Source organism: Arthrobacter pascens, from assembly GCF_017052465.1.
In the GTDB taxonomy this organism is placed as follows: domain Bacteria; phylum Actinomycetota; class Actinomycetes; order Actinomycetales; family Micrococcaceae; genus Arthrobacter; species Arthrobacter pascens.
The window spans coordinates 1-85,231 of record NZ_JAFHKT010000120.1 but is presented as its reverse complement, the minus strand read 5'-3'; the positions used below and the strand labels follow the sequence as shown (position 1 = coordinate 85,231).

Below are 85,231 nucleotides of genomic sequence, written 5' to 3'. Positions count from 1 at the left end.
GTCGCCGTGCACGCGGCCCTGACCCGGCACGCGGACAGCCTGCGCTCCGGCGGGGATGAACGCGCCCGCGGGCAGATCATGGCCGATGACCTGGTCGAATGGACCACCGGCACCCCCGGCGGGATCACCGGCATCGAGATCCAGCTCATCATGACCGACCGCACCCTCTTCCAGGGCGACTCTGAGCCGGCCCGGCTCCCCGGCTACGGCGTGGTCCCGGCAGGCTGGGCCCGCACGATGGCCCGTGCTGTCGAGCCGGCGAGCAGTGAGGAACTCAGCGTCTGGGTTCGCCGGCTCTACACCGCCCCCGGAACCGGAGAGCTCGTTGCGATGGACTCACGGGCACGCCTCTTCCCGGCCCCGCTGAAGCGCTTCACCCAGGCCCGCGATGACACCTGCCGCACCCCCTACTGCGACGCCCCCATCCGCCACCACGACCACATCGTTCCCTGGCACAACGGCGGAACCACCAGCCTCGAAAACGCAGCAGGGCTCTGCGAAGCCTGCAACCACACCAAAGAAACCCCAGGCTGGCAAGCCATACCCCGGCCCGGCCCCGCGCGCGCAGATCGACTGAGGCACACCATCGAACTCCGAACGCCGACCGGCCACGGCTACCACTCCACGGCACCGCCGCTGCCCGGAACCAGCCAAACGGAACGACTGGAGCGAGCCTCCTAAACCGCGGTAACCGTTAACCGGTATCGCCATCACATACCGGTTACAGGAATCCTTCAGGCTGCCGCGAGCAGGTGCCTGAACCTCTGGGCCGACCTCCCTAGTTCTTACGTGGCTACGCCTACAAGGGTCCCTAGTCCAAGCCTGCGGCGGCTCCCGGCTCCCGCATGTGCTTAGGGCGGCGCCGGTTCTGAGGGGCAGGTTCAGAGAGGCAGCAGCGCGGAGAGGTCCGCGCGGAGTCCGGAGGCCGCGACGCGCCCGGCGTCCACGGCATCCGCCCAATTCAATGTGCCGGTAGCCATCGCCAGCCAGGTGCCGGCGTCGCACTCGATGACGTTCGGGGGAGTGCCGCGCGTGTGGCGGGGACCCTCCACACACTGCGTGACACCGAACGGCGGAACGCGGACCTCCACCGAGTTGCCCGGTGCCCGGGCGGTGACCTCCTCGAGGGTGTACCGCACCGCCGTCGCGATCACGGAGCGGGGCACGGGAGCGTCCGACGGCGCGTGGCCGGCATCCCGCCACGTAGCAAGTGCCGCTTTGCCTTCGTCGATGTCAATTCTGCGCCGCGCAACAGCCACGCTGCCTCCTTGGGTGCTGTGGAATTTGGTTGCTGAGGTGGAGTAAAAACTAGTCCAGCAGTGCCGAGACCGCGTGGCCCAGGCGGATCTTGCCTACCGGACGCCCGCCGCCGAGGACCGGCTCAACCACCTTCTCCAGGACACTGGACACCCCCGGGATGTCCACCGCGCCCACCGCAGCCAGGAGGGTCAGTCCCACAAGGGACGTGGCCCGCAGGTTGCCGTCCAGCACCTTCACTGCCGCTGAGACGCCCTGCGGCGTGGCCAGCACGAGCACGCCCTCGGCGCCGATCTTGGCAATGACGTCCAGCTCCTCCATGACGATGGTGTTCGCTTCGCCCCTGCCCTGGACGGCCCACGGATAGTCCAGCATGGACGTGGCGATCGTGGCGGCGCGGGCGTTGGAGTTCTTGTCGCCTGGCGCCTTTCCGAGCCGGGAGTAGGCCCGGGCCAGTCCCGTCAGGGAAATCGCGGCCACCGGGGCGCCGCAGCCGTCGATGCCGAGGTGGGCGATCTTCTCCTCCGAGTATTCCTCGATGACGGAGCGGATGCGCTGCTGCAGGGGATGGTTGGGTTCGAGGTAGCTGTGCGTGTCCCAGCCGTTCTCCGTGCACGCCCACAGGAAGGCGGCGTGCTTGCCGGAGCAGTTGAAGGCCAGGCGGGACTTGCCCTTCTCGGTGCGGGTGAGCCAGGTGCGGGCCGTTTCATCCTGCGGCCAGGCCTCCGGGCACTGCAGCTGGTTCTCCTTCACACCGGCGGCTTTGAGCATGCCCTCTACAACATCCATGTGGTCCAGGGACCCGGTGTGGCTGGCGCAGGCAAGCGCCACCTGGGCGCCGCGGAGCGGTACGCCGGCCTGCATGGAGGCCAGGGCCTGCAGCGGCTTGAGCGTGGACCTGGCAAGGATCGGCGTGGTGATGTCTCCGAGTTCCGTGACCACGGTGCCGTCCCCTGCCAGGACCACGGCGGCTCCGATGTGCCGCGATTCGATGAAGCCGCTCCGTTCAATGACCGCGAGTTCGACGGCGGACTCCACAGTGAACGTGGCATGCGGATTTAGGGGCATGGCCCCAGTCTATGGTGCCGGATTGGCATTACCCTCGAACCCCTTCCGGCAGGCCGCCCTGGCCAGGGTGTTTCCGGCACGCTACTCGACCGTCACCATGACGGATTGCCATCCGGAGGCGCCGTCGGGCACGGGATCGGCGCGCTTTTCGGTCTGGACCTCGCCCGTTCCGTCCGTTGCGCGCACCTTGATGTAGTGGGCTCCCGGCTTGGCATCCCAATCGAAGGACCACTGCCGCCACGTCACCACCGAGGCTTCTTCTGAGAGCACCGCGGGTGCCCACTCGCCGCCGTCAATCTGGATCTCCACCTTGCTGATGCCGCGGGTCTGGGCCCAGGCCGTTCCCCCGACCGCCACCCGCCCGGCCTTGACCACAGCGAAGGACTTCGGCACCTCCACCCGGGCCATGGTCTTGATGGGGCCGCGTTCGGACCAGCCACGCTGCGTCCAGTACGCCTGGCTGTCGGCGAAGCGCGTGACTTCGAGGTCCACCACCCACTTGGTGGCGGACACGAAGCCGTACAGCCCGGGGACCACCATGCGCACGGGGTACCCGTGTTCCAGCGGCAGCGGTTCGCCGTTCATGCCGATGGCCAGCATGGCGTCCCGGTCGTCCTGCAGGACCTCCAGCGGCGTTGAGGCACTGAACCCGTCGATCGAGGTGGAGAGGACCATGTCCGCCCCGTCCTTGGGCCGGGCCCGGCTGAGGACGTCACGGATGGGCAGCCCCAGCCATTTGGCGTTGCCGGCGAGGTTGCCGCCCACCGGGTTGGAAACACAGGTGAGGGTCACATGGGACTCGATCAGGTCGGCGTCGAGCAGGTCCTGGAAGGTCAGCCGGATTTCCTGCTCCACCAGTCCGTGCACCCGCAGCTCCCATTCGGCGGCATTGATTTCCGGAACGCTCAGGGCAGTATCGATCCGGTAGAAATCGCCGTTCGGTGTCAGCCAGGGCGTGACTCCGGGCGTGGCGGACTGCAGGCCGGCCGGAAGGGCTGCGGCGGCCTTCGCCGGAACCGGCAGCCGCAGCGACGCCCGGGCCTGGGCCACATTGCTGCGCGCGGCGCTGAGCAGCCGGCCCCCTGTGGCGGCGATGCCTGCCGCGGCCGCGGCAACGGCGGTGGAGGCGAAGAACGCCCGCCGGGAGGTGGCCGGGCGTTCGGGCTCTTTCGCCGCGACGTCGGCCGGGGCGTCGGGAAAAGGCTGCAGCCGCCACAGCCGGGAGACCAGAAGCCGCAGGACGGCAAGCCCGGCAAGCGTTCCGAGGAGTGTGGGAACCGCATCCGATGGCTTCACGCCGGCCCGCGTCACCACGCTTGCCACCATCACCGCGCCCATCAGCAACACCCCGGCCACGCCCAGCGCCCACTTCCGGTGCGCCACCACGCCCAGCACGCACGCGAGCACGAAGATGGTCAGGCCCATGCCCACGAACAGTGCCGCCTTGTCGCCCGTGCCGAAGGTGGCGATCGCAAAATCCTTCAGCCACGGCGGCGTGAAGTCAATGAAAGTGGAGCCCAGGGCAAGGACGGGAGTCGCCCGGGCGGTAAAGAACGCTCCGATCAGCTCCGCAACGGAAAGAACGACGGCGGCCGCCGCCACGCCGGCCAGCGCCGCCATCGCGGTGGGACCCTTAATCCACTTCATCAGCTTCCTCATGCCGTTGGTTCGTAGCGGCGGGTCCCCGGGATGGTTCCGATGCCGTCCCGATGCCCGCGCCGACATAGCTTAGGAGCCCGGGGCGTCCACAAAGTACGCTTGGAGACTGTGAAGGTACTCGTCATTGGCCCCGGTGGCCGCGAACACGCCATTGTCCGTTCCCTGCTTGCAGACCCCAACGTTTCCGAAGTCCATGCGGCTCCAGGCAACGCCGGCATCAGCAGGCTCGTGCCCACGCACGCCATCGACGGGAATGATCCGGATGCCGTGGCGGCGCTCGCCACCCGGCTCGACGTCGACCTGGTGGTCGTGGGGCCCGAGGCTCCGCTTGCCGCCGGTGTTTCCGACGCCGTCCGCGCCGCGGGCATCCCGGTGTTCGGGCCCAGCAAGGCGGCCGCCCAGCTCGAAGCCTCCAAGGCCTTCGCCAAACAGATCATGGCTGAGGCCGGCGTCCCCACGGCCATGGCCCTCGTGGCAGGCAACGCCGAGGAAGCCGCGGCGGCCCTTGACACCTTCGGTGCGCCGTACGTGGTGAAGGACGACGGCCTGGCCGCCGGCAAGGGCGTGGTGGTCACCAACAGCCGCGACGACGCCCTGGCGCACGCCCAGACCTGCTTCGATGCGGGGGGAACCGTCGTCATCGAGGAATTCCTGGACGGTCCCGAGGTCTCGGTGTTTGTCCTGTGCGACGGCCGCAATACGGTGGCACTGTCCCCGGCGCAGGACTTCAAGCGCATCTACGACAACGACGAGGGCCCCAACACCGGCGGCATGGGCGCCTACACGCCGCTGGAATGGGCCCCCAAGGGCCTGGTCCAGGAGGTCATCGACCGCGTGGCCCAGCCCACCATCACCGAGATGGCCCGGCGCGGCACCCCGTTCGTCGGTGTCCTGTTCGTCGGACTGGCCCTGACATCCCGCGGCACGCGGGTCATCGAGTTCAACGTCCGGTTCGGCGATCCCGAAACCCAGGCGGTGCTGGCCCGTCTCAAGACGCCCCTCGGTTCCCTGCTCCTGGCAGCCGCCAAGGGCGAACTGGACAAGGCTGAAGAGCTGCGCTGGTCCAGGGAGACTGCCGTCGCCGTCGTCGTGGCGTCTGAAAACTACCCCGACACCCCGCGTACCGGCGACCGCATCCGCGGCCTGAAGAAAGTGGACGAGCTCGACGGCGTGCACGTGATCCATGCCGGAACAAAGCTCGATGACGAAGGCAAAGTGGTCTCGGCCGGTGGCCGGGTCCTCGCCGTGGTGGCGCTTGGCTCCGACCTCGTGGAAGCGAGGGAAAAGGCGTACGACGGCGTGGAGCTGGTCCAGCTCGAAGGCGCCCAGTTCCGCCGGGACATCGGCGGCAAGGCAGCCCGCGGTGAAATCAAGCTGGCAGCGGGCAACTCCTCAGCCCAGACCGGCTCCGCCCCGACAGCAAAGGCATGACCGTGACTGAACCTATCAACACCGCAGACACCCCCAAGCGTGGCCTTGAGACGTCAACTCTGGATCTCCCGGGCTGGAAGCACGTCTACTCGGGCAAGGTCCGCGACCTGTATGAACCGGCGGACGCGTCCATCAACACCCAGTTCGGGCAGGAGTGCGTGCTCGTGGTGGCCAGCGACCGCATCAGCGCCTTTGACCACGTGCTCAGCAGCGAGATCCCGGACAAGGGCCGCATCCTGACCCAGCTGAGCCTCTGGTGGTTTGACCAGCTCGACGTTGAGCACCACGTGCTGGCGTCCACCGTGGAGGACGGCGTGCCCGCCGCTGTGGAAGGCCGCGGCATGATCTGCAAGAAACTGGAGATGTTCCCGGTGGAATGCATCGCACGCGGCTACCTGACCGGCTCCGGACTGGCGGAGTACCGGCAGTCCGGCACCGTGTGCAGCATTCCGCTCCCCGAGGGTCTGGTGGACGGCTCCCGCCTCGAGAAGGCCATCTTCACGCCGTCGGGCAAGGCCGCGGTGGGGGAGCACGACGAAAACATTACCTATGACGCGGTCGTGTCCATGGTGGGCGACGACATCGCGGGCCGCCTCAGCGAGCTGACCCTGAAGATCTACTCCAAGGCGGAGGAGATTGCCCGCGAACGCGGCATCATCCTCGCCGACACCAAGGTGGAGTTCGGCTACGACGTGGTGACCGGCACCATCACGCTCGGCGACGAGGTCCTCACCCCCGACTCCTCGCGGTTCTGGGACGCCTCGACCTACAAGCCGGGCCAGGCCCAGCCGTCGTACGACAAGCAGTACGTCCGCGACTGGCTGACCTCGGCCGAGTCCGGCTGGGACAAGGCCTCGGACACCCCTCCGCCGGCACTGCCCGCGGACGTCGTGGAGCGCACCCGGGCACGTTACGTTGAGGCCTACGAAAAGCTCACCGGCCGGACCTTCTAGCTGGCTTCGGCTGCCTCAGCCCGGCGCTGCGCCAGCCTGATCTCGAGCATGGCGTCCAGGGCCTGCTGCACGCGGTCCTGGGCGCCGGCCGCGCTGAACTCCTTTTGGGCTTCCTGCAGGAGCACCAGCGCTTCCTCGGCTTCGCCGGCCGCCTTCAGTGACTTGCCCAGCAGGAGGGAGACCTCGCCCGCTGTGTGCTTGGCGAGCGCGGCGCGCTCCGTATGAATCTCGCGCAGTTTTTGCACGGCGGCCACGATGTCGCCGGTGAGGTAGAGCCAGCGCGCACGGATGAAAGCCACCTCGAGCTGGTCGGTCTTGTTGCCGCCCACGATGGACAGCGCAAGTTCGGCGCGTTCTATGGCGGACAGCGTTTCGGGCTCGACGATCCCGGACGAGAGCCGGACGGCGGCCGACGCCTTGTTGAAGCGGGCCCAGAGGTCGATGTCGTTCGCGGGGGAGAGCAGCTTGGCCGCGCGCTCGTGGTGCCTGATTCCCTCGGGGTAGTCGTGACGCATGAACGCGACGTTCCCGATGACCCAGGCCACCTCGCCGGCCAGCTGGGACATGGACTGCTCATCCATCTGCTCGTTCATGTCCTGGCAGTACGTCCAGGCTTCATCCAGCCGCCCGCTTTCAGCGAGTGCACCGATGAGGGCGCGGAGCGCGCCGATGATCAGGGTGGAACCCTTGGGCAGCTGCGCGCACTGTTCCACGGCCAGCTGCGCATGCTCCACGGCGGCGCCGAGCTGGCCCTGTCCGTGGCACAGCGCGGCGAGCATCTGGCGGGCACGCACCCCGAGCCCCGCAGATTCGGTGGCCATGGGGTGCTCCAGCAGGTGCTCCATGATCTTCTGGCATTCCTTGAGCTGGCCCTGCTTCATGAGGCACTCGGCCTGCATGTAGGTCATGTTCCACCAGGCGCTGGTGTTCTTGCCTTCAAGGGCGATCCGGGCAGCTGCGGCGGCATGCTCAGCGGCGAGGGCGTAATCACGGAGGTCCCAGGCCTGCCGGGCGTACAGGCCGGCGAGAACGTATTCGGCGTCGCTGACCGAGATGGGCTGGCTCCATGCCTCGAGCGCTTTGGGCGCGAGCTCAAGCCGGCGGGCGAGCTCCTCGATGACGTCCGCTGTGGGTTCCCGGCGGCCGGTCTCCAGCAAGGAGATATAGCTGGGAGAGTACAGATCCCTGCCCAATTCCGCCTGGGTCAGGCCACGCTCCAGCCGCTCTGCTCGGAGCTTCTCTCCGAAACCGTTCCCCACGGGATCCTCCTATTCCGGACAGTGTCGTACGCCAGTGTTATACGCCATGGTTGACAGCCCCTGTGGAAAACATTTTACAATGTATGTCAACAAGGACTGTGCTGACTAAGTAACGAATCCGACTCGTATTGAGGAACTCACATGTTGAAGAAGATTGCAGCCGCTGCCGCGCTGGCAGGGGCACTCGCATTCTCCGCCACGGCTCCGGCCGTTCTGTCTGCCGGTCCGACCACTGACAACGCGGGCACAGCCGTTGCCATTGGGAACTGGCCTGATCCGATGAGCGTGGACGGCACGAACTACATGTCGATCGGCAACTGGCCTGATCCGATGTAATAAGGCTTCCTCAGGAAACCGGGCTCCGGGACATGCGCGAACCATGTCCCGGAGCCGTTTCTTTTCACCCGTTGTACTGCGGAACCATCAAGTTGATCCATCTAGCGAGGAGTGCACCATGAAACGACGGACGACCACCGGGCTGCAGCGGGCGTACTTCCTGTGGACCATCGCCGGCACCTCGCTCATCGTGGCGGCGGTTGCCGGGACATCCGTGTTCAGCGTGCTGAGCGGAACGGCCGACACCGGGTCCCTCGTCTGGGGGATCATCGGCATTGCGGCGCTGCTGGAGGCGCTGGTGCTTTTCTCCGTCGGCCTGCGGCTGCGCCACCGCTATGTGAACACTGTCCAGGGTTATGAGAGCCGCGGCGACTATCTGGAGGATGACGGCTCGAACCGCCCGAGGATTCCGCTGCTGGGTGACGGAGGGGCGCGGCAGAACATCACGAACCAGGAGCTCTGAACCGGGGGCTCTGGCTGTGAACTGACGAAAAAAGAGGGCCTCCCTGGGGGAGACCCTCTTTCGTTTGGTCGGGATGACAGGATTTGAACCTGCGACCTCTTCGTCCCGAACGAAGCGCGCTACCAAGCTGCGCTACATCCCGATCCGCTGCGAAAGCAACTAAACAAGAATAACGGATGAGAGGGGCACATGCGAAATCGGTGCCGTGCACGGGATGCAGAAGCACCTGATCTCACACGAGCGAGTCCTTCCACGCACCGTGCAGCCGGGCAAAGCGGCCCCCGCCGCCGATCAGCTCCTCCGGCGTTCCGTCCTCCACCACGCGGCCGTCGTGGACCACCAGCACCCTGTCAGCGGTCTCCACGGTGGACAGCCGGTGCGCGATAATGAGCGCCGTGCGTGCTGCGGTGCGGCCGCCGGCGGCGGTCCCGGTCTCAGCGCCTCCGGTGGCGCCGCCGTCGTGCGCTGTGCCGCGCAACAGCCTGGCCAGGCCGCTCTGCACCAGGCGCTCGGAGGGGATGTCCAGGGAGGACGTGGCCTCGTCGAGGATCAGCACGGCTGGCCGGGCCAGGAAGGCACGGGCGAAGCTGGTCAGCTGGCGCTGGCCCGACGATACGCGGCCGCCACGTTTGTTGACGTCGGTGTCATAGCCCTCCGGGAGCTCCGAGATGAACTCGTGGGCGCCCACGGCTTTCGCCGCTGCCTCGATTTCCTCCCGCGATGCGTCCGGCCGGCCGAGTGCGATGTTGTCCGCCACGGAGCCGCTGAACAGAAACGCCTCCTGGGTGACCATCACAATGTTCCGCCGCAGGTCGCCGGTGCCGAGCTGCCGCAGGTCCACGCCGTCCAGCGTGACTGAACCGGAGGTGACGTCGTAGAAGCGGGCGATGAGTTTAGCGAGGGTGGATTTGCCCGCGCCGGTCTGCCCGACCAGTGCCACCGTCTGGCCCGCGGGGATGCTGAGGTTCAGCCTGGGGATGACCAGCGGGCCGCTGCCGTACCGGAACTCGACGTCCTTGAACTCGACCGTGCCGTCGGCATCCCGCAGGTCCACGGCGTTCCGGGGCGGGCGGACCGTGGGCACCTCCTCGAGCAGGCCGGACACCTTCTCCAGCGCCGCCTGCGCGCTTTGGAAGGAGTTGTAGAACATGGCCATCTGGTCCACGGGCTGGAAGAAGCGCTTGGTGGACAGCATCAGCGCCAGCAGCACGCCCACGGCGAGGTCGCCGCTGAGCACGCGGAAACCGCCGAAGAGCAGCACCGCGGCCACGCAGACGTTGCCGGTCAGCACCAGCCCCGGCTGGAACACGCCGTTGAGGTTGATGGACCGGACCGTCGCCTTTCGGTACTCCTCTGCCAGTTCCCCGTACTCCGCGGCGTTGTCGCGTTCCTTCCGGAAGGCCTTCACGGCGCGGATTCCGGTCATGGTTTCCACGAAGTGCACGATCAGCCGGGCAGACACCACGCGGGACTCGCGGAACGCGATCTGGGAGTGCTTCTGGTACCAGCGGGCCAGGAAGAACATCGGAACGCCGGCAGCGAGAACGATCAGCCCGCTCCGCCAATCGAGGGCAAAGACGGTGACGGCGGTGAAGAACATGAACAGCAGGCCGGATGCCAGGGAGCTGACCCCGGAATCGAGGAGTTCGCGGAGGGCTTCCAGGTCCGACGTCTGCCTCGCGATGATCCTGCCCGAGGTGTATTTCTCGTGGAACTCGAGGCTCAGCCGCTGCGTGTGCCGGAAAACCCGCAGGCGCAGGTCCAGCAGCATGGCCTGGCTCAGCCTCGCCGTCGATGTCACATACAGCGCAGTCAGGCCTGCGGTCGCCAACGCCGCCGCGAGGTAAGCGACGCCGGTCATCACGAGCGGGAGATTGTAGCCGGCGCGCAGGGCCGGCAGGGCGTGGTCGATGCCGAAGGCGATCAGGGCAGGCCCGGCGACGCGCGCCGCCTGGGAGAGGACAACCGTGGCGATGGTGAACCAGAACCGCAGCCGGACGGGGCGGATCAGCGACGCCAGCAGGGCGAGCGACCGGCGTCGCACGGCTTTGCTGTCGCTCTTGCTTAGGTGGGCGTTGTCCTCGTTGGCGGTGCCGAATGCTGTGGTGCTCACCGGATGGCCTCCTCGGCGTCGTCCTCCAGGGCGGACAATTCGGAGTCGAGGTCGCGGGGCTCGCTCTTCAGGCTGGCGATGACATACCGGTAATGATCATTGGCCGCCAGCAGTTCGGCATGCGTTCCGACGGCGGCGATCCGGCCGTCCTCGAGCAGCGCCACCCGGTCAGCCAACGTGACGGTGGAGGGACGGTGGGCCACGATGAGGGTCGTGGTGCCGGCCAGCACCTCCCGCAGGCGGTGCTCCACCAGTTCCTCGGTGTTGACGTCAAGGGCGGACAGCGGATCGTCCAGCACCAGGATTCTGGGCCGGGCCGCGATGGCGCGCGCCAGGGCGATCCGCTGCCGCTGCCCGCCGGAGAGGCTTAACCCCTCGTCGCCGATCAGGGTATCCAGGCCGTCCGGCAGCGAATAGGCGAAGTGTGCCTGGGCGGTGTCGAGGGCCTCCTCCAGGACGGCTTCCAGTTCGTCCTCGCCGGCGCCCCCGGAACCCAGGCCGGCGTTTGTCCTGGCACCCAGCAGCACGTTGTCGCGGACGGAATTCGAGAAGAGCGTGGTGTCCTCGAAGGCAACGCCGACCACGCGGCGCAGTTCCTCCACGCTGAAGTCACGCAGGTCAACGCCGTCGATGGTGATGGACCCCCGGGTGACGTCGTAGAGGCGCGGAACAAGCTGCAGCAGGGCGCTTTTGCCGCTGCCGGTGACGCCCACCAGCGCCATGGTTTCCCCGGGGCGGATCTCCAGGCTGATGCCTTTGAGGATGGGTTTGTCCGGGGCGTCCTCGAAGGCGAAGGTGACGTCGTGGAAGCCCAGGGCGCCGTTCAGTTCCACGGGCCGGGCGGGCTTCGCCGGGCTGGTGATGGTGTTCTGCACGTCCATGACTTCAAAGTGGCGGTCCAGTGCGCTCTTCGCCGTCAGGGCCATGGCCAGCAGCATGCCGGAGAACTCCACGGGCGCTGCGATGACCGCCGCCGTGGCGAAGAAGGCCACGAGCGCGCCGATGCTGAGCTGGCCGTCGGCTGCCAGGAGGATTCCCACCACCAGTCCGGCGCCGAGGGCCAGTTCGGGCAGGAGCGTGACCACCATGCTGAAGGTGGCCTGGTGCCTGGCCTTGGCGATCTCGGTCTGGCGGAGTTCCTCGGCCTGCCCGTTGAACGTTTCCAGCGCCTCGCGGCTCCTGCCGAAGGCCTTCAGCACGCGGATGCCGTGGACTGATTCCTCCACCGTGGTGGCGAGGTCGCCGGCCTGGTCCTGGCTGCGGCGGGCAACCTTGCTGAAGCGGGTCCGGAAACGGAAGCCGTAAATCATGATGGGCACCGCCGCCGCCAGGAAGATCAGTGCCAGCTGCCAGCTCATGGTGAACATGACGGCGACGCCGATCACCACGGTCAGTGTGGTGACCACCAGCATGATCGCTCCGAAGGCCATCCAGCGCCGCAGGAAGTTCAGGTCCGTCATGGCGCGGGAGAGCAGTTGTCCCGAGCCCCACCGGTCGTGGAAGGAGACGGTGAGGTCCTGCAAATGGCCGTACAGCGAAACCCGCATCCGGGTTTCCACCGTGGTGGCCGGGTTGATGACGAAGGTCCGGCGGAGCGCCACGAGCGCAGCCTCGGCGATGCCCAGGACAAGGATGACGCCGGCGGAGGCCCATACCGCATCCGCGGTGGCGCCCGGCCGGAGTGAATCATTGATCAGTACCCGCAGAACCTGGGGAATGGTGAGGGCAACGACGCTGGCCAGGAGGGCGCACAGCAGCCCCAGGATAAGCCGGGGGAGGATCGGCTTCACATGGGGATAGAGACGGCTGACGGATCTGAAAAACGAAGTCTGCTTGGCCATGCCCGCTTCTCGAACTCAAGTGCAAATGTGGTGTCCCGTAGCAACTACCCTATGCCATGAGTGCCGCGGTTCACACGGCGTCGAAGCGGTGTCTCAGGAGGTGATTCAGGGGCGGGCAGTCAGCGTCAGCAGGACGGCCTCGGGTTTGCAGGCGATCCTGACGGGAGCAAAGCGCGAGGTACCGATGCCGCCCGAGACGTTGACCGGCGTCGTATGGCCGTTGCTTTGCCAGTCGTGCAGCCCCTTGGCCCGCCACGTCGGGATGTCGCAGTTGGCGATGACCGCACCGTAACCCGGTATGCACAGCTGGCCGCCATGGGTGTGGCCGGCCAAAAGCAGGTCGGCGCCGTCCTCCGTGAAGTGATCCAGCACCCGCTGGTATGGGGCATGGATGACCGCCACGCGCAGGTGGGCGTTGGAGTCCTGGCCCCTGGTGCCCCTGGGCCAGCCCGCGTACCGTTCACGCTTCAGGTGGGGGTCGTCCACGCCGGAGAAATCGAAACGGATGCCCCTGAGCACAATCGACTGGTGGCGGTTGGTCAGATCTACCCAACCGCCCATGCCAAAGCCGGAGCGGAGCCGCGGCCAGTCCAGCTCTTCGGTGTCCCGCTTGAGCTTGGACGGCCCCAGCAGATACGACGCCGGGTTCTTCAGCTTGGGGGCATAGTAGTCATTCGAGCCGGGGACGAAGACGCCCGGAAACTCCATGAGCGGCGCCAGGGCAGTGAGCAGCGGATCCACAGCCTTGGGGTGGCTCAGATTGTCGCCGGTGTTGACAACGAGGTCCGGCTTCAGCTCGGCCAGGGAACGAAGCCATTCCCATTTCGCCTTCTGCCCCGGAACGAAGTGGATATCGCTCAGGTGGAGGATCCGGAACGGGGCCTCGCCCTCAGGCAGGATGGGCAGCGTTTCTTTCCGCAACACAAACTGGTTCTTCTCCCAGAGGCCGTAGCCTGTGGCGGCCAGGCCGACTGCGGTTCCGGTTGCAGCAGTGACGGCAAAGCCGCGCGCGATGCTCCGCGCGCGGCTGGCCAGCTGTGATGTATCCATCAACGTCAGTCATTCCCCTTGTTGCCGTTGCCGGTGCCGCCTGTGTTGCCGGTACCGGTCGAGGGCTGCGGTTTGCTCGGCGGTTCCTGGGTGCTCGGGGGCTGCGGATTATTCGGGGCCGGCTGCGGATTGTTCTGGACGGGCGGCTGGTACTGGGGGGCGCCGTAAAGCAGGTTGGACGGTGGCTCCGGGAAGGGTTCGGTGCCATAGCCGGGCGCAATCTGGGACATGAACTGCGAGAACATCGGGCCGGCGATCATATAGCCGTCAATGCCGGTGTAGAACTTGCCGTTCACCGTGACGTTCTGGCCGGCCCTGTCCTGGGCCCCCAGCGCGTCACCAAACCAGGCTGCGGTGGCAAGGCCCATGGTGTGGCCGACAACCCAGGTGGAGCCGTTGTTGTTGGACGTACCGGTCTTCGCCGCAATGGGGAAGGAGGTGTCCGTGGAGATCCTGGGCTGAATGAGCGAGCCGGATCCCTCATTCAGGACCTTTTGGAGCGCGTAGTTCACACCGCGGGCCACGTCGGGTTTGATGGCGTCCCGGCACTGCGTCGACTGCGCCGGCAATTGTGCACCGGTCTGGTCGGTCACCGAAGTGACGGCAATCGGGGCGCAGTACTTGCCGTCATTGGCGAACGTGGCAAAGGCGCTGGCCATGGTCAGAGGGGCCGTCTGAGTCGAACCAAGCAGGTTGCCAAGGGTGGTCATGGTGATCTTGGGATTCGCGTCGACCACCGCGTTGGTGTCCTTGTCCCGGGCCGGCAGGCCGCCGTGGAGGCCTACGGCGTCCACGACCTTTTGGATGCCGCACAGGTCAACCTGTGCTGCGGAGGCGAACGTGGCCGTGTTGATGGAGTTCTTCAGGCCGTCCAGAACGGTCATGGGGCGGTAATAGCCCTCTTCGGCGTTCTGGAGGTCATCCGTGCCGTTGGTGCTGTCGTACCATCCGACGGTGGGGGTGGGGCAGGTGTTCCGCCACGGGAAGTCCTGCCCGTAGCGGCGCTGGGAGGCGTTGACGATGGTGTTCATCGACTTGCCCTCCTCCAGCCACTGGGCAAACGTGAACGGCTTCATAGTCGACCCGGGCTGGGCGCCACCGAGGCCGTTCAGGTCGCTGCCCTTGTCGTCGTACTGGTCAACGCTGAAGTTGATCTGGCTGTCGAACTTTCCCTTGCCCGGAAACCAAGAGGTGTTCTGGGCCATATTGGTGATCTTGCCGGTCTTCGGCTCCACGGAGACGAGGGCCGCGCCCCACTTGTCCGGGTTGGAGCCCGCGGCGGCGTTCACCTGGTCCTGCGCGGCCTTCTGTGCCTTCGGGTCCAGGGTGGTCTTGATGGTCAGGCCGCCGCGGAAAATCTTCTTTTCGCGTTCCTCGGGGTCCGCACCGTAGGCCGGGTTGTTGAGGAGCAGGTGCAGGACATAGTCGCAGAAGTACGGAGCGGTGGGCGAGTAGGCGCAACCCTGCCGGGCCGGAGTGATCTTGGGCTGCACCGGGGTGGCCACTGCGGCGGTGTGCTGGGCCTTAGTGATCTTCTTCTGGCTGAGCATGACGTTCAGCACGAGGTCGCGGCGTACCTTGGCGTTCTCCGGGTTGGAGATGGGGTCGAACGCGGAGGGGCTGTTGACGAGGCCGGCAAGCAGCGCCGCCTGGGGGAGCGTCAGGTCCTTCGCGGTGGTGCTGAAGAAGAACTTGGAAGCGGCTTCGATGCCGTAGGCGTCACGGTTGAAGAACACGATGTTGAGGTAGCCCTCAAGGATCTGTTCCTTGGTGAACTTCTTTTCCAGGGCGATGGCCAGCTTCATCTCGCGCAGCTTGTCGCCCACGCCCTTGTTCACGCCGTTGAGCTTGATGTCTTCCCCGCGGCCCTCCGCCTCGAGCGAGGCATTGAGGACGTTGTTGACGTACTGCTGGGTGATGGTGGACGCACCCTGCTTGTTGCCGCGCGCCGTGGCGACAAGGGCGCGGAGGATACCTGTGGTGTCGACGCCGCCGTGCTCATAGAACCGGCTGTCCTCGATGGCGATCACCGCGTCCTTCATATACGGCGAGATCTGCTCCAGCGGCACCCGGGTGCGGTTCTCCGCGAAGAGGTTGGCGATAACGCTCCCGTCCGCCGCCAGGATCTTGGTGGACTGGCTGGGCGGGTCCACCTGCAGCTCCGCCGGGAGAGTGTCAAAAAAGTCGATCGAACTGCTCGCCGAGCTGCCTGAAACGGCGGCCGCCGGAACCAGGAGGCCCGCCACCAGGACGCCGCAAATAGCGCTCACGCCAAGGAAAGCGAAGATCTTTCCGAGGGTAGTGGCCGTGTCGAATATGGGGTTCCTACGAGTCACCATGTTCTCCACTTTACCGGCAACGACTAGGCTTGAGTTCATGACCAAATGGGAGTACGCAACGATTCCGCTCATCATTCACGCCACGAAGCAGATTCTGGACCAGTGGGGAGAGGACGGCTGGGAGCTTGTCCAGGTTGTCCCCGGCCCCGAAGGCAACGGCCTGGTGGCCTACTTGAAGAGGGAGAAGCAGTAGCATGACGACTCCCCGCGAAACCGCTTCCGGCGCCGCAGCAGCGCCGATTTCCGCCGTCGAGCAGCGGCTCGCCGAGCTGGGCATCACCCTTCCCCAGGTGGCCGCTCCGGTGGCTGCCTATGTGCCCGCCGTCATTTCCGGCAACCACGTTTACACTTCGGGGCAGCTGCCGTTCATTGACGGCAAACTCGAAGCTACGGGCAAAGTCGCCGCGGGCAACGAAGGCACATCGGACGAGCCCACCGTGTCCCCCGAGGACGCGAAGGCGTACGCGGCCGTCTGCGCCGTCAATGCGCTGGCCGCCGTCAAGAGCGTGATCGGCGACCTGGACCGGATCACACGCATCGTCAAGGTGGTGGGCTTCGTCTCCTCGGATCCCTCCTTCACCGGGCAGCCGGGCGTCATCAACGGCGCTTCCGAACTCCTTGGCCGGGTCCTCGGCGACGCGGGGCAGCACGCCCGTTCCGCCGTCGGCGTTTCAGTCCTGCCGCTCGACTCCCCCGTCGAAGTCGAGCTGATCGCGGAATTCAGCTAAGGCCCGGTCGCTTCCTTTGCCCCAGCTAGCACGCCGCCTCTTTGCCCTTCCCCCCGACCTCGAAGGGGCGGCGCAAAGCTGGCTTGAACACGGAGAACGGACGCCCCGCGCACCGCGTCTCGCCTCCTCAGTGGTCCTGCTCCGCGATTCGCCCAACGGCCTGGAGACCTGGCTCGGCTACCGTCCCGGGTCTTCACCGCTGGGCGTCCTCGCCTTTCCCGGCGGGTCCCTGGATGCGTCCGACGACGACGCACTCGGCTGGCTGGGCCCCTCGCCGCAGCATTGGGCCGAGCAGATGGGCACGGAGGACGTTGGGCTGGCGCGCCGCCACGTTGTGGGCGCCATCCGCGAACTGTTTGAAGAAACCGGCGTACTCCTGGCCGGGCCGGACGTGTCCACCACCGTTGAAGGCACTGCCACCTCCGAATGGATGAAAGTGCGCGAAGCCGTGGCCTCGCAGGAAAAGACCTTTACCGAGGTGCTGGCCCAGCGGGGGCTGTCCCTGCGCACGGACCTGCTCAAGCCGCTGGTGAACTGGCTCAGCCCGGACTTCGCACACCACCGCTTCAACACGCGGTACTTCGCCGCCACAGTCCCGATGAACCAGCAGCCGACGCTTCTCGGGAGCAAGGGCGTGTGGGGGCGGTGGGTCTGCGCCACCAAGGTGATAGAAGAACGTGACACCACAGCGCTGGGTGACGAAGTGGGCCAGGAAAACACCGTCGGGCTGACCCTCGGCCAGCTCTTGGTGCCGGGCTCTGAAATCATGCTTGAGAAGATGGCGGCCGCCACCGGCTGCATCGCCTATCTCAGCTACAAGCGCACACCGCACGTCTATCAGCCCCGGCTCGTCCAGGAAGACGGCAAGCTCATGCTCGAAGTCGAAGCCGCGAAAACGGTGGCTCACGAGCCCCAGCGCGAACGCTGACTGCCCCGACGCGGTAATTGCCTGAGGACACGCAAAAGGCCTGGTGAGACCCACATGTGGGTGTCACCAGGCCTTTTGCGCGTCCCGGGTACCTTTGCGCGTCGTCAGCGTCTGCTAGCGGGAGCGCTGGCGGAGGCGCTGCATGTCCAGGATGACCACTGCGCGGGCCTCGAGGCGGAGCCAGCCGCGCTGGACGAATTCGGCCAGGGCCTTGTTCACGGTTTCGCGGGAGGCGCCGACCAGCTGGGCCAGTTCCTCCTGCGTGAGTTCGTGCGCTACCAGGACGCCGTCCGTGGCGGGGCGGCCGAAGCGGTCGGCCAGGTCCAGGAGTGCCTTGGCCACGCGGCCGGGAACGTCCGAGAAGACAAGGTCGGACAGGGAGTCGTTGGTGCGGCGGAGACGGCGGGCCAGAGCCTGCAGCAGCTGCGCCGAGACTTCGGGGCGGGTCCGCAGCAGGGAGTTCAGGCTCTCGTTCCGCAGCCCTGCGAGACGCGTCTCGGAGACTGCCGTGGCCGTTGCCGTGCGCGGGCTGGGATCGAAGAGTGCCATCTCGCCGAAGAGCTCACCCGGGCCGAGGATGGCGAGCAGGGATTCGCGGCCGTCGGGGGAGGTGCGGCCGAGCTTTACCTTGCCGGAGACAATGAAGTAGAGCTGGTCACCCTGGTCGCCTTCACGGAAAACGGATGCCCCGCGTGACAGGTCAACCTCGGTGAGCTCGTCCGTCAGCAGGCGGAAAGCCTCGTCGTCCAGCGTGGCGAAAAGGGGTGCGCGGCGCAATACCTCGATGTCCATGAATTCTCCTGATTAAAATGTGTCGGCTGGGGCGCTTGTGCCATTGTTTCAGAATTTTCAAGGATCTGTGGCGTACTTGGCAGCAGAACCGGGGCAAATGGCGTCCTGGGCCCGGAAGTCACGGACTGCCCACGGCAAATTGTCAGACTCCGCCAGTACAATCGGGGCGTAGCTGGCTGTAAGGAGACCCGTTGTTTGGCCTGACTGTTCTGGACCTTGCGTTGATCCTGACGCTCCTGTCCTACCTGATTTACGGCCTCCGCAACGGCTTCCTGGTGACGGTGGGCGGGATCGCCGGCTTTGCGGCCGGGGCAGTGGCAGCGTTCCTCTCCGTGCCTGTGGTCAGCGAGTTCGTTGAGGACAGTAGCTGGCGGCTCACCGCGATCATCGGCACCGCCATAGTCCTTGTGGTGCTGGGCAACGCCCTGGGCACCACGATCGGCCGCAGCATTCGCAGCGCCGTCCGCCTGAAACCGCTGCGTGCGGTGGACAGGATGGTGGGCGGAGCGGTCAACGTCGTTGTGGCGGCACTCGTCATGTCCATGCTTGCCTTCAGCATCAGTGCCCTCGGCGTGCCGTTCGTTTCCCAGCAGCTCGCCGACTCCAAGGTCATCCGGTTCATTGACGGCATGACCCCCAACCCCGTCAAGGCCACCATGGCCCAGCTGCGCTCGGCGGTGATCGGCGACCGCATTCCCCGGCTGATTGAGGGCATCGGCCAGCAGCAGCAGGTTCCGGTTCCGGATGCCAGCACCGACACCCCTACCCTGAACCGGGCGGCCGGGTCGGTCCTGAAGATCGCCGGCACCGCGTTCCAGTGCGGCCAGAACCAGACGGGGACCGGTTTCGTCGTCTCGCCGGGGAGGGTGGTCACAAATGCGCATGTTGTGGCGGGCGTGTCGCAGCCCGTCGTCGAGGTGCCCGGCGGCGGCGCGCTGCCGGGGCGCGTGGTCTACTTCGACGGCAAACGCGACCTGGCGGTACTCGCCGTCGACGGCCTGCCCACTGACGCCCTGCCGCTGAGCCCGGATCTTCCCGCCGGCACTGCCGCCGCCTTCGCGGGCTACCCCCACGGCGGCCCCTTCCAGTCGAAGCCCGCCACCGTCCAGGGCATTTCCACGGTCCTGGTGCCCGACATTTACGGCGACAATCCCGTTCCGGACGAGGTCTACAGGCTCGCGGGTGACATCCAGCCGGGCAATTCCGGCGGACCGCTGCTGACCACCGGCGGCGAAGTGGCCGGCGTGATCTTCGCCAAGACCACGTCTGACGCTGCCTTGGGGTTCGCCATTCCCATGATCGACCTGCGTCCTGTGGTCACGCAGGCTCCGGAACTCACCAGCGCCGTGTCATCGGGGCAGTGCATCCAGCAGTAGGGGCGCAGTGAGCAACAGCGCCGGGCTTTGTCAGGCCTTGCCGGCATTCAGGTCGGCAAGGTACTCCACGGCAAAGCGGTATCCCATGATGCCGGCACCGGCGATGACGGCTTTGCTGATGTCCGAGAGGTAGGAGTGGTGCCGGAACTCCTCGCGGGCATGCACATTGGTGATGTGCACCTCCACGGCCGGCAGCTGCACCGCCGAGATCGCATCGCGGATGGCCACGGACGTGTGGGTATAGGCGCCCGCGTTCAGCACGATGCCGACGGCCTTGCCGCGGGCGGCGTGGATGGCGTCCACCAGGGCACCTTCATGATTGGACTGGAAGCACTCGACGTCCAGCCCGTGCGCGGCGCCGGCCTCTTTGGCGAGCTGTTCGACGTCGGCAAGGGTTGCCGTGCCGTACTTCTCCGGCTCCCGGGTTCCGAGGAGGTTCAGGTTGGGGCCGTTGAGGACAAGGATGGTGCCGCGGCCGGCTTCGGTGGCGGTGGAGGCTTCAGTCATGAATGCAAATCTATCGCGTTGGGCGTGTGGCGGCTTAACGTCACTTGATGGAGCCCCGCATGACACCGGAGATCACCCAGCGCTGTGCGAAGAGGTAGACCAGGAGCAGTGGTGCCAGGGCCATCAGGTAGGACGCGAAGGCCACTGTGTAGTTGGTAGTGAACTGGCTCTGGAACACGTACTGCGCCAGTGGCAGTGTGCGCGTCGCGGGGTCCGAGAGGATGACGAGGGGCAGCAGGAAGTCGTTCCAGGCCCAGAGGCACGTCAGGATCCCCACGGTGGCGTTCATTGGAGTGAGCAGCGGGAAGATGATGCGGCGGAAGATGCCCCAGGTGGAGGCACCGTCCATCGTTGCGGCTTCCTCCAGTTCGCGCGGGATGGAGCGGATGAAGGCCGTGTAGACGAAGACATTGAAGCTGAGCCCGTAGACGGTGTACAGCAGGAACAATCCCACAGGGTTATCCAGGCCCAGGACCGCGGTTTCCTTGGTAGCCGGCAGCATGATGATGGGAAACGGGACGAAGAGCGCGGCGACGAAGAAGTAGTACAGGAACTTGAAGAAGCGCTTGTGAAGGTTGCGTGCAATCGCGTAGGCCACCAGGGAGTTGGACAGGATGGTGAGGACCACCGCGCCCACGGTGACGATTGCGGAGTTCAGCAGGGCGCGCGGGAAGTTGGTCAGGTTCCAGGCATCGGAGAAGTTCTCCAGCCGGACGCGGCTGGGCCACTCGAAGCCGGAACCGCCAAGCTGGTCCGGGGTCTTGAGCGCGGTGACGACGGTGAGGTACAGCGGGATGAGCACGGTCAAGGCCAGGACGGCAGCCAGTGCCGTCAGCGGCCAGTTCACGCTGTCGAGCTTCCTGCCGCGCCGCCGCAGGCCACGGGAATCCGCTGCGGTCCGGGCTGAGGCTGCCGTTTCAGTTGTGGCCATTAGAAGTCCACCTCTTTGCGCTGGAGGGTCCGGAGCTGGATCACGGACACGGCCACGATCACCAGCAGGTAAACGACGGAGTTGGCCATCTGGTAGCCGTATTCCCCGCCCTGGAACCCGCCGCGGAAGATGACCATGGCAACGGATTCGGTGGAAGTGCCGGGACCGCCGCCGGTGAGGGCGACGATCTGGTCGAAAGCCTGCAGGAACCCTTTCAGCGCCAGCACCATGTTGATGGTGAAGAACGCGCCGATCATGGGGAAGGTGATCGAGCGGAACTGGCGCCAGTAGCCGGCCCCGTCCAGGTCCGCCGCTTCGTAGAGGTCGGCCGGGATGGTCTGCAGTCCAGCGAGGTAGAGGATCACGCTGAAGGCGATGGACTGCCAGGCCGAGACCGCCACGATGCCCAGCCAGGCCAGGTCTTTGTTGGCCAGGATCGAGGTCGAAAGCCAGTCGATGCCGGCCCACTGTCCCAGCAGGGGGAGGGAGTTGGAAAAGATGAAGTTGAAGACGTAGCCGATGATGAGGATGGCCAGCACGTTGGGGATGAAGAAGATGCCGCGGAACGCCGTCTGGAATTTGATCTTGGCATTCAGCAGCAGCGCGATGCCAAGGGCCAGGACGTTGACGATGATCGTCGTCGTGATGGCGAACAGAAAGGTGAAGCTGTAGGAGGAAAGGATCCGGTCGTCCTTGAAGAGGCTGAAGTAATTTTCGAGCCCGATGAAGGTCCACGTCCCGTAGCCGGCGTAGTCGGTCAGGCTGAAGAACACGCCCGTTAGCGCCGGGACGGTATGCAGTGTCACAAAGAGGAGCAGCGCAGGAATGGCCATCCAGTAGAAGGCCTTGCTGGTATGCGTCATTTACCGGTCACCTCGTTTGGGCATGCGGGCGGCAATCTTGAACCATTCGTTGTCCAGCGTGTTCAGGAAACGCGCTTTGTCGCCATCCAGGACGAACTGCTGGGTGATGTTGACCAGCGGAATGCTCGGCGGCAGCTGATGGTCCATGTAGCCATCAAGCTTGCCGGAGGTGAAGTAGGAGGCCATGCCCTGCAGGGCCGGGTCCTGCTGCGGCGCAGCTGACCGGGTGGGGGCGAAGGCGCTTTGGTTCTTGGCGTACCTGTCGATCACTTCCTTGGACAGAAGGAAGTCGATGAATTTCTGCGCTTCAGCCCGGTGGGGAGTTTCCCGGCCCATGGCCAGCGTCACGTCGACGCCGGATACCACCGTGGTATTCGCGGGATTGTCGGTGACGGGGTAGGGGAAGGAGGCGATTTTTGCGTCCGGGTTGGCGGCCCTGATGGCCGGCACGGCGAAGCTGCCGTTCAGGTACATCGCGGACTTGCCGTCGGCAAAGGCCTTGTTGCCGGACGCATAATCGACGCCGGCAGCGCCCGGCTGGGCGTAGGTGAAGAGCTGGAGGAGCTTGTCGGCGACTTCCTGGTAATCCTTGCTGAAGGACACGGGGCTGTTGTTCCGGTCGGTACCGGCCGCGCGGAGCCGGTCAAAGAAGCCTTCGGGCTGCAGCTGGGCGGCGAGGTTCACCAGCGCCGGGGAGGTGGTCCACGCGTCCTTGAGGGTCATGTAAAACGGTGCGACGCCATTGGCCTTGAACGTTTCGGCCGCAGCAATCAGCTCCTCCCACGTCTGAGGCACGGAAACCCCGTACTTCGCGAAAATCTCGGGGTTGTACAGGATGCCGCTGGCATTGTTCGCCATGGGAAGGCCGTTGATTTCGGAGTCCCTGCACCTCCCGTTGGCGTCGAGGATGTCCTGCACTGCGGGCAGAACCTCCTGCGCCGCGGGTTCCTGGCTGAGGTCGGCGAAGACGCAGGCCCTGGCGAGGAGGCCGAAGCTGGCGTTCCCGTTGAGTGTCAGCACATCCGGTGTCTTGTTCTTGACCAGGAGGGTTCGGATGGCGGTGTCCGGGTCCGGGACGTTGTTCTGGAGCACCCTGATGCCGGGATTCACGGCCTCGAACTCGGCGATAAGGCCGGAGAATTCCTGGACAGCTTCGGGCTTGAACTGGAAGAAACTTAGCGTGACTTCGTTCCCTGCCGGCGGTGCGGCGCAGCTGGTCAGCAGTGCTGCGGCAAGTGCGGCGCTGAGGGCTCTTGCCCGCCATTGCTTGAGTTGAATCATCTGTTAGTCCTTCGTGCCGACGGGGACTGAGGCCCAGGGGGGCGTGGTTGCCGGATCCCGGTGGTCCTAGCCGGCGTACCCGTTGGGGTTATTCTCCTGCCAGCGCCAGTGGTCCTCGCACATCTGGTCCACGGTCTTGGTGGTTGACCAGCTGAGGTCGGCCAGGGCGGACGTGGCATCAGCCCAGAAGGCGGGAAGGTCGCCGGCGCGGCGTCCCGTGATCCCGTAGGGGATGGGGCGGCCCACGGCCTTTTCGAAGGACCGCAGGACTTCCAGTACCGAGGAGCCCTTGCCTGAGCCGAGGTTCCAGCGGAATACACCGGCGCGGTCAGCCACGTGGTTCAGGGCGGCAACATGGCCTTCGGCAAGGTCCACCACATGGATGTAGTCGCGCAGGCAGGTGCCGTCCGGGGTGTCGTAGTCGCCGCCGAAGACCATCAGTTTTTCGCGTCGGCCGACGGCGACCTGGGCGATGAACGGCACCAGGTTATTGGGGATGCCCTGTGGGTCCTCGCCGATCCGGCCGGACGGGTGGGCGCCGACCGGGTTGAAGTAGCGCAGCAGGGCGATGTGCCAGCGGTCGTCGGCGGCGCCGATGTCGGAGAGAATGTCTTCGATCTGTTCCTTGGTGCGGCCGTACGGGTTGTTCGCGCCGATTTCCATTTTTTCGACGTAGGGCACGGGGTTATGTTCGCCGTAGACGGTGGCGGAGGAGCTGAAGACGATGGAGCGGACGTCGTGGCGCTCCATGGCGCGGATCAGGTTGAGGGTGCCTACGAGGTTGTTGTAGTAGTAGCTGAGGGGTTCGCGGACGGATTCGCCCACGGCCTTCAGACCGGCGAAGTGGATGACGGCGTCGATGCCGCCGGCAGCAAAAACCCTTTCCACTGCGGCTTCGTTCACGAGATCGACGTTGTGGAATTCGGGTGTCGTCCCGCTCAGCTCGGCTACCCGGCGCATCGACTCTTCACTGGAGTTCACCAGGTTGTCGAGTACCACCACCTCGTGCCCGGCTTCCTGCAGGGATAGAACAGTGTGGGAACCGATGTACCCGGTGCCACCTGTGACCAGAATTTTCATGTGTGTTCCTCTGGGTGGGCGCAGCCTGCCCCGCCGTCCCCCATGCTCCGGAGAGCGGGGAACGGCGGGGCAGGCTGCGATGCGGTCATGTGGATGCCTAGAGGGCCGTGACCTTCAGCAGCAGCGCGTGCTCCGGGTTGAGACTGGGCATCGGGAGTCCCACCTCGGCCAGGAAACGGCCGCTGGCTTCGGCCCCGGAAGCCAGCCACGCAGGCGGCTGGACCTGCGTAAAGGTGTGCGCGTAATCGGCGTCCCCGGGCGCCGGGAAGATGGCCTCCACACGGTAACGGCCTGCCGCCTCCAGCCCGGGAAGGGCAACCCGTCCCAGCTGCTCGGAGAACGAGGTGCGTGTGCTCACCAAGGCGAACAGGGCCGCCGTCGTGCCGCTTTCAATGGAACCGGCGGCACCCGCAACGGAGCCTGCCAGCACGCCGTGCAGCATCAGCGAATCGTCCGGGACGTCAGCCCGGACCATCCGGCCGCTGTGGATCAGCCCGCGGTGCTCCTTGTACAGCCCGATGAAGCGCTTGAGTTCCTCGCGCTCCTCGCCCTGGACCTCCCGGACGTCCCACTCCATGCCGAAGTGGCCGAAAAAGGCCGTGATGGCGCGGAAGGACAGGTCGTGCGTGCGGGCGGTGGTGTGCGACGTGGTGGGGCCGATGTGTCCGCCCACCAGTTCGGGCGGCACCACGATGCCGGTCCACCGCTGGATGGTCTGGCGCTCCAGCGCGTCGTTGCAGTCCGAACCCCAGATGCGGTCCGTGCGCTCAAGGATGCCCAGATCCACCCGTGCCCCGCCGGAAGAGCAGCTTTCAATTTCGACGCCGGGGTGGGCCTTGCGCAGTTCGTCGAACAGCCGGTAGGCGGCGAGGGTCTGCTCGTGGACGGAGGAGCGTCCGGCGTGCCCGTGTTCGGTGAGGTCGCGGTTCTGGTCCCACTTCAGGTAGCTGATGTTGTTCTCGCGCAGGAGGGCGTCGATCCGCTCAAAGATGTACTGCCACGCCTCCGGGTTCACCAAGTCGATGATGTGCTGGTTCCGCCAGGCCAGCGGCAGGCGTCCGCCGTTCTTGTGGGAGGCTGCGGCCGGACCCACAATCCAGTCCGGATGTGCGCGTGCCACGTCGGAATCGAGGTTGATCATCTCAGGTTCCACCCACAGGCCGAACTCCATACCGCGGGACGTCACGGCCTCGATGAGTGGCGTCAGCCCATCCGGCCAGAGCGTCTCGTCCACGAACCAGTCGCCCAGTCCGGCCGTATCGTCGCGGCGGCCGCGGAACCAGCCGTCGTCCAGGACGAAGCGTTCCACGCCGAGATCGGCGGCCGAATCCGCAAGCTCGATGAGGGTGCCCAGGTTGTGGTCGAAGTACACGGCTTCCCAGGTGTTCAGCACCACGGGACGCGGCTTTCCGCTCCCGGCATTCGCTGAAGCTGCGGGCAGCACATGGTGCGGGCGCGAACGGAACCAGCTGTAGAACGCCTCGCTGATGCCGTCCAGGCCGCGGTCCGAGTAAGCGGCGAAGAGCGTGGGCGTGGTGTAGCTGGCGCCGGGCTCGAGGACCACTTCGGCCGGTCCCAGCAGTTCGGAGCCGCCGATCATCGTGCGCCCGTCCGCGAGGGTGTCCGCGAACTGTTCGTGGTTGCCGCTCCAGGCCAGGTGGGTGGCCCAGACCCGGCCGTGACGGTTGCCGAAGCCGGCGGTGCCGGCCGCGAACAGCAGCGAGGAGTCGTGTCCCGTCCGGCCGTGGCGGCCGGTGCGCACCCACGTACCCTGCTGGATGGGGCGGCGCTGGGGGTGCCGTTCCCGGCACCAGCGTCCGGTCAGGTCGAGAAGCTCGACGGCGTCCGGGGCCACCGGGAGGACCGTGGCCAATTCGTCCAGCTGGAACGGCGAGATTCCGGTGTTCGTGACGGTGTGGCGCAGTTCCAGCAGGCCGCCGTCATGGAGAGTGAGCGAGGATTCCACGGTGATGCCGGCTTCCGCATCCTGCTGGACGACGTTGGCCGAGTTGCCGTTGCCCGTGGCGCGCAGGGTGCGCAGGCGAACGGAGAAGTCGAGTCCGGAGACGCCGTCGGCGATCCGGTGGCCGCGCAGGGCCGGCCGTCCGCGCCAGCTGGAGGACGCCTGGGGGAGCAGCCCCGCCGGGACGGTGGCGTCGATGGCGGAGTTCGGGATGGCCTCGGTGAGGATCGACAGGTCAGGGAGTTCGCTGCCAAGGTCGGCACCCCAGTGGATGACCTCGGCCTCCCCGCTGCTGAAGCTGACCACCAGGCTGGTGCCGGCGGAACGGAGGTGCAGGGGATCCATAGGTAAGTCTCTTTCGTGAGGAGCAAGAAGCTGCAGTTATGAAGGGTGTTGCGGGGCCGGCGCGCGATGCGCGGTCCGGCCCCGCTGCGGTGGTGTTGAGTGGATGCCTGGGCTTTGATTCTCGCCCAGTTTCATCGCTACTTGAAGAGGGAGTTGACCTGTTCGTTGGCCTGGGTCAGGGAGCTGGCAGGTGCCTTGCCGGACACGACGGCGTCCATGGCGGGCTCCATGATGCCCTTGACCTTGGCGGTGTTGTCGGTGATGGGGTACAGGAACGTGCTCTTGTCCTTGACGTGCTCGGTGAAGGCCGTGACGTCGACGTTCTTGGCCTTGAAGGCTGCCGCGGCTTTGTCGGAAGAGGCCTTGAGCGCCGGGAAGACAACCGCCTTTGAAGCGACGACGTCTTGGCAGGCGGCCGAGGCGAGGTACTCGACCCACTTGACGGAAGCGGCGGGGTTCTTGGTGCCGGCCCAGATGGAGTCGGCGAGTCCGTTGAACATGCTGGCGCGCGTGCCTTCCGGCCCTGCAGGTGTGGGGGCGATGCCTACCTTGACGTTCTTATAGCCTGTGTATTGGCCGATCATCCAGGACCCGTGGGCGTTGATGGCGGACTTTCCCGCCGCGAAGGTGTCGGCCATGCTCGCTCCGACGGTGGTCTCAAGCTTGGGCATGTAGCCCTTTTTGACCAACCCGGCGAACCAGTCAACAGAGGCCTGGAATTTGGGGTCATCGTAGTTGTAGTGGGTGCCCCACGGGTTCTTGTCCGTGTGGGACCAGCCGGTGGTGTTGGTGAAGTAGCTCCATTCCGTCTGGCCAGAGGAGTCACCGCCGCCGTTGAGCCCGAGGCCGTAAACCGCGACGTTGTTCTTATCGAAGCCGGCCTCGTCCCCGCGCTTGCCGTTCTTGTCAACGGTCAGGTGGGCGATGATTTTCTCGTACGTGCCGCCGTCCTGCGGGTTCCAGGTGAGGTTCTTCATCTGTTCCTCGGAGATCCCTGCGTTGGCCAGCATCGCTTTGTTGTAGAACAGGGCGATGGTGTCCCAGTCCTTGGGCAGCCCGTAGCGCTTGCCGTCCTGGCCCACCCAGAGATCCGCGAGGCCCTCGTTGTAAGCAGCCAGGTCCACGTTGTCCTTCTCTACAGCCTCATCGATGGGCAGCAGCTGCTTGTTTTCGGCGAGCTCCCCGTAGCGTCCGAGGTGGTTGGTGAAGACGTCAGGGGCGGTGCCGCCGACAAATCCGTTGGTCAGTGTGCTCCAGTAGTCGTCCCACCCGCGCTGGGTGATCTTGACCTTGATGTCCGGGTTGGCCTTGGTGAAATCGTCAGCGCACTGCTGGTATGCCGGGAGCTGGTTGGCGTCCCAGAGCCAGTAGTTGATTTCGCCCTTGGCCTCGGCGGAAGTGTTTCCGCCGCCGCAGGCGGAGAGGGACAGTGCAATCGTCGCGGCGGCGGCGATGGCGCCGAGGGTTCTTTTCATGATGGACCTTTCGGATGGGGAGGGTTCGTTGATTTGGGAAGGAGAAGTGGACTATTTGATGCCGGAGAAGCCGATGGAGTTGACGATTCTCTTGCCGAAGGCAGCGAAGAGGGCCAGAACTGGCAGAGCTGAAATGAGCGTGGCGGCCATAAGGCCGGACCAGTCGGGTGCTCCCTGCGGGGACTGTGACTTGAACACGCCTAGTCCCACCTGCAGGACGCGGACGTCGTCCTGGGAGCCGACCAGCAGCGGCCAGAAGTATTCGTTCCACTGGCCGATGAACGTGAGCAGCGCGAGCGTGGCCAGCGGCGCGGCGGCGTTGGGCAGCACGATCTGGAAGAAGATGCGCAGGTGCTTGGCACCGTCGAGCATGGCCGCCTCTTCAACCTCCCGGGACATGTTCAGGAAGAACTGGCGAAGGAAGAAGATCGCGAAGGGGGTCATGAAGACGTAGGGCAGGACCATGCCGAGCATCGTGTTGAGCAGGTCCAGGTTTTTGATCAGCAGGAAGTTGGGCAGGGCCGTGAAGATCGGCGGAACCAACATGGTGCCCAAGAAAAGGCTGAATACGGCGTTACGGCCTTTCCAACGCAGCCGGGCAAAGGCGTAGGCGGCCATGGCGCTGAAGAACACGGCGCCGGCAGTGGTTATTGACGAGAAGATGATCGAGTTGCGCAGGTACAGCCAGAAATTGATGGCGGCACCGGAACCGCCTTCCGCGACCGCCTCTGCCGGGCTCTGGAGACCGAGTACGCGCTTGAAGGCACCAAACGTGAAGTCGGCCGGCAGCAGGCTGGCCGACTGCGAAGCCAGCGCCCCGTTGGTGGACAGTGCCGTGCGGAGGACCCAGAGGAACGGGAGCACGGAGACGGCGATCGCCAGGGCGAGGAGGGCCCAGGCCACCATTCGGCGGGCGGTCAGTGGGCGGCGACGGCGGCGGGCTGTGGCCGGCAGCGGTGCGCGGCTGGTTGTCGAGTTCATGCTGGGTTCCTTAGTCCAGGTCCGACTCATTGCCCCGGAGGAACTTCATTTGAATGAAGGCCACGAGAGCGAGGATGAGGAAGAGAATGACGGCGATGGCGGATCCGTAGCCGAAGTCCGACTCGGTGAAGGCCCGCTGGTAGATGTAGTACTGGATGACCCGGGTGGCGTTGACCGGCCCGCCCTGGGTGGTCACGGCCACGGTGTCGAAGACTTGGAAGGATCCGATCACGGTCACGACGAGGACCAGAACCATGACCGGGCGCAGCAGAGGCAAGGTGATCTTGCGGAACGTCTGGAAAGGTGACGCGCCATCCAAATTTGCTACTTCATAGAGGTGGTGGGGGATAGCCTGAAGGCCGGCAAAGATCAGCAGTGCCGTGTAGCCCATATGGCGCCAGGTGTTGATCAGGGCCTGGGTGGGGATGGCCCACTCCTCGCTACCAAAAAATGCGACGCGGGACAGCCCGCTCCATTCGATGAATTGGTTCACGACGCCGATCTGGTAATCCAGCATCCAAAACCAGAGCAATGCCGCGATCACATTGGACATCAGGTAGGGCAGCAGCAGGGTGCCGCGGACGAGGGTGGATTTGGCGACCTTGTGCATCAGCAGGGCCAGTCCAAGCGCGAGGGCTGTTTGGAGGGCGATGTTCATGAGGACGTACTGCCCCGTGACGGCCAGGGAATTCCAGAACAGCGAATCCTTGGCGATTGCCGCGTAGTTGTCCAACCCGACCCATTCGGGGTCTCCGAGGATGTTGTACTCCGTGAAACTGAGGTACACGCCACGGACAGTGGGGACCACGTAGAAGGCAATGAAGCCGATCATCGCCGGGAGGATGAACAGCATTGCGATCCTGAGATCGCCCAGTTTTGCCATGCCACGGCCCCGGTTGAAACGCTGCGGCGCCTTGTGCGCTGCGGCGGGCGGATTCTTGGTAAGGGTGGTCATCGTCGACCCTTCCTGAGTGTGTGATGTGACTAACAATCGCCACTGAATCTACACGAGTAGATATCCGGCAACAAGTTAAATCTCGGAGATTTTCAGGAAATTTTCTCTGCAACGTTGCAGACGTTGACTCGAGTAGATTCCGGTGCAAGACTGTGCGAAACCGTACCGAGGCCCAGTGCGCCCGGCCGGACGCGAGAAATCAGAATCACGGGAGGCACCTGACAATGACGTTTTCCATAGGAGTAGTAGGCGTGGGCCAATTCGGCGGCCAGTTCGCCCATCTGTTCAACCTGCATCCCGGTGTCAGTGAGGTCTTCGTCGTCGACGAACGGCCGGAGCGGGCGGCCGAGGCAGTCGAGCGCTTCGATCTCGCCGGTGCGAAGAGCAGCTTTGAGGATCTCCTTGCCTCCGACGTTGACGCCGTCGCCATCTTCACGCAGCGGTGGACCCACGGCCCCCTGGTGGAGCGCGCGCTCCGTGCGGGCAAGCACGTCTACTCCGCCGTGCCAATGGCCATTTCCGAGGACGAAATCGCCCGGATCATCGAGGCCGTCCGGGAAACCCGGAACGTCTACATGATGGGTGAAACCAGCTATTACAACCCTGCGACCGTCTACGCCCGCAACCAACACGAGGCGGGAAGGTTTGGCCGGGTTTTCTACACCGAGGGGGATTACGTCCACGACATGGACCTCGGTTTTTACGACGCCTACCAGTACAGCGGGGGAGACCGCTGGAAGGAGACCGCGAGCTACCCGCCCATGCTGTATCCGACGCACGCCATCGGCGGCGTTCTGGGAGCGCTGCCTGCCGCCCATGCCGTCAGCGTCAGCTGTGTGGGCGTCAAGGACGACCGCCAGGACGGGGTGTTTGACAAGGACGTGAGCATGTTCGGCAACGACTTCTCCAACGCCACGGCGCTCTTTGAACTGAACGACGGCGGCGTGATGCGCACCAATGAGATGCGCCGCGTCGGCTACCCGTCCCACATCCGGGAGTCCCGCTTCCGGTTCTTCGGCACGGAGGCCAGCTTCGAGCAGCTGGCCAAGGTGACGGTGTGGCAGGACAAGGCCAACGTCCACGACATCTCCGAGCAGATGGAGTCCCGGCCCAGCATGGCCCTGGACGATCCCTCGCTCGCCAACGTGGCCCCCGAGCTGCGGGACGCCTTCGTGTCCGGGCTGGCCCCGGTGCATGACAGTGACAGGCTGCCGGAGGAATTCCGTGGTGCCCCGAACGGGCACGAAGGCAGCCACCACTTCCTGGTTGACGACTTTGTCACCGCGGTCAACACCCGGACGCTTCCGCCGGTCAATGCCTGGACCGCGGCACGATTCACGCTGCCGGGCATCGTGGCCCACGAGTCCGCCCGGCGCAATGGTGAACGCCTGCTCATCCGGGACTTTGGCGATGCCCCCGTGTCGCTGTAGTTAGCATGGACACTATGACCAGTCCGGTAGTGCCCGCCCCCCGTACCCAGGTGACCCGCAAGGATGTTGCCCGGTACGCCGGGGTGAGCACCGCCGTCGTCAGTTATGTGGTTAACGGCGGGCCCAAGAAAGTTGCGCCGGCCACCGAAGCCAAAGTCCAGGACGCCATCCGCCTTCTCGGCTACCGGCCCAACGCCGCGGCCCGCGCGCTGAAGCTGGGCTCAACCGAGACCATCGGCCTCATCATCCCGGACAACAGCAACCCGTTCTTCTCCCTGCTTGCCCACGCGGTGGAGGATGCAGCGGCGGAGCTGGGCTTCGCCTTGTTCCTGACGAATTCGGACGGCAACCTTGCCAAGGAGCGGCGGAATATCCGCAACCTCGCCGCCAGGCAGGTGGACGGCGTGGTGCTGGCGAGTGTCCTGCTTGATCCGGATCTGACTGACCTTGAGGCTGCGGAGATACCGTCCGTCCTGCTGAGCCACAGCGAGAGGTCCGCAGGCTTCACCACTGTGGGCGTGGACCTGGCCGAAGGTGCCCGCAAGGCCGTGGAGCATCTGGTCTGGCATGGCCACACCAATATCGGCCTCGCCATGGGTACCACCACCGGAAATGAAGGGGACGCCCGTGAGGACGGCTGGCTGCAGGCGCTCAAGGACGCCGGCCTGGCTGAAGGGCCGATTGCGCGCAGTGAATTTACCCGGGTAGGGGGCTATGCGGCAGGCCAGCGCCTGCTCGCGTCGGCAAACCGGCCCACCGCCATCTTTGCCAGCTCGGACATGCAGGCGATCGGCATTCTTCGGGCACTCCACGAAGCCGGGCTGTCAGTGCCCGGCGACATGGCGCTGGCATCCTTCGACGGTGCCGTTGAGGCCGAGTACTCGTGGCCTCCGCTGACCACCGTGGAGCAGCCGGTACGCGACATGGCGGAAGCCGCAGTGCGCGCCCTGGTGGGCGCCGACCGCGGCGAACCTGCACGGCACCGCGTCTTCCCCACGCGCCTGCTGGTCAGGCAATCCTGCGGCTGCGGCTAAGGCCGTTCCCGCTACGCCAGGCGGAGCCGTCCCACCCGGTCACGGAGGATCCTCTGGGCCTCGGGGGATAGCCCGGCATCGCTGATAACCTCACCGGCGTCCTCAAGGTTCGCGATGGTGCTGATGCCCTGGGTGCCCCACTTGGTGTGGTCCGCAAGGACAACCACCTTGCGGGAGGCGGCCACGAAGGCGCGGTTGGTTTCGGCCTCCAAAAGGTTCGGCGTGGTGTAGCCGGCCTCCTCGTCCATGCCGTGCACACCGAGGAACAGCAGATCCAGGTGCAGCTGCCGCAGTGCCGCCGTCGCGATGGGTCCCACCAGGGCGTCCGACGGCGTGCGCTCGCCGCCGATGAGGATCACCGTGGAAGCGTGGCGCCCCGATCCCGACGCCGAGGCGTGGTGGAACAGGTCGGCGATCCTCACTGAGTTGGTCACCGCGGTGATGCGAGGCCCGTTTACCAGCTCCTTGGCCAGTGCCCAGGTAGTGGTGCCGGCACTCAGGGCCACTGCCATGCCCTCGTGCACCAGCGTGGCGGCTTCGATGGCAATGGCCCGCTTCTGCGCGGTCAGCTGGGTGGACTTCAGCTCGAACCCTGGCTCGTGCGTGCTGGCGTCGCCAGGCAGCTTGGCGCCCCCGTGGATCCGCTCCAGCTGGCCGCTTTCCTCCAGCATCTCGATGTCGCGGCGCACCGTCATCAGGGACACGCCCAGCTGCTGCGCGAGGTCCGAGATGCGGACCACCCGCTCGCGCTGTACGGCGTCCACTATGGACTGGTGGCGGGCAGCGCGAAGCATCAGGATCCTTTCAGGCGACAAGACCGCGGGCGGCCTTCATACTGCCCATCATCGCGTACTCCTCGCAAAAGAGAACAGGAACGACCGAAAAACAACACTTTCGACGGCGGCGGCTGCCCACCGGGGCATGAAACCGGGCCCGCCCGGGGTTACCGGACGGGCCCAGCTCGGAGCGTAAGTGCCCTATTTCTTCAGAGAGGCCGCGATCTGTGCCATGACGGTGTTGTCGGCGAGGGTGGTGGCGTCGCCGGCTTCGCGGCCTTCGGCGACGTCCTTGAGGAGGCGGCGCATGATTTTGCCGGAGCGGGTCTTGGGCAGTTCGGGGACCACGAGGACGATTTTGGGTTTGGCGATCGGGCCGATTTCCTTGCCGACGTGGTTGCGCAGGTCCTGGACGATTTCGTCGCCGGAGTCCACGGCGTCTCCGCGCAGGATCACGAACGCGACGACGGCCTGGCCGGTGGTTTCGTCCGCGGCGCCCACGACGGCGGCTTCCGCCACGGCCGGGTGCGAGACCAGGGCGGATTCGATTTCCGTGGTGGAGAGCCGGTGCCCGGAGATGTTCATGACGTCGTCCACCCGGCCGAGGAGCCAGATGTCGCCGTCCTCGTCCTTTTTGGCGCCGTCCCCGGCGAAGTACATGGTCTCGAAGCGGGACCAGTAGGTTTCCTTGAACCGCTCGGGGTCGCCCCAGATGCCGCGGAGCATGGCCGGCCAGGGTTCGCGGATCACCAGGAAACCGCCATGTCCGTTGGGCACCGAGGCGCCGTTCTCGTCCACGACGTCCACCGCGATGCCGGGCAGCGGCACCTGCGCGGAGCCGGGCTTGGTGGCGGTGACGCCGGGCAGCGGGGCGATCATCTGCGCGCCGGTTTCGGTCTGCCACCAGGTGTCCACGATCGGGGCCGGGCTTTGCTTGGCGCCGCTGTTGCCGATGACGTCGCGGTACCACATCCAGGCTTCGGGGTTGATGGGTTCGCCCACGGAGCCCAGGACCCGGATGGAGGACAGGTCGTACTTGTCCGGGATGTCCCGGCCCCACTTCATGAAGGTCCGGATCGCGGTGGGGGCGGTGTACAGGATGGAGACCTTGTATTTCTGCACGATCTCCCACCAGCGGCCCTGGTGCGGGGAGTCCGGGGTGCCTTCGTACATGACCTGGGTGGCGCCGTTGATGAGCGGCGCGTAGGCGACGTACGAGTGCCCGGTGACCCAGCCGACGTCGGCCGTGCACCAGTACACGTCGGTTTCCGGGTGCAGGTCGAAGACCGCCTTGTGGGTGTAGGCGGTTTGCGTGAGGTAGCCGCCGGTGGTGTGCAGGATGCCCTTGGGCTTGCCGGTGGTGCCGGAGGTGTAGAGGATGAACAGCGGGTGTTCGGAGTCGTGGCCCACGGCGGTGTGCTCCGCGGAGGCCGCGCCGACGGTGTCGGCCCACCAGTGGTCCCGGCCCTCGGTCCAGTCCACGTCCTGGCCGTTGCGCTTGACCACCACGACGTTCTGCACGGTGTGCCCGTTGCCGTCTCCCTCGCGGGACAGCGCCTCGTCCACCGCGGGCTTCAGGGCGCTGGGCTTGCCGCGGCGGTAGGTGCCGTCCGCGGTGACCACGAGCTTGGCCTCGGCGTCCTCGATGCGGGAGCGCAGCGCGTCGGCGGAGAAGCCGCCGAACACCACTGAGTGCACGGCACCGATCCGGGCGCAGGCCAGCAGGGTGATCACGGCTTCGGGGATCATGGGCAGGTATACGGCCACGCGGTCGCCCTTGGCCACGCCGAGGGATTCGAAGGCGTTCGCGGCCTTCTTGACCTCCTCGGTCAGCTCCGCGTAGGTGTAGGCGCGGGAGTCCCCGGGCTCGCCCTCGAAGTAGATGGCCACCCGGTCACCAAGCCCGTTCTCCACGTGCCGGTCCAGCGCGTTGTACGCGGCGTTCACCTCGCCGCCGACGAACCATTTCGCGAACGGCGGATTGGACCAGTCCAAAGCCTGTGTGAAGTCCTTGTCCCATGTCAGCAGCTCACGGGCCTGCTTCGCCCAAAAAGCCGGGCGGTCAGCGTCGGCCTCGGCGTAAACTTCCGCGCCAACCACGGCGTTCGCGGCGAAGTCCTCCGAGGGGGCAAACTTGCGGTTCTCATGCAGCAGGTTTTCAAGAGCGTCGCCCTGCTGGGTGGGGTTGGCGGCGGTGGCCGTCGAGCCGGGAGTGTCTTGGGACATGGTGAACCTCATCATTCATCGATCTTTGCTGCGCGGGCGGCCCGTGGCTGGCCGTCACCCGGGCGCGCAGCGGCGTCGTCGGGGCCGGCCGATCACGGACGTACCGCAAAGAGCTGTTCCGGAAAACAGCCTATCGCTTCCCGGCGTGGCAGCGTGTCCGGCGTCACATAGCGAGCAGCGAGCGGTGCGGATTAAGCGACGAATGGTCCCCCCGAAGGGATTGTGCGGGGATCCTGCGGGCATCCGGCTGGAGTGCGGCGGGCAGTCTGCGGGGACCCCGCCGCGGCCCGTCAGCTAGTGATCATGCAAGCACTTGGCTAGGCTGAGAGGGACTCGTGACATAGGCCGGAGGCAGCCTGACCCGCAGGGGTCAGGCCCGCCGGCCATTAGGTGTCGCCCTGAATTGGACAGTCGTTCGGGTGCCGCCACGCTAAGGAGAACAGTATGAATCAGCCAAGCCACGACCAGCCGGGCCTGGCCCAGCCGGGTCCAGCCCAGCGCGACCACGGCGTTCCGGGCTCAGCCTCGGAGGGTCCGTCCCGGAACGGTGGAGCGGGACTTAAGGACGCAGCGCGGGACGAGACCCAAGGCGCGGCCCAGGGTGCCGCAGCCGGCGGCCACGCGGTGACGCCGAAGGCCGGCGCGCCTGCTGACAATGCTTCTCGCACCTCGGACGCCGCGGCGGACAAGCACACGGGAATCCGGAATGAGGCCGTTACAGGCCCGTTCACCGTCCGCGACGTGACCGTCTTCGCGGCCACACTGGTTCTGTTCGTGGCATCGCTGATTCCCATGTTCTCCGCCAGGTACAACCTGTGGAACCTGGGCAGCCTGTTCTTCCTCGGCCTGGGAATCGTCCTGCCGCTGATCGTGGCGGCGCTGTTCGTCGCCCGCCGTCTGGCCCCGGAGACGAAGGTACGGATCGGGTCACTGTCCGTGGACCAGTTCGGCTCCGTGGTGGCTTCCTTTGCCGTTGCCTTCTTCTTCCTGTCAGCCGCCGTGGGCTTCACGCCGGTGCTAATTTTGGCCCTGATCGGTTCGCTGGTGCTGCTCGCCGCTACAGTGCTGGCCCGCTTCATCCCCTTCTTCGCCGGCGACTTCCTGGACCGCGCCGAAGTGCCCGCCCATGTCATGGCGCGGGAATCGGCCGTTCCCGTGCGGAAGCCGAAGCCGGCCAAGGCCCCCAAGCCTGCCAAACCTGCCGCTGCCAAGCCTGGCGATGCCAAGCCGGCACTGCAGGGTCCGACGGCGGGTGGGCAGTACGCTGCCGGCCAGACTTCCGGTGGCGGTACTTTCGGCAGCCCGGCTAGCGCTCCTGGGACGGCGGCCACTGCGGGCGCTGCCGGCACCGCCGGCTCCGAGGCGGCGGCAGTGCCCGGGATCGGCACCCCGGCAGCGGCGGCGGGGGCCGCCTCTGCCGGTGCATGGTCCGCGTCCCGTGCAGCGGCAGCGTCCCCGGCAACTGAAGCCGCCGCCGTCGTGCCTTCCGCCACTGATTCCGCAACCGAAGCGCACGCAGCGACGGGGCCGGCGTCGCCGGCCGCGCCGTCTCCCGATGAGACCCAGCTGGACGGAGTCCCAGTCGCCGGTGCGGCAGCATCGTCTGATGAGGCACGCGGGACGGTTGCACCGGCTGATGAGGCACGTGCGGCTGCGCCCGTTGATGAGGCGCGTGCGGCCTCTGCGACTCCCGCCACCGCCGTGCATCCGCAGGTGAAGGTCCAGGAACCGGTGAGGTCCCAGGAGCCGATCGGCGCCACCGTGGATCCCGCCAGCCGTCCGGATGAGTCGGAGCAGCAGCCTGTCCACGAGGCTTTCTGGTTCGCTGTGGCACAGCACCGCACGGCCGTGGACGAGCGCACGGGTGCACCGCTGTTCGGAATTGAACCGGGCGGCTGGGTGCTCGCGCTGGAAGACCGGGGCGACGAATTCCTGGTCCAGCACACGGACGGCCGGGTGGGCGTTCTGCGCGATCTCAGCAACATCGAGCGCGGCTAGCAGGCCGCCATGGCCATCTCCCGCACGCCCCGGCGCAGCACTCCGCGGAACAGCCCGCCCGCCCAGGCGGGCCCGCCGGCGGATGCCCCGGCGGCTGCTGGTCTGGCTGCGGGGGCTTCGGCCCCCGGCCCCTCCGGCGGTGCCGGGCGGCTGTCCGGTGAATCGACGCTGGCACTGAAGCGGCGCGCGCGGCGAATCAACCGGGCGCTTGCCGAGCAATACCCCTACGCCCATGCCGAGCTCGATTTCCGGTCCCCGTTTGAACTGCTCGTGGCCACGGTGCTCTCCGCGCAGACCACCGATGTGACGGTCAACCTCATCACGCCGCTGCTCTTCGCCCGATACCCCGACGTGCGCAGCATGGCCGAGGCGGATCCCGCAGAACTTGAGGCGATCATCAAGCCGACCGGGTTCTTCCGGGCCAAGGCGAAAAACCTCATGGCCCTGGCGACCCGGCTGGTGGATGAGTTCGACGGCGTGGTGCCCGGCCGGATCGAGGATCTGGTGACACTCCCCGGCGTCGGACGGAAGACAGCAAACGTGGTGCTCGGAAACGCCTTTGGCGTTCCGGGCATTACGGTGGACACGCACTTTGGGCGACTCGCGCGCCGATTCGGGTGGACGGAATCCGACGATCCTGTCCGCATCGAGTCGGACGTTGCCGAACTGTTTGAGCCCAGGGACTGGACGATGCTGTCGCACCGCGTGGTCTTCCACGGCCGGAGAGTCTGTCACTCCCGGAAGCCCGCCTGCGGGGCCTGCGCCGTGGCGAACTGGTGTCCCGCTTTCGGCATGGGTGAGACAGATCCGGCGAAGGCCGCGAAGCTCCTCAAATACGAGCTCGCACCGGGTAACGAAGAGCTCCTTGGCAGGCTCCTCGCGGAGACCCACCGTGCCGCGGAGATCCGGATGGATTCCCAGCGGAGGTCACCGTGACCGCGCGCCGGGACCTGGTAAACCTCGTGGAATCGATCAGCGCGGGGACCGGGCCCGCCCGCAACCCTTACTGGCAGACGCTGACGGTCGATCCGTCGGTGGCGCGCAAGGCCGCCGTGCTGATCCTGTTCGGCGCCCTCGATGACGTTCCGGCGGAATCGGGAAAACCGCTGGCGCCTGCCGACCTTGACGTCCTGCTCCTTGAACGGGCACATACGCTGGATGATCATCCCGGGCAGGTGGCGTTTCCTGGCGGCGGCATCGATCCCGACGAATCGCCTGTTGCCGCAGCCCTCCGCGAGGCGCAGGAGGAGACGGGCGTGGACCCCGAGGGCGTGGAGGTGCTCGGCGCGTTGCCAGAACTGGCGCTGCCGCGCGGCAACTACCTGGTGACGCCCGTGCTGGGCTGGTGGGCCTCACCGTCCCCGGTTCATGTGGTTGACTACGGTGAATCCGCCCAGGTCTTCCGCGTTCCGGTCCGGGATCTGCTGGACCCCGAAAACCGGGCCATGGCCACTGTCACGAGGATGAACCGGACGTTCCAGAGCCCGGCGTTCACCGTGAGGGACGTTGTGGTGTGGGGCTTCACGGGGATGATCCTGAATGAACTCTTTGACCAACTGGGATGGTCGGTCCCTTGGGACCGCACACGGCTGCACCCCCTGAAGGTGTAGCAAATCCGGCTGACTAGCTCGAGTGCTGCGGCTTCCGCAGGTCCACGACAATTCCCGTTGCGGCGCTCTCCCGCAGGGCATCGATGCCCGCTATGACGCCGGAAAGGCTCTTGAACCGCGGCGACTCAGCAACCAGGTTGCCGTCCCCGTCTTTGAGCCGAAACCTGTAGAACTTCTCGTCGTCCTGGTGTACTTCAAATCTGCCCGCCATCGGCCGGGACCCCCTGATAATGCTTCGTTGCACTTGCCGGGCCAACTACTGCCACTGCCCGGTTACCTTTGAGGGTAGTGTGATGCGCCGCACTGGCGCGAACTACCAGCGGGTAAGTTACTTACTGAAACGGGGCGTTTCGGTGCGCAGGCATATGACTTTCGTTCCCGCCTTCCAGGGGCTACTCTCCGCCTTCCGGCGTGGGACTACTTCGCGTTGTCGTACGAGTCCACCACCGCGACACTGACCGGGAACTCCACCGGAATCCGTCCGAAGAGCAACTCCTTCGCGGCGTTGGCGGCATCTTCGATGGCCTGAATGCAGCTTTCGACCGCCCCATCCGGGGCGTGCACCATGACTTCGTCGTGGAGGAAGAAGACGAGCTCGCCGGAAGCCGAACCGTCGGCACGCAGGGCGCGCAGCCGGCGTCGTAATTCCGCAAGCCAACAGGCGGCCCAGTCGGCCGCGGAACCCTGCACCACGAAGTTGCGGGTGAAGCGGCCGCGTGAGCGGGCAATCGAGTCGGCGCGGCGCTGCTCCTCCGCTGAGGTGGACTGCTGGCTGCGGAACCATCGCTCGGAGGGCGGCGGGCTGCTGCGGCCGAGCCGGGAAGTGACAGTCTTGCCCGCCTCGCCCGCGCGGGCGGCCTGTTCCACGAAGCCGACGGCGCGCGGATAGGTGCGTGCCAGCTGCGGCATCAGCCGGCCTGCTTCGCCCGATGTGGCGCCGTACATGGCGCCGAGCAGGGCCATCTTGGCCTTGGCTCGGTCGCCGCCGAATCCCTTGGCGGCGATGCCCGCATAAAGGTCCTGGTCCCTGGCGGCCTCCGCCATCGTGGAGTCCTGCGCGAGCGCGACGAGCACGCGGGGTTCCAGCTGGGACGCGTCCGCGACGATCAGCTTGTGCCCCGGGTCGGCGTGAACCGCCCCGCGGATCTGGCGCGGGATCTGCAGCGCGCCGCCCCCGCGCGACGCCCACCGGCCGGACACCACGCCGCCCACGACGTATTCCGGCTGGAAACGGCCGTTCCTGACCCAGGCGTCCAGCCACGTCCAGCCGTTCGCCGTATGCAGCCGCGCCAGTTTTTTGTACGCCAGCAGCGGTTCAATGGCGGGATGGGTGGACTCCTTCAGTTCCCATTGCCGTGTCGACTTCACCTCTATGCCGTTCCGGTGGAGGGCACGCATCAGCTCCTGCGGCGAATCCGGGTTCAACGCGGGGGAGTGCAGCAGGCGGCGGAGTTCGGTGGTGAGCGCCTCCAGTTTGGCGGGGCGATGGCCTGCAGGCGGGCGGGGACCCAGATGGTCGGCGAGGATCTGTTCGTGCAGCTCTTCGCGCCAAGGCACGCCTGCGTGCTGCATCTCGGCAGCGATCATGGCCCCGGCAGACTCCGCGGCGAGAAGCAGCTGAAGGCGCTGCCGGCGGTTGCCGTCCGTAGTCGCGTGGGCCACGGCCTCCTGTTGGGCGGCGTACTCGGCGCGCAGTTCGCCAAGGGTGGGCCGCAGATCAGACTGCAGCCCCGGATCGTCGAAGAGGGCCCCCTGATCGGCGGGCGGCGGGGGCGGCTGAAGCACCCGCGGGGGCTGCTGGAGGTCGTCGTCCTGCGTCATCTTCTCCGCGCGTTGCGCGTAGGGCGTATGGGCGGTGAACTCCGAATGCGCCAGGATCGCCCCGCTCAGCGAGAGATCGTAGCACCGCTCCAGCTCCACGCCCGCCTCCAGCAACGCCGGATACCAGTCCTGCGTCCGGTGCCAGATCCAGCGTGGCCGCCGGTGTTCGAGTTCACGCACGACGGCGGGAAGCCCGGTGGGGCTTTGTCCGGGGTTTTCGGGGACGGCGGTTGCGGCCGTGCGGCTGATGATCCGCGGGTGGGGATTGCCCGGGCTCGGCAGGCCGTCGGCTGTCAGCTCCTGCAGGGCCGAGCCGTCAGGGTGGGCAGCCAGCAACAGGAACATGGTTTTATTGTCCCCTGATTTTGACGCCGCCCCGTGCCGGGTGCCTACCGGGCGCAGCCTCTCCTTCACATGCCGGCAGCCTGGGGTTGTCCACATAGGCCGGTCTGCGACTGCCGGGCGGGACGCGTTCCCGCCAGAGTTGCCCCATGAGCAGGCATCATGCACGCAACCAGGCAACTCCGTCAGGACCGGACAGGGCGCTCTCGGCGGTGTCCCCGCTGTCGGCGGACGCCGGTATCCGGGACGTAGCCCCGCCAGGCTTGAGTCTCGAGGCTGCCCGGCCGGACGGACCGGCGAGGCGGCGGCCGGCAGCGGACGCGCACCTGCCGGCGGGACTGCTCCCGCACCCGGCTGCCGCGCGTCTTTCGGCGCCCGGCGGGGCGGCAGCCCGCTTTCCCGGGCCAGAGACTCCGGTGCGGGCCGCGCCGTTGCGGCCGCCCGAGCCGGGACCGGGCGCGTGGCTCCCCGCGGATGCCGACGAGGTGCTGCTGGTGACGGGCTTTGATTTTCTCCAGGGAGAGGTGGAACGGATAGTGGCCGCGGCCGGCGGACTGCTGCGTGTTGTAGCCGACGTCTCGGAGGCCGCGCCGTACTGGGATTCGGCGGCGGCAGTCCTGGTCGGAAGCGACATCCGTGAGCTGCCCCCGCGCCGTCGGGCACCTGCGGTTTTGGTGGGTCTCAGCGGCGAGGGGGACAGCCTCTGGCATTTGGCGGCGGCCATTGGTGCGCAGCGGGTGGCCGTGCTGCCAGATGCCGCCGCCTGGCTGGCAGAATACCTGAGCCGCTCACGCTCACCGGAGGCGGGCGGCCTGGTCCTGGGTGTCACCGGCGGCTGCGGGGGTGCAGGTGCCACTACCGCCGGCATCTGGATTGCGCAGGCGGCCGCGGGCCTTGGCGCGCGGGTCCTGCTCGTGGATGCCGACCCCTGGGGAGGAGGTCTCGAGCTCGCCCTGGCGGCGGAAGAATCGGCGGGACTGCGCTGGCCGGACCTGGCTGACGCGAGCGGCAGCATCGATCCCGGTCAGCTCGCGGACGCCTTACCCGTCGCGGGCGGCTTCTCGTTCCTGTCCTGGCCGGGAAGCCGGGAACGGACACCCGCCGTGGACGCCGCCACCGTCGGCGGGGTGCTCGATGCCGCACGGCGGGGCTACGAGCTCGTCGTCGTCGACATCGGCCGCAACGCCGAACCGCTGCGGACGTTTGCCTGGGACTGCGACCGCCTGCTGGTGGTGCTTCCGGCCCAGTTGAAGGCCGCTGTGGCGTCCGCCCGACTGCTTCAGGAGCTTCCGCCCGTGGATTCAGCGCTGGTCATCCGGGGCAGGGCAGGTGCCGCCCTGGACGGGACGCTGATCGCCGAGTCCGTGGGCCTCCCGCTGCATGGAGTCATGCCCGAAGTCCGCGGCACAGCCGGGGCGGCGGAGCTCGGCCGCCTCCTGGAACAGGGCAAGCGCAGGAGCGTACGCCGGTTCGCCGCTACTGTCCTCGAGCTGCTCGACGGTGAGCTGCTGGCCGGAGGTGCGCAGTGAGCGCGCACTCGGACGCCCCGGGGCGAGGTCCGCTTTTCGGTCCTGGGCCGGCCGTCGGCAGACCGGTGCCCACGGAGGGCAGCGGGCGGCGGCGCGCACCGAGAGCGTTGGATTCCGGGCTCCTCGAGAGTGTGCGGGAATCTGTCATGGCGGATCCCGGGCCGGTGACGCCCTCACGGGTGGCAGCCGCCGTGCAGGCCACTGGAAAACTCCTCGGCACCGCCGGATCCCTTGCGGCTGTTGAACGCATCAGTGCCGAACTGAACGGTCTGGGGCCGCTTCAGCAGCTGGTCAGGGATCCTTCGGTCACTGACATCTTCGTCAATGCGCCGGATTCCGTATGGCTGGACCGCGGCCGGGGGATTGAACGGGCGCCGGTGGCCTTTGCCGGAGAGACACAGCTCCGGGCGCTCGCATCACGGCTCGTGGCCGCAGGCGGACGCCGCCTGGATGACGGTTCTCCCTGCGTCGATGTACGGCTCGACGGCGGCTACCGGGTCCATGCGGTCCTGCCTCCCATCTCCACGGCCGGAACCCTGCTGAGCGTCCGCATCCGCCGTGAGCAGGTCTTTGCCATGGACGAACTCAGGGCGGGCGGGATGTTCGGGCCGCTGGTCCAGTCCGTGCTGGAGCGAATGGTGGACCACAGGCTGAGCTTCCTCATCAGCGGAGCCACAGGGTCGGGAAAGACCACCCTGCTGTCCACCCTGCTTGGACTGTGCCATCCGGGGGAGCGGCTGGTCCTGATCGAGGACGCCTCGGAGCTGAACCCGGTGCACCCGCACGTCGTCGCCCTTGAATCGCGGCACGGCAACCTGGAGGGAGGCGGCACAGTGGACCTGGGCGAGCTGGTACGCCAGGCCCTGAGAATGAGGCCCGACCGGCTGGTGGTGGGGGAATGCCGCGGCGCTGAGGTGCGGGAACTCCTGACGGCCATGAACACGGGCCACACCGGCGGCGGCGGGACGATCCATGCCAACACGGCCAGTGCCGTGCCTGCCCGCCTCACCGCTTTGGGTGCCCTGGCGGGGCTGGGGCAGGATGCAGTGCGGCTCCAGGTTGCCAGTGCCTTGGACGTTGTCGTCCATGTCGCCCGGCGCCGGGAAGGGCGTCACGTGGCCTGCATCGGACTGCTGCAGCAGACTGCCGGGACCCTGGGCGTTTCCACTGCCCTGGAGGACGCGGGCGGGCAGCTGGTCGCTGGCCCGGCCTGGGAGACGCTGGCCGGGAGGCTTGGCTTGGACCCTGCTCCATCCAGGCTGCAGTTTTCCGCCGGAGCAGCAGCATGATCGCCGTACTCGTGGTGGCCCTGGCCCTGGCCCTCTGGTTGATCCTGCGGCCGCCGCGCGGCGTAAGTCGCCGGGTGCGGATGGCCTTCAGAGGAAGCTACCTTCACGGCCCATCTGAGCCCGGACACGGTGGCGGGGGCGGCGGCGGTTTGAACCGCAGACGTTCTTCATTCCGTGGGCGCGGCGGCGCCAGGCGCGGCAAGGACAGGGCCGTGCCGCTCACCGTGGTGGTCCAGCAGCTTGCAGCCCTGCTGAAGGGCGGCCGGACGCTGTCCCGCCTCTGGGACGAACTGTGGGTGGTGTATGCGGGATCCGGCGCGGGCGTGGGGACACCCGATGGCCAGCGGCTCAGCACTGCATCGGAGGCGATTCTGGCGGCCGCCCGTGGGGCGGCATTGCGGGGCTCCCCGGTGGCCGAAGCGATACGGCTCGCCGCGCGGTCGTCAGGCCACAGAACGAACGGCCACGAACCACGCATCTGGGCGGAACTCGCGGCCTGCTTCGATATCGCAGAGGCCAGCGGTTGCCCGCTGGCGGATGTCCTCACCCGGTTCGCCGCGCAGCTGGAAGTGGAGGACGACGCCGAAGCAGCGCGCCAAACTGCCCTCGCCGGTCCCAAGGCGACAGTTACTTTGCTGACGTGGCTGCCCCTGCTCGGGCTCGGGCTGGGGATCTGCCTGGGCGTGGACCCGCTGGCGATGCTCGTCGGGACGCCGCTCGGTGTCGCCGCCCTTGCTGCCGGGGTCGTATTGACCATTGCCGGCCGGATCTGGTCTGCCAGGCTGGTGCGGGCGGCCGCCGGAGCGGCAGTGGCGTGACGCTTCCTGGAAGTGAAGCGGGGCGGCAGGACCGGACCCGTGGCGTGAGGACGGCAACGATATGACGGAGCCGGCAGTGTCCGCTGCGGTGATTGCGTCGTTGTTGGCGTTGGCGGCGGCACTCGCCCTGTCCGGCCGCTCGCGCATACGGAAGCGGCTGTTGGCCAAGGTCGGCGTGCTGCTGGACGACACCACGTCTCCCGGCGACGCCGTGAGGTCGGGTCCGGCCAGCCAAAACGCCGGTCTGCGGGACCCGGCCATGATGCTCGAGTTGGTCGCCGCCATGCTCGATGCAGGATGTGGCATCGGCCGCTCCCTGGAGCTCGTCGCGGCCGCCGCCTCACCGTCGTATCGCAATTCTTTGAGGCCTGTGGTGGCTGCGCTGGCCATCGGAGCCGATTGGGAAACCGCCTGGCGAAGTTCCGAGGGGCACTCCGCTGAGGTTGTCGCACTGCGCGACGCGCTGGGGTTCGCCGCGCTGACTGGCGCGCCGTCGTCCGCGATTCTTTATGCCCAGGCTGCCAGGATGCGTCGTGAACGGTTCCGGTCGGCGGAAAAGCGCGCCGCATCCCTCAGCGTCAAGCTGGTGATTCCTTTGGGCCTCTGCTCACTCCCGGCGTTTATCTGTCTGGGCGTGGTCCCGGTCCTGCTCGCCCTGGTGCCCTCGGGATCGTGAGTGCGAAAGGCCCCGCAGCCGGGCACTTTTCCTCCACACCGCTGAGCGGGGCACTGGTTTTCCACTTAGGTCAATGCAGCACTTATCGTCCGGGCCGGCAGGCGGGACAGTCGGAGTAGCCGGCAACACCGCCGGTAAATCAGAAAGGAATACCATGTCCCTGAACCAAAACGGCCTCGGCGGCGCCCAGCCTGCACGTCAGGAAAGCGACGACGCAGAAGTGCGGGAAATCTATCCGGGGGCGAGCACTGCTCCCCGCGTAAAGATGCGCCAGAGGAAGCGACTCACTGGATCCGAGGTCGGAATGGCAACGGCGGAGTATGCCATCGCCACCTTGGCGGCAGTCGGCTTCGCCGGGATTCTGGTGTTCATCCTGCGAAGCGACGAAGTCCGCGGTTTCCTGCTCAACCTGATCCGAACGGCGCTGGCCTTGCCATGACCCCAGTGCTGCAGACCCCACCGCACCGTGCAAGGCAGATCTCCGCACGCGGAGGCCGCGCAACAGACCGCCGCGCAACAGACCGCGCCGCAGCAGGCCGCGCCGCGGCAGACAGCCGCGGCGCCGTGACCGCCGAATTCGCGGTCGCACTGCCTGCAGTGATCATGCTGCTGGCCATGCTCCTGGCGGGGTCTGCAGCAGGGATCACCCAGCTTCGGCTGGAGGAAGCAGCCCGCGCCGGTGTCAGAGCCCTGGCCCGCGGCGAAGAACCGGCCGCTGTCGATGGCATCGTCCGCAAGCTGGCAGGCGGCTCGGCCACGTCGGTGGTGGAGACGGACGGCGAATGGCTGAGCGTAACCGTCACGGACCGTGCGGCCGGGCCTCTCGGAACCGTGGTGCCGTGGACACTCACAGCGACGGCCGAAGCCCGAGGGGAAGCGGCGGCGATACGAATCCCCGGGACCCACAACGATGTCGCCGGCGGTCTGCAGGACGCGCCGCGGGCAGGGAGACTGGCGTGAACCGTAATCCGTGGCGTGGCGAGGGGTCTGAGCGCGGATCCGGCACGGTCCTTGCTGCCGGACTGGGACTGGTGGTCATTCTGGCAATGTCCATGAGTCTCCTCCTCGCGCAGTCGGCGGTCATGGCGTCCCAGGCCGCAGCCTCGGCCGACCTTGCCGCCTTGGCCGCGGCCGATGCACTGCGAGGCGTTTCTGCGGGAGAACCCTGTACAGTTGCCGCCGCCGTCGCGGCCCGACATGAGGCGAGGCTCCTTACGTGCACGGAGGGAGGTGATCTGTCCGTGGAAGTCCGCACGCAATTGAGGGCGAGCACTGTCCTGGGATCCGCCGCAGGCCGTGCCCGGGCGGGACCTCCTCCCTAGTCGGTCCTGCCGCCTCGGACGATGGAGTAGCCGTGTGTGTCAGCCGATTCCCTGGCCGGCATCGGGCAAACCTGCGGTGGACGCAAACTCCTTGGGCGGACGGACGGTTTCGGTCGCATTCCTCAGGAGGACATCGATCAACGTCACGGCCGCGTCCTTGTCCAGCGGGTTGTTCTTGTTGCCGCACTTGGGCGACTGGACGCAGGACGGACACCCGGACTCGCACTCGCAGGCCTTGATGGCATCACGTGTGGCCGTAAGCCACACCTTGGCCTTTTCGAAGCCGCGTTCGGCAAAGCCCGCGCCGCCCGGGTGCCCGTCGTACACAAAGATCGTGGGCACCCCCGTGTCGGCGTGGATCGCTGTCGAGACGCCGCCGATGTCCCAGCGGTCACTTGACGCCACGAGCGGCAGGAGCCCGATGGCCGCATGCTCCGCCGCGTGAAGGGCGCCGGGGAACTGCGCTTCGATGAGGCCGGCACCTGTCAGGGACCGGTTGTCTATCACGAACCAGACGGCCTTCGTGAACAGGTCCCTGGCGCCCAGTTCCAGGGGTTCTTCGCCCAGGACCTCGTTTGAAATGAGGGCTTTGCGCTGAAAGGAAACCACTTGAGTAGTCACCTTCACGTCGCCGAAATGCACGGCAACGTCACCCCACTGCGCCGTCCGGTCTGTCGCGAGAACCTCGATCTGCGTTATGTCCCGGGCCGTGGTGTAGTAGTCCGGATTTGCGCGGCGCACCACCACGCAGTGTTCGTCCTCGTTCAGGTCCTCCACCACATAGCTGTCGCCCTGGTGGACGTAGACCGCGCCGGTATGGGCCTGGTAGTGGGTCTGCGGGGAGTCCATGGTCCCCAGGAGGGACCCGGTGTCGGCATCCACGATGCTCACGGGTCCGCCTCCGTCGGCCCGGAGGTTCACCATGGCTGCCGCGCTCTGCGGATGGGTCCAGAACCAGCCGGCAGGGCGCCGCCGCAGATACCCCCGCTCCACCAGCTGGCCCAGCAGTTTCTCGGCCGTGCCGCCGAACAGCGGAAGCTCCGCAGGGCCCAGGGGCAGTTCGGCGGCGGCGGCACAGAGGTGCGGGCCGAGAACGTAGGGATTCGAGGGATCGAAGACCGTTGCCTCCACCGACACGTCGAAGATCGCTTCAGGGTGGTTCACCAGGTACGTGTCCAAAGGGTCGTCACTGGCCACGAATGCGGCAATCGCATCCTGCCGTGCGCGCCCGGCCCTGCCTATTTGCTGGAACAGGGAGGCCCTCGTCCCGGGCCAGCCGGCAACCAGCACGGCATCCAGGCCGGAGATGTCGATCCCCAGTTCCAGGGCCGAGGTACTGGAAATACCCAGCAGCTGCCCTGTCCGCAGCGCTTTCTCCAAAGCGCGCCGCTCTTCGGGGAGATACCCGGAACGGTAGGCGGCGACCCTTTGGGGCAGGCTGGGATCAACCTCGTCAAGCAGGCGCTTGGTGATGGACGAGATGGTTTCCGCTCCGCGCCTGGATTTGATGAACGCAATCGTCCGGACCCGGGACGAGACGAGGTTGGCCAGCAGGTCCGCCGTTTCGGCCACTGCCGTTCGACGTTCCTTGGCGCCGTTCTCACCGCGTATCTCGGTCAGGGCCGGCTCCCAGAAGGCCACTGTGGTGGAGCCGTGCGGAGAGGAATCTTCTGCGACGGACTGGACCGGGGCTCCGATGAGCCTCCCGAAAGACTTTTCCGGATCTGACGCGGTGGCGGACGCCGCGATAAAGATGGGGCCGGGGGAGGAGGTGCCCGCGCCGTAGTAGGCGCAGATGCGCCGGAGCCTGCGCATCAGGTTGGCCACGTGGGAGCCAAAAACTCCGCGGTAGCTGTGTGCCTCGTCCACGATCACGTACCGCAGACGCCGGAAAAACCCAGCCCACCAGGCGTGGTTGGGCAAAATCCCGAAGTGCAGCATGTCCGGGTTGGCCAGGATGACGTTGGCGTGGTCCCTGATCCAGCGGCGGGACGCCGGGTCGGTGTCGCCGTCGTAGGTCTCGGCCCGGACTGTGGGCAGCTTGAGCGAGCGGATGGCGGCCAGCTGGTCCGCTGCGAGCGCCTTGGTCGGAGACAGATACAGTGCCACCGCACCGTCGTCGTGTATCTTGCCGGGTTCGGAGAGCACTCGCAGCTCTGAGCGGTGGATCGCGTCCAAGGCAGGAAGCTGGTAGGCAAGCGACTTTCCGGACGCCGTGCCGGTAGCGACCACAACGTGTCCGCCGGAGTGGGCAATGTTGGCTGCCTGAACCTGGTGCCGGTAGGGCTCATGGATGCCCAGGTTGCCGTACGCAGCCACGAGGTCGGGATGAGCCCATGCGGGCCACGGGTCGTGCACTGCCTCGCGTGCAGGGATGATCCGCACATGCCGCAGCTGTTCCGGGTTCGGGCCGCGGCCCAACAGGGGAATCAGCGAGTCATGGGGGTTCACCCCAACATTCTTTCACCTGCCCAAAAATCGGCGGCCACCGCGGGCGGTGGAAGACCCCCAGACGGAACGACGCGCGTCAGACGACCGAGAGGTCCGAGCCTTCGTTCGAGGCGGAGAGCATCAGGACGTGGCAGACCGAGGTCCACCCCAGGTGCGAATAGAGTTTCTGTCCGTCGAGCGAGGCGAGCAGCAGGCCGTCCTCCACGTCGTGCTCAAACGCCTGGGCGGCCAGGGCCTTCATGATGAAGCTGCCCAGCCCGCGGCGCTGGAAATCCGGTTCGGTCACGATCTTGTCGAACACGGCGGTCCCGTTGATCACGAGCACCTGTCCGCTGGCAGCGAGCCTGTCGCCCGACCGCACAACGGCATGGTGCACGCCGTTGGACTCGGACGATTCAAGGGTCAGTTCGTCGTCGGATAGCCACGGGTCCTCGGCGTCCTGCGTTTCCATGTCCACGACCATCATGGTCTGGGACGCGGATGTGACGTTGAGCCCGTGCTGCTGCGCGAGGACCGTGTACCGGTCGACATCGTTGGTCAGGATGGTCAGTACCCGTGCCGGCACTTCGGCCGTCTTGGCTGCCAGGTCCGCAAACTCAGAGTCGGAGGGATCGGAAGCAAAATACTCCCATTCCCCGGTCGTGTCGGCCCGGAGGGCGGCAGGGAACCGTCCCTCAGTGCGGGTCTCATAGCCCCGGCAGCCGGCCCAGCCGGCGACCCAGACTTCCAGCAGATGAGTGATATCTCCAACCATGGCTTCTGGCGTCATGTGATGAGACTATTCCAGCGCTGTCACAAGCAACAGAGCTTTGACACTTGCTTATGCAATTGTGATGGGGCTCGGCTCCACGCCCCGAGGAGTACGTCCGTCGGCTCCGCCGTCCTGCGGCACCGGAATTCCGGCGCCTTCTACACAGCCAGTACCCTTAAATACGTGGCTTTGAACCGAATCGTCCTTTTTTACGGCTTTACCCCTATCGCTGACCCCGACGCCGTCAGGCTCTGGCAGCGCGCCCTGTGCGAGAAGCTGGGCCTGACCGGGCGCATCCTGATCTCCAAGGACGGCATCAACGCCACAGTGGGCGGCGAAATCACCGCGGTCAAGCAATACGTCAAGACCACCCGCGAATACAAGGGCTTTCACGGCATTGACGTGAAGTGGTCGGAGGGCGGCGCGGATGACTTCCCCCGTCTCAGCGTCAAGGTCCGGGACGAGATCGTCTCCTTCGGCGCCCCCGGTGAGCTGAAGGTGGACGAGAACGGCGTCGTTGGCGGCGGGACGCACCTGGGGCCCGAGGAACTCCACAAACTCGTGGACGCAAAGAAGGAGAGCGGCGAGGACGTCGTATTCTTCGACGGACGCAACGCCTTCGAGGCGCAGATCGGCAAGTTCAAGGATGCTGTTGTGCCGGATGTTGCCACCACCCACGACTTCATCAAGGAACTCGAGTCCGGCAAGTACGATGCCCTGAAGGACAAGCCGGTGGTCACGTACTGCACGGGCGGCATCCGCTGTGAGGTGCTCTCCAGCCTGATGGTGAACCGGGGCTTTAAAGAGGTCTACCAGCTCGACGGCGGCATCGTCCGGTATGGCGAGACCTTCAAGGACCAGGGCCTCTGGGAGGGTTCGCTGTACGTCTTCGACAAGCGCATGCACCTGGAGTTCAGCGAGGACGCGAAAACCATTGGCGAATGCGTCCGGTGCGCGTCGCCGACAAGCAAATTCGAGAACTGCTCCAACCCGAGCTGCCGCACCCTGACGCTGTACTGCGCCGAATGTGCCGCCAGCCCGGAAACCCTGCGCTGCCCGGATGGTTGCGCAGCCTGACCTTCCGGGCAGCCTGACCGCGTAGTCAAGTGTGCCCGGCCGCTCAGAGCCGGCTTATTTTGACGGCGAAGTTGGCATCCCTTCTCGCCTCCACGGTTATCCGCAGCACCGAAGCCTTTGAGAGGTGCACCACGTTCACTCTCGATGTTCCGCAGCGCAGGCTCAGGTCCACGAGGGCGAACTCGGAATCGCGCACGGTGAACGAGACCCGCCGTTCGCTGCGGCAGGCAAGCGTCAGGGCGTACGTGCCGCTGGGCAGCCTCCCCGTGGACTCTTTCGTTTCCTCGTCCTCTTCGACAGTGCCGTAATCGGTGTAAACGACCTGCCCCGAGGAGTCAGGCAGGACCTCGCGCGCCCACGCGTCGAGCTCGGCGCCTGATACGGGAAGGTCCAACAGCGGATCCCGCGGCAGCGCCGCGTCTGTCACGGGAGTTGACGTGTCGACGGGAAGTGCGCCACGGCCGTCGTCGTAGCTGTATTCGCAGCCACTCAGGACGGTGCCGGCACCAAGCGCAAGGAAAAGCACGACGGCGGCTGCCGGGGCTCGCAGTGGCGGCACCCGCGGTGCCCGCCTGGAGAGTTTGCGTACGGAGGACATCCGCACTGTGGGCATACACCGACTTTAAGCCCGCCGGACCCAAGGGGCCATAGGACAATGCAGGGTGTCCGGCCCAGACCTTCAGGACGACCCGGCCCAGGTGCAGATTCTGTCCCCAGACACCCTCGTACGAGCCTTTGTTCCCAGTGGACGGGCTACTTGGCCGGGACCAACTGGTATGCATAAATGAGCGGGGCATCCACGCTGGAGGTACTGATTTCAAGAGCCCCCGCTGTGTCCACCGTGAGCTTGGTTGTTTCCCGGCTGCCGTTGCAGGCGGCCCCGGCATCCACCAGCAGCCGCCCGTCGAGCGACACTTCAAAGAAGGCTTTGCCCCCGCCCTCGCACGTCGCCGTTAGCGAGTAGCGGCCAGCCGGGACATTGGCTGCTTCCCGGATGATCCGGTCGCGGTTGAGGATCTTGCCTGCATCCTCGAGAACAGAATCGCTGGCAGAAGGCAATGCCGTGGCTTTCCACGCGGGAACGTCGGCGTTTTCGATGGACACCACGGATGAGCAGGCCGGAAGGACGAGCAGGATGCAGGCGACTACCGCTGCCCCTGAGAGGGCGCGGAGCATCGCCGGGAAACGTTCAGCCATACCTACAACTTACCCGCTGCCGGAGGGCCGACGGACGGACGATCCGCCCCCGTGAGGGCCGTGATGCCGGACCGCCGCGAAAGAGACAAGTCTGTCTGCCGCTGCCAGCGCTTTCGCCATTTCCGGCGAGGCGGCAAAGACCCGCTCTCCGCGGGAATCGAGATCAACAGGGATCAGGTCACCCCGAACCGAGCGTGCCGGCCCCGGTGGTACTTTCCCTGGAATCCCCGGCTCTGAGGGTGCAGGCTGCGTGGGCGTCGGAGCACCGGAGGACCGGCTTGCGCTCTCTTCGGACAGCGTGAGGGCATCGATCTTGGCGCCGCCGATTTTGTCCAGCATCTCGTAGTCCTCGGCGGTGCAAAGGTCGCTGTCGGCCAGGTGCCTGAGTGTTATGAGGCCCACTACTGCCCGGCTGAAATCGCGCTCCATCGCCAGGTCGATGGCCCACTGGGTGCGCTGCCACCACTGGTCCCGGCGGTCCGCTTCGCGCCGTTGGGCGAGCGTCCGCCAAGCAATCCAGCCGGCGATCACAGCCGCCGCCAGCGTACTGAGGGGAGCGAATGCCGCAACGTACTGAAGCCACTCCGGGCCAGCCGCCGCTGCTTGGGTGCCGAGCATGGCCCCACTCTAGCCTTCCCCTGGGACAAATAGACTTGCCCGGTGACCGAATCAACGCTCTTCACTGCCGGCAATACCCCCAATGCTCCCCGCAGCGACCTCCCGGACCTCCTGCAGGCTTTGGCCACGGACCTCCGGGAACTGGACTACACCGTGGACGGCGTCGCCGAGCTGCTGGGCCCGTCGGCATACTCCGCGCTGGACCGGGACCAGCTCATCCCCGCGCTGATCGTTACCGAGGAAGCCTCCCACGGCGGGCCGCGCACGGCGGCCCTTGCCTCCGTCGTGCGTTTCTGGCTGCTGGCCGTCCCGCAGGATGCCACAGCGATCGACGCCGCACTGCCGCGGACCCGGACGGAGGGCCTGGTGTCACTCGGGCTCGCGGAGGTCGCGGCGGCCGGCGTGGCGGCCGTCGCGGACCTCAGGCCCTACGGCTGGGACGGCGCGGACCTGTGGGTGGCCAGCGACCTCGCCGCGCACCAGCGCCCCGGCGTGCTCCGCCACGACCACGTCCTCGGTATCGGGCAGGCCTCCACAACGCTGGTGCAGACCACCATCCGGCGTCATGCCGCCCGGGCCCTGGACCTGGGCACAGGCTGCGGCATCCAGACCTTCCACCTGCTGCACCACAGCGAGCACGTCACCGCCACGGACATCTCCGAGCGGGCCCTGGCGTTCACTCGCTTCAATATCCTGCTCAACGCCGAGGCGCTCCGCGTGGACCCGTCGCGGCCCGAGGACCGGGTGGCGCTCCGGCTCGGCTCGCTTCTGGAGCCCGTCGCCGGACAGGAATTCGACCTCGTAGTATCCAACCCGCCCTTTGTCATCACGCCGCGCAGCGAGGGCGAGGCTGCCAAAGACCAGTTCACCTACCGCGACGGCGGCCTGCCGGGGGATGACATCGTAGCCTCCCTGGTCAAGTCCCTGCCGGAGGTGCTGGCCCCTGACGGAACAGCCCAGATTTTGGGCAACTGGGAGATCACAGCGGGGCAGTCGTGGGAGGAGCGGCCGCAAAGCTGGGCCAGTCCGGACACCGATGCGTGGTTCATCCAGCGCGAGCAGGTCGGACCGGAACAGTATGCCGAGACCTGGCTGCAGGATGCCTCGGAAAACCGGGACCGCGGGCACTATCAGGAGGCATACTCCGCCTACCTCGATGACTTTGCCTCGCGGAACGTGGGCGGAATCGGCTTCGGCATGATCTGGCTGCGGCGGCCCGCGGCAGGACCGCGCCGGATCTGCCGGTTTGAGGAGATCACGTACCCGATCGAGCAGCCTGTGGGTCCGCACCTGGGCGCCGCAGTTAAACGCAGCGACTGGCTTGCGGCGAACGACCTGTCCACCGCGCACCTGCTGGTGGCTGAGGACGTCACCGAAGAACGCCACCAACGGCCGGGCGCCGAACACCCCGGCGTGATCCTGCTGCGCCAGGGTGCCGGGCTTCGGCGCACCAACCTGCTGAGCACGGAACTTGCCGGGTTCGTCTCGGCGTGCGACGGCGACCTCTCGGCAGGGCAGATCATCGGTGCCCTGGAGGCCCTGCTGGGCGGATACGAGGGTTTTGACCGGGACGCCTTCCGCAGCGGCATGCTCGCCGAAGTCGCCAACCTGGTCAGGGACGGGTTCCTGCTGCCGGCGGGTGAGGATTAGGTCTGCCGGATGTCAAGCATTCCTTTCACGACTGCTGCCTGCTGACTAGACTTAAGGCGTGAGCACAGACACGCCCCGCGGGGACCCTGCCGTCGGCATGGCACCTGAGGGGGATGCCCAGCCGAAGCGCAGGGGCCGCCCGGAAAACAGGGTGGAGATCACCGACCCCAAGGCAATCCGGGCGCTGGCCCACGCCGCGCGGCTGGAAGTCATCTCCGAGCTGTACTCCACCCAGCTGAGCCGAACGGCCACCGAGCTTGCCCGGCAGACCGGCCTCACGCCGAGCGCGATGAGCTACCACCTGAGGGCGCTGCAGAAATGGGGAATCGTGGCTCCCGCCGAGACGGCCGGGGATGCGCGCGAGCGACGCTGGAAGGCGGCCGGCACTGATTTCACCATCAATTCTGGCGGCGGGGCAGCCAGCCCCGACTTCGCCGTCGTCGATCTCGAACTGCAGGCCTTCCGGCGCCGCGCCAACGCATATGCCAGGGCCCGGAACGAGCAGCGGAAGCGCGGCGAATTTCCGGAGCCGCCCAGGGCGGTTGTGCTCGCCACTGACCTGCTGTATCTGACCCCGGCACAGCAGCTGGAACTCAGCGAGAAGGTCTTTGGACTGCTGCGGGACTACGAGCTTGAGGACCCGGGCAGCATCCCGCCGGGGGCCGAGCGGATCGCCACCATGTGGTCCATGATTCCGGACGACCGGGCACCGGAAAGCCACGGGCGGAAGGGCACCTCCGAGGCCACTTAGCCACCTTTCCCGGCAGTGACGGCGGCCACCCGTTTTCCACATGACTGCGCATGATTCTGCAAAATATGGTGAACTAGGCCAATATGGGCTCATCTGCCCGAGCAACCTTTTTCTGTAGGAGCACTGTGCCAAGCAAGGCCAAAACCGGCAAGAAACTCGTGATCGTGGAGTCTCCGGCCAAGAGCAAGACCATCGCCAAGTACCTGGGCGAGGGCTTCATCGTTGAGGCCTCCATCGGTCACATCCGCGACCTGCCGCAGCCGTCCGAACTCCCGGCGGAACTGAAGAAGACCTCCGTGGGCAAGTTCGCCGTCGACGTCGAAAACGGCTTCAAGCCGTACTACGTCGTGTCTCCGGACAAGAAGAAGAAGGTGGCTGAACTCAAGGCACAGCTCAAGGATGCCGACGCCCTCTACCTCGCAACCGATGGGGACCGCGAGGGCGAGGCCATCGCGTGGCACCTGCTGGAAGTGCTCAAGCCCAAGGTCCCGGTGTACCGGATGACCTTCGGCGAAATCACCAAGGAAGCCATCCACCGCGCCATGGACAACCTGCGCGACGTCGACGCCGCCCTGGTCGACGCCCAGGAAACCCGCCGCATCCTGGACCGGCTCTACGGCTACGAGATTTCCCCGGTGCTGTGGCGCAAGGTGGCCCGCGGCCTGTCCGCCGGCCGCGTGCAGTCCGTGGTGACCCGCATGGTGGTTGACCGTGAACGGGAGCGGATGGCCTTCAAGGCAGCGTCCTACTGGGACCTGACCGGCCAGTTCGGCGCCGAGTCGGGCTCCTTCAAAGCGAAGCTCGCCGCCGTGGACGGTGCCAAGGTCGCCAGCGGCCGGGACTTTAACGACGACGGCGTGCTCACCGCGCGCAACGCGGTCCACCTCAACGAGGAACTCGCCACGTCGTTGGCGTCCGGGCTGGAAAATGCCGACTTCCGGGTCCGGTCCGTCGATACAAAGCCGTACACCCGCCGACCGGCCGCCCCGTTCACCACCTCCACGCTTCAGCAGGAGGCCGGCCGCAAGCTGCGTTTCTCGTCCAAGAGCACCATGCAGATCGCCCAGCGGCTGTACGAAAACGGCTACATCACCTATATGCGTACGGACTCCTCGGCGCTGAGCGACGAGGCCGTCACGGCAGCCCGCCGCCAGGCCTCCGAACTGTACGGCCCGGAGTACATCCCGCAGTCGCCCCGCGTCTACACCAGCAAGGCCGCGAACGCGCAGGAGGCCCACGAGGCCATCCGCCCCGCCGGTGACTCCTTCCGCACGCCGGCCCAGGTCGCCAAGCAGCTCTCCGGCGACGAATTCCGCCTGTACGAACTGATCTGGAAGCGCACCGTCGCATCCCAGATGGGCGACGCGAAGGGTTCCACCGCCACCATCCGCCTCGGCGCGGTGGCAGCCGATGGCCGCGACGCCGAATTCTCGGCCTCCGGCACCGTCATCACCTTCCCCGGCTTCCTGGCCGCGTATGAGGAAGGGAAGGACGAAAGCCGCGGAGACGACGAGTCCGAGGAGGCCCGCCGCCTGCCGAACGTGGCCAAGGACGACTCCCTCACCGCCTCGGACATCATCGCCGTGGGCCACGAGACGTCCCCGCCGCCGCGCTACACGGAAGCCTCCCTCACGGCCGAACTGGAAAAGAAGGGCATCGGACGCCCGTCCACCTATGCCTCCACGATTTCCACGATCCAGGACCGCGGCTACGTGCGTAAGCAGGGCTCGGCCCTGGTGCCCAGCTGGATTGCCTTCTCCGTGGTGCGGCTCCTCGAGCAGCACTTCACGGATTACGTGGACTACGAGTTCACGGCCGACATGGAAGGCGACCTGGACAAGATCGCCAACGGCCAGGCCGTCGGCGCCGCCTGGCTCAAGCACTTCTATTACGGCGAAGATGCTGATCCCGGCCTGCTGAGCATCGTCAACAACCTCGGCGAGATCGACGCGCGGGAAATCAACTCGGTGCCCATCGCGGACGGCATCACGCTGCGCGTCGGCAAGTTTGGTCCGTATCTGGAGAGCTCCGTCCCCACCGTGGATCCGAAGACGGGCGAGGTGGTGGAATCCGCCCGCGCCAACGTGCCCGAGGACCTGGCCCCGGACGAGCTCACCGCCGCCAAGGCCGTGGAGCTGATGGAGACAGCCGCGCCTGAGGAGCGGGTCCTCGGCGACGATCCCCACACCGGCCACACGGTGGTTGCCAAGAACGGACGGTACGGCGCCTACGTCACCGAGATCATCCCCGAGATGACCGAAGAGCAGCTCGCCAACCAGCCGGTCGAGTACTACAAGAACGGCAAGCCCAAGCCGCCGAAGAAACCGGTCAAGGCCAAGCCGCGCACCGGTTCGCTGTTCAAGTCCATGACGGTGGAATCCATTACCCTCGATGAGGCCCTGCAGCTCATGAGCCTCCCGCGGGTGCTCGGCGAAGACACTGACGGCAACGTGATCACGGTCCAGAACGGCCGCTTCGGCCCGTACCTGAAGAAGGGCACGGACTCGCGCTCCATCGGTTCGGAAGAGGAAATCTTCACCATCACGCTGGAGCAGGCGCTGGAGATCTACTCCCAGCCAAAGCAGCGCGGTGCCCGCGCCGCCGTGCCCCCGCTGGCGGAGTTCGGTCCGGACCCTGTCTCGGAGAAGAACATCGTGGTGAAGGAAGGCCGCTTCGGGCCCTACATCACCGACGGCGTCACCAACATCACCGTGCCCCGGAGCACCTCGCTGGAGGAACTGACGCGGGAACAGGCTGTCGAACTGCTGGCCGAGAAGCGGGCCAAGGGCCCGGTCAAGCGGACAACCACCCGCAAGGCCCCGGCCAAGAAGGCAGCTGCAAAGAAGTAAGGGGGCCGCTGGTTGAGCTCGTCGAAACCAGGGGTCTCGGCCAGTTCGACCAGCGGAACCAAGGCCGCTGGTTGGGCTGCGGAATTGCGCCGTGCCCCGCATCGTGGTCGAGTAGATACATGACTGAACAGCCCGGACCCGCAGACACCACGCCGCTGAACGACCTCGAGGAGAAGCTGGCCCAAGGGGACCGGCCGGACGCCAACCCGGTGGACGTCATCCTGTCGTTCCTCAACAACGAGGTCTACATCATCAGTTCCGACGCCCTTGAGGGCGATGACTCCGAAGTTGAACCGCTGGTGCTGGGCAACGCCGAGGGCCAGCCGGTACTGGCCGTGTTCTCACACCCCAGCCGCGTGGACCAGGAATACCTCGACGCGGCCCCGAACGTTCTCGGGACCCAGGGCGCAGCGATCATTGCAAACATCGGTGACGAACTGGGCATGGTCATCAACCCGGGTGCGGCCTACGGATTTGAAATCAACCCGGAGGGCATCGCCAACATCAAGCGCGACTTCAAGCGGGCCGACGACGTCGACGCCAACCCCGCGGGACTCGAAGGCGAGTAGCGCCCCCCGTTCGGTACCAAGCATTCGGTACCAAGGAAATGTGGCCGCACGGATTGCTCCCGCCGGCGTTCCGGGGGGAATAATGGCAGGATGCGGCTAGGCGTCCTCGATATCGGGTCCAATACTGTCCATCTCCTGCTTGTGGATGCACACCCCGGCGCGCGCCCCGTGCCTTTCGCCTCCCACAAGCGGCCCCTGTCCCTCGTGCAGTACCTCGACGGCGACGGCAACATCACTGATGCCGGCCAGCATGAGCTGGCAGAGTTCGTCCTTGAGGCGTGGGAATTTGCGGCGCGCCACAAGGCCGATGACCTGCTCGCCTTCTGTACGTCCGCCATCCGCGAGGCCACGAACGGGCCGGCGGTACTGGCCCGGGTGAAGCATGAGACGACTGTGACGCTGCAGGAACTGACCGGCAGCGAAGAGGCGTCCATGACGTTCTTCGCCGTCCGCCGCTGGTACGGCTGGGGAGCCGGCCCCATCCTGAACCTGGACATCGGCGGCGGCTCCTTCGAGATGGCGTCCGGCCAAGACGAGCTCCCGGAGCTGGCCACGTCCGTCCCTCTCGGTGCCAGCCGCCTCACCAGGGACTGGCTGCATGAGGATCCCCCCTCCGCCAAGAGCGTCAAGGAGCTTCGGCGCTACATCCGGGCAACGCTCAAGCCTGCCGTCCGGAGTTTCGACCCGATCGGCAGGGCCAATGTCGTGGCCGGGACATCCAAGACCTTCCGCTCGCTGGCGCGCATCGCAGGCGCTGCACCGAGCGGCGCAGGCCCGTACGTGAAGCGCGAGCTGAACGCCACGGACCTGGGAATCTGGGCGCAGCGCATCTCGGCCATGAAAAGCGAGGACAGGCTGCATCTGCCCGGCGTCTCGGAGGCGCGCGCCAACCAGCTCCTGGCGGGAGCCCTAGTGGCGGAAGCCGCCCTTGAACTGTTCGCGTTCAAGAAGATCAAGATCTGCCCCTGGGCCTTGCGCGAAGGCCTCATCCTGCGGCGTCTCGACCAGCTGGTCTTTGAGGGCCCGCTGGAGCCGGCTCCGCATGTCGGAGTCCCGCATGGGGCTGCCCAGCATGCCGGCGCCCAGCATGCCGGTGCCCAGCAGACGGAGCCGTTGGCCGCCGGATGAGCCTGGGGTCGGCTTGACGCCAACAATGCCTGCTGGTTGACGGTGCCTGCCAGCGAACCAGTTAAAAGTGAAGCGCCGGACGGTTTCGCAGAAGGAGTTGGGGGAACACTCCTGCAACCGACCGGCGCCGCGCCGATCCCGAAGGATCAGCTCCATCACTCGCACCTTGTGAGGCACTAAAAACATTAGCGAGCCAATATGGGTGTTCGGCGGATTTTCCCTGTGTGGCAGCTGGGAATCCGGAGGCTCACCAAAGCGGCGCCCGGCCCCGGGCTGAAACCACCTAAAGCGGGCGGTTAAAGCAAAAGCACCGACGGCCTGCAGCAGGAAAATGGGTAAACCGCTGCAGTCCGTCGGTGCCGGGCAAACATCCCCATGCTTGCCGTATCACTCGCACCCTCAATGAGGTAATACCAACGTTATGGCGCAAGGATGTGCAGAAGCTCGGACAAACATGTGAGCTTCCTGTGAACGGGCGCATGAAGCGGCCGGCCTGCATCCTCGGCGGCGAACTGCAATGATGGAGCAATGAGCAACCGAATCGCATTCCTTGGCTGTGGATCAATGAACGAGGCCATCCTGGGCGGCCTCCTCGAGGCGGGTACCAACCCCATGGACGTGGTGGCCACCGTGCGGCGCGCCGAGCGCGCAGCCGAATTGGCAGAGCGTCATCATGGGATTACCGCCATTGCCGGTTCCGAGGAGCCTGACAACAACAAGCAGGCGGCAAAGGGATCCGGAGTGGTCATCCTCGGTGTGAAGCCGATAGGGACGGCCGAACTGGCCCGCGAAATCAGCGGTTCTCTTGCCCCGGACACCATCGTCATCAGCGTCGCAGCGGCGGTCTCGATCGCCCAGCTGGAAGCCGCACTGCCGCAGGGGCAGCCGGTCATCCGTACCATGCCCAACACCCCGTCGAAGCTGGGACGTGGCGTCCTGTCCGTCTCCGCCGGTACCCACTGCACGCCTGAGCAGCTCCAGCAGGCCAAAGACATCCTCTCCGCGGTGGGGACCGTCGTCGAAATTCCCGAAGAGCAGGTGGACGCCCTCGGTGCCATCAGCGGTTCCGGGCCTGCGTACGCGTTCTACCTCGCCGAAGCCATGGCGGCGGCCGGCGTCGAGCTCGGACTTGATGAGGAGCTGGCCCTGCTGCTGGCCCGGGAGACCGTAGCAGGCGCGGGATTGATGCTGGCCGAGCCCGGTGCCGAGCCGGCCGCGCTGCGCAAGGCCGTGACCAGCCCCAACGGCACCACGGAACGCGCCATCGCCACCTTTGATGAGCGCGGCATGCCGGCGATCATCGCGGCAGGGGCGCGTGCCGCCGCGGACCGCGCCGCCGAGATCACCCGGCAGCTCGGCTAGTCCCCACCCGCGCCCGCGCGCCCGTTAAGGCCGGGCGGCGAAGCGTTCGAGCAGGTCCACGTGCCCTGACACGATCAGCATGTCGCGGGAGGACACCTTGGTCTCCGGCCGGGCATAGGTGAAGTCCTCGCCCGGGGACTTTACGCCCACGATCGTCACGCCGTACTTGGAGCGCACCTTGGATTCGTCCAGCGTGAACCCCACGGTTTCCCGCGGCGGGTACATCTTGACGATGGCGAAGTCGTCGTCGAACTCGATGAAGTCCAGCATGCGGCCGGACACCAGGTGCGCGGCGCGGACGCCGGCGTCGGCCTCGGGGTAGATGACGTGGTTGGCGCCGATCCGGGTGAGGATCTTGCCGTGCGACGGCGTGATCGCTTTGACCCACAAGTGTTCGATGCCCAGGTCCACCAGGTTCACGGTGATCAGCACCGACGATTCAATGGACGTGCCAACACCCACGACGGCGGAGCTGAACTCCTGCGCACCGAGCTGGCGGAGTGCGTCGATATTCGTAGCGTCGGCCTCCACGACGTGCGTGAGCACCGGGGCCCACTTTTGCACAAGGCTCCGGTCGCGCTCGATCGCCAGCACCTCGCGGCCCTGTTTGACGAGTTGTTCGGCGGTAGAGGAGCCGAAGCGCCCCAGCCCGATCACCAGGACGGGAGCATTGTGGGCGGGGCGGTTGACGGCCCCAGACGTATTAGCCAATGATCGGCCTCTCTTCCGGGTAGTGGTACAACTGGCTGCGCTGGCGCAGGGCCAGGGCAGCGGCAAGCGTGACTGTGCCCACGCGGCCGGCGAACATCAGTGCGGAAAGCACGTAGACGCCCGACGGCGGCAACTCGGCGCTGAGGTTCGTACTGAGGCCCACGGTGGCGAAGGCGGAAATCGTTTCGAACAGCACGCGGTCGAGTGATGCCCCGCTGATGTGCAGCAGTATGAAGGCAGAGACGGAAACGAGCGTCGCGCCGGCGACAATGACGGAGATGGCCACGCGCATGGTGCCCTCCGGGATGGTCCTGCCGTAGACCTTAACATCCGCGTCACCGCGGGCTTCGGCAATGATGGCCAGGAACATCACGGCAATGGTGGTCACCTTGATGCCGCCGGCCGTCGAGGCGGAGCCGCCGCCGGCGAACATCAGCGCGTCCGTGAGCAGCATGGTGGTAGATTCCATCTGGTTCTGGTCCACCAGGTTGAAGCCGCCGGAGCGTGTCATCACCGAGGCAAACAGCGCATGGGTGAACTTGTCACCGAGGTCCATGCCGCCGAGGGTCCGGGGGTTGTCCCACTCCATGAGGCCCCACAGCACCGTCCCGGCCGCCAGCAGGATGAACGACACCTGAATGGTCAGCTTGGTGTGGAGATTCCACTTGTGCCAGTTGAGGCCGTTCTGCTGCAGGACCATGACTACAGGAAAGCCGAGGCTGCCCAGGAACACGCCGAGCATCAGCGGAACGAGGATCCACAGATCGGTTTCGTAGGGAACGATGCCGTCCGAATGCGGTGTGAAGCCGGCATTGTTAAAGGACGAGATGGCGTAGAAGATGCCGTGCCACACCGACTGCCAGAACGGTTCACCGAGGGTAAGGAATCTGGGGATCAGCGCGAGGGCCAGTACACCCTCGATGATCACGGAGGTGGTGATGACGATTCGCAGCAGGGTACCTACTTCGCCCAGTCGCCCGGCGTTGTTCATGGCTTCCTGGGCGATGAGCTTGCCGCGCACACCCAGCTTCTTGCTCACCATCAGGGCCAGCAGCGAGGCCAGGGTCAGCGTGCCGAGGCCGCCCACGAAAATGCCGATAAGAATGATCAGCTGGCCGAAAAACGACCAGTGGACCGCGGTGGACACCACGGTCAGGCCGGTGACGCACACGGCCGAGACGGCCGTGAACAGGGACTGGTGCAATGGCGTGAAGGTTCCGGCAGCGGAGGACGCCGGCAGGGACAGCAGCCCTGTGAAGACGACGATCACCACGACGAACGCACTGAGGGCCAGACGGGCCGGTGACGTGTTGGCGATATCGTCGATGAAGTCCCGGAGCCGGGTGAAAATCCAAAGGCCTTCACGCTCGGGTACGTTGGGCTGCCAGCTCGTCGGGTTCTTGGACCTCGACTGGCTTTGCGTCATGGGTGGCTGTTCCTTGGTTGTATCTGCTTCCTTCAGTAGTAAACCACTAAAGTCCGCCGCATGACCGGGCTGTCGCGCAACGCGGGCGGGGAGACCTCGCTCAGGTAGCCTGTCCTTGATGACTTTCCTGCGCGGACTCAGCCTTCCCGCACTGCCAACGACGGTGGTGTGGGACGCTGCCATGACGGCGTACAACTTCGGCCCGGGCCACCCGATGGCACCGGAGCGGCTGGACCTCACCGCACGGCTGGCCCGGAGCCTGGGGCTGCTGGATCTCGCGCACGTCAAACTGGCTGCGCCGGCGGTGGCCGACGACACGCAACTGACCACCGTGCACAGCCCCGAGTTCGTGGCTGCCGTGCGCCGCATCAGTGAAAACCCGACCAGCGCCGACGAGGCGCACGGGCTCGGAACCGAGGACGATCCGGCTTTCGCCGGCATGCATGAGGCCGCCGCCCGCATCGCCGGGGGATCCCTGCTTGCTGCGCACGCCATTTTGGACGGTTCGGCGGTGCGTGCCGTGAACTTCGGTGGCGGCCTGCACCATGCCGCCCGCGACCGTGCCAGCGGCTTCTGTATCTACAACGACGCCGCCCTGGCCATCCGGACGCTGCTTGACGGGGGCGTGCAGCGCGTCGCCTACATCGACGTCGACGCGCATCACGGGGACGGGACCCAGAGCATCTTCTGGGACGATCCCCGGGTCCTCACCATCTCCCTGCACGAGACGGGCCTGGCCCTGTTCCCGGGCACCGGTTTCGCCAATGAGATCGGCGGCCCGGAAGCCCTGGGCAGCGCCGTCAACGTGGCCCTGCCGGTGGGAACCGGGGACGCCGGCTGGCTGCGCGCTTTCCATGCCGTGGTTCCGCAGCTTGTCGGGGCCTTCGAGCCGGAGGTGATCGTGAGCCAGCACGGCTGCGACTCGCACCGGCTGGACCCGCTGACGCACCTCAACGTCAGCGTGGACGGCCAGCGTGAGGCCGCCACCGCCGTCGAAAATCTCGCGGCCCGCCACTGCGATAACCGGTGGATTGCCACAGGCGGCGGTGGGTACCACATTACGGGAGTCGTGCCGAGGGCCTGGAGCCATCTGATCGGCATCGCGGCAGGCCGGCCCGTGCCGTTGCGCACCCCCGTGCCGGAAGAGTGGCGAACCTATGTGCATGAGCACTACGGCGTGGCCGCACCTGCGCTCATGGGCGACGATGCGGACGTCTGGTGGCGGTCCTGGGAGGTCGGCTTCGACCCCAATGACGACGTCGACCGCACCGTGATGGCCACCCGCAAGGAAGTTTTCCCCCTGCACGGACTGGACCCCTGGTTCGACTGACCCGGCCCACCGCTGGGTTCCGGCGGCGAGGTGTCGCGGCAGCGAAATAGTAGATGCCATTCGGCGTATATGTCGCTAGGGTTGGTCCCATGGTGACAGACGACGTATTTGCCGTCATTGCTGAGGCAACGCGGCGTGACATTCTCGTTTCCCTCCGCAAGGGGGACAAAGCGGTGGGGGAGCTGGTCGAGGAGCTCGCTGCCAGCCAGCCCACCATCTCCAAGCACCTGAAGGTGCTCCGCGAGGCCGACCTCGTCAGCATGCGGGCCCAAGGCCAGAAGCGCTATTACGCACTGAACCCGAAGCCGCTGGCAGGCGTCGCCAGCTGGCTGGAGACGTTCGACGTCGGCCCGGCGGCTGCCGCCGCCGGGTCACCGGCAGCGACGGCCCACGCGGACGCTGCCGGGGACCAGCAGCGTCCGGACGCCGCCCGGGCGCAAACGGCGGGTTCGGTTCTCAACGGTGCGGCTCTCAAGGACGCAGCCCTCAACGGCGCAGCGACGGGGGCCCTCGATGCAGAGGTTCCCGAGGCCTTTGCCGCTGCCGGCAGCGCTGCTGCGCCGGCAACGGATGAATCCGGGCGCCCCGCGGGCGGGCAGCTGAGCCCCGCCGTCGTGATTCCCGGAGGGGGCATCCAGGACGACACCGTTCCGCAGCAAATCGGACGCACGGTGGGCCGCGGCGCGAAGAAGGCGGCGGACCTGCTGGCGAACCTGCCGAAATTCGGCCGCAAGAAGTAGCCCGGCCGGTGTTCCTGCGGGCGGGCCCTATTTGCCGAGGATCCGCACGTGGTCCGGGGTCAGCTCGGACAGCTTGCTGACGCCCAGCAGCGCCATGGTGCGGGTCATGTCCTTTTCCAGGATCTGGATTGCCCGGTCCACACCCGCCCGGCCGCCTGCCATCAGCCCGTACAGGTAGGCGCGGCCGATCAGCGTGAAGTCGGCGCCCAGGGCAAGGGCGGCAATGATGTCCGCGCCGCTCATGATGCCGGTGTCCAGGATGATGGCGGCGTCGGAGTTGTCCTTGGTGAAGGCTTCCTTGACGGCCGGCAGCAGGTGGAATGGGATGGGCGCACGGTCCAGTTGGCGGCCGCCGTGGTTGGAGAGGACCACGCCGTCGGCGCCATGGTCCACCACTTTGCGGGCATCGTCGACGGTCTGGATGCCCTTGACTACGAGCTTGCCCTTCCAGGTTTCGCGCAGCCAGTCCAGGTCCTCGAAGGTCAGGGTGGGGTCAAACATGGAATTGATGAGATCCGCCACGGTTCCGGTGTAGCGCGAGAGTGAGGCGAACGTCAGCGGCTCGTGGGTGAGGAAATTGAACCACCAGGCCGGCCGGTAGGAGGCGTCCAGCACCGTCTTCAGGGTCAGTGCCGGCGGGATGGTCATGCCGTTGCGCACGTCGCGGAGGCGGGCCCCTGCCACGGCGGTGTCCACGGTGACCATGAGGGTGTCGTTTCCTGCCTTGGCGGCCCGCTCGATCAGTTCAAGTGAACGGTCACGGTCCGTCCAGAGATACAGCTGGAACCAGTTGCGGCCGTTAGGTGCGGCCTCGGCAACGTCCTCGATGGACGCCGTGCCCATGGTGGAGAGCGTATAGGGGATGCCCGCGGCCTCGGCGGCCTGGGACCCGGCGTATTCACCTTCGGACTGCATCATGCGGGTGAAACCCGTGGGCGCGATGCCCACGGGCAGCCGCGACGGCTCGCCCAGGATGTCGGTGCCCAGGTCGATACTGGAGACGTTCCGCAGGATGCCCGGGCGGAATTCAATGTCCAGGAAGGCCTCACGGGCACGGCGCAGGGTGATCTCGGCTTCAGCCGCGCCGTCGGTGTAGTCAAACGGTGCCTGCGGGGTGCGGCGCTTGGCCATGTCCCGCAGGTCCCAGATCGTGCTGGCCCGCTGCAGCTTCGCGGCGCGGCTGAACTCCGGCTTCTTGAACTGCATCAGCGGAGCCAGATCCGAATACTTGGGGATCCGGCGCTTCAGGGCGGCGGGGATGCGGGAGGGGATTGACATGCCGGGTGCCTGGTTCGGCGGCGCCGTATCCCGGGGTGTGGTGGGGGCTTCGGGGTTGTTCGATTCAACTGTCTGCGTCACTGCTGCCTCCGAGTACGGAATCTGTGGTTGGACCACACTGTAGTGCATGTGGTCCAACCACATCAACTAGGATGGGCCCATGCGTACGCACCAACTTGTCCTCCGGTGGATCGAGGACCAGCTTTCAGAGGGCACGCTCGCGGTGGGCGGCCGGCTGCCTGCCGAGCGCAGCCTGGCGGAGCAGCTCGCAGTCTCCCGCACCTCGGTCCGCGAAGCCATCCGCATCCTGGAGGCCATGGGCATCGTGCGTGCCGGCGTGGGGTCGGGCCCCGATGCCGGAACGGTGGTGATTTCCGATCCGACGGCTGCCCTTGGCTCAGCCCTGCGGCTGCACGTGGCCACCCAGCACCTGCCGGTGGCGGACATTGTGGAAACGCGGGTGCTGCTGGAATCCTGGGCCGCGGCCCGGGCAAAACCGGACGCCCCCGAGCTCGCCCGTGCCGCAGAGCTGCTGGACGACATGGACACCGATCCGGGGACTGACGATTTCCTGGCTTTGGACGTGCAGTTCCACCTCGCCCTGGCCGATGCCGCCGGGAACGCCGTGGTCAGCGCAATGATGGGGTCCCTGCGCGAGGCCATCCAGGGCTACGCCGGAAAGATGACGGCCAACCTTCCGGACTGGGATGCCACCGCCGCGCGGCTGCGCTCGGAGCACCGGGAGATCCTGGATGCCATCCGGAATGACGACGGCGGCCGCGCGGCCAGGCTGGTCGCAGCCCACATCGAGGGCTACTACCGGGAAGCCGGCCTCGGGCACGCCAGTGGTGGCCCGTAGGACCCGGCGGGCAGCCGATCGGTCCCTGGAAAAATCTCTCAGGTGATCACTTGAGGCTGAGATCGCCGGCAGCGGCGACGTGACCGCCGACGCTGCCGGCTGACATTCAACTGATCGTGATGGAGAGCTCTTTCTCTGAGAAAGCGCCCAGATCGTCGGTCACGCGGACTGTGAAGGTGAACGTGCCGGCCGTGGTGGGCGTTCCGGAGATGGTGTTCTCACGCTTCGGCAGCTCCAGTCCGGGAGGGAGCGCCCCAGCAACCACCGACCACGTGTAGGGCTGGACGCCGCCGCTGGCGAACAGGTTGCCACAGCAGTAGAACTCGCCGACTGTGCCGCTGGAGAGCGTTTCCGTGGTGATGGTCGGTGCCTCGGCCGGGAGGATCTCGACCCTGAAGGTCTGGGTGTCGGTTGCACGGGTCTCGTCCTTGACCTGGACAGTGAAGTCGAAGGTACCGGCGGTCGTGGGGACTCCGTTGATCAGCCCGGAGCTGCCAGCGAAGTCAAACAGCTTTGTGCCCGCGGGAAGGCGGCCGTCGACGACCTTGAAGGTCGGGATCTTGTTCGACGAGGCGCAATCGGTCACCGTGATGAAGTACGTGAACTCCGTCCCGACCTGGCCGGTAATGGGCTCGGTCGGGGCGTCGATGGTGCACGTCGCAGCCTGTGCGGGCGGCGCTCCAAGCACCAGGAACGGCAGGACAAGCAGTAATAGCATCAACTTTCGCATCATGGACTCCTTGACATGGGCGAGGTGTCTCCTCGCTACCTCTTGGGGTGAGACCGCTAAGGTGAGTGGCCAGGGTCCTGCCCTGCCCGGTGCACTGACCGGAACCACTTACGGACGCAAATTCCCGGGCAGATAAGCCAGCCTGACGCCCGCAGCTTACGGAAACCCGGCAAACCCTATAGCTGAAGCGGCGCACACTTGGGGCCTGCCGGCCACACACTCAGCTCAAAACAACGAAGGCTCCGCCCGGACGTCGATCCACGTGAAATACACTGGCGGAATGTCTACTGTGAAGCCTCGCGGACGCTATGCCAAGGGCGCCGAACGCCGTGAGCAGATCGTCCAGACGGCCACCGATGTGTTTGCCACTGAGGGCTTCGAGGGGACTGCCCTCAAACGTGTGGCGGAGCTGGTCGGCGTCAAGGAAGCCACCTTGTTTCACTACTTCAGCGGCAAGCAGGAGCTGCTGACGGCTGTCCTGACGGAGCGGGACCGCCGGAGCATGGAGCTGAGGGGAGTGGCCGACGCCGGCCTCCCGGGGGTGGTCCCCGTGGCTGAACGCAACATGCTAGAGCCCGGGCTCACCACGCTGTACGCGGTGGCGTCGGCAACAGCCAATGACCCCGGACATGCTTCGCACTCCTACTTCCAGAGCCGGTACTCCGAACTCGTCAAGGAGCTGGGGCAGGACATTCGGCGGCGACAGGGTGCTAACGAAGTCCGGGCTGATGCCACTGCGGAGTCGCTGGCGCGGCTGGTGATTGCAGCTTTCGACGGCCTCCAGCTGCAATGGCTGTACGACAAGGACGTGGACATCGCTGCAGGCCTCAAGGAGTTGGTCGAGGTGCTGCTGGCACCGCCGGAAACCAAAGCGGAATAGCTACCGGTTTTTGGACGGCCCCGTGCTTCCGCGCACTTCCACCTGCGGCCGGAAGGTATTCACGGCGTTCGGGGTGTCCTCGTTCCGGATCAGTGCCCGCAGGCTGTGCCACGCCTGCCCACCGAGTTCGGTGATGGGCACTGCCGCCGTGGTCAGCGGCGGGGTGGTGTACCTGGCGAAGGGAATGTCGTCGAAGCCGGTGACTGAAATGTCCTCCGGCACCCGGACCCCGCGCTCGTGCAGTCCACTGAGCAGGCCCATGGCCACGAGGTCGTTGAAGGCCAGGATGCCGGTGCCCCCGCTGGCGAGCACGGCGTCCACCGCATCGTGCCCGGTGTCGAAATTGGAGCCGCCGTCGATCAGCTGGACTTCGACGTCGGGGTGGCCGGCCTTGAACTTCTCCAGCCCCTGCACGCGGAGCGCATTGGAGGCGCTCCGTTCCGGGCCCGACAGAAAAACAATGCGGCTGTGGCCGAGTTCCACGAGGTGCTCGGCCAGCTCCTGGATGCCCTGGCCGTAGTCCACCATGAGGCTGGGAACCCGGGTCTCGGTGGTGCTTCGGTTGATCAGCACCATCGGGTGCAGCGACGGCGCCAGCTCCTCCAGCTCGGCGTCCCCCATGCGCGGCGCGCAAAGCACCAGGCCGTCGCACCGCCGTCGTGCTTCTCCCGCCAGAATGGCCTCCTCGCTGGAGACTTCGGAGGAGTCGGCGATTAGCACGCGGTATCCGTCCTGCGCGGCGGCCATGCTCAGTCCCCTCAGGATGGCCTGGAAAGTGGGGTTGGCGAGATCGGGCACCACGATGCCGATGGTGTCAGTCTTGCCAAGCGCGAGGCTGCGGCCCACCGGGTTTGGCTGGTAGTTGAGCTCAGCGGCCGCCTCCCGGACCCGCTCGGCGATGGCCGGATCCACGGTGAAGTTGCCGTTCATGACGCGCGAAACCGTCGCGTGCGACACTCCCGCCCTGAGGGCGACGTCGGCAATGCCGATCCGGCGCGTGGTCGATTTCCGGCCCATGTGGCCCCTTCCCAGTCCGGCAACAACACTTTCCACCAGGGGCTGCGGATATTGGTTGACGTACCTGCTGATGACTTGATACAAAGCATATAACGCTGTGAGAAAACGCTTTCTCAGCCTGATTCTTCCCACACTCTGCCAGCCCGTCAAGCGGTTGGCGCCGCTGCCTTTCGAAAGGGGCAATCCATGGTCAACGTCGATACAGCCGGTGCAGCGCCCGCACGGGCCGGAGGGACCGGACACGCCGCCGGGGAACAGCAGACGCGAGTCCGCTTCGCGCTGGTCGGCACCGGATCTCGCTCGGAGATGTACGTGAGGGCCATCGTGGGCCAGCACGCCGACGTGGCTGAACTCGTCGCCCTCAGCGACCTCAATCCCGGCCGGGTGCAGTACTACCAGGACCTCGCCGGCGAACTGTCGGGCGGAAAGGCTGCACCGCTCGCCACCTTCGAGCCGCACAGGCTGGCGGAGTTCATCGCGGAGAGTGACATCGACCGCGTTATCATCACCACCCCTGACTACACCCACGCCGACTTGATCGTCACCGCGCTGGAGGCCGGGGCGGACGTCGTCGTGGAGAAGCCGCTCACCATCGACGCTGACGGCTGCCGGCGCATCACCGAGGCGGTCTCGAAAACGGGGCGGAACGTGGTGGTCACCTTCAATTACCGCTACTCACCGCGGAACAGTGCCCTGAAGGAAATCATCCAGAGCGGAGTCCTCGGCAAGGTCACCTCGGTCGACTTTTCCTGGATGCTGGACACAGTCCACGGCGCCGACTATTTCCGGCGCTGGCACCGGGAGAAGGCCAACTCCGGCGGGCTCCTGATCCACAAGGCCTCGCACCACTTCGACCTCGTGAACTGGTGGATCGACGATGTCCCGGTGCGCGTCTTCGCCTCCGGGGGCCTGAAGTTCTACGGTGACAGGAATGCGGCCGAACGCGGACTGGGGTCCCGGCCGGAGCGCGGAACCCCCGGCCCCGCAACCGGAGAGGGCGCAGCGGGCACCGGCGACCCGTTCGTCCTGGACCTGCGCGATGACGAAAAACTGCGGGCCCTCTACTACGAGAACGAGCACTACGACGGCTACCGCCGTGACCAGGACGTCTTCACCGCAGGCATCACCATCGAGGACAACCTCGCCGTCGTGGTGGATTACGACGGCGGACCCACCCTGAGCTACTCGCTCAACGCGCACAGTCCCTGGGAGGGGTACCGCGTGGCCGTCAACGGCACCGACGGCCGCGCCGAGCTGGAGGTGGTGGAGCGCGCCGCGGTGCGGCGCAGTACCGATAAGAAGGTGGTGGTGGACCCGAGCGCCACGCCGGTCGAGGAGGACGATGCGGTCCGCCGCAACGGTGAGCGCCTCGTGGTGCAGCGCCACTGGGAATCCGCCTACGAAGTGCCGATCATCAACGGTGAAGGCGGCCACGGCGGCGGCGACCTCCTGCTCCTCTCAGACCTTTTCAATGGTCCTGGCGAAGATCCGCTGGGCCGGCCGTCCGGATATCTGGACGGTCTACGTTCCGTATCCGTGGGCATTGCCGGCAATGAATCCCTCGCCACGTCCCTCCCCGTGCGCATTCAGGATCTCAACCTCGGCGCCGACCTCCGCCGTGGCCGCTGAACCGGCCGACGACACCCATAAGGAAACCATGAGCAGGATTTTAGTTACCGGCGGCTCCGGCAGGCTGGGCCGCAGCGTGGTTGATGGCCTCGCCCGCGCGGGCCACCATGTCATCTCCGTTGACCGCGATGCGGTTCCGGCAGCCCAGCTGCCCGCCGGCGCCGTGCAGCATACCGCGGACCTCCTGGCGCCCGGGGAAGCACTGCGCCTCATGCAGGATGCAACTCCCGACGCCGTCATCCACCTGGCAGCGATCGCCGTACCTTTCAGCGCACCCGAGGACGTCATTTTCAGCACCAACACCCGGCTAGCCTTCGCGGTTCTAAGCGCCGCCACGGAAGCCGGGGTGCCGAAAATCGTCACCGCGAGCAGCCCCACCGTGCTGGGCTACGGGTCACCCGCCGGCTGGCTGCCCGATGCCTTCCCGCTGGACGAGGAAACCACGCCGAAGCCCTGGAACGCATACGCCCTGTCCAAGCTGATCGCCGAACAGACGATGCAGATGTTTGCGGCGGCCCAGGGGGACAGGATCCGCTACGCCGCCTTCCGCCCTTGCTTCGTCATCTCACCGGAGGAGTGGGAGGGCGCGCCGACGCAGCAGGGACACACCCTTGCGGAGCGGCTCGCCGATCCCGCCCTGGCCGCCCCGGCATTGTTCAACTACGTCGACGCACGCGATGTGGCGGATTTCCTCGAGTTGCTCCTGCAGAAAATGGACGCCATTCCCAACGGCCAGACGTTTTTTGTGGGCGCGGCGGACGCCCTCGCCACCGAACCGCTGGCGGAACTGATCCCTCGCTTCCTGCCCGGCAGCGCCGGCCTGGCAGCGGGCCTGACAGGCACCCGTCCCGGCTTTTCCGTCGACAAGGCCCGGAAGCTGCTCGGCTGGGAGCCAACGCGGACCTGGCGGACCGAACTACGAAATCCAGCCCCCTCACGCCTCAACGACGAGGCCCCCGCGGCATTTGCCGCGGCAGGAACCGGACCCAAGGAGACACCATGAAGTTCGACGGAGTACTTTTCTTCCCCGTCACCCCGTTCACGCCCGAGGGCACCGTGGACGTGAACGTCCTCAAGGAGCACATCAGCTCCCGGCTGCCCTTCGGACCGGGCGGCGTTTTCGCGGCCTGCGGGACCGGCGAGTTCCACGCACTGGACATTGACGAGGTCCGCACCGTGGTGGCGGCAACCGTCGAGGCGGTTGCCACCGCCGCCGGAAAAGTGCCTGTGGTTGCCGGGGCGGGCGGGCCGCTCGGGCACGCCATGGCCGCCGCGCGGGCTGCCGACGAAGCAGGAGCGGACGCCCTGCTGGTGCTGCCGCCCTATCTGGTCAGCGGCCCGGTGGACGGTCTGGTCGCCTACATCGAGGCCGTGGCCAATGCCAGCAGCCTGCCCGTGATCGTGTACCACCGCGGCAACGCGACGTTCACAGCCCAGGCCATCGGCCAACTGGCTGCCAACCCCAAGGTCATCGGCTTCAAAGACGGTGTGGGGGATGTGGGGCTCGCCCAGGAGATCGTGACCGCGGTCAAGGCCAGCGGGCGGACCGACTTCCTGCTTTTCAACGGCCTGCTCACGGCCGAACTCAGCCAGGGCGCCTACCGTGGCCTCGGCATCCCGCTCTACTCGTCGGCGGCTTTCGCCATGGCCCCGGAAATTGCCACTACCTACTACAACGCCTACATGGACGGGGACGAGGAACGCCGTGATGCCCTGCTCGAGGGATTCTTCGCTCCGCTCGTCAGGCTTCGCGACCAGACCCCCGGCTTCGGCGTCTCCCTGATCAAGGCCGGCCTCAGGCTGGCCGGCCTTCCCGTGGGGTCCGTCCGCCCGCCGCTTGTTGACCCCACCGGGGAACAGCTCGTTGAGCTGAAGGCGATCCTGGCCAAGGGCCACGAGCTGGCGGTCCGCTAGTGGCGGGCACCAGTCCTGCACCAGCCGTGAGTCCTGCACCAGCCGTGAATTCTGCACATGCCGGGCCTGCGCCCCGGATCACCGGCCTTCGAACGCGCCTCCTCACCGTTCCGCTACGGCGAAGCTGGGGCCAGGATGCCACCGAAAACCACGTGATCACTACAGAAATCCAAACGGACGACGGCGGCGTGGGGCGCGGCTTTTCGTGGACGCCCACCATTGGCCCGCAGGCTGTGAAGGCCCTGCTGGATTGCGATATCGCCCCCTTCGTCACCGGGCTGGAGGCAACCCCGGAGGCGGTGTGGGACTTGCTGTGGAAACGGCTGCACGAAGCCGGCGGCGGAGGTCTGACCACTATCGCCATGGCCGGCGTCGACCTGGCGCTGTGGGATCTGCGCGCCCGCCGCGTCGGGGCCTCCGTTACCGCCCTCTTGGGGCAGCGCCAGGAGTCCGTGGAGGTGTACGGTTCCGGCGTCAACCTGCATTACTCCCTGGAAGAACTCGTGGGGCAGGTGGAGCGCTGGGTGGCCGCGGGCCACCGGGCCGTGAAAGTGAAGGTTGGCAAGCCGGACATCCGGGAGGACGCGGAGCGGCTGGCCGCGGTGCGCTCAGCCCTGGGCCCGGACCGGAAGCTGATGATCGACGCCAACCAGCGCTGGGACCTGCCCACGACCTTCCGGGCCCTGGATGTGCTGGGGGAGTTTGGCCTGGAATGGTTGGAGGAACCCCTGTGCGCGGACGACCTGTGGGCGTACCGGCGGCTGCGGAAACACTCGCCCGTGCCCATCGCCCTCGGCGAAAACCTTCACACCATTTACCGGTTCCGGGACTTCATCGATGCCGGCGCCGTGGACATCATCCAGCCCAACATCGTCCGGGTAGGCGGGATAACGCCGTTCCGGCGCATCGTGGAACTCGCCCGGACCCACAGCATCAGGGTCCTGCCGCACTTGCTTCCCGAGCTGTCCGGACAGCTGGCCCTGACGCTGGCCGAGCCGACCTTGGTGGAGGACGTCGAGGACGCGGGCTTCGGCCAGCTCGGCGTCCTCGACGGACCCTCACCGGTCCGGATAGCGGACAGCCGCCTCACCTTGTCCGGCCTCCCCGGCCTGGGCTTCAGCTTCAGGGAGTAAACGCCGGTGGGGACCCCGGTGACCCGGAGTCCCCACCAACGCGCAAGCGGTGCCTGCACGGACGCGGTGCCTACACGGAGGCTGCGACGGGGCCGGCGTCCACCGCGGCACGCGGCAGCGGATCGAGGTGGCTGATGCCCTCTGGAGTGACCTGCAGGACCTGGGCCGTGGCAATGTCGTAGAACAGGCCGGTCAGGTGCAGCCCGCGGGAGCGGAGTGCCTCCCTGACCCCGGGGTGGCGCTGCAGCCGCTCCAGTTGGACCGCGACATTGACCATCGCCAGCTGGTCCACTTCCCCGTATCCCTCGCCTGCTGCAGCGGCCTGCACGGGGTGCCCCGAGCGGAATGCGGCCAGGCTGGGCCGGGCGTGGTCCAGCCAGGTATCGACCGAACTGCGCCCGGCAGCGGCCTCCTTGGCCGAGCCCCCATCCGGCTCTGCGGTCAGGGCAGTCATGGCACCGCAGCCGGAGTGGCCGCAGACGACCACGGACCTGATGGACAGCTTGTTGAGCGCGAAGTCCAGCGCTGCTTCGACCGAGGGGTCGAGCCGGCCATTCCCCACAACGTTGCCCACGTTCCGGACGGTGAACAGGTCGCCCGGGCCGCTGCTGGTGATCAGGTTCGGGACCAGCCGTGAATCTGCGCAGGTGAGGAACAGGGTGTCCGGGTTCTGGGCGGCGGACAGTTCCTGCACATGGGGACGAAGCAGGTGCGCGTGCCGGCGGTGATAGTTGTCCACGCCCGCGAGCACCGTCTGCAGGGGAGCCGGACCGCCGGCCCCTGCGCCCATCCCGGCGTCCACCTCAGTCCGGTGATGCCGCTGCCAGCTGCGCCACGGGGCAAAGCCGCCCCGGAGGGCGGAGCGCGAGCTCCCGCGCGCCGGTGGCCCGGCCTTGGCGCCGTGGAGGGTGGCGGTGCCGCTTTCTTCGATCTCCACGGTGCCGCCGTTGCCGATGTGCCGGCTGCGCCATGCGTCCAACGTGTCGTGAACAGGGTGATCCAGGAAGTCCACCTCAAGCTCGACGGTGACGTGCGAGCCGGTCGGGACGGAGGCGAGGACATGGCTGAGTCGGGGGAGTGAAAGGAAGCTGCAGGATCCGTCGATGACCACCCGCCAGCGCTGTTCGTCCGGGTCGCCGAGGGGTTCCGCATGGATACCGGCACGGACCACGCGCCACAGGACCAGCGCAACGGCCAGGGCCAGGCCTGTGAGCACTCCCGCCAGGAGGTTCACGAACACCACGGTCAGCAGCGTGACCGCGTATACCGCCAGGTCGCCGGTAACGCGGGCAGTGTGGAAGTCGGCCACCTTCACGAGCCGGACGCCGATGATGATCAGCAGTCCCGCGAGGACGGCAACGGGAACAAGCTCGATCACCGCCGCCAGGAGAAGGGAAAAGACCAGCACCCAGATGCCGTGCAGTATGGCTGATTTTCGCGTCCGCGCCCCTGCTTCCAGATTGGTTGCGCTGCGCACGATCACCCCGGTGACGGGAAGTCCGCCCAGCATGCCGGAGGTCATATTGGCGGCGCCCTGGCCCAGGAGTTCCCGGTTGAAATCCGTCCGTTCGCCGTGGTGCATCCTGTCCACTGCGACGGCGGAGAGCAGGGATTCGACGCTGGCCACCAGTGCGATGGTGATGATGCCGATGGCAACTGCGCTCCAATGCCCCTCCGGCAGCTGCGGCAGGGAAATTGCGTTCAGGAGGGACCCGTCGAAGGTGATCCGGTCGACGTCGGACTTGAACGGCAGCGATAGCGCGGTGGCGGCGACCACGGCCGCCAGCGGAGCCGGGATGCGGCGGACGGCGGCAGGCATGTACTTCCAGCCGAGGAGCGTGAGGATCACCAAGACGCCCAGAACCGCCGCCTGGTGATCCAGCGACGTGATGGTGGCAGGCAGGGCCTTGACGTTCTGCCAGGCTGATTCGCCGGCCTCGGCGCCGAGCATCACGTGGGTCTGTTGCAGGACGATGATGACGCCGATGCCGGCGAGCATGGCGTGGACCACCACGGGGGCGATGGCGAGCGCCACACGGCCCACCCGTGCGAAGCCCAGCAGAGTCTGGAGGACGCCGGCTGCGGCCGTGATGGCGCAGGTCGCCGGCCAGCCGAACTGCTCAATCAGTCCGGCAACGATGACGGTCAGGCCTGCGGCCGGGCCGCTGACCTGCAGCGGAGAGCCGCCAAGGGTGCCGGCCACGATGCCGCCGACAGCGGCGGCGATAAGGCCTGCCATGACGGGTGCCCCGGAGGCCGCCGCAATCCCCAGCGAGAGCGGCACCGCCACGAGAAACACGACAAGGGATGCCGGCAAATCCCAGCGAAGTCCGGAGGTCAGGGCGGTCCGGAAAGGCATCCGGGTTGCTGTAGCGGGAGGAGAGATTGGATCCGTTGCGGCTGGTGAGGGCATTTTTGTCCTTGGCTCGTTTGGCGGGTCCTTGTCCACGCTATTGACGCCGTCAGTACAGCCGCAAGGGCATTGGTCGTGAGAAACAACACCCGTCGGTGGCCGTAAAATCCGCTTAATACAGCCCCTATTTTTCGTGCTTCGGGCGTTCCGGGGCAGGCCTGGCAAACCTCCCCGCAGCTCGACGGAATGTCAGATCCCCGGCCTGCCGCCAGAATCCGGGCGGACCGCGGTGGTGGAGGGACCCCGGGCGACAGCTAGGGGCAGCGGACAACAACACGGGCATTTATCAAGTCACATTAGAAATGTTGGCCTTCTGCGTGAACCGCGCGCGAAAAAACATTGCCTACAGCTGCAGGGTGATCGGCCTTTCGAGGCCGTTCACCGGAGCGGACGGCCACCGGGGATCCGCCGTCAGGACCCTGATCCCGCTGCCGGTCAGCTGGACGGTGTCCTCGATCTTCACTCCCGGCCCGGACGGATTCCACGTGAACGGCTGGTTCAGCACGACGGCATCCTCCGCGGACGCCGTGACACGTGGATCGCGCCCGGCGTACCCGGCCGGTCCGCCCTGGTGATGCAGTTCCCACTGCCCTTGGCCGAAGCCATGCCTGGCATAGGCGGCCGTGATTTCGGCGAGGATCGCAGCCAACCGGACGCCCGGGACAGTGGCGTCGAAGATGTCCGCCTCGACTGCTGCGATCCTGGATTCGGCATCACGTTCCGCTGGCGTGGCGGCATCGAAACGGACCCAGCGAGTCGCGTTGGCCACCAGGCCGTCGCGTCTGGCGCAGGCCACGAGCATCGCCCTGCGGCCAACGGGTGCGTGCGTGGCCAGAGGGTGCCGGAAGCCGCTGCGCGAACTGCCGCTGCACAGCAGGACCAGGGGCTCGGCGCCCGCCGCCACCAGATGCGAGGCGAGAGCCGCGGCCAGCGCGAGCTCGGTGTCCTCCGGCCGCGCGGCGGACAGGACATCCGTCATGGCGCGGGCAAGGTCCCCGCTGAGCCGGGCATAGCGGGCGCTTTCTCCCGGCAGAAGCGGCTGCCGGGCGGCCCGCAGCTCGGCGGTGACCGCTGCCTCGTCGAGGGGCACGTCGCCCGTAAGGTCCCTGCCCAGCCCGGCGGCGGCATCATGCAGCTGTCCGTACCAGGGGACCTCGTGCAGCGATACCCCGTCCGGCAGTTCCTCGGCGGCAATCCTGCCGGCCTCGTTGTTGAAAGTCACCAGATGGTCGCCGTCGCGGGCCACCAGCACGGCGGCCACCGGATCGCCTGCCAGGCTGATGTGGACCCGGCTGCCGTCCAGGTACCAGGTCAGGGCGGTGTGGCTGGTCAGCAGGAGCGAGTCCCGGCCGGCGGCGTTGAGAATGTCCAGCACCCGGCGCCGCTTTACTGCGCGGTCCGCCGGCACGCCCGGTGCAGTGCGGGCTGGTGTTGCCTCAGGCCGAGGGGTCCTTGCGATGTCGATGGAGTCGGCGTTCACGAGCGGCGCTCCAATGCGCCGATGAGCGAACCAATGTCGGCGGTGCCAAGGAGGGCATCGGACACCAGCGCCGTGATGCTTCGGTGCACCGACTCGCCGGGATGCAGGAGCACCGGCTCATCCCAGGCAAGTGACTGTCCCACGCCGGGGTAGCCCGCCACCCGGACGAACCATGGGTCGCGGCAATCCTCCGGGGCGGTGAACACCAGCGTGGCGGGCTCTCCGTCAAACGTCCCGCTCCACGCGAGCCATCGGCTCACCGAGCCGTGCAGCGCGGCCTCCCCGGACCCCGCCGGCGACCAAACCCGGGCGCCGGCGCATGCCGGCAGGCGCCAAAAGAACCCTCCGTAGCCGCCCTGGGGCCGACCATTGGAACCGGGACTGCCGAGGCTGACCGGAACACCGCCGGCCGGTGCCAGCGTGAAATCGAGCGTCAGGCGCCAGGTCCGGGGGTCGACGGCGGCCCACGTCCAGTTGCGCTGCTCCCGCAGCACCGCGACGCCGTCGGGCCCCTTCCAGCACAGTTCCTCTGAGAGGGAGCTGTCTCCATCAGGGTCCTGCCCATCAGGGCAGGGATCTTCGGCGGAAGCCGTGGTGGACGACGTGCGCACAACCGTGCCGTGGTCCGGCCGCCAGACGTACTCCCCGGCGTCGCGCGTGTAGGTCCGTCCGCCCCAGAAGTTGATGCCGTTGACATCCTGCAGCGCCACGCCGACCCCGAGGTGCCACACGTGGTCGGCGGGCTGATGGTCGGTGACCACGGTGCCGGCCAGGGTCCGCACCGGGTGCAGGTAGGGGCGCGGGGAGGAGCTGGGCCGGATGCGGCTGCCGTCCTGGTAACTCGCCACTGCACGTCCCGCCACAGTGAAATGGACAGCCGGTTGCAGCGGACGGGCCCATGGAACGGCGAGTTCGGAGAACGTCGCCTGCGCAAGGGCTGCCCGTGAGATGAGTTCAGCAATTCCGTGCACCACGGGATGGGCATCGTCCCCGCTGCCTTCCCACGTGACGTAGCGGGCGTCAATCTGACTCGGTGCCGGGGCGGTGCGGATTGCCTCCAGGACAGCCATGAAGGCCCCGGACCCGGCCAGGGGGCTGAGCAATTCCGCGCCCGATGAGCGTGCGTCCAGCAGGTTTTCCAGCAGATCCGTGCGCCCGAACACCTCGCGGCGCTCGCCGTCCGCCGTCGTGACCACCAGCTCATCTGCCGTGTAGAAGAACTCAGCCTTGCCTGCCGTGCCGAATACAGTGACCGAGGGCAGGGTCTGTTCTGCGGCACAGAGGGTCAGGGCGCAGGCCAGAACGCGGCCGCCCGCGGTGCGGACCCGGATCACCGACGTGTCATCGCTCTCGGTGGGGTGGGCGTGGTACAGATCTGTGTCCACGGCTGCCACGTCTTCCAACCTATGGGCGCCGGCAATGCTGAGCCCCGTGACGACCGCGTGCGCCAAGGCATTGGTGGCCACGCCGTCCACGACGTCGGTTCCGTCGAGGCTGCGCTTGCCCGCCCAGCGCGAGCGCTGGAAATAGGCGCGTGTCCTGAGCCAGGTGCCGGTAGCGCTCAGGCCGAGGACGTCGCCGACTTCCCCGTTCGCGATGATCTCTCCGACGGCGGGCAGCCCTGCGGACCCCAGGCTCTGGAATCCCACCTGCACGAGCCGGCCAGCCGACTCGGCCGCCGCCAGGAGCTCTTGGAACTGCGACAGGGATGCCGCGGGGGGCTTTTCAACATAGACGTCGGCGCCAGCGGCAAGGGCGGCCTTGGCCAGCGGGACGTGCGTCTGGATCGGGGTGGCCAGGATGACAACATCCGGGGCAGTGCCCGCGGCAAGGAGGTCGTCCAAGGTTTCGAAGACGGCGACCGAGCTCCCCAACGCCCCGTCCCTTGGCGGGTGCGGGTCCGCGATGGCCACGAGATCGAGAACGCCGGTGGCCTGCAGCCGGGCCACGTTAGCCAGGTGGCGTTCACCAAAACCGTGCACTCCGACGAGGGCAATGCGAGGCACCGTGCTTGGTGCCTGTTCGGAGGGGCTCGGGGCGACAGAGGAAGCAAAAGCGGAAGGTTGCGACATGCGGGGTGATCCTTGTGAGGAAGAAGTGCTGACGATAAGGGAACCTCGGGCAGTTACACGGTACCCGAGAAAGCGTTTTCTCGCATCAGCTCCACGGCGGCCCCGGCGCCGGTTGGGCCGGTGCTGCCAGGAGGAGTGATTTCAGTAGCAGTGTCTCATGGAAAGCGTTATCCCAAAATAGTGAAAAACCCTGTACATCGCTTTGGAAAGCGTTTACCTTGGTACGGAACCGCTTCACCGGAAGTGCTGGCAGGCACATTGCCGGACTGCACAGAAGCCGGGATGACGCCGCGGTACGAGGCCTCACCTTCCGTTCCGGATGAATTGCCTGCACGTGGATGGCCACGATGACCAAAGGAGACCATATGGCCGCTCAACACATACCCAAGTCCCAGCGAGCGAGGTGCGCGCAGTGAGTGCCATCAACGAACTCACGTCCCTCTCCCGCCGCAGGGGTCCGATCACGGCCGAGGAGAAGAAGGCCAACGGACGCGACAACAAGGCCGCCTACATCTTCCTGATGCCGTGGCTTGTTGGGCTGGTTGCCATCACGATCGGGCCCATGCTGATGTCCCTGTACCTGTCGTTCACTGACTACAACTTGATTCAAGCTCCGGAGTGGGTGGGCTTGGACAACTTCGTGCGGATGTTCAGCGATGCCAGGCTGCACAACTCCCTCGGCGTGACGTTCACCTACGTGCTGGTCGGCGTGCCGCTGCAACTGGCAGTCGCGCTGCTGATCGCACTGGTGCTGGACAAGGGCCTCCGCGCCCTTCCGTTCTACCGGTCCATCTTTTACCTGCCGTCGCTGCTGGGCGGATCGGTGGCCATTGCCATCCTCTGGAAGCAGATCTTCGGCACGACAGGCCTGGTCAACCAGATTCTGGCGGTTGTGGGCATTCAAGGACCAGGCTGGATCTCCGATCCGAGCACTGCACTTGGCTCCATCATCCTGCTCCACGTCTGGACGTTCGGCGCCCCGATGATCATCTTCCTGGCCGGCCTGCGCCAGATCCCGAACATGTACTACGAGGCCGCCGAGGTTGACGGCGCCACCAAGCTCCAGAAATTCTGGCGCATCACCCTGCCGCTGCTCAGCCCCATCATCTTCTTCAACCTGGTGCTGCAGATCATCGGATCGTTCCAGTCGTTCACCCAGGCCTTCATCGTCTCCGGCGGCAACGGCGGTCCGTCGGATTCCACCATGTTCTTCACTCTCTACCTCTACCAAAAGGGCTTCGGCCAGTTTGATATGGGGTACGCCTCGGCCATGGCCTGGTTCCTGCTGGTCATCATCGGTGCGTTCACTGCCATCAACTTCATCGCTGCAAAGTATTGGGTTTTCTATGACGACTAAGCTGGAGGCGCTTCCCGCCGCGAGCAACAAGCCCGCGGCCGGCAAGCCAACGAATCCCCGCAAGCCCCGCGAATCCCGCGGCACCCTGGCCTTTAGCCGGAGCGCACGGACCAAGGCGCTCATCAAGCACGCGATCCTGATCGTGACCGGCGGTGTGATGATCTATCCGCTGCTGTGGATGGTCGTTTCATCGCTCCGGGCCAATGAACTCATCTTCCGCGAGCCCGGTCTGTGGCTCAACAGCCTCGAAATGGCCAACTACGCGGACGGCTGGTCCGCCCTGACCCATCCGTTTGGCCACTACATGCTCAACTCCGCCGTGGTGGTGCTGGGGTCGATCCTGGGAAACCTCATCTCCTGCTCCATGGCCGCTTACGCCTTTGCCCGGCTGCAATTCACGGGGCAGAAGATCTTCTTCGGCATCATGCTCCTCACCATCATGCTGCCGTTCCACGTGGTGATTGTTCCGCAGTACATCCTGTTCTCTCAGATCGGCTGGGTGAACACCTTCTGGCCGCTGATCGTGCCCAAGCTCCTGGCGACGGATGCGTTCTTTGTGTTCCTCATGGTGCAGTTCATCCGCGGCATTCCCAAAGAGCTTGACGAGGCGGCCAGGATCGACGGCGCCGGCCATCCGCGGATCTTCCTGCGCGTGATTCTGCCCCTCATGGTTCCGGCACTCGCGACCACCACGATCTTTACGTTCATCTGGACCTGGAATGACTTCTTCGGCGCCCTGATCTACCTGACCGACCCGGACATGTTCACCGTTCCGGTGGCGCTGCGGGCCTTCGTGGATTCCCAGTCCGCCACGAGTTGGGGATCGCTGTTCGCGATGTCCATCGTGTCCCTGCTGCCGGTCTTCCTGGTGTTTCTCTTTGGCCAGCGGTTCCTCATCAAGGGCATCGCCACCACCGGCATCAAGTAGTAGCTGCCCTGAGCGGCGGCTACGGTTCAGAGCCCCGAAATTAGTACTTGTATTACAAGCCAGCTACTTATAACCTTAGCTGGAAAGCGTTTTCCTCACCTTTCAAGATCAAAGAAGATCGGAGTGAACTGTGCATCTATTCTCCCGGCCAGCCGCAACCGCCGTTCCCGGCCAGCGCAAGGCATCAACTAATTCGGCGCCGCGCAGGATGCGGAAGATGGGAGCGGTCGCCGCGGCAGCCGCCGTCGTACTTTCCCTGAGCGCCTGCGGCGGGGGATCCCCGACCCAGAGCGCAGACGGCACGGTGGAACTCAGGTGCTCGTGGTGGGGCAGCGACAAGCGCGCGCAGGTCACCCAGCAGGCCATCGACGCCTTTGAGGCAGAGAATCCCAACATCAAGATCAAGCCCGAGTATGGCGACTGGAGCGGATACTGGGACAAGCTGGCCACCCAGGTGGCGGCCAACGACGCTCCCGACATCATCCAGATGGACGAAAAGTTCATTACGGAGTACTCGAGCCGCGGAGCCCTGCTGGACCTCTCGAAGTATGACGTCGATACGTCCAAGCTTGATGAGGCTGCCCTGAAGGCGGGCCAGGGGGAGGACGGCCTCACCGGTATTCCTGCCGGCATCAACGCTGCCACCATCCTGGCTAACCCGGCAGTGTTCAAGGCAGCGGGCGTGGAAATGCCTAACGATGCCACCTGGACGTGGGAAGACTTCGAACGAATCGCTGCGCAGGTGACGGCGAAGTCCCCGAAGGGCACTTACGGTGCGGCAGCTTACGGCACGGACGAGGCGTCGCTGGGGGTATGGCTCCGGCAAAATGGCAAGTCGCTCTACACGGAGGACGGGAAGCTGGGCTTTGAGCCCGCAGACATTGCCGAATGGTGGGCCTTCCTGAAGCAGATGAGCGAAAGGAAGGCTGTACCGTCGGCGTCGGAGGTCGTGGAAGCTGAGGCCGCGCCGTTGGACCAGAGTGGCCTCGCGACCGGCAAGAACGGGCTTGCCTTCTGGTGGTCGAACCAGCTTCCTGCGCTCGAAAAGGCAGCAGGCACTGAGCTCAAGGTCCTGAGGTTCCCGACCAAGACCGGTTCCGCCGCCGACGCCAACCTTTGGTACAAGGCGTCGCAGTTCTGGTCGGCCTCGTCCAGGACCAAGCACCCGGAGGAAGTTGCCAAGTTCATCAACTTCCTGGCCAACGACGTCAAAGCCGGCGAAGCTCTGCTGGCAGACCGCGGCGTCTACCCCAACTCGGACGTGCGGGAGGCGATCTCCGCCAAGCTGACCCCGGCCGACGTCAAGGTTGTGAAGTTCATCGATCAGATCAAGAGCGAACTGGGTGAGACTCCCGCCTCCCCGCCGAAGGGGGCCGGCGCCATTCAGGAAATCATCAAGCGCTATACCTCGGAGGTGCTGTTCAGCAGGCTTTCAACGGAAGAAGCCGGCAAGAAAGCAGTGGACGAGATGGCCGCAGCCATTAGCAGTTAGGGCTTCACTTAGGGACGTTCATTCCGCCGTTCAGCTCTTTGGCTGTTCGACGGCGGGACTGCAGACAGTGCCTCCAACCGGACCCGTTGTGGTTCGGTTGGAGGCACTTTCTGTTGCGTTCGGAATGGCTCCCTGGATTCTCGCCCCGGAGCGTGCCGAGCGTCCCGAGCGGCCCGGATTGTCCCGGAGCGGCCCGGAGCGGGGGAGCGTCGGCCCAGTCAGCGGTCAGGCAACCAGTTGGTGCTTGCCCCTTGTTCCCGGGTGTTCATGTGCGGTGGTGGTGGTTGCGTCGGGGTTTTTGGTGGGGGTCGATGTGGGGTGGCGGGATGAACCAGGGGACGCCGGATCGCATGTGGATGGTCCATTGTTCTTTGTGGATGAGGTGGTGGTGATGGGAGCACAGGAGGGTGCCGTTGTCGGTGTTGGTGGGTCCGCCGTGTGACCAGTAGGTGGTGTGGTGGGCTTCGCACCAGGGGGCGGGGATGGTGCAGTTGGGGAAGGCGCAGCCTTGGTCGCGGGCGGTGAGGGCTTTGCGGATGTGGGGCGGGAAGATGCGGGTGGTGCGGCCGATGTCGAGGATGCGTCCTTCGCTGC

The 85,231-nt window shown here is 66.4% G+C and carries 75 protein-coding genes and 1 tRNA gene; 39 read left to right on the top strand and 37 right to left on the bottom strand.

All coding sequences use genetic code 11. The annotated features are described in order from the left end of the window. On the top strand, positions 1–681 hold a 681-nt coding region (locus tag JYA52_RS06790), incomplete at its 5' end, for an HNH endonuclease (RefSeq protein WP_205652432.1). 200 nt (positions 682–881) lie between these two features. Here the strand turns inward: JYA52_RS06790 and JYA52_RS06785 are convergent. From JYA52_RS06785 to JYA52_RS06775, 3 genes are all read right to left on the bottom strand, one after another. Continuing rightward, on the bottom strand, positions 882–1,259 hold the full coding sequence (locus JYA52_RS06785; RefSeq protein WP_205652431.1) for a sterol carrier family protein: 378 nt from the start codon (positions 1,257–1,259) through the stop codon (positions 882–884). A gap of 49 nt (positions 1,260–1,308) precedes the next feature. Further along, positions 1,309–2,325: an asparaginase gene (locus tag JYA52_RS06780; RefSeq protein WP_205652430.1), complete on the bottom strand. Its 1,017-nt coding sequence runs from the start codon at positions 2,323–2,325 to the stop codon at positions 1,309–1,311. A gap of 81 nt (positions 2,326–2,406) precedes the next feature. Then, positions 2,407–3,984, bottom strand: coding sequence for a molybdopterin-dependent oxidoreductase (locus JYA52_RS06775; RefSeq protein ID WP_205652429.1), 1,578 nt, complete (start codon positions 3,982–3,984; stop codon positions 2,407–2,409). 108 nt (positions 3,985–4,092) lie between these two features. Between JYA52_RS06775 and purD the strand changes: the two genes are divergently transcribed. Both purD and JYA52_RS06765 read left to right on the top strand, forming a co-directional pair. Next, positions 4,093–5,415, top strand: coding sequence for a phosphoribosylamine--glycine ligase (purD, locus tag JYA52_RS06770; protein WP_205652439.1), 1,323 nt, complete (start codon positions 4,093–4,095; stop codon positions 5,413–5,415). After that, positions 5,412–6,368, top strand: a complete 957-nt coding sequence (locus JYA52_RS06765; protein WP_205652428.1) for a phosphoribosylaminoimidazolesuccinocarboxamide synthase — start codon at positions 5,412–5,414, stop codon at positions 6,366–6,368. Before purD ends, JYA52_RS06765 begins: the two co-directional genes overlap by 4 nt. Here the strand turns inward: JYA52_RS06765 and JYA52_RS06760 are convergent. After that, entirely contained in the window at positions 6,365–7,627 is a 1,263-nt protein-coding gene (locus tag JYA52_RS06760) for a helix-turn-helix domain-containing protein (RefSeq protein ID WP_205652427.1), read from the bottom strand. The genes JYA52_RS06765 and JYA52_RS06760 overlap by 4 nt on opposite strands. 141 nt (positions 7,628–7,768) lie before the next feature. On the opposite strand from JYA52_RS06760, the gene JYA52_RS06755 reads away from it, so the two are divergent. Then, complete coding sequence (locus tag JYA52_RS06755) at positions 7,769–7,963, top strand: hypothetical protein (protein ID WP_205652426.1); 195 nt, start codon at positions 7,769–7,771, stop codon at positions 7,961–7,963. Positions 7,964–8,081: 118 nt separating this feature from the next. Further along, on the top strand, positions 8,082–8,426 hold the full coding sequence (locus tag JYA52_RS06750) for a hypothetical protein (protein WP_205652425.1): 345 nt from the start codon (positions 8,082–8,084) through the stop codon (positions 8,424–8,426). Positions 8,427–8,491: 65 nt separating this feature from the next. Here JYA52_RS06750 and JYA52_RS06745 read toward each other — a convergent pair. From JYA52_RS06745 to JYA52_RS06725, 5 genes are all read right to left on the bottom strand, one after another. Next, positions 8,492–8,568 (bottom strand) — tRNA-Pro (locus tag JYA52_RS06745). Between the two features lie 90 nt (positions 8,569–8,658). After that, positions 8,659–10,539 (bottom strand): ABC transporter ATP-binding protein, encoded by a 1,881-nt coding sequence (locus tag JYA52_RS06740; protein WP_205652424.1) that lies wholly within the window; start codon positions 10,537–10,539, stop codon positions 8,659–8,661. Further along, entirely contained in the window at positions 10,536–12,380 is a 1,845-nt protein-coding gene (locus JYA52_RS06735) for an ABC transporter ATP-binding protein (RefSeq protein WP_205652423.1), read from the bottom strand. The genes JYA52_RS06740 and JYA52_RS06735 overlap by 4 nt, the downstream gene beginning before the upstream one ends. 105 nt (positions 12,381–12,485) lie before the next feature. Further along, positions 12,486–13,430, bottom strand: a complete 945-nt coding sequence (locus JYA52_RS06730; RefSeq protein WP_205652422.1) for a metallophosphoesterase — start codon at positions 13,428–13,430, stop codon at positions 12,486–12,488. A 5-nt stretch (positions 13,431–13,435) separates the two neighbouring features. After that, positions 13,436–15,769, bottom strand: a complete 2,334-nt coding sequence (locus JYA52_RS06725) for a transglycosylase domain-containing protein (RefSeq protein ID WP_205652421.1) — start codon at positions 15,767–15,769, stop codon at positions 13,436–13,438. A 37-nt stretch (positions 15,770–15,806) separates the two neighbouring features. On the opposite strand from JYA52_RS06725, the gene sp36 reads away from it, so the two are divergent. From sp36 to JYA52_RS06710, 3 genes are read left to right on the top strand one after another with little or no spacing between them, the layout of a single operon-like run. Continuing rightward, on the top strand, positions 15,807–15,962 hold the full coding sequence (gene sp36, locus JYA52_RS06720; RefSeq protein ID WP_205652420.1) for a Sp36 family protein: 156 nt from the start codon (positions 15,807–15,809) through the stop codon (positions 15,960–15,962). Between the two features lies 1 nt (position 15,963). Continuing rightward, positions 15,964–16,497, top strand: coding sequence for a RidA family protein (locus tag JYA52_RS06715; protein ID WP_205652419.1), 534 nt, complete (start codon positions 15,964–15,966; stop codon positions 16,495–16,497). Between the two features lie 16 nt (positions 16,498–16,513). Next, the gene (locus tag JYA52_RS06710; protein WP_205652418.1) at positions 16,514–17,425 is read left to right on the top strand and encodes an NUDIX hydrolase; all 912 of its coding nucleotides are present in this window, start codon (positions 16,514–16,516) and stop codon (positions 17,423–17,425) included. Between the two features lie 114 nt (positions 17,426–17,539). Here JYA52_RS06710 and JYA52_RS06705 read toward each other — a convergent pair whose 3' ends face one another. Further along, positions 17,540–18,217: a Crp/Fnr family transcriptional regulator gene (locus JYA52_RS06705; protein ID WP_205652417.1), complete on the bottom strand. Its 678-nt coding sequence runs from the start codon at positions 18,215–18,217 to the stop codon at positions 17,540–17,542. A 191-nt stretch (positions 18,218–18,408) separates the two neighbouring features. Between JYA52_RS06705 and JYA52_RS06700 the strand changes: the two genes are divergently transcribed. Beyond that, positions 18,409–19,593 carry a MarP family serine protease gene (locus tag JYA52_RS06700; RefSeq protein ID WP_205652416.1) on the top strand — a complete coding sequence of 395 codons (1,185 nt, stop codon included), beginning with the start codon at positions 18,409–18,411 and terminating at the stop codon, positions 19,591–19,593. 30 nt (positions 19,594–19,623) lie between these two features. Here the strand turns inward: JYA52_RS06700 and aroQ are convergent, their stop codons facing one another. The 9 genes from aroQ to JYA52_RS06655 all read right to left on the bottom strand — a co-directional run bounded on the left by aroQ (position 19,624) and on the right by JYA52_RS06655 (position 29,974). Beyond that, positions 19,624–20,100, bottom strand: a complete 477-nt coding sequence (aroQ, locus tag JYA52_RS06695; protein WP_205652415.1) for a type II 3-dehydroquinate dehydratase — start codon at positions 20,098–20,100, stop codon at positions 19,624–19,626. Positions 20,101–20,140: 40 nt separating this feature from the next. Beyond that, entirely contained in the window at positions 20,141–21,031 is an 891-nt protein-coding gene (locus JYA52_RS06690) for a carbohydrate ABC transporter permease (RefSeq protein WP_205652414.1), read from the bottom strand. Next, entirely contained in the window at positions 21,031–21,894 is an 864-nt protein-coding gene (locus tag JYA52_RS06685) for a carbohydrate ABC transporter permease (RefSeq protein WP_205652413.1), read from the bottom strand. Before JYA52_RS06685 ends, JYA52_RS06690 begins: the two co-directional genes overlap by 1 nt. Further along, positions 21,895–23,175: an ABC transporter substrate-binding protein gene (locus JYA52_RS06680; protein WP_205652412.1), complete on the bottom strand. Its 1,281-nt coding sequence runs from the start codon at positions 23,173–23,175 to the stop codon at positions 21,895–21,897. A gap of 66 nt (positions 23,176–23,241) precedes the next feature. Then, positions 23,242–24,255, bottom strand: a complete 1,014-nt coding sequence (gene galE / locus JYA52_RS06675; RefSeq protein WP_205652411.1) for a UDP-glucose 4-epimerase GalE — start codon at positions 24,253–24,255, stop codon at positions 23,242–23,244. Positions 24,256–24,352: 97 nt separating this feature from the next. Next, complete coding sequence (locus tag JYA52_RS06670; RefSeq protein WP_205652410.1) at positions 24,353–26,563, bottom strand: alpha-galactosidase; 2,211 nt, start codon at positions 26,561–26,563, stop codon at positions 24,353–24,355. A 137-nt stretch (positions 26,564–26,700) separates the two neighbouring features. Continuing rightward, the gene (locus JYA52_RS06665) at positions 26,701–28,038 is read right to left on the bottom strand and encodes an ABC transporter substrate-binding protein (protein ID WP_205652409.1); all 1,338 of its coding nucleotides are present in this window, start codon (positions 28,036–28,038) and stop codon (positions 26,701–26,703) included. A 51-nt stretch (positions 28,039–28,089) separates the two neighbouring features. After that, positions 28,090–29,019, bottom strand: coding sequence for a carbohydrate ABC transporter permease (locus JYA52_RS06660; RefSeq protein WP_205652408.1), 930 nt, complete (start codon positions 29,017–29,019; stop codon positions 28,090–28,092). A 10-nt stretch (positions 29,020–29,029) separates the two neighbouring features. Next, the gene (locus tag JYA52_RS06655) at positions 29,030–29,974 is read right to left on the bottom strand and encodes a carbohydrate ABC transporter permease (RefSeq protein WP_205652407.1); all 945 of its coding nucleotides are present in this window, start codon (positions 29,972–29,974) and stop codon (positions 29,030–29,032) included. Between the two features lie 224 nt (positions 29,975–30,198). On the opposite strand from JYA52_RS06655, the gene JYA52_RS06650 reads away from it, so the two are divergent. Both JYA52_RS06650 and JYA52_RS06645 read left to right on the top strand, forming a co-directional pair. Then, positions 30,199–31,404 (top strand): Gfo/Idh/MocA family protein, encoded by a 1,206-nt coding sequence (locus tag JYA52_RS06650; RefSeq protein ID WP_205652406.1) that lies wholly within the window; start codon positions 30,199–30,201, stop codon positions 31,402–31,404. A gap of 14 nt (positions 31,405–31,418) precedes the next feature. Next, on the top strand, positions 31,419–32,438 hold the full coding sequence (locus JYA52_RS06645) for a LacI family DNA-binding transcriptional regulator (RefSeq protein ID WP_372433756.1): 1,020 nt from the start codon (positions 31,419–31,421) through the stop codon (positions 32,436–32,438). An 11-nt stretch (positions 32,439–32,449) separates the two neighbouring features. Here the strand turns inward: JYA52_RS06645 and JYA52_RS06640 are convergent, their stop codons facing one another. Continuing rightward, entirely contained in the window at positions 32,450–33,232 is a 783-nt protein-coding gene (locus tag JYA52_RS06640) for a DeoR/GlpR family DNA-binding transcription regulator (protein WP_205652404.1), read from the bottom strand. 183 nt (positions 33,233–33,415) lie between these two features. Beyond that, a complete protein-coding gene (acs, locus tag JYA52_RS06635; RefSeq protein ID WP_205652438.1) occupies positions 33,416–35,440 on the bottom strand; it encodes an acetate--CoA ligase in 2,025 nt (674 codons plus the stop codon). 444 nt (positions 35,441–35,884) lie between these two features. Between acs and JYA52_RS06630 the strand changes: the two genes are divergently transcribed. Genes JYA52_RS06630 through JYA52_RS06620 form a run of 3 tightly spaced genes read left to right on the top strand, consistent with a single transcriptional unit; the run spans position 35,885 to position 39,048 of the window. Continuing rightward, the gene (locus tag JYA52_RS06630) at positions 35,885–37,438 is read left to right on the top strand and encodes an MFS transporter (protein ID WP_205652403.1); all 1,554 of its coding nucleotides are present in this window, start codon (positions 35,885–35,887) and stop codon (positions 37,436–37,438) included. 9 nt (positions 37,439–37,447) lie between these two features. Continuing rightward, entirely contained in the window at positions 37,448–38,374 is a 927-nt protein-coding gene (gene nth / locus JYA52_RS06625) for an endonuclease III (protein ID WP_205652402.1), read from the top strand. Then, positions 38,371–39,048: an NUDIX hydrolase gene (locus tag JYA52_RS06620; protein WP_205652401.1), complete on the top strand. Its 678-nt coding sequence runs from the start codon at positions 38,371–38,373 to the stop codon at positions 39,046–39,048. Before nth ends, JYA52_RS06620 begins: the two co-directional genes overlap by 4 nt. Before the next feature lie 13 nt (positions 39,049–39,061). Here the strand turns inward: JYA52_RS06620 and JYA52_RS06615 are convergent, their stop codons facing one another. Both JYA52_RS06615 and JYA52_RS06610 read right to left on the bottom strand, forming a co-directional pair. Further along, positions 39,062–39,259 carry a YegP family protein gene (locus JYA52_RS06615; protein WP_205652400.1) on the bottom strand — a complete coding sequence of 66 codons (198 nt, stop codon included), beginning with the start codon at positions 39,257–39,259 and terminating at the stop codon, positions 39,062–39,064. 206 nt (positions 39,260–39,465) lie between these two features. Continuing rightward, positions 39,466–41,214 (bottom strand): bifunctional 3'-5' exonuclease/DNA polymerase, encoded by a 1,749-nt coding sequence (locus tag JYA52_RS06610; protein ID WP_205652399.1) that lies wholly within the window; start codon positions 41,212–41,214, stop codon positions 39,466–39,468. Positions 41,215–41,360: 146 nt separating this feature from the next. Between JYA52_RS06610 and ssd the strand changes: the two genes are divergently transcribed. The 7 genes from ssd to JYA52_RS06575 all read left to right on the top strand — a co-directional run bounded on the left by ssd (position 41,361) and on the right by JYA52_RS06575 (position 46,845). After that, the gene (ssd, locus tag JYA52_RS06605; protein ID WP_343915044.1) at positions 41,361–42,740 is read left to right on the top strand and encodes a septum site-determining protein Ssd; all 1,380 of its coding nucleotides are present in this window, start codon (positions 41,361–41,363) and stop codon (positions 42,738–42,740) included. A gap of 65 nt (positions 42,741–42,805) precedes the next feature. Next, entirely contained in the window at positions 42,806–44,029 is a 1,224-nt protein-coding gene (locus JYA52_RS06600) for a TadA family conjugal transfer-associated ATPase (protein ID WP_307869327.1), read from the top strand. Beyond that, positions 44,026–44,847 carry a hypothetical protein gene (locus JYA52_RS06595; protein WP_205652397.1) on the top strand — a complete coding sequence of 274 codons (822 nt, stop codon included), beginning with the start codon at positions 44,026–44,028 and terminating at the stop codon, positions 44,845–44,847. Before JYA52_RS06600 ends, JYA52_RS06595 begins: the two co-directional genes overlap by 4 nt. 61 nt (positions 44,848–44,908) lie before the next feature. Then, on the top strand, positions 44,909–45,523 hold the full coding sequence (locus tag JYA52_RS06590; RefSeq protein ID WP_205652396.1) for a type II secretion system F family protein: 615 nt from the start codon (positions 44,909–44,911) through the stop codon (positions 45,521–45,523). A 73-nt stretch (positions 45,524–45,596) separates the two neighbouring features. Then, positions 45,597–45,962 carry a DUF4244 domain-containing protein gene (locus JYA52_RS06585; RefSeq protein WP_372433754.1) on the top strand — a complete coding sequence of 122 codons (366 nt, stop codon included), beginning with the start codon at positions 45,597–45,599 and terminating at the stop codon, positions 45,960–45,962. 5 nt (positions 45,963–45,967) lie between these two features. After that, on the top strand, positions 45,968–46,483 hold the full coding sequence (locus JYA52_RS06580; RefSeq protein WP_307869325.1) for a TadE family type IV pilus minor pilin: 516 nt from the start codon (positions 45,968–45,970) through the stop codon (positions 46,481–46,483). Next, the gene (locus JYA52_RS06575; RefSeq protein WP_205652440.1) at positions 46,480–46,845 is read left to right on the top strand and encodes an Rv3654c family TadE-like protein; all 366 of its coding nucleotides are present in this window, start codon (positions 46,480–46,482) and stop codon (positions 46,843–46,845) included. The genes JYA52_RS06580 and JYA52_RS06575 overlap by 4 nt, the downstream gene beginning before the upstream one ends. Before the next feature lie 39 nt (positions 46,846–46,884). Here JYA52_RS06575 and sftH read toward each other — a convergent pair whose 3' ends face one another. Together sftH and JYA52_RS06565 are read right to left on the bottom strand one after the other, a co-directional pair. Beyond that, complete coding sequence (gene sftH, locus JYA52_RS06570) at positions 46,885–49,296, bottom strand: DEAD/DEAH box helicase (protein ID WP_307869324.1); 2,412 nt, start codon at positions 49,294–49,296, stop codon at positions 46,885–46,887. 76 nt (positions 49,297–49,372) lie between these two features. Next, on the bottom strand, positions 49,373–50,065 hold the full coding sequence (locus JYA52_RS06565; RefSeq protein WP_205652394.1) for a GNAT family N-acetyltransferase: 693 nt from the start codon (positions 50,063–50,065) through the stop codon (positions 49,373–49,375). Positions 50,066–50,230: 165 nt separating this feature from the next. Between JYA52_RS06565 and trhO the strand changes: the two genes are divergently transcribed. Then, positions 50,231–51,124: an oxygen-dependent tRNA uridine(34) hydroxylase TrhO gene (trhO, locus tag JYA52_RS06560; protein ID WP_205652393.1), complete on the top strand. Its 894-nt coding sequence runs from the start codon at positions 50,231–50,233 to the stop codon at positions 51,122–51,124. A gap of 43 nt (positions 51,125–51,167) precedes the next feature. Here the strand turns inward: trhO and JYA52_RS06555 are convergent, their stop codons facing one another. The 3 genes from JYA52_RS06555 to JYA52_RS06545 form a co-directional block, all read right to left on the bottom strand. Next, entirely contained in the window at positions 51,168–51,737 is a 570-nt protein-coding gene (locus JYA52_RS06555) for a DUF6023 family protein (protein WP_205652392.1), read from the bottom strand. 140 nt (positions 51,738–51,877) lie between these two features. Next, a complete protein-coding gene (locus JYA52_RS06550) occupies positions 51,878–52,321 on the bottom strand; it encodes a DUF6023 family protein (RefSeq protein ID WP_205652391.1) in 444 nt (147 codons plus the stop codon). 9 nt (positions 52,322–52,330) lie between these two features. Then, complete coding sequence (locus tag JYA52_RS06545) at positions 52,331–52,939, bottom strand: hypothetical protein (RefSeq protein ID WP_205652390.1); 609 nt, start codon at positions 52,937–52,939, stop codon at positions 52,331–52,333. A 42-nt stretch (positions 52,940–52,981) separates the two neighbouring features. Between JYA52_RS06545 and JYA52_RS06540 the strand changes: the two genes are divergently transcribed. The 6 genes from JYA52_RS06540 (at position 52,982) to proC (ending at position 61,248) form a co-directional block, all read left to right on the top strand. Continuing rightward, the gene (locus tag JYA52_RS06540; RefSeq protein ID WP_205652389.1) at positions 52,982–54,589 is read left to right on the top strand and encodes a DUF7059 domain-containing protein; all 1,608 of its coding nucleotides are present in this window, start codon (positions 52,982–52,984) and stop codon (positions 54,587–54,589) included. A 58-nt stretch (positions 54,590–54,647) separates the two neighbouring features. After that, entirely contained in the window at positions 54,648–55,340 is a 693-nt protein-coding gene (locus tag JYA52_RS06535) for a winged helix-turn-helix domain-containing protein (protein WP_372433752.1), read from the top strand. Between the two features lie 125 nt (positions 55,341–55,465). Continuing rightward, entirely contained in the window at positions 55,466–58,189 is a 2,724-nt protein-coding gene (gene topA / locus JYA52_RS06530; RefSeq protein ID WP_205652388.1) for a type I DNA topoisomerase, read from the top strand. Between the two features lie 119 nt (positions 58,190–58,308). After that, positions 58,309–58,758: an SseB family protein gene (locus JYA52_RS06525; RefSeq protein WP_205652387.1), complete on the top strand. Its 450-nt coding sequence runs from the start codon at positions 58,309–58,311 to the stop codon at positions 58,756–58,758. Between the two features lie 90 nt (positions 58,759–58,848). Continuing rightward, positions 58,849–59,886, top strand: a complete 1,038-nt coding sequence (locus JYA52_RS06520; RefSeq protein WP_240460030.1) for a Ppx/GppA family phosphatase — start codon at positions 58,849–58,851, stop codon at positions 59,884–59,886. Between the two features lie 528 nt (positions 59,887–60,414). Further along, on the top strand, positions 60,415–61,248 hold the full coding sequence (gene proC / locus JYA52_RS06515; RefSeq protein WP_205652386.1) for a pyrroline-5-carboxylate reductase: 834 nt from the start codon (positions 60,415–60,417) through the stop codon (positions 61,246–61,248). A 24-nt stretch (positions 61,249–61,272) separates the two neighbouring features. Here proC and JYA52_RS06510 read toward each other — a convergent pair whose 3' ends face one another. Both JYA52_RS06510 and JYA52_RS06505 read right to left on the bottom strand, forming a co-directional pair. Then, positions 61,273–61,959, bottom strand: a complete 687-nt coding sequence (locus JYA52_RS06510; protein WP_205652385.1) for a potassium channel family protein — start codon at positions 61,957–61,959, stop codon at positions 61,273–61,275. Next, a complete protein-coding gene (locus tag JYA52_RS06505; RefSeq protein WP_205652384.1) occupies positions 61,952–63,385 on the bottom strand; it encodes a TrkH family potassium uptake protein in 1,434 nt (477 codons plus the stop codon). Before JYA52_RS06505 ends, JYA52_RS06510 begins: the two co-directional genes overlap by 8 nt. Positions 63,386–63,503: 118 nt before the next feature. Between JYA52_RS06505 and JYA52_RS06500 the strand changes: the two genes are divergently transcribed. Together JYA52_RS06500 and JYA52_RS06495 are read left to right on the top strand one after the other, a co-directional pair. Next, positions 63,504–64,715 (top strand): acetoin utilization protein AcuC, encoded by a 1,212-nt coding sequence (locus JYA52_RS06500; RefSeq protein WP_205652383.1) that lies wholly within the window; start codon positions 63,504–63,506, stop codon positions 64,713–64,715. An 89-nt stretch (positions 64,716–64,804) separates the two neighbouring features. Then, positions 64,805–65,455, top strand: coding sequence for an ArsR/SmtB family transcription factor (locus tag JYA52_RS06495; protein WP_205652382.1), 651 nt, complete (start codon positions 64,805–64,807; stop codon positions 65,453–65,455). A gap of 27 nt (positions 65,456–65,482) precedes the next feature. Here the strand turns inward: JYA52_RS06495 and JYA52_RS06490 are convergent, their stop codons facing one another. Next, entirely contained in the window at positions 65,483–66,733 is a 1,251-nt protein-coding gene (locus JYA52_RS06490; protein ID WP_205652434.1) for an alpha-hydroxy acid oxidase, read from the bottom strand. A 160-nt stretch (positions 66,734–66,893) separates the two neighbouring features. Here JYA52_RS06490 and JYA52_RS06485 point away from each other — a divergent pair, with 160 nt between their 5' ends. Continuing rightward, entirely contained in the window at positions 66,894–67,592 is a 699-nt protein-coding gene (locus JYA52_RS06485) for a FadR/GntR family transcriptional regulator (protein ID WP_205652381.1), read from the top strand. A 106-nt stretch (positions 67,593–67,698) separates the two neighbouring features. On the opposite strand, the gene JYA52_RS06480 is transcribed toward JYA52_RS06485, so the two are convergent. Next, positions 67,699–68,322, bottom strand: coding sequence for an Ig domain-containing protein (locus JYA52_RS06480; RefSeq protein WP_205652380.1), 624 nt, complete (start codon positions 68,320–68,322; stop codon positions 67,699–67,701). Positions 68,323–68,602: 280 nt separating this feature from the next. Here JYA52_RS06480 and JYA52_RS06475 point away from each other — a divergent pair, with 280 nt between their 5' ends. Further along, positions 68,603–69,202 carry a TetR/AcrR family transcriptional regulator gene (locus JYA52_RS06475; RefSeq protein ID WP_205652379.1) on the top strand — a complete coding sequence of 200 codons (600 nt, stop codon included), beginning with the start codon at positions 68,603–68,605 and terminating at the stop codon, positions 69,200–69,202. Here the strand turns inward: JYA52_RS06475 and JYA52_RS06470 are convergent, their stop codons facing one another. Next, on the bottom strand, positions 69,203–70,219 hold the full coding sequence (locus JYA52_RS06470) for a LacI family DNA-binding transcriptional regulator (RefSeq protein WP_205652378.1): 1,017 nt from the start codon (positions 70,217–70,219) through the stop codon (positions 69,203–69,205). It abuts the gene before it with no gap. Between the two features lie 186 nt (positions 70,220–70,405). On the opposite strand from JYA52_RS06470, the gene JYA52_RS06465 reads away from it, so the two are divergent. The 4 genes from JYA52_RS06465 to JYA52_RS06450 are packed head-to-tail and all read left to right on the top strand — an operon-like array spanning position 70,406 to position 74,895. Continuing rightward, entirely contained in the window at positions 70,406–71,848 is a 1,443-nt protein-coding gene (locus JYA52_RS06465; protein WP_205652377.1) for a Gfo/Idh/MocA family protein, read from the top strand. 28 nt (positions 71,849–71,876) lie between these two features. After that, entirely contained in the window at positions 71,877–72,851 is a 975-nt protein-coding gene (locus tag JYA52_RS06460; RefSeq protein WP_205652376.1) for an NAD-dependent epimerase/dehydratase family protein, read from the top strand. Beyond that, a complete protein-coding gene (locus tag JYA52_RS06455; protein WP_205652375.1) occupies positions 72,848–73,762 on the top strand; it encodes a 5-dehydro-4-deoxyglucarate dehydratase in 915 nt (304 codons plus the stop codon). The genes JYA52_RS06460 and JYA52_RS06455 overlap by 4 nt, the downstream gene beginning before the upstream one ends. 44 nt (positions 73,763–73,806) lie before the next feature. Beyond that, on the top strand, positions 73,807–74,895 hold the full coding sequence (locus tag JYA52_RS06450; RefSeq protein WP_205652374.1) for a mandelate racemase/muconate lactonizing enzyme family protein: 1,089 nt from the start codon (positions 73,807–73,809) through the stop codon (positions 74,893–74,895). Between the two features lie 70 nt (positions 74,896–74,965). Here JYA52_RS06450 and JYA52_RS06445 read toward each other — a convergent pair whose 3' ends face one another. The 3 genes from JYA52_RS06445 to JYA52_RS06435 all read right to left on the bottom strand — a co-directional run bounded on the left by JYA52_RS06445 (position 74,966) and on the right by JYA52_RS06435 (position 80,860). After that, entirely contained in the window at positions 74,966–77,254 is a 2,289-nt protein-coding gene (locus JYA52_RS06445) for a SulP family inorganic anion transporter (protein ID WP_240460029.1), read from the bottom strand. A 397-nt stretch (positions 77,255–77,651) separates the two neighbouring features. Further along, complete coding sequence (locus JYA52_RS06440; RefSeq protein WP_205652433.1) at positions 77,652–78,767, bottom strand: M24 family metallopeptidase; 1,116 nt, start codon at positions 78,765–78,767, stop codon at positions 77,652–77,654. A gap of 17 nt (positions 78,768–78,784) precedes the next feature. Then, positions 78,785–80,860, bottom strand: a complete 2,076-nt coding sequence (locus JYA52_RS06435) for a DUF6807 family protein (RefSeq protein WP_205652372.1) — start codon at positions 80,858–80,860, stop codon at positions 78,785–78,787. 412 nt (positions 80,861–81,272) lie between these two features. On the opposite strand from JYA52_RS06435, the gene JYA52_RS06430 reads away from it, so the two are divergent. From JYA52_RS06430 to JYA52_RS06420, 3 genes are all read left to right on the top strand, one after another. Then, positions 81,273–82,217, top strand: coding sequence for a carbohydrate ABC transporter permease (locus tag JYA52_RS06430; RefSeq protein WP_205652371.1), 945 nt, complete (start codon positions 81,273–81,275; stop codon positions 82,215–82,217). Further along, a complete protein-coding gene (locus JYA52_RS06425) occupies positions 82,207–83,145 on the top strand; it encodes a carbohydrate ABC transporter permease (RefSeq protein ID WP_205652370.1) in 939 nt (312 codons plus the stop codon). The genes JYA52_RS06430 and JYA52_RS06425 overlap by 11 nt, the downstream gene beginning before the upstream one ends. 208 nt (positions 83,146–83,353) lie before the next feature. Further along, positions 83,354–84,637: an ABC transporter substrate-binding protein gene (locus tag JYA52_RS06420; RefSeq protein ID WP_205652369.1), complete on the top strand. Its 1,284-nt coding sequence runs from the start codon at positions 83,354–83,356 to the stop codon at positions 84,635–84,637. A 265-nt stretch (positions 84,638–84,902) separates the two neighbouring features. Here the strand turns inward: JYA52_RS06420 and JYA52_RS06415 are convergent. Then, positions 84,903–85,231 (bottom strand): HNH endonuclease signature motif containing protein (locus tag JYA52_RS06415; protein ID WP_205652368.1); only part of this gene is annotated, 329 nt, incomplete at its 5' end.

What these genes read in the sequence shown, in the direction of transcription:
- JYA52_RS06520 (WP_240460030.1), top strand. Translation starts at nt 58,849, where the DNA reads ATGCGGCTAGGCGTCCTCGATATCGGGTCCAATACTGTCCATCTCCTG.
- JYA52_RS06735 (WP_205652423.1), bottom strand. Translation starts at nt 12,380, where the DNA reads ATGGCCAAGCAGACTTCGTTTTTCAGATCCGTCAGCCGTCTCTATCCC.
- JYA52_RS06645 (WP_372433756.1), top strand. Translation starts at nt 31,419, where the DNA reads ATGACCAGTCCGGTAGTGCCCGCCCCCCGTACCCAGGTGACCCGCAAG.
- JYA52_RS06595 (WP_205652397.1), top strand. Translation starts at nt 44,026, where the DNA reads ATGATCGCCGTACTCGTGGTGGCCCTGGCCCTGGCCCTCTGGTTGATC.
- JYA52_RS06725 (WP_205652421.1), bottom strand. Translation starts at nt 15,769, where the DNA reads ATGGTGACTCGTAGGAACCCCATATTCGACACGGCCACTACCCTCGGA.
- JYA52_RS06765 (WP_205652428.1), top strand. Translation starts at nt 5,412, where the DNA reads ATGACCGTGACTGAACCTATCAACACCGCAGACACCCCCAAGCGTGGC.
- JYA52_RS06425 (WP_205652370.1), top strand. Translation starts at nt 82,207, where the DNA reads ATGACGACTAAGCTGGAGGCGCTTCCCGCCGCGAGCAACAAGCCCGCG.
- JYA52_RS06650 (WP_205652406.1), top strand. Translation starts at nt 30,199, where the DNA reads ATGACGTTTTCCATAGGAGTAGTAGGCGTGGGCCAATTCGGCGGCCAG.
- JYA52_RS06485 (WP_205652381.1), top strand. Translation starts at nt 66,894, where the DNA reads ATGCGTACGCACCAACTTGTCCTCCGGTGGATCGAGGACCAGCTTTCA.
- nth (WP_205652402.1), top strand. Translation starts at nt 37,448, where the DNA reads ATGGCCATCTCCCGCACGCCCCGGCGCAGCACTCCGCGGAACAGCCCG.
- JYA52_RS06420 (WP_205652369.1), top strand. Translation starts at nt 83,354, where the DNA reads ATGCGGAAGATGGGAGCGGTCGCCGCGGCAGCCGCCGTCGTACTTTCC.
- acs (WP_205652438.1), bottom strand. Translation starts at nt 35,440, where the DNA reads ATGTCCCAAGACACTCCCGGCTCGACGGCCACCGCCGCCAACCCCACC.
- JYA52_RS06690 (WP_205652414.1), bottom strand. Translation starts at nt 21,031, where the DNA reads ATGGCCACAACTGAAACGGCAGCCTCAGCCCGGACCGCAGCGGATTCC.
- JYA52_RS06630 (WP_205652403.1), top strand. Translation starts at nt 35,885, where the DNA reads ATGAATCAGCCAAGCCACGACCAGCCGGGCCTGGCCCAGCCGGGTCCA.
- JYA52_RS06505 (WP_205652384.1), bottom strand. Translation starts at nt 63,385, where the DNA reads ATGACGCAAAGCCAGTCGAGGTCCAAGAACCCGACGAGCTGGCAGCCC.
- JYA52_RS06500 (WP_205652383.1), top strand. Translation starts at nt 63,504, where the DNA reads ATGACTTTCCTGCGCGGACTCAGCCTTCCCGCACTGCCAACGACGGTG.
- JYA52_RS06610 (WP_205652399.1), bottom strand. Translation starts at nt 41,214, where the DNA reads ATGTTCCTGTTGCTGGCTGCCCACCCTGACGGCTCGGCCCTGCAGGAG.
- JYA52_RS06750 (WP_205652425.1), top strand. Translation starts at nt 8,082, where the DNA reads ATGAAACGACGGACGACCACCGGGCTGCAGCGGGCGTACTTCCTGTGG.
- JYA52_RS06435 (WP_205652372.1), bottom strand. Translation starts at nt 80,860, where the DNA reads ATGTCGCAACCTTCCGCTTTTGCTTCCTCTGTCGCCCCGAGCCCCTCC.
- JYA52_RS06660 (WP_205652408.1), bottom strand. Translation starts at nt 29,019, where the DNA reads ATGAACTCGACAACCAGCCGCGCACCGCTGCCGGCCACAGCCCGCCGC.
- JYA52_RS06565 (WP_205652394.1), bottom strand. Translation starts at nt 50,065, where the DNA reads ATGACGCCAGAAGCCATGGTTGGAGATATCACTCATCTGCTGGAAGTC.
- JYA52_RS06585 (WP_372433754.1), top strand. Translation starts at nt 45,597, where the DNA reads ATGCAGCACTTATCGTCCGGGCCGGCAGGCGGGACAGTCGGAGTAGCC.
- aroQ (WP_205652415.1), bottom strand. Translation starts at nt 20,100, where the DNA reads ATGACTGAAGCCTCCACCGCCACCGAAGCCGGCCGCGGCACCATCCTT.
- JYA52_RS06705 (WP_205652417.1), bottom strand. Translation starts at nt 18,217, where the DNA reads ATGGACATCGAGGTATTGCGCCGCGCACCCCTTTTCGCCACGCTGGAC.
- JYA52_RS06525 (WP_205652387.1), top strand. Translation starts at nt 58,309, where the DNA reads ATGACTGAACAGCCCGGACCCGCAGACACCACGCCGCTGAACGACCTC.
- JYA52_RS06545 (WP_205652390.1), bottom strand. Translation starts at nt 52,939, where the DNA reads ATGCTCGGCACCCAAGCAGCGGCGGCTGGCCCGGAGTGGCTTCAGTAC.
- JYA52_RS06490 (WP_205652434.1), bottom strand. Translation starts at nt 66,733, where the DNA reads ATGTCAATCCCCTCCCGCATCCCCGCCGCCCTGAAGCGCCGGATCCCC.
- JYA52_RS06495 (WP_205652382.1), top strand. Translation starts at nt 64,805, where the DNA reads ATGGTGACAGACGACGTATTTGCCGTCATTGCTGAGGCAACGCGGCGT.
- JYA52_RS06590 (WP_205652396.1), top strand. Translation starts at nt 44,909, where the DNA reads ATGACGGAGCCGGCAGTGTCCGCTGCGGTGATTGCGTCGTTGTTGGCG.
- JYA52_RS06550 (WP_205652391.1), bottom strand. Translation starts at nt 52,321, where the DNA reads ATGGCTGAACGTTTCCCGGCGATGCTCCGCGCCCTCTCAGGGGCAGCG.
- JYA52_RS06680 (WP_205652412.1), bottom strand. Translation starts at nt 23,175, where the DNA reads ATGATTCAACTCAAGCAATGGCGGGCAAGAGCCCTCAGCGCCGCACTT.
- JYA52_RS06470 (WP_205652378.1), bottom strand. Translation starts at nt 70,219, where the DNA reads ATGGGCCGGAAATCGACCACGCGCCGGATCGGCATTGCCGACGTCGCC.
- JYA52_RS06615 (WP_205652400.1), bottom strand. Translation starts at nt 39,259, where the DNA reads ATGGCGGGCAGATTTGAAGTACACCAGGACGACGAGAAGTTCTACAGG.
- JYA52_RS06455 (WP_205652375.1), top strand. Translation starts at nt 72,848, where the DNA reads ATGAAGTTCGACGGAGTACTTTTCTTCCCCGTCACCCCGTTCACGCCC.
- JYA52_RS06460 (WP_205652376.1), top strand. Translation starts at nt 71,877, where the DNA reads ATGAGCAGGATTTTAGTTACCGGCGGCTCCGGCAGGCTGGGCCGCAGC.
- galE (WP_205652411.1), bottom strand. Translation starts at nt 24,255, where the DNA reads ATGAAAATTCTGGTCACAGGTGGCACCGGGTACATCGGTTCCCACACT.
- sp36 (WP_205652420.1), top strand. Translation starts at nt 15,807, where the DNA reads ATGACCAAATGGGAGTACGCAACGATTCCGCTCATCATTCACGCCACG.
- JYA52_RS06445 (WP_240460029.1), bottom strand. Translation starts at nt 77,254, where the DNA reads ATGCCTTTCCGGACCGCCCTGACCTCCGGACTTCGCTGGGATTTGCCG.
- JYA52_RS06465 (WP_205652377.1), top strand. Translation starts at nt 70,406, where the DNA reads ATGGTCAACGTCGATACAGCCGGTGCAGCGCCCGCACGGGCCGGAGGG.
- JYA52_RS06755 (WP_205652426.1), top strand. Translation starts at nt 7,769, where the DNA reads ATGTTGAAGAAGATTGCAGCCGCTGCCGCGCTGGCAGGGGCACTCGCA.
- JYA52_RS06665 (WP_205652409.1), bottom strand. Translation starts at nt 28,038, where the DNA reads ATGAAAAGAACCCTCGGCGCCATCGCCGCCGCCGCGACGATTGCACTG.
- JYA52_RS06775 (WP_205652429.1), bottom strand. Translation starts at nt 3,984, where the DNA reads ATGAGGAAGCTGATGAAGTGGATTAAGGGTCCCACCGCGATGGCGGCG.
- proC (WP_205652386.1), top strand. Translation starts at nt 60,415, where the DNA reads ATGAGCAACCGAATCGCATTCCTTGGCTGTGGATCAATGAACGAGGCC.
- JYA52_RS06555 (WP_205652392.1), bottom strand. Translation starts at nt 51,737, where the DNA reads ATGCCCACAGTGCGGATGTCCTCCGTACGCAAACTCTCCAGGCGGGCA.
- JYA52_RS06670 (WP_205652410.1), bottom strand. Translation starts at nt 26,563, where the DNA reads ATGGATCCCCTGCACCTCCGTTCCGCCGGCACCAGCCTGGTGGTCAGC.
- JYA52_RS06715 (WP_205652419.1), top strand. Translation starts at nt 15,964, where the DNA reads ATGACGACTCCCCGCGAAACCGCTTCCGGCGCCGCAGCAGCGCCGATT.
- JYA52_RS06640 (WP_205652404.1), bottom strand. Translation starts at nt 33,232, where the DNA reads ATGCTTCGCGCTGCCCGCCACCAGTCCATAGTGGACGCCGTACAGCGC.
- ssd (WP_343915044.1), top strand. Translation starts at nt 41,361, where the DNA reads ATGAGCAGGCATCATGCACGCAACCAGGCAACTCCGTCAGGACCGGAC.
- JYA52_RS06685 (WP_205652413.1), bottom strand. Translation starts at nt 21,894, where the DNA reads ATGACGCATACCAGCAAGGCCTTCTACTGGATGGCCATTCCTGCGCTG.
- JYA52_RS06780 (WP_205652430.1), bottom strand. Translation starts at nt 2,325, where the DNA reads ATGCCCCTAAATCCGCATGCCACGTTCACTGTGGAGTCCGCCGTCGAA.
- JYA52_RS06475 (WP_205652379.1), top strand. Translation starts at nt 68,603, where the DNA reads ATGTCTACTGTGAAGCCTCGCGGACGCTATGCCAAGGGCGCCGAACGC.
- JYA52_RS06655 (WP_205652407.1), bottom strand. Translation starts at nt 29,974, where the DNA reads ATGACCACCCTTACCAAGAATCCGCCCGCCGCAGCGCACAAGGCGCCG.
- JYA52_RS06480 (WP_205652380.1), bottom strand. Translation starts at nt 68,322, where the DNA reads ATGCGAAAGTTGATGCTATTACTGCTTGTCCTGCCGTTCCTGGTGCTT.
- JYA52_RS06730 (WP_205652422.1), bottom strand. Translation starts at nt 13,430, where the DNA reads ATGGATACATCACAGCTGGCCAGCCGCGCGCGGAGCATCGCGCGCGGC.